94 protein-coding genes and 3 pseudogenes are annotated in these 105,503 nt (G+C 65.8%); 25 read left to right on the top strand and 72 right to left on the bottom strand.

Annotated features, from left to right (window positions below):
* Positions 1-334 (top strand): annotated as a pseudogene (locus tag BMY22_RS24790) (IS4 family transposase); the annotation flags it as partial.
* Positions 335-363: 29 nt separating this feature from the next.
* Here BMY22_RS24790 and BMY22_RS25340 read toward each other — a convergent pair.
* The 6 genes and pseudogenes from BMY22_RS25340 to BMY22_RS02800 form a co-directional block, all read right to left on the bottom strand.
* Positions 364-765: pseudogene (locus BMY22_RS25340) on the bottom strand (HNH endonuclease); the annotation flags it as partial.
* A 135-nt stretch (positions 766-900) separates the two neighbouring features.
* Entirely contained in the window at positions 901-1,614 is a 714-nt protein-coding gene (locus tag BMY22_RS02820; RefSeq protein WP_090619380.1) for an RES family NAD+ phosphorylase, read from the bottom strand.
* On the bottom strand, positions 1,614-2,018 hold the full coding sequence (locus tag BMY22_RS02815; protein WP_090619406.1) for an antitoxin Xre-like helix-turn-helix domain-containing protein: 405 nt from the start codon (positions 2,016-2,018) through the stop codon (positions 1,614-1,616). Before BMY22_RS02815 ends, BMY22_RS02820 begins: the two co-directional genes overlap by 1 nt.
* A 257-nt stretch (positions 2,019-2,275) precedes the next feature.
* A complete protein-coding gene (locus tag BMY22_RS02810) occupies positions 2,276-2,581 on the bottom strand; it encodes a DUF6482 family protein (protein WP_090619378.1) in 306 nt (101 codons plus the stop codon).
* A 107-nt stretch (positions 2,582-2,688) separates the two neighbouring features.
* A complete protein-coding gene (locus BMY22_RS02805) occupies positions 2,689-3,216 on the bottom strand; it encodes a DUF3833 domain-containing protein (RefSeq protein WP_090619376.1) in 528 nt (175 codons plus the stop codon).
* 11 nt (positions 3,217-3,227) lie between these two features.
* Positions 3,228-3,770 (bottom strand): chalcone isomerase family protein, encoded by a 543-nt coding sequence (locus BMY22_RS02800; protein ID WP_090619375.1) that lies wholly within the window; start codon positions 3,768-3,770, stop codon positions 3,228-3,230.
* A 331-nt stretch (positions 3,771-4,101) separates the two neighbouring features.
* On the opposite strand from BMY22_RS02800, the gene BMY22_RS02795 reads away from it, so the two are divergent.
* Positions 4,102-4,404 carry a hypothetical protein gene (locus BMY22_RS02795; protein WP_090619373.1) on the top strand — a complete coding sequence of 101 codons (303 nt, stop codon included), beginning with the start codon at positions 4,102-4,104 and terminating at the stop codon, positions 4,402-4,404.
* A 147-nt stretch (positions 4,405-4,551) separates the two neighbouring features.
* Here BMY22_RS02795 and glmS read toward each other — a convergent pair whose 3' ends face one another.
* Both glmS and BMY22_RS02785 read right to left on the bottom strand, forming a co-directional pair.
* Positions 4,552-6,387, bottom strand: a complete 1,836-nt coding sequence (glmS, locus tag BMY22_RS02790) for a glutamine--fructose-6-phosphate transaminase (isomerizing) (protein WP_090619372.1) — start codon at positions 6,385-6,387, stop codon at positions 4,552-4,554.
* An 11-nt stretch (positions 6,388-6,398) separates the two neighbouring features.
* Positions 6,399-7,166: a DeoR/GlpR family DNA-binding transcription regulator gene (locus BMY22_RS02785; protein ID WP_090619370.1), complete on the bottom strand. Its 768-nt coding sequence runs from the start codon at positions 7,164-7,166 to the stop codon at positions 6,399-6,401.
* Positions 7,167-7,624: 458 nt separating this feature from the next.
* Here BMY22_RS02785 and katG point away from each other — a divergent pair, with 458 nt between their 5' ends.
* Positions 7,625-9,805, top strand: coding sequence for a catalase/peroxidase HPI (gene katG, locus BMY22_RS02780; protein WP_425265957.1), 2,181 nt, complete (start codon positions 7,625-7,627; stop codon positions 9,803-9,805).
* A gap of 255 nt (positions 9,806-10,060) precedes the next feature.
* On the opposite strand, the gene BMY22_RS02775 is transcribed toward katG, so the two are convergent.
* The 32 genes from BMY22_RS02775 to rpmH all read right to left on the bottom strand — a co-directional run bounded on the left by BMY22_RS02775 (position 10,061) and on the right by rpmH (position 48,647).
* The gene (locus BMY22_RS02775; RefSeq protein ID WP_090619367.1) at positions 10,061-12,925 is read right to left on the bottom strand and encodes a DEAD/DEAH box helicase; all 2,865 of its coding nucleotides are present in this window, start codon (positions 12,923-12,925) and stop codon (positions 10,061-10,063) included.
* A 19-nt stretch (positions 12,926-12,944) separates the two neighbouring features.
* Complete coding sequence (locus BMY22_RS02770) at positions 12,945-13,487, bottom strand: plasmid pRiA4b ORF-3 family protein (protein ID WP_090619365.1); 543 nt, start codon at positions 13,485-13,487, stop codon at positions 12,945-12,947.
* A gap of 8 nt (positions 13,488-13,495) precedes the next feature.
* Positions 13,496-14,857 carry a bifunctional UDP-N-acetylglucosamine diphosphorylase/glucosamine-1-phosphate N-acetyltransferase GlmU gene (gene glmU, locus BMY22_RS02765; protein ID WP_090619364.1) on the bottom strand — a complete coding sequence of 454 codons (1,362 nt, stop codon included), beginning with the start codon at positions 14,855-14,857 and terminating at the stop codon, positions 13,496-13,498.
* Positions 14,858-15,028: 171 nt separating this feature from the next.
* The gene (locus BMY22_RS02760) at positions 15,029-16,861 is read right to left on the bottom strand and encodes a VWA domain-containing protein (RefSeq protein ID WP_090619362.1); all 1,833 of its coding nucleotides are present in this window, start codon (positions 16,859-16,861) and stop codon (positions 15,029-15,031) included.
* Positions 16,862-16,885: 24 nt separating this feature from the next.
* Positions 16,886-17,383, bottom strand: a complete 498-nt coding sequence (locus BMY22_RS02755) for a hypothetical protein (protein WP_090619361.1) — start codon at positions 17,381-17,383, stop codon at positions 16,886-16,888.
* Positions 17,384-17,386: 3 nt separating this feature from the next.
* On the bottom strand, positions 17,387-18,100 hold the full coding sequence (locus BMY22_RS02750; RefSeq protein ID WP_244158779.1) for a hypothetical protein: 714 nt from the start codon (positions 18,098-18,100) through the stop codon (positions 17,387-17,389).
* A 21-nt stretch (positions 18,101-18,121) separates the two neighbouring features.
* A complete protein-coding gene (locus BMY22_RS02745; RefSeq protein WP_090619359.1) occupies positions 18,122-19,648 on the bottom strand; it encodes a formylglycine-generating enzyme family protein in 1,527 nt (508 codons plus the stop codon).
* A 40-nt stretch (positions 19,649-19,688) separates the two neighbouring features.
* Complete coding sequence (locus BMY22_RS02740) at positions 19,689-20,912, bottom strand: FtsX-like permease family protein (protein ID WP_090619357.1); 1,224 nt, start codon at positions 20,910-20,912, stop codon at positions 19,689-19,691.
* A complete protein-coding gene (locus BMY22_RS02735) occupies positions 20,902-21,609 on the bottom strand; it encodes an ABC transporter ATP-binding protein (RefSeq protein WP_208599215.1) in 708 nt (235 codons plus the stop codon). Before BMY22_RS02735 ends, BMY22_RS02740 begins: the two co-directional genes overlap by 11 nt.
* Before the next feature lie 736 nt (positions 21,610-22,345).
* Positions 22,346-24,325, bottom strand: coding sequence for a vWA domain-containing protein (locus BMY22_RS02725; RefSeq protein WP_090619354.1), 1,980 nt, complete (start codon positions 24,323-24,325; stop codon positions 22,346-22,348).
* Between the two features lie 20 nt (positions 24,326-24,345).
* Positions 24,346-25,368, bottom strand: coding sequence for a hypothetical protein (locus BMY22_RS02720; RefSeq protein ID WP_090619352.1), 1,023 nt, complete (start codon positions 25,366-25,368; stop codon positions 24,346-24,348).
* 3 nt (positions 25,369-25,371) lie between these two features.
* Positions 25,372-28,092 carry a putative virulence factor gene (locus tag BMY22_RS02715; protein ID WP_090619351.1) on the bottom strand — a complete coding sequence of 907 codons (2,721 nt, stop codon included), beginning with the start codon at positions 28,090-28,092 and terminating at the stop codon, positions 25,372-25,374.
* Positions 28,089-31,067, bottom strand: a complete 2,979-nt coding sequence (locus BMY22_RS02710; protein WP_090619349.1) for a virulence factor SrfB — start codon at positions 31,065-31,067, stop codon at positions 28,089-28,091. The genes BMY22_RS02715 and BMY22_RS02710 overlap by 4 nt, the downstream gene beginning before the upstream one ends.
* A gap of 15 nt (positions 31,068-31,082) precedes the next feature.
* Positions 31,083-32,516: an SrfA family protein gene (locus BMY22_RS02705; protein WP_090619347.1), complete on the bottom strand. Its 1,434-nt coding sequence runs from the start codon at positions 32,514-32,516 to the stop codon at positions 31,083-31,085.
* A 593-nt stretch (positions 32,517-33,109) separates the two neighbouring features.
* Positions 33,110-33,538 (bottom strand): F0F1 ATP synthase subunit epsilon, encoded by a 429-nt coding sequence (locus BMY22_RS02700; RefSeq protein ID WP_090619346.1) that lies wholly within the window; start codon positions 33,536-33,538, stop codon positions 33,110-33,112.
* Positions 33,539-33,615: 77 nt separating this feature from the next.
* A complete protein-coding gene (gene atpD / locus BMY22_RS02695; RefSeq protein ID WP_090619344.1) occupies positions 33,616-34,992 on the bottom strand; it encodes a F0F1 ATP synthase subunit beta in 1,377 nt (458 codons plus the stop codon).
* A 31-nt stretch (positions 34,993-35,023) separates the two neighbouring features.
* Positions 35,024-35,890, bottom strand: a complete 867-nt coding sequence (atpG, locus tag BMY22_RS02690; RefSeq protein ID WP_090619343.1) for a F0F1 ATP synthase subunit gamma — start codon at positions 35,888-35,890, stop codon at positions 35,024-35,026.
* 50 nt (positions 35,891-35,940) lie between these two features.
* Positions 35,941-37,485 carry a F0F1 ATP synthase subunit alpha gene (gene atpA, locus BMY22_RS02685; protein ID WP_090619341.1) on the bottom strand — a complete coding sequence of 515 codons (1,545 nt, stop codon included), beginning with the start codon at positions 37,483-37,485 and terminating at the stop codon, positions 35,941-35,943.
* 15 nt (positions 37,486-37,500) lie between these two features.
* Complete coding sequence (locus BMY22_RS02680; RefSeq protein ID WP_090619339.1) at positions 37,501-38,037, bottom strand: F0F1 ATP synthase subunit delta; 537 nt, start codon at positions 38,035-38,037, stop codon at positions 37,501-37,503.
* Between the two features lie 12 nt (positions 38,038-38,049).
* On the bottom strand, positions 38,050-38,520 hold the full coding sequence (locus BMY22_RS02675; RefSeq protein ID WP_090619338.1) for a F0F1 ATP synthase subunit B: 471 nt from the start codon (positions 38,518-38,520) through the stop codon (positions 38,050-38,052).
* Between the two features lie 92 nt (positions 38,521-38,612).
* Positions 38,613-38,849: a F0F1 ATP synthase subunit C gene (gene atpE, locus BMY22_RS02670; protein ID WP_090619336.1), complete on the bottom strand. Its 237-nt coding sequence runs from the start codon at positions 38,847-38,849 to the stop codon at positions 38,613-38,615.
* 61 nt (positions 38,850-38,910) lie between these two features.
* Entirely contained in the window at positions 38,911-39,729 is an 819-nt protein-coding gene (gene atpB / locus BMY22_RS02665; RefSeq protein WP_090619334.1) for a F0F1 ATP synthase subunit A, read from the bottom strand.
* Positions 39,730-39,744: 15 nt separating this feature from the next.
* Positions 39,745-40,143, bottom strand: a complete 399-nt coding sequence (locus BMY22_RS02660; protein ID WP_090619332.1) for a F0F1 ATP synthase subunit I — start codon at positions 40,141-40,143, stop codon at positions 39,745-39,747.
* A gap of 132 nt (positions 40,144-40,275) precedes the next feature.
* Positions 40,276-41,151 carry a ParB/RepB/Spo0J family partition protein gene (locus BMY22_RS02655; protein ID WP_090619331.1) on the bottom strand — a complete coding sequence of 292 codons (876 nt, stop codon included), beginning with the start codon at positions 41,149-41,151 and terminating at the stop codon, positions 40,276-40,278.
* 9 nt (positions 41,152-41,160) lie between these two features.
* On the bottom strand, positions 41,161-41,949 hold the full coding sequence (locus BMY22_RS02650) for a ParA family protein (protein ID WP_090619329.1): 789 nt from the start codon (positions 41,947-41,949) through the stop codon (positions 41,161-41,163).
* A gap of 18 nt (positions 41,950-41,967) precedes the next feature.
* On the bottom strand, positions 41,968-42,615 hold the full coding sequence (gene rsmG / locus BMY22_RS02645; RefSeq protein WP_090619328.1) for a 16S rRNA (guanine(527)-N(7))-methyltransferase RsmG: 648 nt from the start codon (positions 42,613-42,615) through the stop codon (positions 41,968-41,970).
* Positions 42,615-44,507: a tRNA uridine-5-carboxymethylaminomethyl(34) synthesis enzyme MnmG gene (gene mnmG, locus BMY22_RS02640; protein WP_090619326.1), complete on the bottom strand. Its 1,893-nt coding sequence runs from the start codon at positions 44,505-44,507 to the stop codon at positions 42,615-42,617. Before mnmG ends, rsmG begins: the two co-directional genes overlap by 1 nt.
* A 243-nt stretch (positions 44,508-44,750) precedes the next feature.
* Entirely contained in the window at positions 44,751-46,118 is a 1,368-nt protein-coding gene (mnmE, locus tag BMY22_RS02635) for a tRNA uridine-5-carboxymethylaminomethyl(34) synthesis GTPase MnmE (protein WP_090619324.1), read from the bottom strand.
* 67 nt (positions 46,119-46,185) lie between these two features.
* Positions 46,186-47,859 carry a membrane protein insertase YidC gene (yidC, locus tag BMY22_RS02630; RefSeq protein WP_090619323.1) on the bottom strand — a complete coding sequence of 558 codons (1,674 nt, stop codon included), beginning with the start codon at positions 47,857-47,859 and terminating at the stop codon, positions 46,186-46,188.
* A 2-nt stretch (positions 47,860-47,861) separates the two neighbouring features.
* Positions 47,862-48,107, bottom strand: coding sequence for a membrane protein insertion efficiency factor YidD (yidD, locus tag BMY22_RS02625; protein ID WP_090619321.1), 246 nt, complete (start codon positions 48,105-48,107; stop codon positions 47,862-47,864).
* The gene (gene rnpA / locus BMY22_RS02620) at positions 48,100-48,498 is read right to left on the bottom strand and encodes a ribonuclease P protein component (RefSeq protein WP_090619320.1); all 399 of its coding nucleotides are present in this window, start codon (positions 48,496-48,498) and stop codon (positions 48,100-48,102) included. Before rnpA ends, yidD begins: the two co-directional genes overlap by 8 nt.
* 14 nt (positions 48,499-48,512) lie before the next feature.
* Positions 48,513-48,647, bottom strand: a complete 135-nt coding sequence (rpmH, locus tag BMY22_RS02615; RefSeq protein ID WP_003458028.1) for a 50S ribosomal protein L34 — start codon at positions 48,645-48,647, stop codon at positions 48,513-48,515.
* A 600-nt stretch (positions 48,648-49,247) separates the two neighbouring features.
* Between rpmH and dnaA the strand changes: the two genes are divergently transcribed.
* The 4 genes from dnaA to gyrB are packed head-to-tail and all read left to right on the top strand — an operon-like array spanning position 49,248 to position 55,376.
* Positions 49,248-50,690 (top strand): chromosomal replication initiator protein DnaA, encoded by a 1,443-nt coding sequence (gene dnaA / locus BMY22_RS02610; RefSeq protein ID WP_090619318.1) that lies wholly within the window; start codon positions 49,248-49,250, stop codon positions 50,688-50,690.
* Between the two features lie 34 nt (positions 50,691-50,724).
* The gene (gene dnaN / locus BMY22_RS02605; RefSeq protein ID WP_090619317.1) at positions 50,725-51,828 is read left to right on the top strand and encodes a DNA polymerase III subunit beta; all 1,104 of its coding nucleotides are present in this window, start codon (positions 50,725-50,727) and stop codon (positions 51,826-51,828) included.
* 21 nt (positions 51,829-51,849) lie between these two features.
* Positions 51,850-52,950 (top strand): DNA replication/repair protein RecF, encoded by a 1,101-nt coding sequence (gene recF, locus BMY22_RS02600; protein WP_090619316.1) that lies wholly within the window; start codon positions 51,850-51,852, stop codon positions 52,948-52,950.
* Positions 52,951-52,955: 5 nt separating this feature from the next.
* Complete coding sequence (gyrB, locus tag BMY22_RS02595) at positions 52,956-55,376, top strand: DNA topoisomerase (ATP-hydrolyzing) subunit B (protein ID WP_090619314.1); 2,421 nt, start codon at positions 52,956-52,958, stop codon at positions 55,374-55,376.
* Positions 55,377-55,749: 373 nt separating this feature from the next.
* On the opposite strand, the gene zapE is transcribed toward gyrB, so the two are convergent.
* From zapE to glyQ, 7 genes are all read right to left on the bottom strand, one after another.
* Entirely contained in the window at positions 55,750-56,928 is a 1,179-nt protein-coding gene (zapE, locus tag BMY22_RS02590; protein WP_208599217.1) for a cell division protein ZapE, read from the bottom strand.
* A gap of 82 nt (positions 56,929-57,010) precedes the next feature.
* Positions 57,011-57,892 (bottom strand): Dyp-type peroxidase, encoded by an 882-nt coding sequence (locus tag BMY22_RS02585; protein ID WP_090619311.1) that lies wholly within the window; start codon positions 57,890-57,892, stop codon positions 57,011-57,013.
* A gap of 251 nt (positions 57,893-58,143) precedes the next feature.
* Positions 58,144-59,163: a hypothetical protein gene (locus tag BMY22_RS02580; protein ID WP_090619310.1), complete on the bottom strand. Its 1,020-nt coding sequence runs from the start codon at positions 59,161-59,163 to the stop codon at positions 58,144-58,146.
* A gap of 235 nt (positions 59,164-59,398) precedes the next feature.
* Positions 59,399-60,160, bottom strand: coding sequence for a lysophospholipid acyltransferase family protein (locus BMY22_RS02575; protein ID WP_425265956.1), 762 nt, complete (start codon positions 60,158-60,160; stop codon positions 59,399-59,401).
* Positions 60,161-60,165: 5 nt separating this feature from the next.
* Positions 60,166-60,708: a D-glycero-beta-D-manno-heptose 1,7-bisphosphate 7-phosphatase gene (gene gmhB, locus BMY22_RS02570; RefSeq protein ID WP_090619308.1), complete on the bottom strand. Its 543-nt coding sequence runs from the start codon at positions 60,706-60,708 to the stop codon at positions 60,166-60,168.
* Between the two features lie 3 nt (positions 60,709-60,711).
* Positions 60,712-62,769 carry a glycine--tRNA ligase subunit beta gene (gene glyS, locus BMY22_RS02565; protein ID WP_090619307.1) on the bottom strand — a complete coding sequence of 686 codons (2,058 nt, stop codon included), beginning with the start codon at positions 62,767-62,769 and terminating at the stop codon, positions 60,712-60,714.
* On the bottom strand, positions 62,766-63,713 hold the full coding sequence (gene glyQ, locus BMY22_RS02560) for a glycine--tRNA ligase subunit alpha (protein WP_090619305.1): 948 nt from the start codon (positions 63,711-63,713) through the stop codon (positions 62,766-62,768). Before glyQ ends, glyS begins: the two co-directional genes overlap by 4 nt.
* Before the next feature lie 86 nt (positions 63,714-63,799).
* On the opposite strand from glyQ, the gene BMY22_RS02555 reads away from it, so the two are divergent.
* From BMY22_RS02555 to BMY22_RS02545, 3 genes and pseudogenes are all read left to right on the top strand, one after another.
* On the top strand, positions 63,800-64,384 hold the full coding sequence (locus BMY22_RS02555) for a DNA-3-methyladenine glycosylase I (RefSeq protein WP_090619304.1): 585 nt from the start codon (positions 63,800-63,802) through the stop codon (positions 64,382-64,384).
* A 94-nt stretch (positions 64,385-64,478) separates the two neighbouring features.
* Positions 64,479-65,366 carry a lysophospholipid acyltransferase gene (locus BMY22_RS02550; protein ID WP_090619302.1) on the top strand — a complete coding sequence of 296 codons (888 nt, stop codon included), beginning with the start codon at positions 64,479-64,481 and terminating at the stop codon, positions 65,364-65,366.
* Between the two features lie 93 nt (positions 65,367-65,459).
* Positions 65,460-67,165 (top strand): annotated as a pseudogene (locus BMY22_RS02545) (bifunctional metallophosphatase/5'-nucleotidase).
* A gap of 253 nt (positions 67,166-67,418) precedes the next feature.
* Here BMY22_RS02545 and trkA read toward each other — a convergent pair.
* Genes trkA through def form a run of 4 tightly spaced genes read right to left on the bottom strand, consistent with a single transcriptional unit; the run spans position 67,419 to position 71,642 of the window.
* On the bottom strand, positions 67,419-68,792 hold the full coding sequence (gene trkA / locus BMY22_RS02540) for a Trk system potassium transporter TrkA (RefSeq protein ID WP_090619301.1): 1,374 nt from the start codon (positions 68,790-68,792) through the stop codon (positions 67,419-67,421).
* A gap of 11 nt (positions 68,793-68,803) precedes the next feature.
* Complete coding sequence (rsmB, locus tag BMY22_RS02535) at positions 68,804-70,129, bottom strand: 16S rRNA (cytosine(967)-C(5))-methyltransferase RsmB (protein ID WP_170849267.1); 1,326 nt, start codon at positions 70,127-70,129, stop codon at positions 68,804-68,806.
* Between the two features lie 2 nt (positions 70,130-70,131).
* Entirely contained in the window at positions 70,132-71,076 is a 945-nt protein-coding gene (gene fmt, locus BMY22_RS02530) for a methionyl-tRNA formyltransferase (protein WP_090619298.1), read from the bottom strand.
* A gap of 59 nt (positions 71,077-71,135) precedes the next feature.
* Positions 71,136-71,642: a peptide deformylase gene (def, locus tag BMY22_RS02525; protein WP_090619297.1), complete on the bottom strand. Its 507-nt coding sequence runs from the start codon at positions 71,640-71,642 to the stop codon at positions 71,136-71,138.
* A gap of 154 nt (positions 71,643-71,796) precedes the next feature.
* Between def and BMY22_RS02520 the strand changes: the two genes are divergently transcribed.
* From BMY22_RS02520 to tsaC, 3 genes are all read left to right on the top strand, one after another.
* Positions 71,797-72,825 carry a LysM peptidoglycan-binding domain-containing protein gene (locus BMY22_RS02520; protein WP_090619295.1) on the top strand — a complete coding sequence of 343 codons (1,029 nt, stop codon included), beginning with the start codon at positions 71,797-71,799 and terminating at the stop codon, positions 72,823-72,825.
* Positions 72,826-72,889: 64 nt separating this feature from the next.
* Entirely contained in the window at positions 72,890-73,981 is a 1,092-nt protein-coding gene (gene dprA / locus BMY22_RS02515) for a DNA-processing protein DprA (RefSeq protein WP_090619293.1), read from the top strand.
* Between the two features lie 62 nt (positions 73,982-74,043).
* Positions 74,044-74,601, top strand: a complete 558-nt coding sequence (tsaC, locus tag BMY22_RS02510) for an L-threonylcarbamoyladenylate synthase type 1 TsaC (RefSeq protein ID WP_090619292.1) — start codon at positions 74,044-74,046, stop codon at positions 74,599-74,601.
* A gap of 3 nt (positions 74,602-74,604) precedes the next feature.
* Here tsaC and BMY22_RS02505 read toward each other — a convergent pair whose 3' ends face one another.
* Complete coding sequence (locus tag BMY22_RS02505; protein ID WP_090619290.1) at positions 74,605-75,582, bottom strand: NADPH:quinone reductase; 978 nt, start codon at positions 75,580-75,582, stop codon at positions 74,605-74,607.
* Positions 75,583-75,763: 181 nt separating this feature from the next.
* Here BMY22_RS02505 and hemF point away from each other — a divergent pair, with 181 nt between their 5' ends.
* Both hemF and aroE read left to right on the top strand, forming a co-directional pair.
* Positions 75,764-76,681 carry an oxygen-dependent coproporphyrinogen oxidase gene (gene hemF, locus BMY22_RS02500; RefSeq protein WP_090619402.1) on the top strand — a complete coding sequence of 306 codons (918 nt, stop codon included), beginning with the start codon at positions 75,764-75,766 and terminating at the stop codon, positions 76,679-76,681.
* Between the two features lie 153 nt (positions 76,682-76,834).
* A complete protein-coding gene (gene aroE, locus BMY22_RS02495) occupies positions 76,835-77,647 on the top strand; it encodes a shikimate dehydrogenase (RefSeq protein WP_090619289.1) in 813 nt (270 codons plus the stop codon).
* 7 nt (positions 77,648-77,654) lie between these two features.
* Here the strand turns inward: aroE and BMY22_RS02490 are convergent, their stop codons facing one another.
* Entirely contained in the window at positions 77,655-77,987 is a 333-nt protein-coding gene (locus BMY22_RS02490; RefSeq protein ID WP_090619288.1) for an ElaB/YgaM/YqjD family protein, read from the bottom strand.
* Positions 77,988-78,195: 208 nt separating this feature from the next.
* Between BMY22_RS02490 and BMY22_RS02485 the strand changes: the two genes are divergently transcribed.
* The 3 genes from BMY22_RS02485 to BMY22_RS02475 all read left to right on the top strand — a co-directional run bounded on the left by BMY22_RS02485 (position 78,196) and on the right by BMY22_RS02475 (position 81,430).
* Positions 78,196-79,965, top strand: coding sequence for a copper resistance system multicopper oxidase (locus BMY22_RS02485; protein ID WP_090619287.1), 1,770 nt, complete (start codon positions 78,196-78,198; stop codon positions 79,963-79,965).
* Positions 79,962-80,975 carry a copper resistance protein B gene (locus tag BMY22_RS02480; RefSeq protein ID WP_425265955.1) on the top strand — a complete coding sequence of 338 codons (1,014 nt, stop codon included), beginning with the start codon at positions 79,962-79,964 and terminating at the stop codon, positions 80,973-80,975. Before BMY22_RS02485 ends, BMY22_RS02480 begins: the two co-directional genes overlap by 4 nt.
* 140 nt (positions 80,976-81,115) lie before the next feature.
* Positions 81,116-81,430 carry a c-type cytochrome gene (locus BMY22_RS02475; protein ID WP_090619283.1) on the top strand — a complete coding sequence of 105 codons (315 nt, stop codon included), beginning with the start codon at positions 81,116-81,118 and terminating at the stop codon, positions 81,428-81,430.
* Between the two features lie 62 nt (positions 81,431-81,492).
* On the opposite strand, the gene BMY22_RS02470 is transcribed toward BMY22_RS02475, so the two are convergent.
* Positions 81,493-83,082, bottom strand: coding sequence for a sensor domain-containing diguanylate cyclase (locus tag BMY22_RS02470; protein ID WP_090619282.1), 1,590 nt, complete (start codon positions 83,080-83,082; stop codon positions 81,493-81,495).
* A 281-nt stretch (positions 83,083-83,363) separates the two neighbouring features.
* The gene (gene wrbA / locus BMY22_RS02465) at positions 83,364-83,960 is read right to left on the bottom strand and encodes an NAD(P)H:quinone oxidoreductase (RefSeq protein ID WP_090619280.1); all 597 of its coding nucleotides are present in this window, start codon (positions 83,958-83,960) and stop codon (positions 83,364-83,366) included.
* A 132-nt stretch (positions 83,961-84,092) separates the two neighbouring features.
* Here wrbA and BMY22_RS02460 point away from each other — a divergent pair, with 132 nt between their 5' ends.
* Positions 84,093-85,322 carry a nucleoside recognition domain-containing protein gene (locus BMY22_RS02460; protein WP_090619279.1) on the top strand — a complete coding sequence of 410 codons (1,230 nt, stop codon included), beginning with the start codon at positions 84,093-84,095 and terminating at the stop codon, positions 85,320-85,322.
* Positions 85,323-85,540: 218 nt separating this feature from the next.
* Here BMY22_RS02460 and BMY22_RS02455 read toward each other — a convergent pair whose 3' ends face one another.
* Positions 85,541-85,753, bottom strand: a complete 213-nt coding sequence (locus BMY22_RS02455; RefSeq protein ID WP_090619277.1) for a hypothetical protein — start codon at positions 85,751-85,753, stop codon at positions 85,541-85,543.
* Between the two features lie 488 nt (positions 85,754-86,241).
* Positions 86,242-87,096, bottom strand: coding sequence for a hypothetical protein (locus tag BMY22_RS02450; protein WP_090619276.1), 855 nt, complete (start codon positions 87,094-87,096; stop codon positions 86,242-86,244).
* 72 nt (positions 87,097-87,168) lie between these two features.
* On the opposite strand from BMY22_RS02450, the gene tnpA reads away from it, so the two are divergent.
* The gene (gene tnpA / locus BMY22_RS02445) at positions 87,169-87,600 is read left to right on the top strand and encodes an IS200/IS605 family transposase (RefSeq protein WP_040107288.1); all 432 of its coding nucleotides are present in this window, start codon (positions 87,169-87,171) and stop codon (positions 87,598-87,600) included.
* Between the two features lie 175 nt (positions 87,601-87,775).
* Here tnpA and BMY22_RS23630 read toward each other — a convergent pair whose 3' ends face one another.
* The 9 genes from BMY22_RS23630 to BMY22_RS02430 all read right to left on the bottom strand — a co-directional run bounded on the left by BMY22_RS23630 (position 87,776) and on the right by BMY22_RS02430 (position 95,572).
* A complete protein-coding gene (locus BMY22_RS23630; RefSeq protein WP_143068450.1) occupies positions 87,776-88,147 on the bottom strand; it encodes a DUF6547 family protein in 372 nt (123 codons plus the stop codon).
* A gap of 88 nt (positions 88,148-88,235) precedes the next feature.
* Positions 88,236-89,144: a hypothetical protein gene (locus BMY22_RS23625; protein WP_143068449.1), complete on the bottom strand. Its 909-nt coding sequence runs from the start codon at positions 89,142-89,144 to the stop codon at positions 88,236-88,238.
* Between the two features lie 373 nt (positions 89,145-89,517).
* On the bottom strand, positions 89,518-89,808 hold the full coding sequence (locus BMY22_RS23620) for a hypothetical protein (RefSeq protein ID WP_143068448.1): 291 nt from the start codon (positions 89,806-89,808) through the stop codon (positions 89,518-89,520).
* Between the two features lie 27 nt (positions 89,809-89,835).
* Entirely contained in the window at positions 89,836-90,468 is a 633-nt protein-coding gene (locus BMY22_RS23615; RefSeq protein ID WP_143068447.1) for a hypothetical protein, read from the bottom strand.
* Positions 90,416-90,784, bottom strand: coding sequence for a hypothetical protein (locus tag BMY22_RS23610; RefSeq protein WP_143068446.1), 369 nt, complete (start codon positions 90,782-90,784; stop codon positions 90,416-90,418). The genes BMY22_RS23615 and BMY22_RS23610 overlap by 53 nt, the downstream gene beginning before the upstream one ends.
* A 141-nt stretch (positions 90,785-90,925) precedes the next feature.
* Entirely contained in the window at positions 90,926-91,321 is a 396-nt protein-coding gene (locus tag BMY22_RS23605) for a hypothetical protein (RefSeq protein WP_143068445.1), read from the bottom strand.
* 793 nt (positions 91,322-92,114) lie between these two features.
* Positions 92,115-93,284, bottom strand: coding sequence for a polysaccharide deacetylase family protein (locus BMY22_RS02440; protein ID WP_090619274.1), 1,170 nt, complete (start codon positions 93,282-93,284; stop codon positions 92,115-92,117).
* Positions 93,285-93,298: 14 nt separating this feature from the next.
* Positions 93,299-95,032, bottom strand: a complete 1,734-nt coding sequence (locus tag BMY22_RS02435; protein WP_090619273.1) for an NADase-type glycan-binding domain-containing protein — start codon at positions 95,030-95,032, stop codon at positions 93,299-93,301.
* A gap of 135 nt (positions 95,033-95,167) precedes the next feature.
* Positions 95,168-95,572, bottom strand: coding sequence for a bacteriohemerythrin (locus tag BMY22_RS02430; RefSeq protein ID WP_090619271.1), 405 nt, complete (start codon positions 95,570-95,572; stop codon positions 95,168-95,170).
* A 1,094-nt stretch (positions 95,573-96,666) separates the two neighbouring features.
* On the opposite strand from BMY22_RS02430, the gene BMY22_RS02425 reads away from it, so the two are divergent.
* Positions 96,667-98,013, top strand: a complete 1,347-nt coding sequence (locus tag BMY22_RS02425) for an OprD family porin (RefSeq protein ID WP_090619270.1) — start codon at positions 96,667-96,669, stop codon at positions 98,011-98,013.
* Positions 98,014-98,115: 102 nt separating this feature from the next.
* Here BMY22_RS02425 and BMY22_RS02420 read toward each other — a convergent pair whose 3' ends face one another.
* On the bottom strand, positions 98,116-98,655 hold the full coding sequence (locus BMY22_RS02420; protein ID WP_090619268.1) for a DUF3299 domain-containing protein: 540 nt from the start codon (positions 98,653-98,655) through the stop codon (positions 98,116-98,118).
* A 215-nt stretch (positions 98,656-98,870) separates the two neighbouring features.
* Here BMY22_RS02420 and pbpG point away from each other — a divergent pair, with 215 nt between their 5' ends.
* Entirely contained in the window at positions 98,871-99,815 is a 945-nt protein-coding gene (gene pbpG / locus BMY22_RS02415) for a D-alanyl-D-alanine endopeptidase (RefSeq protein ID WP_090619267.1), read from the top strand.
* On the opposite strand, the gene BMY22_RS02410 is transcribed toward pbpG, so the two are convergent.
* The 3 genes from BMY22_RS02410 to purE form a co-directional block, all read right to left on the bottom strand.
* A complete protein-coding gene (locus tag BMY22_RS02410) occupies positions 99,797-100,042 on the bottom strand; it encodes a GlsB/YeaQ/YmgE family stress response membrane protein (protein WP_090619265.1) in 246 nt (81 codons plus the stop codon). The two genes, pbpG and BMY22_RS02410, sit on opposite strands and share 19 nt — an antisense overlap.
* 206 nt (positions 100,043-100,248) lie before the next feature.
* Positions 100,249-101,331 (bottom strand): 5-(carboxyamino)imidazole ribonucleotide synthase, encoded by a 1,083-nt coding sequence (locus BMY22_RS02405; RefSeq protein ID WP_090619264.1) that lies wholly within the window; start codon positions 101,329-101,331, stop codon positions 100,249-100,251.
* 16 nt (positions 101,332-101,347) lie between these two features.
* A complete protein-coding gene (gene purE / locus BMY22_RS02400; RefSeq protein WP_090619262.1) occupies positions 101,348-101,839 on the bottom strand; it encodes a 5-(carboxyamino)imidazole ribonucleotide mutase in 492 nt (163 codons plus the stop codon).
* Between the two features lie 213 nt (positions 101,840-102,052).
* On the opposite strand from purE, the gene BMY22_RS02395 reads away from it, so the two are divergent.
* A complete protein-coding gene (locus BMY22_RS02395) occupies positions 102,053-103,045 on the top strand; it encodes an asparaginase (RefSeq protein WP_090619260.1) in 993 nt (330 codons plus the stop codon).
* 14 nt (positions 103,046-103,059) lie between these two features.
* On the opposite strand, the gene BMY22_RS02390 is transcribed toward BMY22_RS02395, so the two are convergent.
* Complete coding sequence (locus BMY22_RS02390; RefSeq protein WP_090619259.1) at positions 103,060-103,473, bottom strand: PA0061/PA0062 family lipoprotein; 414 nt, start codon at positions 103,471-103,473, stop codon at positions 103,060-103,062.
* Between the two features lie 29 nt (positions 103,474-103,502).
* On the bottom strand, positions 103,503-103,922 hold the full coding sequence (locus BMY22_RS02385; RefSeq protein ID WP_090619257.1) for a PA0061/PA0062 family lipoprotein: 420 nt from the start codon (positions 103,920-103,922) through the stop codon (positions 103,503-103,505).
* A gap of 176 nt (positions 103,923-104,098) precedes the next feature.
* Here BMY22_RS02385 and BMY22_RS02380 point away from each other — a divergent pair, with 176 nt between their 5' ends.
* Both BMY22_RS02380 and BMY22_RS02375 read left to right on the top strand, forming a co-directional pair.
* A complete protein-coding gene (locus BMY22_RS02380) occupies positions 104,099-105,199 on the top strand; it encodes an aminopeptidase (protein ID WP_208599214.1) in 1,101 nt (366 codons plus the stop codon).
* Positions 105,196-105,483: a DUF1161 domain-containing protein gene (locus BMY22_RS02375; protein WP_090619256.1), complete on the top strand. Its 288-nt coding sequence runs from the start codon at positions 105,196-105,198 to the stop codon at positions 105,481-105,483. Before BMY22_RS02380 ends, BMY22_RS02375 begins: the two co-directional genes overlap by 4 nt.
* Positions 105,484-105,503: the final 20 nt, after the last annotated feature.

Genomic DNA, 105,503 nt, shown 5'->3' with positions numbered 1-105,503 from the left:
GCTCAAGCGCAGCGTGGAACAGGCACATCGCGAACGGCTTCCCGAGGGCTGGGAGGCGTCCCCCTACCACCTGGCGGTGCAGGTCAGAAGCCGTTACGAGGGGATGCTCGTCGCGCTGGCGGTGGAGCACTGGCCCGCCTGGGCCGACGATTCGGCCAGCACACTGGCACAGCGCCTGTTGGCATTGGCACGACAGATCAAGCCCAGCCAGGTGGCGACCAGTAAGCGCGGCCCCAAGGTGGAAAAGCCCAAGGCCTGGGTCGATGCCGCGACGGCTCGCGCCCATGTCTCCACCGACCGCCTCATCAAGGCCTCGAAAAGTAAAAGACCTTGAAAGGGGTGGCCTTTAGGCCCAAATAATCCGTTGTCGAACTTTGTGTGGTGGTTTGAGCAAAGCCATATTAGGTTGTGTGGGTGATTGCACTTCCCAGTTTTGACTGGCTCAATATGGGCAGCTTCGCCCGCTTCGCCAGACTTTAAGCAAAGTGCGCATTCTAAGTTTGCCTCAAGCCGGATTTCTTGTTTGATTGCGTCAGGAAGATGTGGGCGGCTCGATTTGGGAGAGTTGGGCCAGCTTGCTCTCAGCCATGAGTCGTAGTCTTTAAGCTCTTTTTCTTCAAACTTATAAAGCTCGCCATCTTTTTTGAATCTTAATATTCGAGGATCATTTGATTTAACGGTTTTTCTGGTGAAGTATTCAAGTAGCTCGGGGGAAATGTTTAGGAGAACTGCTGCTTGATAAATGTCGAGATACTTGGTTTCCATGCCAAAATTCGCCAAAAAATTAAATTGAGTAGTAGGTCGATCTGCTCAGTGAATCGTTCCCGGTTTCGTAGACGCGTTCAAGCCTCAAAATCGAGCCCTAGTAAACGTCCGCTTCTGGCCGGTTTCTGCCGGCCACTACCGGCTGTTTTGCACCCTATCGGCTATCTGCGCTGTAATTCGATTGACGCTGATAATTTGGCCGCTCCAGATCATCTCGTAATGGGCGGTCTGGATGATCGATGTAACAGGCCGCGGTGTCATCAACGCCCAACAGACGTTGCCTGGACAACGGACCGAGTTGTAACGCAGGCCCGGGCATGCCTCTCGCTTCGCTTCGCTTCCCAATTGATGAGAGTGCGTGTAATCGTCGGGGGCATATATAGGGTCCGACAGCGGTACCCCTGTAGCGTCCCTCATCCCGGCATCCGTGAAGCGGCAGGTCAGCCCTCTGAAGACAAAGCGGTCGTAATTGAGGCCCTGCACGCTCGACCAGTAGCGCGCTTGGTGATGGCGCACCTCGGCAATCGCCGTGTCCATCCTGTCGGCCAGATACAGCACGCCGAAGCTGCCATTGCTAAAGCGCGAGCCGGCCGGGTTCACATGGGTAAAGGGCGCCGTTGCATACGAGCATCCGGGAATACCGAACGGGATCTCGCCACGGGGAATCAGCTCCAGCCGGCCAATTTCGTTCTGCAACCTTGGATTCGTCATTGCCTGAAGCCGATATAGCGCTTCGAAGTCTGCTTCGTCAGCAACGTCATCGAACAAGGCAATGGGCGGAAACTTGGAGTTGACCAGGCGGTAGGCCTGCAGGCTCTCGCCGCCCAGGGCGGCAAGGCTGCTCAGCATTACCACTGGGCACCCCGCAGCGTATCGATCCGTCGGAACGTCTCGTACAGAGAGATCATGTCGCCCTGTGCCATGACGTCGAGCGGCGCGCGCCCATTGAAGAATTCGTTGTGGTTCTCCATCGAGGGGAAGCCATAGACATTTTCAGGGTTGTCGAACACGAGGCGGAGCGCCGCGTGGATATTCAGCACGATGCTGATGCGCTGCATCTGATCGGAGTCCAGGCTTACCGCCCACTCCGAATCGCGTTGCTTGGCCCGGGTGTAGGTGCTGCGCGAAATGCGCAGGATCCGGCAGGCCTGCTCGCAGGAGGCCTTCCACTTGTCCAAGATGTTCAGCGCCGCACGCAGGCCGGCCACGCATTGGCTTTTCGAAAAGTCCTGAGCCTGGATAGCTACTGTCATAGCGAGCACCTCAACTATGTTCTTCAGATGCAAATTTATCATAAATGCATCTATGGGACAATGTAGCCCCAAGCAACGCCAAGGCGCTCTGAACGCCAACGTGCAATATCATGGTTGATTCCACAACGGCTGCATCTGGCCGCTTTCCGCCTATCGCAACGTGCCCGTTGGAGACGAACGCGGCACCCCGCCAGCGCACACACCCGCCAGATCGGCTCAGGACGAGACTTTATTGCCCTCCCCCCAGGCCACCTGCCTCACCAGGCCGAATCCAGGGAAATGGGAATGCGCAGGGGCTGCTGCGGGCCGTCGTCGAAGCCGCACATCTCGTTGTGCACCACGCACTGCACCAGATGGAAAGGCACCCGCGGCACGAACTCCAGCAGATCCCGCGCCTGGGTCATCGAGCGCAGTTGCAGGGTTCGCCCCTGCTCGTCGAGCAGGGTATGGCGCTGCCCGGCCGAGTACGCCTGCAGCAGGTAGATGCCGCCCTCGATGGCGATCAGTTCGAGCGAGTCGAGCCGTCCGGCGTCGGCCTGGTCGAGCAGTTGTTGCATGTTCATCGCGTACTCCTCAATCAATCGAAGAGGTCCGGCGGCTACCGGGGCAGGCGCTCGCCGTTCCGGGAAAAGAACCTCCCGCTGGCCTCGGGATACCACTTTCCGGGCACTCAGCCGGCCTGCTTGCGGAAGAACAGGGTCACCTGGCCGAGTTCGAAGCCGAACTTGGTCAGGTAGGAGCGGTTGGCCAGGGTCTGCTCGTCGAGCAGGTACATCCAGTCGTCGAAGTGGACCTGGTAGACCTTGCCGTCCACCGGCAGGCTCAGCACATAGCGCCAGCGCAGGGCGTTGCCGGCCACCTCACCGCGCGCCTCGCCGACCACGTCCTCCGCGGTGCCGCGCCAGCGGCCGGGTCCGTCGGGATGGAGGGTCCACACCCGCCGCTGCTTGCTGCCGTCGCTGTAGGTGAAGTCTTCGTCGAGGATCAGCGTCTCGCCCTGCGAACGGCCGTCGATCGCCACATGGAAGCGCTTGACCACCTCGCCCGAGCGTTTCTGGAACATCCCCCAGGCGTCCACCCGCCCGCTGAAGTACTGGCGCAGGTCGAGCGGCGGCTGCTCCGCCCGGTAGTGTTCCACGTCGATCTGGCCGCAGCTTCCCAGGCACAGGCAGAGCGGCAGCAGGAGTTTCTTCAGCATGGCGATGCTCCTCAGGGGGCGGCGACGCCCAGCAGTTGCTCGCGCAGCTCCGGATTGCGCGTGCGCGGGTCGAGCCAGATGGCGAAAAAGGCGCGGGCGAAGGCGCCGTCGCGCACCTCGTGCTGCAACTGCGGGCCGACATAGAAACGTGCGCCCAACCCCGGCAGGAACACCCCGGTGATCCGCGCCCCCGGCTCCACGTCGACGAACGCCAGGTGCATCTGCGCCTGCCATTGCGCCAGTTGCGCCGCGCTCACCGCGCTGCCGGACAGCCGCCGGATCTCCTCGACGCTGGCCTCGACCAGCTCGTCGCGGCTGATCGCGCGGTGATAGGTCAGTTCCAGGGCAAAGGGCGTGTCCGCCGCCAGCGGCCGTCCGGGACTCCACAGTCGCGCGCTGTAGATGCGAAAGCCGAACAGCCGCAGCTCGCCGGCGCCGACCTCGCGCGCCCCCGGCAGGCTTTCCTGCCAGCCGCCCAGGGCGCTGGCGGCGAGCAGGCAGAGTGCCCACAGCCAGCGTCTGCTCTTGCCACGGTGCGACAGCTGCTCGTTCATCGCGTGGTCCCCGTCGGCGGCCGCAGCCGGACCGACCTGTCGATCATCTGCCATAAACCTATACGATAAATTTTATTTGTACAGATTTTAGCGACAATCAGGAGAGGACCGAAGAAGAGCAGCCCGAAGACGGACCTTCGCACTGGGCGCCCCGACAGGCGTTCGCCCTGCGCGGAGTGCCAGGCCATCCGCGGCGCACCGTTGAGTGCGGTGGGCGTGGCAGCGGCCCCCGCCGTGGGCGATCCTGTCCTTTGCGGACAATTTCTTGACATCCTCCATGCTAGGGTCAGGCCGACCGTACAAAAACGGCGCGACCCCGAGGAGCTGAGTCATGAACGGAACACGCGAGCAGCAGACCACCGACTACTTCGACGTTATGCGCGAGCTGGCCGGCAACCAGCCTTTCATCCGGCATCTGGCGGCCACGTTGCCACGCGATCGTCCGGTTGCGCGGCAGCTGGCGGAAATGCCGCTCGATACCGTGATGCGGCTGTACTGCAGATGGGTCGAGCAGACCTACGGCGAAGGCGGCGCAGGGGTACGGCCGGACTCGGCTTCGAGCGCATCGCCCGGCAGGTTCGCACCCTCCCAGGTGTGGGCCGTTGTGCGACGCTGGCTGTTCCCGGCACTGTAGCCGTGAGCGCCGGCCCGCCGGGCGGCGTTACCCAGTCATGGCCGGCACCCACGGCGGCCGGCACCGGGGGCGAATCCCTCGCCGCCCCCGTCGCGCTCCCCACCCAGCCCGGCCCCGCCCTCTATCCAGCAGGCCGCTCCGCGCCCCTCACTCCACCGTCACGCTCTTCGCCAGGTTGCGCGGCTGGTCGACGTCGGTGCCCTTGAGCACCGCGACGTGGTAGGACAGCAGTTGCAGCGGCACGGTGTAGAGGATCGGCGCGAGCTGCGGGTGGATGTGCGGCATCTCCACCAGGCGGGTGCCCTCGCCGTTGTGGATGCCGGCCTCCCTGTCGGCGAAGACGATCAGCTCGCCGCCGCGGGCGCGGACTTCCTGCAGGTTGGACTTGAGCTTCTCCAGCAGCTCGTTGTTCGGCGCCACGGTGACCACCGGCATGCTCGCGTCGACCAGCGCCAGCGGGCCGTGCTTGAGTTCGCCGGCCGGGTAGGCCTCGGCGTGGATGTAGGAGATCTCCTTGAGCTTGAGCGCCCCCTCCATGGCCACCGGGTACTGGGCGCCGCGGCCGAGGAACAGGCTGTGGTGCTTGTCGGCGAAGAATTCGGCGATCTGCTGGACGGTGGCGTCCATCGCCAGCGCTTCGTCGAGACGCGCCGGCAGGCGGCGCAGCTCCTCGACCAGTTCGGCCTCGACCCCGGCGGCGAGGCTGCTGCGCGCCTGGCCGAGGGCCAGGGTCAGGAGCAGCAGGGCGACCAGCTGGGTGGTGAAGGCCTTGGTCGAGGCGACGCCGATTTCCGGGCCGGCCTGGGTCAGCAGGCAGAGGTCGGCCTCGCGCACCAGCGAACTGGTGCCGACGTTGCAGATCGCCAGGCTGGCCAGGTAGCCGAGGGCCTTGGCGGTGCGCAGGGCGGCCAGGGTGTCGGCGGTCTCGCCGGACTGGGAGATGACCACGAACAGGCTGTCCGGCTGCACCACCACCTTGCGGTAGCGGAACTCGCTGGCCACCTCGACCTGGCAGGGAATCCCGGCCAGTCCCTCCAGCCAGTAGCGGGCGACCATGCCGGCGTGGAAGCTGGTGCCGCAGGCGACGATCTGCACGTTCCTCACCCGGCCGAACAGCTCGGCGGCCTGCGGGCCGAAGGCCTCGACCAGCACGTGGTTGGCGGCCAGGCGGCCTTCCAGGGTGCGCCGCACCACGCTCGGCTGCTCGTGGATCTCCTTGAGCATGAAGTGGCGGTACTCGCCCTTGTCGGCGGCTTCGGCGCCGTCGCGGTACTGCACCGCCTCGCGCTGCACGGGATTGCCGTGCACGTCCCAGATGCGCACGCCGTCGCGGCGGATCTCGGCGACGTCGCCCTCTTCCAGGTAGACGAAGCGGTCGGTCACCTGGCGCAGGGCGAGCTGGTCGGAGGCGAGGAAGTTCTCGCCGTGGCCGAGGCCGATCACCAAGGGGCTGCCGCTGCGCGCAGCGAGCAGGCGGTCCGGCTGGGCGGCGCCGATCACCGCCAGGCCGTAGGCGCCGTGCAACTCGGGGATGGCCGCCTGGAGCGCGGCGGTGAGGTCGCCGCTTTCCTGCAGCTTGTGGTGCAGCAGGTGGACGATGACCTCGGTGTCGGTATCCGACTCGAAGCGGTAGCCGAGGCCCTGCAGGCGCTCGCGCAGCTGCAGGTAGTTTTCGATGATGCCGTTGTGCACCACCGCCACCGCATCGCCCGAGAAGTGCGGGTGGGCATTGCGTTCCAGCGGCGCGCCGTGGGTGGCCCAGCGGGTGTGGGCGATGCCGAGGCGCCCGGCCAGCGGCTCGCGCTGCAGGAACTCCTCCAGTTCGGCGATCTTGCCCGAGCGCCGCCGCCGCTGCAGCCCGCCCGCGGCGTCGATCACCGCCAGCCCGGCGCTGTCGTAGCCGCGGTACTCCAGGCGCTTGAGGCCTTCCAGCAGGATCGGGATGATGTTGCGTTCGGCGATGGCGCCAACGATTCCGCACATGGTGGTTCTCCTTAGGTGGGCACGGCGACGCAGACCAGCTCCACGCCATGCGCCGCAATCTGTTCGCGCGCCTCGGGCGGGAGGCGCTCGTCGGTGATCAGGGTATGCACGCTGCTCCAGGGCAGCTCCAGATTGGGAATCCGCCGGCCGACCTTGTCGGACTCGACCATGACCACGACTTCCCGGGCGACCTCGGCCATCACCCTGGACAGGCCGAGCAGTTCGTTGAAGGAGGTGGTGCCGCGCGCCAGGTCGATGCCGTCGGCGCCGACGAACAACTGGTCGAAATCGTAGGAACGCAGCACCTGCTCGGCGATCTGGCCCTGGAAGGATTCCGAATGCGGGTCCCAGGTGCCGCCGGTCATCAGCAGCACCGGCTCGTTCTCCAGCTCGCGCAGGGCGTTGGCGACGTCGAGGGAATTGGTCATCACCACCAGCCCGCGCGTGTGGCCCAGCTCGGGAATCAGCGCCGCAGTGGTGCTGCCGCTGTCGACGACGATCCGCGCATGCTCGCGAATCCGCGCCGCGGCGGCCCGGGCAATCGCCTGCTGACAGGCGGAGGGCGGCCGCAGGCCGTCCTCAGCATCCTGCGGCCGCGGCACCGCGCCGCCGTAGCGGCGCAGCAGCAGGCCGTTCTTCTCCAGGGCGGCGAGGTCCTTGCGGATGGTGACTTCCGAGGTCTCGAAGCGCCGGGACAGCTCGTCGACGCTGACCTCGCCCCGTTCGGCCAGCAGGGCGAGGATGGCGTGGCGGCGTTGTGGGGTGTTTCGCTTCGACATCTATAAGTTTCGATTCGAAATAACAGGTGATCGAATGAAAGCCCAGCGAAGCGTCAGCGTCAAGCGGAAGGTGCCCGGCGGCGGGACGTAACGATGCCAGGCTCCCCCCCAAAAAAAGTCATGCGCCGACGCTTGGATGGAAATCCAGGAGACTTCGTTGTTTTCGAAAGATAAAGAGGTGGACGGCCCTAGAAGACGTGCAGTTATTTGGGCAACTTGCTCAAAAGTTAGGTTCATCGCATACCGGGAAAGGCCACCTTGATCTTGAGAAAGTAAGCGTTGTTCCTTTACTTCTCCCTCTTTATCAACTACCACCCTTACTATGGATGGGATCAATTTTTTCTATTTTTAAAAGCATGTATTCCTTGCAACTATTTGAGTACTAGCTGGCATCTTCTCCAGTCAGATGAAAAAGAGGCAGTACAATGCCAATAAAAAAACTCCCACTCGCTGCAGCAATTACCCTTGCACTTGCAGTTTCACCTGCCTACGCAGCCGAAAAACCCAAGTCCAATCAGTTCTGGTGGCCCGATCAACTCGATCTGAGTCCTCTGCGGGCACACGGAATGGAGTCCAACCCCATGGGCGAGGACTTCGATTACCGCAAGGAATTTCTGACCCTCGATCTGGATGAGGTCAAGAAGGATATCGCCAAGGTCCTGACCGACTCTCAGGAGTGGTGGCCTGCCGACTACGGACACTACGGACCCTTCTTCATCCGCATGGCCTGGCATGCCGCCGGAACCTATCGCATACACGATGGCCGCGGTGGGGCCGGTGGTGGGCAACAACGCTTCGACCCCCTCAACAGCTGGCCGGACAACGCATCCCTGGATAAGGCCCGTCGCCTCCTCTGGCCCGTCAAGCAGAAGTATGGCCGCAAGATTTCCTGGGCCGACCTGATGGCCCTGACCGGCAATGTGGCCCTGGAGTCGATGGGTGTGAAGACCTTCGGCTATGCCGGTGGCCGGGAAGACGACTGGGAGCCGGATTTCGTCTATTGGGGGCCTGAAAGCAAGATGCTCACCGACGAGCGCCGTGATTCCAAAGGCAATCTGCAAGGCCCGCTGGCAGCCGTCGAGATGGGACTGATCTACGTGAACCCGGAGGGTCCTAACGGTGTACCAGACCCCTTGGCTGCAGCCAGAGACATTCGCATGTCTTTTGGCCGTATGGCCATGAACGATGAAGAGATCGTGGCGCTGATTGCCGGGGGCCACACCTTCGGCAAGGCACATGGCGCCCACAAGCCAAAGGAATGCCTGGGACCGGAACCGGCTGCCGCCCCCCTTGAACAGCAGGGACTGGGCTGGAAAAACGGATGCGGCAAGGGCCATTCCGAAGACGCGCTGACGAGCGGCCTGGAGGGCGCCTGGAGCATCACGCCAACCCAGTGGACCACCAACTATCTGGACAACCTGCTGACCTTCAACTGGGTCCAGACCAAGAGCCCCGCCGGGGCAACCCAGTGGATACCTGATACGGATGAAGCCAAAAGTCTGGTCCCGGATGCCCATGTCAAAGACAAGCGACATGCTCCCATCATGTTCACGACCGACATTGCCCTCAAGGAAGATCCGGAGTTTCGCAAAATCATTGAGCGCTTCCGGGCCGACTCCAAGGCATATGAGCAGGCCTTCGCCAAGGCCTGGTTCAAGCTGAATCACCGCGACATGGGGCCACGCGCCCGCTATCTGGGCAAAGAGGTGCCTACCGAAATCCTCGTCTGGCAAGATCCGATCCCGGATGTCGATCACGCACTGGTCTCCGCTGCCGACGTGGAAAAGCTCAAGGCACAGATCCTCGGCAGCGGCTTGACCGTTCCCGAACTGGTGAGAGTTGCCTGGGCCTCTGCGGCCAGCTATCGCGATACGGACATGCGCGGCGGGGCCAACGGGGCGCGTATCCGCCTGGCCCCGCAAAATGGCTGGGAAGTGAATGACCCCGAGGAGCTGAAGAAGGTTTTGGCAGTCCTGGAAAAGATCCAGCAGGACTTCAATAACCATGCTTCTGGCAACAAGAAAATCTCTCTGGCAGACACCATTGTGCTGGGCGGTGCGGCTGCAGTCGAAAAGGCTGCCAAGGACGCAGGACACCCTGTCAGCGTCCCCTTCAAGCCCGGGCGTATGGATGCCTCCATGGAGATGACCGATGCCGAATCCTTTGCCGTACTGGAGCCCAAGGCAGATGCCTTCCGCAACTACTATGGCAAAGACAATGACCTCTCGCCGACCGAGATGCTGGTAGAGCGGGCCGATCTTCTGGGGCTGTCCGTACCTGAGATGACGGTACTGCTGGGCGGTATGCGCTCACTGGATGCCAACTATCATGGTTTGGATCATGGCGTATTAACCAGTCGGCCCGGGACACTGAACAACGATTTCTTCGTCAACCTGCTGGATATGTCCAACAAATGGGTCAAGTCCAGCGAAGCCGAGGAGCTCTATGAAGTGCATGAGCGCAGTACCGGCAGGCAGAAATGGACAGCAACTCCCGTGGACTTGATCTTCGGCTCCAATGCCGAGTTGCGCTCCATCGCGGAAGTTTATGCTGCCAACGATGCGCAAGAAAAGTTTGCCCAGGACTTCGTGGCTGCCTGGGTCAAAGTCATGACCAATGATCGATTTGATTTGAAATAGAACTTCAACACAGCAAGCTGAAACAAATCGGCACCCGGAGGATATGGACACCTTGCCTCCGGGGCCGACTTTTAGTGTCGGCAAATTCGCTCTTCGGTCCTCCATGCCTATTGACGCCTTTCACTGCACATCCACGAAAATACGGGCGCTGCCATTGTCGCTGGCAGGCATCGGCGGCTCGGCGAGAGTCGAGGTACTGAACTACTCGAAGTTCTGAGCGGCGAGCCACCGGCCATCCATGGCCACGCCCGTTCCTCACAGCAGGCCGAAATCCCACGGGTCGTGCTCGCTGTCGTCCTTCAGCACGAAGCGCAGCGACTCGCCCACTATCATGTAGGCGTTGCCGGCGAGGATCTGCCGGGCGGCCAGCACCTCGTACAGCGGCAGCCAGCGGCCCTGGCCGTCGCCGTCGGGCACGCGCAGTTTCAGCGCCGGGCTGGGCAGGTAGTGGCCGTTGCGCACGCGCTGCCAGAGCTTGCGCGCCGGGCGGTAGCTGCTGTCGATCTCGGCGCGGGCGAGGACCTGGTTGAAGTAGGTACGCTTCTTGCGCTCGGGGCGCAGCACGCCGGCCGGGAAATGCTCGATGTTGCGCATCAGGAAGTCGGCGTAGAAGGCGTAGCGCCGGCCGAGCGGGTATTCGGGGCTGTGGGTCAGTTGCGAGCCGAGCGTCTTGAGGCCGGCGAGCATCAGCTGCAGCGGCAGGTATTCGCCCTGCTGCGGATCGAGGCGGATCAGCCGCCCTTCCACCTCCAGATCCAGCGGGGTCGCCAGGCGCTCGTAGAGTGCGCCGAAGGGGCCGGCGGCGTATTCCTCGTCCTCGACGGCGCGCTCGAGGGCATAGGACAGCGCGCTGTGGCCGAACAGGTCGCGCTGCTCGGGATCGGCGCCGCGTTCGAGCAGCGCCTCGGCCAGCGGCAGGTTGCCGGCCAGGGTGGCGAGCATCAGCGGGGTGGCGTCCATCGGCGTGCGGTGGTCGACGCCGTACTGGTCGCACTGGACGAGAATGTCCTTGAAGTTCTTCTTGTGGTAGGCGGCGAGCTGGCGCTCGACGAGGCTGCTGCGGGTGCGCCAGACGGCGCCCTGCCGGACGTTGGCGATCAGCTGCACGGCGGGGTTCCAGCGCAGCGTCTCGCCCAGGTACTCGATGTGCCGCTCCTGCATGTGCCAGAGGGCGAAGTCGAACAGCTGCTGGCGCACCTTGTTGGAGACTTCCTTGGGATCGCGGGCGCGCTCGATCATCGGCCCGGCGGTTTCCCAGTTCCACACCGGCCAGGGCACCTCGCGGGTCTTGAGGATGTCGCGGCGGATCGCCTCGGCCTGTTCCTGCTTGCCCTGCTGCTCCAGGCGGTGCGCCTCGCGTTCCCAGTCCTCGCGGCTGGACTGGCCGGCGGCGATCTCCAGTTTCGCCTCGCCGCCCTGCACCCCCAGCAGTTGCAGCAGCGGATGGCCGTGGTCGCTCTCGATCAGGTAGAGCCGCTCCACCGCGCGGGTCAGCGCGACGTACAGGGCGTTGACGTAGAACTTCCAGACCTCCAGCGACTTGTCCTGCTTGTCGCGGGCGCGGCGGTAGTCCAGTTCGTCCTTCGCCAGGTCGGCGGCGCTGACGCCCTCGCAGATTTCCGCATAGGCCTGGCGCTGGTCGGAGACGAAGCGGTAGAGCACGATGTTGGGGTATTCCAGGCCCTTGGCCTCGTGCACCGAGAACACCAGGGGCGTGCGGAAGTGCTTCTTCGCCTCGGCCTTGTCCTCGTCGCGCAGCACCAGCACGGCGAACCGGGTGGAGGCGCGGGTTTTGGCGTCCAGATCGCGCTTGACCGCGTCCTTGTCGGCCAGCAGGCGCACCTCGCCCGGCTCGCCGGAGGCGGATTCGACCAGGTGGTTGCTCTCGCGGTCGATGGAGCCGAAGCGGGCGTGCTTGATCTTCAAGAGGTCGTTGGCCACCCGGGTGACTTCGCGGGCGTTGCGGTAGTTGACCCGCAGCACCGAGAGGGTCTGCCGCTCGGCCAGCCCCGGATCGCGCCAGAACAGGCCCTTGACTGCGCTCCAGGAAAAGAAGTTGGGGTGGACGATCTGGTTGGAGTCGCCGCAGAGCAGGAACTGGCCGGGCTTTCTGAGGGTTTTCAGCACCAGCGCCAGCTGGGCGTTGGTCAGATCCTGCACCTCGTCGACGACCACGAAGTCGTAGGCCGGCTCGGCCAGCGCCTGCCATTGCTGGGCGATCAGGTTGCTGTCGTACAGGCCGCTATCCGCGAGCCAGGCCTGATAGCGGCGGAACAGCTGGTGGACGGCGCTGCGCTGCTCGGCCGGGAAGATCGACTGGCGGGCGCCGAGGGCCAGGTAGGCGGCCTCGTCGAGCACGCCCTCCGGCTGGCTGCCGATCACCCCGCGGAACTCCTCGAAGCACTGGTGGGCGTCGGTGAAGCGGTACTGCTGGCGGTGCCGCTCGAACCAGGCCTTGAAGGCCTGGAAGTTCACCTCGCGGCCGTCCGGCACCTTGAGGGTTTCGAGAAATTCCCGGTAGGCGAGGAACTGCGGCTCCTGGGCGTCGTTGCGGTAGCCGTTGGCGAAGTAGAGTTCGCGGGCATTGCGCGCCAGCCACGGCGACTGGGTGACGTAGAGCAGCTCGCCCTCGGCCTGGCGCAGCTTTTCCAGGGTCAGGGCGGTCTTGCCGGAACCGGCCGAGCCGACCAGGATCGCCGGCGGCGGCAGGCGGTAGAGGGCCTCCTGGGCGTCGTCGAAGGAGATCACCTTGTCCAGCAGGTGGAACTCCCCGCGGCCCGGATGCAGGTAGCGCACCGGCGTGGCGGCGGCCTCGGCCTGCGCCGCGTCGGCGTCCTCGATCAGCGCCTCGTCGACCTTGGCGCCGCGCAGGAAGCGGGACTTCTCGTAGGTGTGGTTGGGAATGACCTCCAGGGCCAGGCAGACGGTTTCCTCGCGGTAGCGGACGAAGCTCAGCAGCAGGCGACTGGCCTGGTCGAGCTTGATGCGGAAATAGGCCGTCGGCGCCAGTTTCTTCAGGTCGACGCTGCGCCAGTCGTCGCGCTCGATGGCGGCCACGGCCTTCTTCAGGGCGGTTTTCAGCCGGCCGGGTTCGAACCCGGCATAGGTCAGTACGCGCATGCGCGAAAATCCTTCATGTCTATTCCAGGACGGCCAGCCGCCGGTTGATCTCGTCCAGATCGCAGGCCGCGGGATCGAGGGGCTCGTCGAACCATTCGAGGTAATCCTCGTGCTCCGGATGCTGCGGATCGGCGACGGCCTCGAGATAGTTCAGGTAGCCGAAGACGCCGCCGATGTCCTCCGGCGGACAGGCATTGGTGGCAGCCAGGCAGACGTACCGCGGCTGCAGGGGGTCGCCGGCGAGTCGCTTCTCGACGGTGATCTTGTGCTCCCAGGAGTCGCCGAAGTCGTAGGTGTAGTAGAGCGTCCGGCCCCGGCCGAGCGCCTCGAGCAGCCCGACATCGTCCTCCAGAACGCCGTCCCCGTCCGGCCCATAGTGGGTACGGCCGATCCGGAATCCGTACAGATGCGCGTTCTCCCAGCCCATGGCCTGCTGGATGCACTCGTGCAGGTCGACGAGCGTCAGGTCGGCCGGCACCTTCACCTGGCGATGGATCACGGGCTCGAAATCGAGCAGTTCGATGCGCAGGATGAACGCGTTGGGTTTCGCTTGGGTCGTCATGGGTTTTCTCAACGTTTCTTCTGGGGACGCTGCCAGCCTTCGATATTGCGCTGGCGGCCGCGGCCGAGGGCCAGGCTGTCGGCCGGTACGTCCTCGGTGATCACCGAGCCGGCGCCGGTGGTGGCGCGGTCGCCGAGGGTGACCGGGGCGACCAGCGCGCTGTTCGAGCCGACGAACACGTCCTCGCCCATCACCGTCTTGAACTTGTTGGCGCCGTCGTAGTTGCAGGTGATGGTGCCGGCGCCGATGTTGGTCCGCGCACCGATCTCGGCATCGCCCAGGTAGGACAGGTGCCCGGCCTTGGCGCCCTCGCCCAGCACCGCGTTCTTCAGCTCGACGAAGTTGCCGACGTGGGCCCCGGCGCCGAGCACCGCGCCCGGCCGCAGGCGGGCGAAGGGCCCGCAGTCGGCACCCTCGCCCAGCTCGGCGCCGTCCAGGTGGCTGTTGGCCTTGACCTGGGCGCCCCGGCGCAGGGTGCTGTCCTTGATCGTGCAGTTCGGGCCGATCTCCACCCCGTCCTCGATCGTCACCCGGCCTTCGAGGATCACGTTGACGTCGATCAGCACGTCGCGGCCGACGCTGACTTCGCCGCGCAGATCGAAACGCGCCGGGTCGCGCAGGGTCACGCCTTGAGCCATCAGCCGGCGCGCGGCGCGCAACTGGTAGTGGCGCTCCAGCTGGGCGAGCTGGATACGGTCGTTGGCGCCCTGCACTTCCAGGGCGTCCAGCGGCTGCTCGGTGGCGACCGTCAGGCCGTCGGCCACCGCCATGGCGATCACGTCGGTGAGGTAGAACTCGCCCTGGGCGTTGTCGTTGGACAGCCGCCCCAGCCAGTCGGCCAGGCGCGCGCCGGGCACCGCGAGGATGCCGGTGTTGCCCTCGCAGATGGCGCGCTGCTCGGGGGTCGCGTCCTTGTGCTCGACGATGGCGACGACCTGCCCGGCGGCATCGCGGACGATCCGCCCGTAGCCGCTGGGGTCGACCAGGTCCACGGTGAGCAGGGCCAGGCGGTCCGGGCCGACCTGCGCCAGCAGGCGCTGCAGGGTGTCCGCCTCGATCAGCGGCACGTCGCCGTAGAGGATCAGCACCCGCTCGGCCGACAGCGCCGGCAGCGCCTGGGCCACGGCGTGCCCGGTGCCGAGCTGCTCGGCCTGCAGGACGAAGTTCAGGTCGTCCGCCGCCAGCGCCTCGCGCACCCGCTCCGCGCCGTGCCCGATCACCACGTGGATACCCTGCGGCGCCAGCTGGCGGGCCGTGGCGACGACATGGCCGAGCATCGAGTTGCCGGCGACCGGGTGCAGGACTTTCGGCAGGGCGGAACGCATGCGCGTGCCCTGGCCGGCGGCGAGGATGACGATATCGAGGGACATGAAGAAATCCTGGACAGTGACGGTTGAGTGGAAACGCCAGCGGAACCCGGCGCCCGGACAGGGCCGCGGCCGGGCTCCGACTGTGCCCAGTGCGGCCGGCGCTTTCAAGGCACCCGGGCACAAAGCCGCGAGCGCCGCCCGAAACGCGGCGCTGTGCGGCTCAGACAGCGCTCACTGCCGGCAATGCGCCGGCGGCAGCACGTCCTGGGCGGCCTGGCGGGTCATCGCGGCCAGTTCGCCGGCGTTCCTGGCGTTGAACACCCGGCCGCCGGTGATCTGGGCCAGGCAGTTGCCGGCGCCGGTGCCGGCGATGTCGACCACATTGATCTTCAGGTGCGGCTTGCGCCGCGCCAGGTCGCGGGCCACCGCGCAGGGGTCCTGGTGGCAACTCTCCTCGCCGTCGGAAACCACCACCATCACCGACTCGCGGTTGACGCCGTCGAGCATCTGCCCGGCCTTGGCGACGCCGTCGGCCAGCGGCGTGCCCTCCACCGGCTCGATGGAGTTCAGGCGCCCGAGCAGGCCGCCGCGCTGGGCCGGGGCGAAGAAACCCATGCTGCGCGAACTGGGGCAGCGCTCGACCAGCACCAGGCCGGCGCTGACGTCGCTGGGCAGGTTCTGGACCACCGCGGTGGTCGCCTGCTTGGCCGCGGTGATGCGCTTGGGCTCGCGGTAGAGGTGACCGGTGGTGTCGATCCCCGGGTTGCCGCCCAGCAGCAGGCGCGCGGCGATGTCGGTCATGCCCTGCATCATCACTGCCCGGTCGACCTCCTGCTTGGTCGCCAGCAGGCTGATGTCCATCGAGCCCGAGGCGTCGAAGACGATCGCCAGTTCCGGCGCCAGCTCCTTGGGTCGCTCTTCCGGGCAGAGGTTCTTGGCATTGACGATCAACTGCTGCCGGCACTGCTGCTTCAGCTTCTCCTCGACCTCGGCGCGCAAGGCCGGGTTCTGCTTGACCTGCGGGTCCTGGCTGAACAGTTGCTGCAGCGTGGTGCAGTTGCTGCCCGCCGCGGCGATGCGCTTGTGCGCCAGCTCGACCGGGTCCGGCTTGGGCTCGGGTTTCGGCTCCGGTTTGGGTTTGGGTTCGGGCTTCGGCTCGGGCTTCGGCTCGGGCTTGGGTTCCGGTTTCGGCTCGGGTTTGGGCGGTACCACCGGCTCGTGCTTGGGCTTGGGTTCCACCTTCGGCTCGGGTTTGGGCGGCACCACGGCGTCGACCTTGGGCTCCGGTTTCACCACGGGCACCGGCGGCACCACGGGTTCGGGCTCCGGTTTCGCTTCGGGCACCGGCTCGGGCTCGGGCTCCGGCGGGACCTCCGGCGCAGGCGGCGTCTTCTCCTCGGGCTTTTTCGGCTCCTCGGTCGGCTGCGGTTTTTCCTGGACGGCCGGCGGTTCGGTCGCGGCGAGCGGCTCCAGCGGCTCTTCGCGACCGAGCAACCACCACCAGAGGGTGGCCAGCAGGGCCAGCAACAGCGCGAACAGCAACAGCCAGGGCCACCAGCGGCGCTGCACCGCCCCGGCCGCCAGCAGGGGCGCCGCGGCGCCGGCCACCGCTGCCGCCGGGCCGGGGATGCCGGCCGGCAAGGGCGGCGGAGCAGGCGGTGCGCCGCCGCCCCAGAAGGTCACCAGCGGCTGGCCGTTCAGCGCATAGAGGGTCGCGGTGTCCGGGTAGCGGGCGGCCTGGCGCAGCAGCTCGGCCTGGCGCCGGCCGTCCTCGCCCTGCCCGTCGAGACGCTCGGCCAGCTGCGCGATGGAGGCCAGGCGCTCGTCGAGCAGCTGGCGAACCTGCCGCGCCTCCTGCGGCGCCAGCTCCGCGAAGGGCACCGGCTGGCCGCCGAGGTCCGAGTACCACTCGACGATGTCGCCTTCGGCCTGCTTGGGCTTGGCGAACAGGGCCGCGGTGCTCGGCGGCAGGTAACGCCGCAGGATGGCCACCAGTTCCGCGTGGCCGGCCAGGGCATCCGCCGCGCTGCGCGTGGCGCTGGATAAACGGGTGATTCGCTTCATGGTCGCCTTGCTTGCGGGAGCGGTTCAGCGCAGACCCAGGTCGCCTTCGAGGCCGGCGAGCCGGGTGCGCAATTTCTGCAGTTCATATTGTTTCTGCGCCACGGCCGCATTGTTGTCCTGCCGGTTGATGCCGGCCATTTCCTTTTCCAGCGCGGCGATCTCGCCCTGCAGGCGCTGGTTGCCGCGGGTCTTCTGCTTGAGTTCGGCGAGCAGCGCGCTCATCGCCTTGTTGAGCGCGGCGTAATCGCTGCGCTGGCGGTCCAGCTCGCGGCCGACCTCGCTGCGCTCCTTGTCGAGGGCGGCATAGGTGTCGCGGAACAACTGGTTGGTCTTGCGCTCGTCGAGCAGGATCTTCTCCTTCTGCTCGATGCGCTGGGCGTAGCCGCCCTGCGTGTTGCAGCCGAACTTGGTGGCGAAGCCGGCATCGGCGTTGCGCGGATCGCACTCCTGCGGGCTCACCGCGCAGGCGCCGAGCGGCAGGGTGACGGCGAGAAGGGACAGGACTCGGGAAAATCGGTGCATGGTTCAACCCAGGCGAATGGCGGAGCGTTGTTTGTAGAGCTGGTCGATCTCGGCTTCCAGCGAGCCGATCTGCCGCTGCATGCTGTTGATCTCGGCGTTCAGGGTGTCGAGCCGCGCGGCGCTGGCGCTGCTGCGCTCGGCGGCGGCCACCTTGCGCCATTCCTGCTGCTTGGTGCGGGCGTTGGCCAGCTTGTCGCGCAGGAACACCAGGTTGGCGTCGACCTTGGCCAGGCGCTGCTGGGCATGGGCCCTCTGCACCCGCTTGGCGGCGATGTCGCGCTGGATCATCGCGATGCTCTGGCGGTCGTCGGCGATCACCGTGCGCGCGGTACGGCTCAGGTCCTGCAGCTCGAGGTTGTCCTTGCGCACATCGGCGATGGCCACGTCGAGGCGCTGTTCGGCATTGGCGTACTGGCTTCGGCGCTGGTCGAGGTAGTAGTTGGCGCCCATCCCGACGCCGCAGCCGACCACCGCCGCGGTGGCCATGCAGGCGCCCTTGCGGTCCGGGTTGGCCAGCTGGCAGGCCAGCACGCCGACCACCGCGCCGCCGGCGCAGGCCTGCCAGCCGGATTTGCTGAAGAACTGCGCCGAGCTGCTGTTGGCCAGCCGCGGGTCGGTCTGTCCTCCCCCGGGAGCGCCCATGGTCTGGCAGCCCGCCAGCAGCAGGGCGAGGGTCGCCCAAGCGATTCGTTTAGCCGTGAACGAGGCCACCATCATGTCTAGTCTCGCCTTCTCCGATCAGAGGGTTTTGCAGGATTGCAGCCAGTGGGCGCGCGCCACCTTGCCGTTCTTCAGGTAGGTGCGCAGGTTGTTCCAGTGGGTGTCGAGGTAACTGCGCAGGTTGCTCTTGCCCCGCGCGGCCAGCTGTTGCGCGACCAGGCCGACCTGGGGTTCGACGGTCGCCGGGCTGTAGTTCAGGGCGGTGCCAACCACGCTGTCAGCGTAGTAGTTGAGCATGAAATCGAGCACCTTGCGATGGCCGTCCAGCTGCTCCCGGCGCGCCTCGCAGCGGGCCTGGGGCTCCGTGCCGCCGGCGCCGCAGCTGCGACTGTAATTGCCTTCGAGGGTGTCGAGGAAGAGCCCGTCGTCTTTCAGCTTGGTGCAGAGGAAGGCGCCCAGCTGCAGCTCGGAGCGGATCGCCTGGTCGCGCTGTTCGTCGCGCGCCTGGGTGTTGGCGCGCAGGTCGCTGCGCAGTTTCTCCAGCTGCTGCTTGAGCGCATCGTCCTGCACGCCTTCGGCGAGGCTGGCGATCCGGGTCGCCGGGTCCTGGCCGGCCGGGCGCTCGCCGGATTCCGCCGGGGCCTCGGGGCGGGGCACGCCGAGCTTCTTCCAGTCGGCCTCGACCTGCTTGATCCGCTCGCGGGAGGTCAGCGCCGGCGCCACCAAGGCGGGGCGGAAACCGCTGGTCTTCAGGCGGTTCTGCGCGCTGCCGTCGCCGGCGTAGTAAGGCTGCTCCTGGCGCAGCGCGGTGCGCAGCTCGGCCTGCGGGGTCAGGTAGTTGCCGCCGCGCAGGATGTAGCCGCCGGCCTGGCCGTGCTGGCGGTCCAGCTTGTTCAGGTGGAAGGGCTCGAAGAGCATCTCGTCGACGTTGCCGAGCACGTCGTGCAGGCCGAGCGGATTGGGCTTGAGCAGGCCGGCCAGTTGCAGCTTGCCGTTGGCCGATTGCGCGCCGGCGAACCAGGCATAGGCGTTGATCCCCTCCGGCATGGGGAAACGAACGTCGCGGAACTCCGCCTGGGACACCGCCAGGCCGCCGCGTGCGGCGAACTCCCACTCGACCTCGGTGGGCAGGCGCAGGAAGCCGGCCACGCCGTCCTCCCTGGGCAGCTTGTCCGCGGCGTTCTGGCGCAGCCAGAGGTTGTAGCGGTCGGTGAAGGCGACCGCGTCGAACCAGCTCACCCCGGTCTGCGGCAGGCGCAGCTGGGCCGAGGGCTCGGGGCACTGGCCGTCCATTACGGCGTGGTACTGCAGCTCGTTGACCTCGTACTTGGCCAGCAGGTAGTAGCGCCCCGGCGCGGGCTTGGCGACGCTGAAGCTGCCGGCGATGTGGGTCGGCCGCGCCTGCTCGAGGTAGCCCCACTCCTCGCTGTCCTGGCCCAGGGTGATCGCGTAGTCGTCGAGCGGGCTGGCCATCGGCACGCGCACCTGGCGCCAGGCCATGGCGCCGCCGCAGGGCATCGGCAGGATCACGTCGCCGTCCTGCGGCTGCGGGTTGTAGTACTTCGCGTCCCAGGCCGCCGCGGCCGGCAGGCTGGCCAGGGCCACCGCCAGTCCCAGCGCCGCGGCCGGAACGGACCGGCGCCGCTCAGAGATCCCGCAGGCTTTCCGCCGGTTGAATGTGAATCGCACGATACCCTCCTAGCGCCGCCACCAGGCTGGCGATCAGCAACGCACTGGCGAAGGCCAGCAGAATGTGCAGGTTTTCCAGCCGGCAGACGAAGGCGTCGGCGGCCAGGTTGGCGCCCAGGGCCCGGTTGAACACCGTGCTGCCGGCCAGATAGGCCGCATAGCCCACGCCGAAGGCCAGGCAGGTGAGCAGCACCGCCTGCACCACCACGTAGGCGCCGACCGCCGCGCGGCGGAAGCCGAGCAGGCGCAGCAGGGCGAGGTCCCTGCGCTTGCGGTCGATGTTGGCGAGGAAGGCCCCGGCCAGCGAGGCGACGCAGCCGATCGCCGCGGTCCAGGCGATCACCGCGAAGATCAGCCCGAGCACCCGGTCGACGGCCTTCACCGACTCGATCTCGCGCAGCCGGGTGGAGGTCTCGATGCGCTCCCCCTCCAGCCACCCGGCGACCGGCGCGACAGCATCCAGGCCGTTCGCATAGACCCGGGCGCGGGCATAACGTTCGCGCGGCGGCGCCGGCCTGCCGCTGGCGAAGCCGAGCGCGGGCACCGCGAAGCCGTCGCGAAAGTCCTCCATGGCCACCAGGAGGTCCAGCGAGACCAGCAGCGCCGGCCGCGGGAAGGCCGTCTCGGGGAGCACCCCGGCGACCGTCACCTCGCGCTGGCCGCGCTCGCTGTTGCCGTCCAGCTTGCGCAGCACCAGGAGGCGCAGGCGCTCGCCGCCGCTCGCCTCCAGCTTGCGCGCCGCGCTGGCGCTGAGCAGCACCCGGTCGCCGTCCGGCGGCGTAAGGTGCGCGCCCAGCAAGGGGTCGCCGGGACCGCTGGGGATAACTTCGGCATCGGCGACGAAGCGCTGGTTATCCACCATGAGGTCGGCCTGGGCGTTCAGCGAGCGGGTCAGCGGCATGACGAAGCCGACCCCCGGCTGCGCGGCGAGGCGCGCGAACCAGGCGCGGTCCAGGTCGTGGTTGCCGAGCAGGCGGATCTCCAGGTTGCGCGGGTCGTCGAGCAGTTCGCCGCGCAGCTGCGAGACCACCCCGTGCTTGAGGCCGAACAGCAACAGGAGCGGCGCGATCACCGCCACCAGCGAGGCGACGATGCACAGCGACACCTTGCGGTCGTGCCAGAGGTCGCGGGTCGCCAGCGCGGCGAGCAGGCGCCAGCCCGGGCGCGCGTCAGGCCGCATCGCGGAACACCGTGCCGCCGTTGTTCTCGGCATCCGGCACGCCGACCAGCCGGCGGATCGCGCAGGCGCGCAGCAGGCCCCAGTCGTGGCTGACCAAGAGGGTGGCGATGCGCAGGCGTTGGGTGGTCTCGACGATCAGCTCGAACAGCCGGCGCGCCTGCAGCGGGTCCAGCGCGGCGGTGGGCTCGTCGGCCAACAGCAGGTCCGGCTCGTGGGCGATGGCGCGGACGAAGGAGGCCCGCTGGCGCTCGCCGATCGACAGCTGGGCGGGTTTCTTGTGCAACAGCGGCTGCAGCCCCAACTGCTCGATGGCCTCCTCCACCCGCTCGCTGCTCGCCGGCAGGCCGAGCATGCGCCGCGGCAGTTCGATGTTGCGGCGCACGTCGAGAAACGGCAGCAGGCCGCCGCTCTGCGGGACGAAGCCGAGCCGCTGGGCGCGCAGGTCGGCGAGGCGCGCCTGGCGGTCCTCGCGCAGCAGGGCGGCGATGTCGAGCGGCGTGGCGCCCTCCCCGCCGGTCAGCTCGTAGCGGTCGAGGCATTCCGGGCGGAGGATCAGGCCGATCATTTCCAGCAGGGTGCTCTTGCCGCAGCCGCTGGCGCCGGTGATCGCCGCGACCTCGCCGCGCGCCAGCGACAGGCGCGGCAGGAGGATGCGGTAGGTGCCGCGGTGGATGGCGAGGTTTTCGATGTGGAGCATGGGGGGAGTCATGATCGGTGCATGCTCCGGGTGAGCCTCTGGCCCTGGTGTCGGACCGGGGCGCTTTCCCTGCCTGGAGCGGGGTTGTTTTTGGGTGCTGTTTTGGTGCCGAGCCGGGCGCTTTCCTCAGCTGATGCGACAGGTTTCGCCTTGCACGGCGAGTCACTTTCTCTTTGCTTGTGCAAAGAGAAAGTGACCAAAGAGAAAACACACCCGGTCATCCGGCCCCGGCTGCGCCGGGGTTCCCTCGCTCCGGCGCCGCTCCGGGGGCCGCCGTACAAGGGGCATCCATGCCCCTTTACGGCTCTCGCCGCATCCATACGGCTCGCCCCCTCCGCGACGCCTGCGCTCGGCCTTCTGAACGGGACCGGGGAGTTGCCTGCAAGTCTGGCACCACGCTTGAAAAAGCTTTTTGTCCTTCGCGGAGGTGGGGCTTGCACCCATTCCCCCTTCGTCAGGCCGAACGGAATCGCCGCGCAAGGGGTTGAGCCGCATGGATGCGGCGAAAGGCCCGTGGGCCATGGATGGCCCTTCGGGCCGTGCCCCTGGAACGACGATGGAGTGAGGGAACCCGGAGCGAAGCGCAGGGCCTGACGACGGGGGTGGCCTTCTTTTTGGTTACTTTTTCTTGGCCAAGCAAGAAAAAGTGACTCGCCGTGCAAGGCGAAACCTGTCGCCTCAGCCAAGGAAAGCGCCTCGTCCTCACTCCACCGACAAGGCCACCAAAAACCACTCCTCAAGGCAACGCCTCCAACGGCACCGGATACACATGATCCCGCGCATCGCTCCCCTCGGCCAGGGACACCCAGCGGTCGGCGTCGGCGTTGTACTTCTGGTAGTACTTGAGCTTGGTGTTCAGCCGGCGGATGAACTTCTCCTGCTCCAGCCCCTCCATGCCTTTCCAGGTCTCCTCGTCGAGGCTGAGCACCTCGCTGAGGTAGGGCAGGCCCTCCAGATACTCGGCCATCAGGCCCATCTCGGCCAGGGTGGCGGACTTGCCGCCCTTCTGCAGCTGGTTGGGGTCCTTGCCCATGGTCGCGGCCACCGAGCGCAGGCGCTCGAACATCTCGTTGGGCGAGATCAGGCCCTCGTTGGCGGCGTCGGCGATCTTCTTGACCACTTCGCTGAGGTCGCTGAGCTGGGCCTTGGTCAGCAGCACGCGGACCTCGGTGGTCGGCACGTTCTGCTTGACGAAGTCGCGGTCGCCGATCCAGGCATGGAACATCGGCGGCGCGCTGGCCCCGGTGACGTCGCCGAGGTAGGCCAGGCGCATCGCGTGGCCGAGCTTGGCGGTGTCTTCCAGCAGGGCGTCGCCGCCCGGCTTGCCCTTCTTGCCATAGTCGGCGTCGGCGCCGAGGGCGCTGCCGGCGGCCCGCTCGCCGCGGTAGGCGGCCTTGACCTGGCCGGTGATGGCGGCGGCCAGGGCGTCGATCTTGCGGCCGAAGTTATCCACATCGCCGGCATCCACCGGGTAGTACAGCGGCTTGTTGAGGACCGGGTTGTTCGACAGGTCGCGGTACTGCGCCTCGGCCGAGGCATGGTCCTTCGCTCCGCTCGGGGTCTTCAGGTGCAGGCTGTAGATGGCCACGCCGCGATGCTTGGCCTCCAGACGCACCTGGGCGGCGTCGAGGCCGGTGGCGGACAGCGGATCGTCGCCGTTCAGCGCGCCGGCGTCGGTGACCAGCACGAGGTAGCGGGCGCCGAACTGGGTCCAGTCGATGCCGTCCAGGGCCTTCATGACCCCGGCGTAGGCATCCTCGTCGAAGCGGCTGCTGGAGACGGTGGCCGGCTTCAGCGCCGCCATCTTGGCGAGGAAGTCCTCGCCGCCCTGCACCTGGGCCGGATCGACGTACAGCTTGCTGACGTACTCCAGCGCCGGCACTTCCTTGATGTTGGAGCGGTAGGCGACCAGGCCGAACTTGACCTGCTCGAGCAGCTTTTCCTGCTCGATGTGCTGGTAGATCTTCCTGATCGCCTCGCGGGTGCGGTCGATGTACGGCCCCATCGAGATGGTCGAGTCGATGACGAACACCACCGCGGCGCTGAAGCCCTTCAGGGTGTTCACCTCGCCGGCCTTGTCCTGGGCGAGCTGTTCGGCGCTCTTCGGCGCGGCGGCGGTCACCGAGGCGACCTCCAGCTCGCGCACCTGGAAGCCCTTCTCGGTCATGACTTCCCGGGCATTGAGCACCGGCAGCAGGTAGAAGCGCTTGGCCAGATCGACGGCGTAATCCGGTTCGCGGGCGACCACCGCAGGATCGCGGCCCTGGCTGGCCAGGTTGGCACGGATCGGCTTGAGCAGCTTGCCGGGGTCGTCCTGGGCGAAGAGCTTGTCGAGGGTCTCGCGCTGGCGGAAGAACAGCAGCGGCTCGCGCCCGGCCGGGTTGGTCAACGCGAGGGTCATCTGCATCTTCCACTCCACCGAGCAGCCGGCGTCGATCCAGCCGAGGGTCTTGCCGTAGCTGTCCGGGCCGACCTTGAGCCATTCGGCGTCGCCGACCTGCTGCCGCTGGTACACGTAGAAGCGGGTGAAGGCCGGTTGCGGCTTGCCGTCGGCCGCGCCGGCCGTAGCGCCGAGGCGGCAGCTGGGGGTGGTCAGCACGCGTTGGTAGAGGGTCTTCTTGCCGGCCTGCAGCAGGGGCTTGTCGTCGGCCGCCAGCGCCGGACCGGCACAGGCGCCCAGCAGCAGGCCGCCGAGCACCGCCATCTCACGCCACATCGTCTTTCTCCCGCGCGGGTTCATGGTTTCAGGGCCTCCAGGCGCTTCTTGGCTTCCGCGTTGCCGGCGTCGTTGGCCAGCGCGATCTCGTACCAGTAGGCCGCGGTCTCGGCATCGGCGGCCTCGACGCAGCCGCCGGCGGCGAAGCTCTGCGGGTCGTACTCGCGGGCGTAGGCCAAGGCGATGGCGGCATCGCCGGCCTGGGCCTTGTGCGCGTAGAGCCGCTGCACCACCCCGCAGCGCTTGGCCTGCTTGGCGGCGGCGATCGTTTCCAGCACCTGGGCGCTGGACGGACTCGACTTCAAGCAGGCCTGGATGAAGGTCAGGTCGTCGCCGCTCTCCGCCAGCGCGCTGGCGGCACAGGCGCCCGCCTCGCCGGCGGCGGCGGCAACGGCCGGCGTTGCAGCCGGGCCCGTGGCCGCCGCCACGGGCGTCTGCGTCTGCGGACGCAGGACGAAGTACCAGTAGCCGGCCAACCCGACGCCGAGCAGCAGCGCCAGCCCGACAACGAACGGCAGCCAGCGGACGGGTTGGCGCGGCTTGGGTGCCGGCACGGCGCGAAACTCTTCGTCGCGCTCGGCGACCAGCGGACTGTCGTCCGGCGCCGGCTCGACGACCTCCACGACCGGCAGCTCCGGTTCGGGCTCCGCTACGACCGGCGGCGCAGGCGGCCGCTCGTCCGGCTGCGGGTGGCCGACCGCCGGCGAGGACAGGAGATTGCCGACGATGCGCAGCACGCCGCCGTCGCTCTGTCCGGCCGCGCGCAGCTGCAGCCGGTAGACCATCTTCGGGTCGCGGACCAGGGGATCGACCAGCCAGGGGCCGACCGCGCCGAACAGCGCCTCGTCGCGGCGCTCCAGGCCGTCGAGGGCGTGCCAGACCGGCAGGCTGTCCCAGCCGCCACCGGCCTCCAGGTAGAGGCTGTCCTGGTTGCGCAGCACGCTCAGCTCAAGGTCCTCGGTGCCGCCCGGCCAGCCGTGCACGGTCAGCTCGCCATGCCCGGGTTGGCCGCCGGCGGCGGCTGTCAGTTCGATTCTCAGCATGCGTCAGTCTGTCCGTGCCGATTGAAAGGTGGCGAGGATCCGCCCCAGCGCTTCGTTCTGTTCGAGGGAGATTTCCCGGCCGGCGCTGTGCCCGGCATTCTCCTCGGCGATCCGCGCCAGGGCCACCAGCCAGTCGCCGACGTAGCGCCGGGTGTAGTCGAGGGGCTGCTCCGCCAGGCGCGGCAGCTGGCCGCGGGCGATCGGCGGCGGCGCCTGGAACAGCTTGGCGCCGCGCTCGATGCGGCTGTCCGGGCGCAGCTCGAGGGGCTGTTCGATGTAGCCCAGCCAGCCGATGAAGTTGCCGAGCACGGTCTTCGCCGTGAGCACCTGGCGCCCGGCGAGCTGCTCGCGCTTGGTGCCGACCTGCTCGGTGCTGACGATGGCCCGCAGCAGGCGCTGCTCCAGGTCGAGCCGGCTGGCGCCGGTGACCAGTTCGTCGACCAGGGCCTCCACCGCCGGCTTGGCGAAGCCCAGGTAGCTCATCAGCCGCACGTCCTCGGGCAGGTGGCGCAGGTGGCCGATCCACTCGCGCAGCACCGCCTGGGCGAAGCGCGCATCGCTGCCGCGGGACTGTCGCGCCGTTCCCGTCGGGCCGGCGGCGAGCGGCTCGTTGTCGCCGAAGGGGTCGAAGGTGTCGTCGCTATCCAGGTCGAGGCCCAGGTTGAGCGCGCTTCCCGGCGGGGTGCCGCCCGGCAGCAGGTGGCTGCCGGCCGCCGGCGGCGGCGCGTCGTCCTCGTCGCCGGCGCGCAGGTAGAGCGCGCGCAGCAGGTCGTCGGGCAGTTGCATGCGCTGCAGGAGTTCGCCGAGCAGGATGCGCCGCGGCCACAGGGTATCGGAGATCTGCTTGGCGATCCGCCGCTTGCGTTCCAGCTCGCCGGCCCCTTCGGCCTGGAACCAGTGGCCGAGGCGGTTTTCCAGCAGGTGCAGGACCGCGTCCAGCTGTTCGCCGATCCGCCCCTGCTTGACCTCGCGCAGGGCGACCTGGCGCAGGTAGCGGCCGATCCGCCCCATGCCGCCGTCGTTCAGCGCCAGCATGGCGTCCCAGGCCTCTTCGGGGTCGCGGATGTGACGCCGGACCGTCTCGTCCTCGCAGAAGGTCTGGCGCATCAGCGCCAGCGGCTCGCGCGCGGGCTCGTGGATGGTCACTTCCTGGCCGTCCTGGAGGTCGAGGAAGGTCACCTTGAGGCGCGGCTTGCGCACCAGGAAGCTGTTGTCGAACGGCCGACCGCCGGCCCAGTCCTGCAGCCAGGCGTACTGGCCGAAGCGCTCGAGCATGGTCATCTTCATCATGCCGCCGCTGCCCCAGCCGAGGCGCAGCAGGTCCTCGCCCTTGTCCAGGTCGCTGCCGACGCGCATGTCGAACATGGTGATCGCCCACAGCAGGCCGGGCTTGCGCCGCGCCCGCTCGGCCGGCGTCTCGCCCTGGGTCTTGTCGATCCAGCGGCTCAGCACCGGGCCGACGCTGGTGACGTCGGACTGCTTGTTGGACGGCGTGCAGACGATCAGCACGTTCATTTCCTGGCTGTCGGTATAACGCTCGAACAGGTAGGCGACCTTGCCGCGCAGGATGAGCTGCGCCACCGGGTTGCTGTCTTCGCTGTTCACCGCGCGGCGCACGTCGTCCAGCGACTCGACGCCGAGCCGGCCGCGATAGCCGGGGAAGTCGAGCAGGTCGACCTCTTCGAACAGGGGCTCGCTGGTCGGCTCGACCAGCGGGAAGACCAGCTCGGCGGTGAGCGCCGCGAGTTGCGCCAGGGTCAGCTCGACCTCGCCGCGCAGCGCGCCGTCCCGCCAGGGGCGCACGGCGATGCGCCGGTCGCTGTCCCGGCCGAGGCGCTCGAGCATGTCCACGTTCATGATGCTGTCGGCCTGGGACAGCCCGCCCTGCGGCGTGGGCCGCACCAGCGCGGTCAGCGGCGCGAAGACCCGCTCGGCGTGGCCGAGGCTGGCCAGGGCGCGGGCGAAGGTCAGGTAGGCGTCGCTGAGTTCGGGAATCTCGCCCCAGAAGATCGAGAACAGCCGGGCGCGGTCCTCCGGCGCCAGGTTCGGCGCCAGCTCGACCGCGGCCGGCCAGTAATAGCCGCCCAGCGCGCCCAGCGAACCCGGAAAGCTGCCCTGCAGGTAGTCCCACAGCGCCACCACGGCGTCCGCGTCGACGCCCGGCACCGGGGACGGCTGACGGCGCCCGTCGAGGTCGCGGAGCAGCTGGCGGATCGCCGTTTCGTCGAGGCGGTAGCGGACCTTTTCGGTGTTGAAGTCGTTGAAGAAGGAGTTGGCCAGGACCTTGGCCAGCTCGATCTCGGCGAACAGCTTGAGTTCCAGCGGGCACTCGGCGGGCCCCGGCCGGGCGGTACGGCTGAAGCGCGTCACCAGGCCGGTGGCCTCCTTGCCGCCGCCCGGCGGGTTGACGTGGGTGAGAAAGTCCAGGCGGTCGCCGCCCAGGTCGGTCTCCAGCTTGCCGTTGACGCCGGCCGCCAGGCTGGAGATCAGGTAGGACTTGCCGGCCTGGGAGAGGCCGAAGAAGCCCACCGTCATCGGCAGCGCGGACACCGCGCCGAGGCGCCGCGCGGTATTGCGCACGCGGCGCAGGCTGAGGATCAGGTCGTCCGCCTCGTTGTCCAGGCGTGGGGCGAAGCGGCGCACCTCGTCGATCCAGCGGATCGCCTCGCCCGCCCCGCTGTGGACGGCGGACCAGCGTTGCGACAGCTGCTCAGGATTAGTCATTTGCGAAATACGCTTCCACTGTCGAGCCAGTATTGGGATTCGCCCAGCCCGGCATCGGGCAGGGTGTTGAGCTTGAGGCGCACATGGGCGCGGCTGACCGAGCCGCTGTCCGACTCCACGCCGAGCAACTCGAAACGCTCGCTGCCCTCGGCCGGGTTGCGCGAGGACTTGATGCCCAGGCGCACCTTGAGCACCAGTCCCTTGGACGCCATTTCCTCGCGCAGTTTCGGGCTTTCGATGCCGAGAATGTACAGGGGCGCGGCCGACCAGCGCTCGCAGGCCAACTGGCGAAAGCCCAGGCGCATGGTGCCGCGCATGTCGAAGGCGGTGTCCGCCAGGCGGTAGTCGGGGTCGTCCAGATCGATGTCTCGATAGTAGACGTTGCTGTCCTTGAGGACGTTGTTGTTGTCGATCAGCCCCAGGTGCCTGAGCGTCGAGTAGGACTTGAAGGCCGCCACGCGGAAGTAGAAGTTCGGCAGGCGCAGGCTGCGGCTCAGCAGGCAGAGCATGGCGCCGACCGCCGCGGTGGTCTTCGGGTCCTCGATGCGGTCGAGCTTGTTGAACGGGTACCAGCCGCCGGTGCGGTACTGGTTGAGCGACAGGATGCGCCCCGGCGGCAGCGGCAGCAGCTCGCGGAACAGCGCCTGCACGCCGGGCAGGCAGGAGGGCCGGCCGGTGAGCAGGAGCACGTCGCAGGGATAGGCGTGCACCACCTCGCAGAGCGCCTGGATGGTCTTGCCGATGCTCATGCGGTCGCCGATGAAGGCCTCGTGGATGCGCCGCAGGCTGACGTCCAGCGGGGTGGCGAGGATGTCGAAGGGCGCGGCCTCGTTGCCCAGCTGGCGGCGCACGGCGCCGGCGACGTAGTCGAGCACGTCCTCGGTGGGGCGCTCGCCGAGCAGTTCGCCGAAGGTGGCGCTGACCCGGCTGCCCGGCTCCAGCGGGTCGTACTGCTCGTAGGCCTTGAGCAGGCGCAGGCCGATGGGGCCGAACACCTGCAGGGTCAGTTGCTGGCGCAGCACGGCCTCCTGCACCGCCAGCGTTTCGCTGCCGATCAGCCGCGACAGCAGCGCCTCGGGCGTGGCGACGCCGGCCCGGGACAGGGCGTCGCGCAGCGCCGGCAGGACGAACTGGCGGATCACGTCGAGCAGGATGTCGTCGCCGGCGACCTTGAAGCCGTCGCGAAAGCGCTGTTCGGGGCTGATGTAGACGTTGCCGCCGACCCCGTCGTCGAGGCGGTATTCGGTGATCACCAGATCCGTGGTGCCGCCGCCGATGTCGATCGAGGCGATGGTCAGGCGATCCCGGTGCGGCTGGTCCGGCCGCGCCATGGCGGCGAAGAATTCCTCCGAGCGTCCGGCGAAGTTGTTCTGGGTCTCGTTGAACAGGTAGACCACCTGCCCGCAGGTGGCCTCGTCCCACTGCACATGGACTTCGGGGAACCAGGGCCAGGCGCTCTCGCGGCTCTTCGGGTCCTTGAGGTCGACGGAATCGTCCTCGGGATGCCAGCCGAGGCTCTTCCAGACCAGGCCGATGGCCTGCTCCATGCACTTGGCGAAGATCTCGCGTTCCGGCTTGGGCATCGACGGCGGCACGGTGAGGATGATCGAGCGCAGGTGGCGCGGCACCCGCGAGTGGCTCATGCGCAGGCGCTGCGAGGGGCTGTTGATCTGCATCAGCGCCTGGCCGAGGACCTCGGAGAGCATGAAGGTCATCAGCGAGCTGCGCGAATAGTGCGGATGGAACACCGGCATGCGCTCGTCGAACGGCAGGCTGTAGAGCGCCTGGCCCTTCTCGTTGATCAGCCCGGCCACCGGCGCGGCGGTGGCGTGCGGTTCGCTCTCGGTGCGCAGCGCGGCGCAGTTGAAGCGCCAGCCCGGCTCGTAGCCGTCCTCGTCCCACAGGTAGCGCTTGGGACTCGACAGCCCGGTCGAGCCCTCGGTGCCGCGCCGGCGCCCGGCCAGGCGCCCGGCCTCGCGGCCGACGCGGGCGATGGTCGGCCAGAGGAAGGCCTCGCGGCGGCCGCTCTGCACCGAGAAGTGGTCCTTGCCGAACATCGCCTGGGCGAACTCGACGCGGCTCTCGAAGGGCTCCGGATAGACCTGCTCGGGCCGGGTCAGGTCGCGCAGCTCCAGTTCGTAGCGCTTGCTCAGGCCGTCGTTCTCCTGCGGATGGTCCTCGATCAGGATGCCGCAGGTGCGCGAGTTGCCGACGTCCAGCACCATGTCCACCGGGATCGCCTTGTGCACGTCGCTGTCGCGGTTGGAGACCACCTTGAGTTCCGGCACCGGCAGGTGCGTGCCGAGCAGGTGCAACAGGTTGAGGTAGTGCGCCTGGTGGTGGAGCTGCTCGCACTCGGCCTGGATGTCGTCGGGCTGCATGCGCAGCGGCGGCAGCCGCGCCTGCTCGGCGAACACCTCGCGCAGCCAGCCGTCGACCCAGCCGAGGTCGAGGAACCAGCCCATTTCGTCGGCCCGGTGGGCCAGCGCGAAGCTGGCGCCGGCGCGGACGTCGTCGCGGGTCGGCGCCAGGTAGGTGGTGGCCTCGCGGCTGTCGAAGACCTTGGTGTCGAAGGCGAAGGTGATGCGGTGGGTGTTGCCGTCCGGGTCCTCGCCCTCGCCGAGTTCGACGATGCGCACCCGCGACCAGTTGCTCGGGCCGTCGTCGAAACGCCGCGGCGGGCTGCAGCGAAAGAACGGCAGGGGCAGCCAGAGCCCCTTGAGCAGGCGCAGCGAGTCCTCGACGGCCACGGCGAAAGCGGGCGTCACCGCCCTGCCGGGCTCGGCCGGATGGTGGAAGGCGTTGCTGCGCGGATCGAACAGCAGGCGAACCAGCGGGCCGTCGCTGCGCGGCCGGACGAATTCGCCGGCCGGCTCGCGGCGCAGTTCCAGTTTGACGGCGAAATCCAGGAACTGGATGCCGCTGCCCATGATCAGGGTGATCCTGTCTTCGTAATCGGTCTTTTCCGGAAACATGCTGCTGTGCTCGCCTCAGTGGCCGCCCTGGCGGATCGACATGGGGAATTGCTGATCGCCGTAATGGCCGGTGCAGTCCGCCGCGCTGCGCGCATCCGGCTTGCAGGTCACCTCCGGCAGACGATAGCGGCTGCCGTCGCTGCAGGCCGCCTGTCCCTGGCTGGCGATCGACAGGTTGCCGCCCTGCATCGAGGCGTTCACCGCGCCCGAGCATTGCACGCCGTCGTCGCGGCGGATACTGACCCGCCCCTTGCCGTCCTTGAAGTCGTAGCCCAGTTGCAAAGGCTTGCCGGTCTTGGCGTCCTGGATGCCGGCGCCGGCCTGCCAGTTGCCGTCGAGGAAGCCGGTCGAACCGCTGCTGCGCGCCTCGGGCGGGATGCTCATGGGTTTGGCGGCGTCCCCTTTCTTGGACGGTTCATCCTGCTGCCCCTCCTGGCCCTCCGGATTTTTTTCGTCGAGTTGTGGCGGAACCGGCGGCTTCGACAGGTCTTCGGGTTTCGGTTCGGGCTGCGTTTCCGGGACGGGCGGTTGCTCCTCCGCCGCGGACTTGTCCAAGGCGGATTGGTCGGCACCGGCCTCGTCCGCCGCGAGATCGCCCGCCGACGCCTCGTCGGCCGGCAGCTCCTCGACGGCCGTGGCTTCGCCCGGTACCGCCACCTCGTCTCCTTCCACCCCGGTCGCATCGACTCCGGCGACACCGGCATTGCCCAGGGTACCTGTCACCCCCACGGCGCCCTCGCGCAGGTGGACATCCGGCGGAGTCTTTTCTTCGGCCGGCAGACCGGGCAGGTCGATCTTGGACAGCTCGAACGGCAGTTCGACGCTCGGCGCGCAGGCACGCATGAGAAACAGCAGCAACAGCAGGAGCAACGGCAGCAGCAACCACAGCCAGCGCCGCCAGCGGGATTTTTCGGCGACGACAGGTGCCGCCGGCGGTGGCAACGCCGCGACGGCCGCGGTCGGCCCGGCCGCCTGCAGACAGGACAGCGGATCGGGTAGCTGGGGGGCCTCGTGCTGGGTGAATCCCCAGAAGGTGATCACCGGCTTGCCGTCCACCAAATAGACGTGGTTGGCATCGGGGAACTGCAGGGCCTTTTCCAGAAGGCGGCCGAAGACCTGCTTTTCCCGGTTCTGCGCATCGTTGCGCATGCTTTCGCCGGTGGCGCGCAGCTGGGCCTGCATCGCCTCGAGCTGGGCATGGGCCTGCACGCGCTCCTCCGGAGTGGCGGCCGACCAGGGCACCACGTCGCCGTCGACCGGTGCGTACCAATCGATGCGGTCGCCGGTTTCGTTGGACTGCGGGATCGCCAGGCAGTCGGCCGCTTCGCGGCGCATCTTCAGGCGGATGGCTTCGCGCAGTTGCAGCGCCACGCCATGGACCGGCTGGCCGTCGACGCCCAGAGCCCTGAATTCCCGCAGCGTACCCGTACGAAGCAATGCACCTGGCATTCTGGTTATCCTTTTTCCCGGCCGCTCGGTGGAGTTCCGGCCTTGTTGAACGATGTCGACGCTTCCGACGCAGACCCATCCATCGGGCAGGCTTGCTTGCCACGGCTCCGCCTTGTCGCGAAGCTTCCGAGCAAGCCCCCGAGCAAGTCCGTTGCGTGGACGCAGCGAATGGACCCGGCGTTTCGAGGTCGGCCAGCGACTCCCGCAGCCCGGAGCGGGCCGAGCGACGGACCCGGGCGAATCGACACGCCTGTCGCCTGGAAAGCGTGCAGCATCGCTCATTTTCGCCCGGCCGCCACCGTGGAAGCAAACCCGCCCGCCCCACTCCGGACAAGCCCTGCCTGCCCTGAAGAGGGACGAAAAATCGGGATGCGCGAGCGTCTGGATAATGGAGGTCGGCGGAAACGCCGGATCGGTCGACTCTTCGACAACGGAATGCCCGGACCGTGCGAACCCCGCCCGGTCGGAGCGGGACGGCCGCGCGCCGGGAACCCGGCGGCCTGCGGATCGTCGGCCAAGCGCCCCGCCGGAGGGGCCAAGAAAAAAGGGTAGCCTTGGCTACCCTTTCGTCGTCGTGCGAAGCGGTGTCGAACTCAGTGGCGGCCGTACTTCTTGCGCAGCTCGCTGACGGTGCGCAGCTGAGCGGCAGCCTCTGCCAGACGAGCGGAAGCGGAACTGTAGTCGAACTCCGCCCCCTTCTCGCTGAGCGCCTTCTGGGCGGCCTTGACGGCTTCCTGAGCGGCGACCTCGTCCAGATCCTTGGCACGGGTCGCGGTATCGGCGAGGACTTTCACCATGTTCGGCTGCACTTCGAGGAAGCCGCCGGAGATGTAGAAGATTTCCTCGTCGCCGCCCTGCTTGATCACACGCACCGGACCGGGCTTGAGATCGGTCAGCAGCGGCGCGTGACCCGGGAGGATGCCCACATCGCCCATGTGGGCGTGGGCGATGACCATTTCCACCAGGCCCGAGAACAGCTCTTCTTCCGCGCTGACGACGTCGCAATGGACTGACATAGCCATATTCATGCCTCGGTTAGCAGGCGGCGCCACCGAAGTGGCGACCGCCTGGTCGAGCGCCCGCGAGCGGGCGCGCCAGGTTACAGTTTCTTGGCCTTCTCGATGGCTTCGTCGATGCCGCCCACCATGTAGAACGCCTGCTCCGGCAGATGGTCGTAGTCGCCCTTGAGGATGCCGGCGAAGCCGCGGATGGTTTCCTTCAGCGACACGTACTTGCCCGGAGAACCGGTGAAGACTTCGGCCACGAAGAACGGCTGGGACAGGAAGCGCTGGATCTTACGGGCACGGGACACCAGCTGCTTGTCGGCTTCGGACAGTTCGTCCATGCCGAGGATCGCGATGATGTCCTTCAGCTCCTTGTAGCGCTGCAGCACGTACTGCACACCGCGGGCGGTGTCGTAGTGCTCCTGGCCGATCACCAGCGGATCCAGCTGACGGGAGGTGGAGTCCAGCGGATCGACGGCCGGGTAGATACCCAGGGAGGCGATGTCGCGGGACAGTACCACGGTGGCGTCGAGGTGGGCGAAGGTGGTCGCCGGGCTCGGGTCGGTCAGGTCGTCCGCGGGAACGTAGACGGCCTGCACGGAGGTGATCGAGCCGGTCTTGGTGGAGGTGATGCGCTCCTGCAGAACGCCCATTTCCTCGGCCAGAGTCGGCTGGTAACCCACCGCGGACGGCATACGACCCAGCAGCGCGGACACTTCGGTACCGGCCAGGGTGTAACGGTAGATGTTGTCGACGAACAGCAGCACGTCGCGGCCTTCGTCGCGGAACTTCTCGGCCATGGTCAGACCGGTCAGGGCCACGCGCAGACGGTTGCCCGGCGGCTCGTTCATCTGGCCGTAGACCAGGGCCACCTTGTCGAGAACGTTGGAGTCCTTCATCTCGTGATAGAAGTCGTTACCTTCACGAGTACGCTCACCCACACCGGCGAACACGGAGTAACCGCTGTGTTCCATGGCGATGTTGCGGATCAGCTCCATCATGTTCACGGTCTTGCCCACGCCGGCGCCGCCGAACAGGCCAACCTTGCCGCCCTTGGCGAACGGGCAGACCAGGTCGATCACCTTGATGCCGGTTTCCAGCAGGTCGTTGCCGCCAGCCTGGTCCGCGTAGGACGGAGCGGCACGGTGGATGGTCCAGCGCTCTTCCTCGCCGATCGGGCCCGCTTCGTCGATCGGGTTACCGAGAACGTCCATGATCCGGCCGAGAGTGGCCGTGCCAACCGGCACGGAGATACCGGCACCGGTGTTGTTCACGTTCAGGCCACGCTTGAGGCCTTCGGTAGAACCCATGGCGATCGAACGAACGATGCCGTCGCCCAGCTGCTGCTGGACTTCCAGGGTGGTGGCCGCGCCTTCGACTTTCAGCGCGTCATAGACATTCGGCACCTGATCGCGCGGGAATTCCACGTCGATAACGGCGCCGATGATTTGAACGATACGTCCGCTACTCATTACTTGGTTCCTCTAACCTTATGAACCGTTCTTAAACCGCGGCAGCGCCGCCGACGATTTCCGAAATTTCCTGGGTGATCGCCGCCTGACGGGCCTTGTTGTAGACCAGCTGCAGATCGCTGATCAGCTCGCCGGCGTTGTCGGTCGCGTTCTTCATCGCGATCATCCGCGCCGCCTGCTCGGCCGCGCCGTTCTCCACCACGGCCTGGTAGACCTGCGACTCGATGTAGCGAACCAGCAGGGCGTCCAGCAGTTGCTGGGCATCGGGTTCGTACAGATAGTCCCAGGTGCCCTTCTGAACGCCTTCCTCGTCGCCGCTTGCGGCCAGCGGCAGCAGCTGCTCGACGGTGGGCTTCTGGGTCATGGTGTTGATGAACTTGTTCGACGCCAGGTACAGACGGTCCACACGGCCTTCGTGGAAGGCATCCAGCATCACTTTGATGCTGCCGATCAGCTTGTTGATCGAGGGCTCTTCACCCAGGTTGCCGATCGCCGCGACCACATTGCCGCCGTAGCTGCGGAAGAAGCTGGCACCCTTGCTGCCAATCACGCAGAAGTCGGCTTCGACGCCCTTGTCGTGCCACTCCTTCATGTTCTTGATCAGGGCCTTGAACAGGTTGACGTTCAGGCCACCGCACAGACCGCGGTCGGTGGAGACGAGGATGTAACCGACGCGCTTGACCGGGCGCTCAACCATGAACGGGTGCTTGTATTCCGGGTTGGCCTTGGCCAGATGGCCGATAACCTGACGGATCCGCTCCGCATAGGGACGGCTGGCAGCCATGCGCATCTGGGCCTTGCGCATCTTGCTGACCGCCACCTTTTCCATGGCGCTGGTGATCTTCTGCGTGCTCTTGATGCTCGCAATCTTGCTGCGAATCTCTTTTGCGCCTGCCATTTGACACCTTTCGGGTTAGCAGGCGGGAGCCTTGCGGCTCCCGCTGCGGCTTACCAGGACTGGGTGGCCTTGAACTTCTCGATGCCAGCCTTGAGGCCTGCGTCGATTTCGTCGTTGAAGTCACCCTTCTCGTTGATCTTCGCCAGCAGATCTGCTTTCTCACGCTGGAAGTAACCGATCAACGCCTGCTCGAAGGCGCCAATTTTGGCCACTGCGACGTCCTGCAGGAAACCGCGCTCGGCGGCGTACAGGGACAGCGACATTTCGGCGATGGACATCGGCGCATACTGCTTCTGCTTCATCAGCTCGGTAACGCGCTGACCATGCTCGAGCTGCTTGCGGGTAGCTTCGTCGAGGTCCGAAGCGAACTGGGCGAAGGCCGCCAGTTCACGGTACTGAGCCAGCGCGGTACGGATGCCGCCGGACAGCTTCTTGACGATCTTGGTCTGGGCCGCACCACCGACGCGAGATACCGAGATACCGGCGTTGACGGCCGGACGGATACCCGAGTTGAACATGGAGGATTCCAGGAAGATCTGACCGTCGGTGATGGAGATCACGTTGGTCGGAACGAAGGCGGACACGTCGCCGGCCTGGGTTTCGATGATCGGCAGTGCAGTCAGCGAGCCGGTCTGGCCCTTCACTTCGCCCTTGGTGAACTGCTCCACATACTCTTCGGAAACGCGGGAAGCGCGCTCCAGCAGACGGCTGTGGAGATAGAACACGTCGCCCGGGTAGGCTTCGCGACCCGGCGGACGGCGCAGCAGCAGGGAGATCTGGCGGTAGGCGACAGCCTGCTTGGACAGGTCGTCGTAGACGATCAGCGCGTCTTCGCCGCGATCACGGAAGTACTCGCCCATGGTGCAACCGGCGTAGGGCGCCAGGTACTGCAGGGCAGCGGATTCGGAAGCGGACGCTGCCACCACGATGGTGTTGGCCAGCGCGCCGTGCTCTTCCAGCTTGCGCACCACGTTGGCGATGGTCGACTGCTTCTGACCGATGGCCACGTAGACGCACTTGATGCCGCTGTTCTTCTGGTTGATGATGGCATCGATAGCCAGTGCGGTCTTGCCGATCTGGCGGTCGCCGATGATCAGCTCGCGCTGGCCGCGGCCAACCGGGATCATCGCGTCGACCGACTTGTAACCGGTCTGCACCGGCTGGTCGACCGACTTACGCCAGATCACGCCCGGCGCCACTTTCTCGACGGCGTCGGTAAGCTTGGCGTTGATCGGACCTTTGCCGTCGATCGGGTTACCCAGAGCATCGACCACGCGACCCAGCAGTTCCGGACCGACCGGAACTTCGAGGATACGGCCGGTGCACTTGGCGCTCATGCCTTCGCTCAGGCCCAGGTAGTTACCTAGGACCACGGCACCGACGGAATCTTGCTCCAGGTTCAGCGCCATGCCATAGACGCCGCCGGGGAACTCGATCATCTCGCCGTACATCACGTCGGCCAGACCATAGATGCGAACGATACCGTCGGAAACGCTGACGACGGTGCCCTCGTTGCGGGCTTGGGCAGTCACATCGGTATTCGCGATGCGCTGCTTGATGATTTCACTAATCTCAGCAGGATTCAGTTGCTGCATGCCATGACCCTCAAATCAGGATTTCAACGATTCGGCCAACTGGCTCAGTTTGCCGCGGACCGAACCGTCGACAACCACGTCGCCGGCACGGATGACCAAGCCGCCGATCAGAGCAGGATTTACGACCTGCCGGGGGTTGACGGAACGATCTAGCCGCTTCGACAGGGCGGCAGCCAAGGTTTCGAGTTGCTCGGCGGAAAGTTCGAAGGCCGTCTCCAGTTCGACGTCGAGCGTTTTTTCGGCTTCCGCCTTGAACGCTTCGAACAACTCGCGCACGGTCGGCAACACGAACAGGCGATCGTGCTCGCCCATGTTGGCGATGAAGTTGCGGAATGCATCGTCGACATCGTCGGCGAACAGACGCAGCACGGCCTCGACCTTGCTTTCGCGGGTCAGGCGCGGGTTGCGCAGCAGTTCGGCGACTTCGGGAGCTTCAACGACAGCGGCAGCCAGGCTCAACATGCCCGACCAAGCGTCGTTGCTGTTGGCCGCGCTGGCATACTCGAAAGCGGCTTTTGCGTAAGGCCGAGCAAGCGTCTGGTTATTGATCATCGCTTGCCTCGCTTAGAGTTGGGAGGCCAGTTTTTCGACCAGCTTGTTGTGTGCCTTGGTATCCACCTTGGATTCCAGGATCTTCTCCGCGCCCAGGATGGCCAGAGCCGCTACCTGAGTGCGCAGTGCGTCCTTGGCACGGTTCACTTCCTGCTCGATCTCGGCCTTGGCCCCGGCGATCAGACGCTCGCCTTCGGCACGTGCCTGCTCCTTGGCCTCTTCGACGATCGCATTGGCCTGCTTGTTGGCCAGCTCGATGATCTCGGCAGCCTGCTCGCGGGTTTCACGGAGAGTATTGGAAACCTTTTCCTGAGCCAGCTTCAGATCCTGCTGCGCACGGCCTGCAGCATCCAGACCCTCGGCGATTTTCTTCTGGCGTTCCTGCATGGCCTGGGTGAGTGGCGGCCAAACGTACTTCATGCAGAACCAGACGAAAATAGCGAAGGCGATCGTTTGACCAAATAGCGTCAAATTCATGTTCACTGCGATTTACCTCGTGCTATCTCGTTCGGCGTACTTGCCATTTCCACAACGAGGGGGCTCGCCGGGCGAACCCCTTCTGAACCGGGAAATGCTCAAGCAGCAGAGGGAGCGACAACGAAGATGAGGTACATCGCGATACCGACGCCGATCATCGGGACGGCGTCGAGCAGGCCTGCCATCAGGAAGGTCTTGGTTTGCAGCTGGGGAGCCAGCTCGGGTTGACGAGCAGTGGATTCCAGCAGCTTGCCACCCAGCAGGGAGAAGCCAATGCCGGTGCCCAGGGCACCCAGACCGATCATGATAGAGGCGGCGACGTAGACGAGTTCCATAACAGCTCCTGAGGTTCTAACGGTTAGGGTTTTGTGGTTAAGGGATAGTTTCTGGGTCCACTCAGTGGTGGTCTTCGTGGGCAGCGCTCAGGTACACGATGGTCAGCACCATGAAGATGAAGGCCTGCAGCGGGATCACCAGGATGTGGAAGATCGCCCAAGGCACATTCAGGACCCATTGAGCCCAGAACGGCAGCAGGGCAATGAGGATGAACACCACCTCACCGGCATACATGTTACCGAACAGACGCAGGGCGAGGCTCAGCGGCTTGGCCAGCAGGCCGATGATCTCGAGGAACAGGTTGAACGGAACCAGCGCCCAGTGGTTGAACGGGGTGAACGCCAGCTCTTTGGTGAAGCCGCCGACTCCCTTGATCTTGATGCTGTAGAACAGGATCAGAACGAACACGCCGAGAGACAGGCCGAAGGTCCCGTTGGGATCGGCGGTCGGCACGATCTTGAAGTAGGGAGCGCCCAAGAGGTGGGCCAGACCGGGGATGATGTCGACCGGAACCCACTTCAGGCTGTTCATCAGGAACACCCAGACGAAGATGGTCAGCGCCAGAGGAGCGATCAGCGGATTGCGGCCATGGAAGGTGTCGCGAACCGTGCCTTCGACGAATTCGATGCACATCTCGGTGAGATTCTGCAGGAAACCCGGCACTTTGGTGGAGGCACTGAGCGCGGCCTTGCGGAACAGCCACAGGAACAGCACGCCCATGGCGATCGACCAGCCAAGGGTGTCGAGGTTGACGGACCAGAAGCCCATCTGCTTCACCTCTTCCGGCGTATGCGCGATGATCCAGCCCTTTTCCGGGTGTGAGCCGAAGACCAGGTTCTGTAGGTGATGCTGTATATATTCGACTGGAGTGTTCGCCATAAACGCCTCAAATACTCAATGCTTCGGATTGTTCCTCATCAGCAGGAGTGCGCTCGCTCCGGTGCCGAGCACCAGCAGATAACCGCCGAACAGTGCCAGCAGTTCGAGAGGCTGCACCCCCACAAACACCAGCGCGAAGAGCGCCGCTGTCAGAATCAGTTTTCCCATTTCACCGGACCAGAGAGACTGGACCACGGCCTTGACCGAACGCGCGCCGAAATAGCGAAAGGCCTTATGGGCGAAATACAGGTTGGCCAACCAAGCGATCAGGCCACCCAGCAGGGCCGAATACCCTGCGACCAACCCAAAAAACACACCGCACGCCGCAGCGGCGGCAAGTCCTACCAAGGCCTGCACGACCAATACGCGAAACACGGGAAGGCGATGGAAAGGTGTTCGATTGCGTATGTTCACACGGTCCCCGTCGCCCTGGCGGAGCTTTCAACGAGCACGCCGCTTCCAAAATGCGCGGCGAGTATAGGGGGGGTTACAAGCCGGTTCAACCGTCGGGTAGTCTTTTCCGATCGCCCGCTACACGCCGGAATATCAGCGGATATGGGCCAGGACACCCTGCAGTTCGTCCAGAGAGTTGTAGCGGATCACAAGCTGGCCCTTGCCTTTCTGGCCATGCTTGATCTGCACCGGAGAGCCTAAACGCTCAGCCAGCCGCTGTTCCAGACGGGTTATGTCCGGATCGCTCGTGTGGCTTTTCTCGGGTTGCGGTTGCTCGTTCAGCCACTGGCGAACCAGCGCCTCGGTCTGACGGACGGTCAGACCTCGTGCGACAACGTGTCGCGCGCCTTCGACCTGCCGTTCGGCAGGAAGACCGAGCAGTGCACGGGCGTGGCCCATTTCCAGATCGCCATGGGAAAGCAGGGTCTTGATCTCCTCCGGCAGGGCAATCAGTCGCAGCAGATTGCTTATGCTGACCCGCGACTTGCCCACCGCTTCGGCGACCTGCTGCTGGGTCAGCTGGAACTCCTGCTGCAGGCGCTGCAGGGCGATGGCCTCCTCGATCGGGTTGAGGCTCTCGCGCTGGATATTCTCGATCAAGGCCATGGCGATGGCTGCCTCGTCCGGCACATCGCGAACGATGGCCGGAATCTTCGCCAGCCCGGCCTGCTGGCTGGCCCGCCAGCGTCGCTCGCCGGCGATGATCTCGTAGCGCTGACCGTCGACCGGTCGCACCACGATCGGTTGCATCACCCCCTGAGCCAGGATCGACTGCGCCAGTTCCTCCAGCGCCACCGGGTCCATGTCGCGGCGCGGCTGGTACTTGCCGCGCTGGATCAGCTCCAGCGGCAGGTGCTGCAGTTCGTGGCCGTCGACCGGCTCCATCTCCTTCTGCAAGGCGGCCACACCACCGGTACCGCCCAGCAAGGCATCCAGCCCGCGGCCCAGGCCTCGTTTCTTGATCGCCATGGAAGCTCCTTATGCTCGGGTACCGCGTGCAGCCTGACGCTGGCGACGGGACAGTTCGCTGGCCAGCGCCAGATAGGCCTGGGCACCCTTGGATTGCTTGTCGTAGACCAGCGCCGGCATGCCGTGGCTGGGCGCTTCGGCGAGTCGCACGTTGCGCGGGATGACGGTTTCGTAGAGCTTGTCGCCAAAATGCGCCTGGAGTTGATCGGAGACTTCGTTGGTCAGGCTGACGCGCGGATCGTACATGGTGCGCAGCAAGCCCTCGATCTGCAGGCTCGGGTTGAGCGCCTTGCCGATGCGCTGGATCGAGTTGACCAGGTCGCTCAGGCCTTCCAGGGCGTAGTACTCGCACTGCATGGGAATGATCACCCCGTCGGCGGCGGCCAAGGCGTTGATCGTCAGCATCGACAGCGAGGGCGGACAGTCGATGAGGATGTAGTCGTAGTTCTCGCGGATCGGTGCCAAGGCTTCGCGCAGTCGGTGCTCCTTGCCCGACTTGTCGAGCAGGACGACCTCCGCCGCGGTGAGATCGCGGTTGGCCGGCAGCAGCTGATAGCCGCCGTGCTCGGAGAACTGCATGGCTTCGGCGAAGCTACAGTCGCCGGTCAGCACGTCGTAGACCGAATGCTCCAGACTCAGCTTGTCCACACCGCTGCCGGTGGTGGCGTTGCCCTGGGGATCGAGATCGATCAGCAGCACGCGTCTGCGCGTGGCCACCAGCGAGGCGGCCAGGTTGATGCAAGTGGTGGTCTTGGCCACACCGCCCTTCTGGTTGGCGATGGCGAGTACTTTAGCCATGGTCTGCGTCTGTCCGGATCATGGAGTGCGGCGCAGTATCAGCAGATGACGCTGACCCTGACAACCGGGAACCTTGAGCTCATAGGTACGTTCCAGTCGAAAATCGTTCGGCAAAGCCTGCAGCTCGTCGTCTGGCTGCACCCCCTTCATCGCCAGCCAGCGGGTTTCGCCGTCGCCGAGATGGCGGGTCCAGTTGGCGAAATCCGCCAGCGAACTGAACGCCCGCGAACAGATTCCGGAGAACGGCTGCGCGGGGGTGAATGCCTCGACCCGACTGTGAACAACTTCCAGGTTTTGCAATTGCAGTTCCAGTTTCACCTGGGTAAGGAAACGGGTCTTCTTGCCGTTGGAATCCAGCAGGGTGAAGCGCCGCCCGGGAAACAGGATGGCCAGCGGAATCCCCGGCATGCCCCCCCCGCTGCCGACATCCAGCCAGTTATCCCCAGCCTCGGCAACCTGAGGCACCACGCTGAGGCTGTCGAGCAGATGACGCGAGACCATTTCGTCCGGATCGCGTACGGCGGTGAGATTGTAGGCCTTGTTCCACTTGATCAACAGCGCCAGATAGGCGAGCAGCTGCTCCTGCTGGCGATCGGACAGTTCGACGCCCAGCTCGCGGGCGCCACGCGCCAGCTCCTCGGCGTGACGGGAGGCAACGGTGGACATCAGGCGCTCTGCTCCAGATCTCGGCCGGCGCCGCGTTTCTTCAGGTGGATCAGCAGCAGGGAAATCGCCGCCGGGGTGACCCCCGGAATCCGCGACGCCTGGCCGAGGGTCTGCGGGCGGGCCTGGCCGAGCTTGTGCTGGATCTCCTTGGACAGCCCGGAAATCGCCGCGTAGTCAAGGTCGTCGGGCAGACGGGTGCTTTCGCTGGCACGCAAGCGGGCGATCTCGTCCTGCTGACGGTCGATGTAGCCGGCGTACTTGGTGCGGATCTCCAGCTGTTCGGCGACCTGCGGGTCGGCAGCCTCGCCGCCGCTTGCCTCGACCAGGCCCCGGTAGTCGATTTCCGGGCGGGCCAGCAGGTTGAGCAGGTTGTACTCGCGGGTCAGGGCGCTGCCGAAGCGCGCGGCGATGGCCTCGCCCTGCGGCGTACCGGGACGTACCCAGGTGCTCTTCAGGCGCTGCTCTTCGCGCTCGATACCCTCGCGCTTGGCGCAGAACGCCGCCCAGCGGGCGTCGTCGACCAGGCCGAGCGCGCGGCCCCGCTCGGTCAGGCGCAGATCGGCGTTGTCCTCGCGCAGAATCAGCCGGTACTCGGCGCGCGAGGTGAACATCCGGTAGGGCTCCAGGGTGCCGAGGGTGATCAGATCATCGACCAGCACGCCGACGTACGCCTCGTCGCGGCGCGGGCACCAGGCCTCGCGCCCCTGGGCACGCAGCGCGGCGTTGGCACCGGCGAGCAGCCCCTGGGCACCCGCCTCCTCGTAGCCGGTGGTGCCGTTGATCTGCCCGGCGAAGAACAGGCCGCCGATCACCTTGGTCTCCAGGCTGTATTTCAGGTCGCGCGGATCGAAGAAGTCGTACTCGATGGCGTAGCCGGGACGCACGATGTGGGCGTTCTCCAGGCCGCGGATCGAACGGACGATCTGCAGCTGCACGTCGAACGGCAACGAAGTGGAGATCCCGTTGGGGTAGATCTCGTGGGTGGTCAGGCCTTCCGGCTCGAGGAACACCTGGTGGCTGTCCTTGTCGGCGAAGCGATGAATCTTGTCCTCGATCGACGGACAGTAGCGCGGACCGATGCCCTCGATGATCCCGGAGTACATCGGCGAGCGGTCCAGGTTGCCAGCGATGATCTCGTGGGTACGCGCGTTGGTATGGGTGATCCAGCAGCTGACCTGCCGGGGATGCTGTTCGCGCGAACCGAGGAAGGACATCACCGGGGTCGGGGTGTCACCGGGTTGTTCGGTCATCGCCGAGAAATCCACGGAGCGGCCGTCGATGCGCGGCGGCGTACCGGTCTTCAGCCGGCCGACCCGCAGTGGCAGCTCGCGCAATCGACGCGCCAGCGCCAGCGATGGCGGATCGCCAGCCCGGCCGCCCGAGTAGTTTTCCAGGCCGATGTGGATAAGTCCGCCAAGAAAGGTGCCGGCGGTCAGCACCACGTTGTCAGCATGGAATTTCAGCCCCATCTGGGTCACCACACCGCGCACCAGCTCGCCCTCGACGATCAGGTCGTCGCAGGCCTGCTGGAATATCCACAGGTTCGGCTGGTTTTCCAGAATGCGACGGATCTCCGCCTTGTACAGCGCGCGATCAGCCTGGGCACGGGTGGCGCGTACGGCCGGTCCCTTGCGGCCGTTGAGGATGCGGAACTGGATGCCGCCCTTGTCGGTGGCGATCGCCATGGCGCCGCCGAGCGCATCGATTTCCTTGACCAGGTGGCTCTTGCCGATGCCGCCGATGGCCGGGTTGCAGCTCATGTGCCCGAGGGTTTCCACGTTGTGGCTGAGCAGCAAGGTCTTCACACCCATGCGCGCGGCCGCGAGCGCGGCTTCGGTACCGGCATGGCCGCCGCCGATCACGATCACGTCAAAACGGGAAGGGAAGTCCACCACGCACCTCGTGCCTGTTCGCAGGGAAAAAGGGAGGGCGGCAAGTATAGAGAGTTAGGCGGTGCGAATGAAGCACTGCACAAAAAATAACCAGCTGCGTCGTGATGGCGATCAAACCGGCCCCGCCGTGGAAACCCGCCGGATGAAATCTTTCGAAAACGTGTTTTTATGTCGTTTATGCAGGTTGCCCCCTATCGGTGGATAACGGCAAAAGCACCCTGCCTTTGCGGGGAAGCCGTCCGTCTACTTGCCGATGCAGAAGCTGGAGAAGATCCGCCCGAGCAGGTCGTCCGGGGTGAAGGCGCCGGTGATTTCTCCGAGCGCCTGCTGGGCCTGGCGCAGGTCTTCGGCAAGCAGTTCGCCGGCGCCGCAGCCGGTGAGCTGGGCGTGGCCGTGGTCGAGGGAGGCAGCAGCCTGGCGCAGGGCCTCCAGGTGCCGACGACGGGCGCTGAAGCCGCTCTCGATGGTCTGCTCGAAACCCATGCAGGCCTTGAGATGCTCGCGCAGCAGCTCCAGACCTTCGCCGGTACGGGCCGACAGGCCGAGGGTGACGCAGCCGTCGCAGCCCTGCTGCTGGACGACCGGTTCGCCGGACAGGTCGACCTTGTTGCGGATCAGGGTGACCCTGGCCGGTTCCGGGCGCTGGTCGAGGAACTCCGGCCAGAGGGTGAAGGGATCGGCGGCCTCCGGAGCGCTGGCATCCACCACCAGCAGCACCCGGTCGGCCTCGCCGATGGCCTGGAGGGCCCGCTCGACGCCGATTCGCTCGACCTGGTCGGCGGTCTCCCTGAGGCCGGCGGTATCCACTACATGCAGCGGCATGCCGTCGATGTGGATATGTTCGCGCAGCAGGTCCCGGGTGGTGCCGGCGATGTCGGTGACGATCGCCGCCTCACGGCCGGCCAGGGCATTGAGCAGGCTGGACTTGCCGGCATTCGGCCGGCCGGCGATGACCACCGTCATGCCGTCGCGCAGAAGCGCGCCCTGCCCCGCCTCGCGCAGCACCGTGGACAAGTCGGCACGCAGGCCGTCGAGCAACTCGAGCACGCGGCCATCGGCGAGGAAGTCGATCTCCTCCTCGGGAAAGTCGATGGCGGCCTCGACGTAGAGGCGCAGCTCGATCAGCCGTTCGGTCAGCGCATGCACGCGGCGAGAAAACTCGCCCTGCAGCGAGCGCAGCGCGTTGCGCGCCGCCTGCGCCGAACTGGCCTCGATCAGGTCGGCGATAGCCTCGGCCTGGGCCAGATCCAGCTTGTCGTTGAGGAAGGCCTGTTCGCTGAACTCGCCCGGCCGGGCCATCCGTGCGCCCAGCGCCAGGCAGCGGCGCAGCAGCAGGTCGAGGAGCACCGGGCCGCCATGGCCCTGCAGTTCCAGCACGTCCTCGCCGGTGAAGGAGTTCGGGCCGGGAAAGAACAGCGCGACGCCCTCATCGAGTACCTGGCCGTCGCCGTCGCGAAAGGCCCCGTAGTGGGCATGCCGCGGCTGGAGCGGACGTTCGCAGATACCAGCCGCGACGGCGCCGGCCAGCGGGCCGGAGACCCGCACGATGCCGATCCCGCCGCGACCTTGGGCAGTGGCGATGGCGGCAATGGTTTCGCGTGCACTGTGCATGGCGGACTCCGGATAGCAAGACGCCCCACTGAGGGGGCGTCTGTGTCTGGCTGGCAGTGTCGAGGGGTCAGGCCTGCTGCGCAGCCTTCTCGATCTGCCGGGTAATGTACCACTGCTGGCCGATGGACAGGCAGTTGTTGACCACCCAGTACAGCACCAGACCGGCCGGGAACCAGAGGAAGAAGAAGGTGAAGATGATCGGCATCAGCTTCATCACCCGGGCCTGCATGGGGTCCGGCGGCGTCGGGTTGAGCGTCTGCTGGAAGAACATGGTCGCACCCATGATGATCGGCAGGATGAAGTACGGATCCTTGATCGACAGGTCGACGATCCAGCCCAGCCACGGCGCCTGGCGCATCTCCACGCTTTCCAGCAGCACCCAGTAGAGGGCGAGGAACACCGGCATCTGCACCAGGATCGGCAGGCAGCCGCCGAGCGGGTTGATCTTCTCCTTCTTGTACAGCTCCATCATCGCCTGGGACATCTTCTGGCGATCCTCGCCGTGCTGTTCCTTCAGCGCCTGCAGCTTGGGCGCGACCGCACGCATACGGCCCATCGAGCGGTAGCTGGCCGCCGACAGCGGGAAGAAAGCCAGCTTGATGATGATGGTGAGGAAGATGATCGACCAGCCCCAGTTGCCCAGCAGGGCGTGGATGACACCGAGCAGCCAGAAGATCGGCTGGGCGATGAACCACAGGAAGCCGTAGTCGACGGTCAACTCGAGGCCCGGCGAGAGGGCCGCCAGCTGCTTCTGGTTCTTCGGACCGGCATACAGGCGAGAGACGGTTTCGCCGCTGGCGCCGGCCGGGATGTTCAGTACCGGACCGGTGAAGCCGATGATGTAGTTGCCCTGGCTGTCCTTGCGGGTCTGCACCAGATTGCTGTCGTCCTTGGACGGAATCCAGGCGGTCACGAAGTAGTGCTGCAGCCAGGCGATCCAGCCGCCCTGCACGGCTTCGCGCAGATTCTTGTCGTCCATGTTGCCCATGGAGACCTTCTTGTACGGTTCCGCGGCAGTCCCCAGCGCGGCGCCCAGGTAGGTGGCGGTGCCGGTCGCAGTGGTCGAGGACGGGTCGGCGCTGGCATCGCGCTTGAGCTGGCCGAACAGGCTGCCGGCCCAGGGCTGGTCGCTGTGGTTGGCGATCAGGTGACGGACCTCCAGATCGTACGCCCCGCGCTTGAAGGTGAAGCGCTTGGTGTAATCGACGCCGGCCTCGCTGAATTTCAGCTCGACCACTAGGGTGTCCTGTCCGTCGGCCAGCTGGTAGCTGCGCTGCTCGCTGACGTACAGCGGGCGGCCGCTGGCCCGGGCATCCGGGCCGCTGGCGCCGGTCAGGCCGCTCTGCGCCAGATAGAGGCGCTCGCTGCCGTTGTCGAACAGCTGGAAGGGGATCTCCGGATGATCCTGGCGGCGCGGAAACTTGGGCAGCTTGAGCTGGACAATGTCGCCGCCGCGGGGATCGATGGCCACCTCCAGCACATCGGTACGGATCTGGATCAGTTCGGGGCTGGCGGAACTCGCCGCACTGTCCGGCGTTCGGCTCTCGCTGCCGGCGCTGGGAACGTCCGCGCTGGCCGAGGGAGTGGCAGTCCCGGCTTCCGGCAGGGACGGAGCGGCGCTTTGGACGACGGCATTCTGGGGCGGTAGCGGTGCCTGGCCGTAATCCTGGTTCCACTGCAAAACCAGCAGATAGGACACGACTGCCAAGGCGACGAGCAGGATCGAGCGTTTGATATCCATGATTACTCGGCCATCGAGGAGGGTCGGGAGGTTTTGATCGGGGGAACGGGATCGTAGCCACCTGGATTCCAGGGATGGCAACGCCCGAGACGGCGCAGGCTCAACCAGCCGCCGTGCAGCAGGCCATGAGTGGCGATGGCTTCGTGCGCATAGCAGGAACAGCTGGGGTGGAAACGGCAATGGCTGGCCATCAACGGACTGATGGCGTAGCGATAGAACTGGAGCGTGGCGAGGACCAGTTTACGCATGGGAGTTTCCAGCCGCTTCGACACCGCTCTGCGGCTGTGGCCGGTTGCGGGCGAGTCGTTTCCAGAGCTTGCCGAATTGCTGTGTCACTTCGGCGTTTTCCAGTTCGCCGAGGCCCTTGCGTGCGACCACCACGACATCCCAGCCGGCCAGGCTGTCCTGGTTCAGGCGGAAGGAGTCGCGGATCAGGCGCTTCAGGCGATTGCGCCCGACGGAGAGCTTGACGCTCTTCTTGCCGATCACCAGCCCCAGGCGGGGGTGTTCAAGATCGTTGGGGCGCGCAAGGAGCAGGACATGCTTGCCCGGAACCTTGGCGGTCGGGGAGTCGAAGACGGCCTTGAATTGGCGGGGAACCAGCAGGCGCTTTTCCCGACCGAAGTCTCGACTCACCATCCGTTCCGGCTGAATCAGACGGTCAGGCGCTTGCGGCCCTTGGCGCGGCGACGCGACAGGACTTGGCGGCCGTTCTTGGTGGCCATGCGGGCACGGAAACCGTGGGTGCGAGCGCGCTTGAGGGTGCTGGGTTGGAAAGTGCGTTTCATGATGCTCTACCTGGTGGTCACTAACGGGCCGGAAGTGGCCCCCGATTTGAAGAGACCGGCGATTCTAGAGAAAGCCGCAGGACAGGTCAATTTCCAACCAGCGGTGTAACCGGAAAACGCAGGCTCTGCCAAGGTTTTTCTGGGGAACGGTCGCCCAACCTTTCGCGGCTGCTGGGAAAGCCTGTGGAAAACGTCCACAGAAAAAATTAGAGAAAGGAAATCTTTAAAAGATTATTACTGCTGTATTTATTAGCCTTCGAGAAATCTGTGGAAAACTTATTCACGGCCTTGGAACACCTGTTTTGTACGGATGTATAAAGCTGTCGATTTCTGGTGAATTTCTTGTGCAGGACGTGTGGGGAACCTGGGTATAGAAAGAGCAGTTATGCACAGCATAGTTATGCACGGATTTTTACCCAGGGTTGTACACGGCTTTCTCGACAAGTTATCAACAGGTTTTCGAGGGAAGGATTTGAGTGATTTGCGAGCGGTCCATCCTCTGCGGATGCTCATCGCGCCATCTATGTGGATAACTCAATTTCGGGCGGCTACAATGGCAGACTGTTTTTTGCCCGCCGTCTGGGCGGCGAGGGGAGATACGTGTCCGTGGAACTTTGGCAGCAGTGCGTCGAGCTGCTGCGCGACGAGCTGCCCGCCCAGCAATTCAACACCTGGATTCGTCCTCTGCAGGTAGAGGCCGAAGGCGACGAGCTGTTGGTCTATGCCCCCAATCGCTTCGTTCTCGATTGGGTCAACGAGAAGTACTTCAGCCGGCTGCTCGAATTGCTCGGCGAGCGCAGCGAGGACGTCACTCCCTCGGTTTCCTTGCTGATCGGCAGCAAGCGCAGCCCCGTATCGCGCGCCGCGCAGCCAGCTTTGCTGGTGCCGCCGGTGGTTCAGGTATCCGCCTCGCTGGTGGTCGACGAGTCTCCCAGTGCGAAACCCGTGGATGTTCAGCCGGCAGCGAACCCCGCGACGGTGCGCACCGAACGTTCGGTGCAGGTCGAGGGTGCCCTCAAGCACACCAGCTATCTGAATCGCGCCTTTACCTTCGAGAATTTCGTCGAGGGCAAGTCCAATCAGTTGGCGCGTGCCGCCGCCTGGCAGGTGGCGGACAATCCCAAGCATGGCTACAATCCGCTGCTTCTCTATGGCGGCGTCGGTCTGGGCAAGACCCATCTGATGCATGCGGTGGGTAACCACCTGTTGAGGAAGAACCCCAACGCCAAGGTGGTCTACCTGCATTCGGAGCGTTTCGTCGCCGACATGGTGAAGGCGTTGCAGCTCAACGCGATCAACGAGTTCAAGCGTTTCTACCGCTCCGTCGATGCGCTGCTGATCGACGATATCCAGTTCTTCGCCAAGAAGGAGCGCTCCCAGGAAGAGTTCTTCCATACCTTCAACGCCTTGCTCGAGGGTGGCCAGCAGGTGATCCTCACCAGCGACCGCTATCCGAAGGAGATCGAGGGGCTCGAGGAACGCCTGAAATCGCGTTTCGGTTGGGGGCTGACGGTAGCAGTGGAGCCGCCGGAGCTGGAAACCCGGGTGGCGATCCTGATGAAGAAGGCCGAGCAGACCAAGGTCGAGCTGCCCCACGACGCGGCCTTCTTCATTGCCCAGCGCATCCGCTCCAATGTGCGCGAACTGGAAGGTGCGCTGAAACGGGTCATCGCCCACTCGCACTTCACCAACCATCCGATCACCATCGAGCTGATCCGTGAATCGCTGAAGGATCTGTTGGCACTGCAGGACAAGCTGGTCAGTGTCGACAACATCCAGCGTACCGTCGCCGAGTATTACAAGATCAAGATCGCCGATCTGCTCTCCAAGCGCCGTTCGCGTTCGGTGGCCCGCCCGCGGCAGGTCGCCATGGCGCTGTCCAAGGAGTTGACCAACCACAGCCTGCTGGAGATCGGTAACTCCTTTGGCGGTCGCGATCACACCACCGTCCTCCACGCCTGTCGCAAGATTGCCGAACTGCGGGAATCGGATGCGGACATCCGCGAGGACTACAAGAACCTGCTGCGCACTCTGACCACCTGAGCCAGACGAGACGCAACCGATTGGGGACTGGACCATGCATTTCACCATTCAACGCGAAGCCTTGCTGAAACCGCTGCAACTGGTCGCCGGCGTCGTCGAACGCCGGCAGACCCTGCCGGTGCTCTCCAACGTCCTGCTGGTCGTCGAGGGGCAGCAGCTGTCGCTCACCGGCACCGACCTGGAGGTCGAACTGGTCGGCCGGGTTCCCCTCGAGGAGACCGCCGAACCCGGCGAGATCACCGTACCGGCGCGCAAGCTGATGGATATCTGCAAGAGCTTGCCGAACGACACATTGATCGATATCCGCCTCGACGAGCAGAAGCTGCTGATCAAGGCCGGGCGCAGCCGATTTACCCTTTCCACCTTGCCGGCCGGCGATTTCCCCACCGCCGAGGAGGGCCAGGGTTCGCTGACCTTCTCCCTGGTACAGAGCAAGCTGCGTCGGCTGATCGAGCGCACCAGCTTCGCCATGGCCCAACAGGATGTGCGCTACTACCTGAACGGCATGCTGCTGGAAATGAACGGCGGTGTGCTGCGTGCGGTCGCCACCGATGGTCACCGCCTGGCGCTGTGCGCCATGCAGGCCGGCATCGAGCATGCCGACCGTCACCAGGTCATCGTGCCGCGCAAGGGCATCCTAGAGCTGGCGCGCCTGCTCACCGACCAGGACGGCGAAGTCAGCATCGTCCTTGGCCAGCATCACATCCGCGCCACCACCGGCGACTTCACCTTCACCTCCAAGCTGGTCGACGGCAAGTTCCCCGACTACGAGCGCGTACTGCCGCGCGGCGGCGACAAGAAGGTGCTCGGCGACCGCCAGTTGCTGCGCGAGGCCTTCAGCCGCACGGCGATTCTCTCCAACGAGAAGTACCGCGGCATTCGCTTGCAGCTGGCCAGCGGTCTTCTGAAGATCCAGGCCAACAACCCGGAGCAGGAGGAGGCCGAGGAGGAGGTCGCGGTGGACTACAGCGGCGACGCCCTGGAGATCGGTTTCAACGTCAGCTACCTGCTCGACGTGCTGGGCGTGATGAGCACCGAACAGGTGCGCCTGATCCTCTCGGACTCCAACAGCAGCGCCCTGCTGCAGGAGGCCGACAATGACGACTCTGCCTATGTCGTCATGCCGATGCGTCTGTAAGCCTGCCACCGCCCCGCCTCGATGTCCCTCGGCCGCGTGACCGTCACCGCGGTGCGCAATCTGCACCCGGTGACCCTTTCTCCTTCACCCCGCATCAACATCCTCTACGGCGCCAACGGCAGCGGCAAGACCAGCCTGCTGGAGGCGATTCACCTGCTCGGCCTGGCCCGCTCCTTCCGCAGTGCCCGGCTGCTGCCGGTGATCCAGCACGAGCAGCCGACCTGCACGGTATTCGGCCAGGTGCAGGGAAGTGATGGGCGTTTGTGCAATCTCGGCGTGGCCCGTAGTCGGCTTGGCGAGCTACAGATCCGCATCGACGGGCAGAATGTGCGCAGCGCCGCGCAGCTGGCCGAAGCCCTGCCGCTGCAGTTGATCAACCCGGACAGTTTCCGCCTGCTGGAGGGATCGCCCAAAGTACGCCGGCAGTTCCTCGATTGGGGCGTGTTCCACGTGGAACCGCGCTTTCTGCCGGCTTGGCAGCGTCTGCAGACCGCCCTGCGTCAGCGGAACTCATGGCTGCGGCATGGTAGAATTGACGCCGTTTCGCAAGCCGCCTGGGACCGTGAACTGTGCCTGGCGAGCGAGGAAATCGACGGCTATCGACGCGACTACATTCAGGTGCTGAAACCGGTCTTCGAGAGCATTCTGCGCGAACTGGTTGAACTGGACGATCTGACCCTGAGCTACTACCGCGGCTGGGACAGGGAGCGTTCGCTCGGTGAGGTTATTGCTGCTTCCCTCCTGCGCGATCAACAGCTGGGCCATACCCAGGCCGGCCCCCAGCGGGCTGATCTGCGTCTGCGATTGGCCTCGCACAACGCCGCGGATCTTCTTTCACGCGGTCAGCAGAAGCTGGTGGTCTGCGCGCTGAAGATCGCCCAGGGACATCTCGTCGACCGTGCCAGGCGCGGCCAGTGCATCTACCTGGTCGACGACCTGCCCTCCGAACTGGACGAGCAGCATCGCCGCGCCCTTTGCCGGTTGCTCGAAGAACTGCACTGCCAGGTGTTCATCACCTGCGTAGACCTTGAAGCATTGCGTGAAGGCTGGCGCACGGACACGCCAGTTGCCCTGTTCCACGTGGAACAGGGCCGTATCACCCAGACCCACGATCGGGAGTGAAGGTAATGAGCGAAAACCAGACGTACGACTCGTCCAGCATCAAAGTCCTGAAAGGGCTGGATGCCGTACGCAAACGCCCCGGCATGTACATCGGCGATACCGACGATGGCACCGGTCTGCACCACATGGTGTTCGAGGTGGTCGACAACTCGATCGACGAGGCGCTGGCCGGCTACTGCAACGATATCAGCATCACCATTCACACCGACGAATCCATCACCGTGCGCGACAACGGTCGGGGCATTCCGGTCGACCTGCACAAGGAAGAAGGCGTCTCCGCCGCCGAGGTCATCATGACCGTGCTGCATGCCGGTGGAAAGTTCGACGACAACAGCTACAAGGTGTCCGGCGGCCTGCATGGCGTGGGGGTTTCTGTGGTCAACGCACTCTCCGAGGAGCTGATTCTGACCATCCGCCGCGACGGCAAGGTCTGGGAGCAGGTCTACGTGCATGGCGTGCCGCAGGCCCCCCTGGCCGCGGTTGGCAACACCGAGGGCACCGGTACCCAGATCCACTTCAAGCCCTCCCCCGAGACTTTCCACAACATCCACTTTAGCTGGGACATCCTCGCCAAGCGCTTGCGCGAGCTGTCGTTCCTCAACTCCGGGGTCGGCATCGTCCTCAAGGACGAGCGCAGCGGCAAGGAAGAGGAGTTCCGCTACGAGGGCGGTCTCAAGGCCTTCGTCGACTACCTCAACACCCATAAGACCGCGGTCAACCAGGTGTTCCACTTCAACGTGCAGCGCGAGGAAGACGGGGTCGGCGTGGAAGTCGCCCTGCAGTGGAACGACGGTTTCAACGAGAACATCCTCTGCTTCACCAACAACATTCCCCAGCGCGACGGTGGTACTCACCTGGCCGGCTTTCGCTCGGCGCTGACCCGCAACCTGAACGCCTACATCGAGCAGGAGGGGCTGGCCAAGAAGCACAAGGTGGCGACCACCGGCGACGACGCCCGCGAAGGTCTGACTGCGATCATCTCGGTCAAGGTGCCGGACCCCAAGTTCAGCTCGCAGACCAAGGACAAACTGGTCTCCAGCGAGGTGAAGACCGCCGTCGAACAGGAGATGGGCAAGTACTTCGGCGACTTCCTGCTGGAGAACCCCAACGAGGCCAAGGCGGTGGTCGGCAAGATGATCGACGCCGCCCGTGCCCGCGAGGCCGCCCGCAAGGCCCGCGAGATGACCCGTCGCAAGGGCGCGCTGGACATCGCCGGCCTGCCCGGCAAGCTCGCCGACTGCCAGGAGAAGGACCCGGCCCTCTCCGAACTCTACATCGTCGAGGGTGACTCTGCCGGCGGTTCCGCCAAGCAGGGACGCAATCGCCGGACCCAGGCGATCCTGCCGCTCAAGGGCAAGATCCTCAACGTCGAGAAGGCGCGCTTCGACAAGATGCTCTCCTCCCAGGAGGTCGGCACCCTGATCACCGCGCTGGGCTGCGGGATCGGTCGCGAGGAGTACAACATCGACAAGCTGCGCTACCACAACATCATCATCATGACCGATGCCGACGTCGACGGTTCGCACATCCGCACCCTGCTCTTGACCTTCTTCTTCCGCCAGATGCCCGAGCTGATCGAGCGCGGCTACATCTATATCGCCCAGCCGCCGCTCTACAAGGTGAAGAAGGGCAAGCAGGAGCAGTACATCAAGGACGACGAGGCCATGGAGGAATACATGACCCAGTCGGCCCTCGAGGATGCCAGCCTGCACGTCAACGAGAGCGCCCCGGGACTCTCGGGGGCGGCGCTGGAAAAGCTGGTGGGCGACTACCGCGCGGTGATGAAGACCCTCGCCCGCCTGTCGCGGCTCTATCCCCAGGACATCACCGAACACTTCGTCTACCTGCCCCGCGTCGGCCTCGAACAGCTGGCCGACCAAGCCGTCATGCAGGCCTGGCTGGAACGCTTCCAGACCCGTCTGAGGAGCGCCGAAAAATCCGGACTGAGTTATCGGGCCAGCCTGCGCGAGGACCGCGAGCGGCATCTCTGGCTGCCGGAGGTGGAAATGGTCGCCCACGGGCTGTCCAGCTACGTCACCTTCAACCGCGACTTCTTCGCCAGCAATGACTACCGCACCGTCACCGCCCTCGGTGAGCAGCTGAACAGCCTGCTGGAGGACGGCGCCTATGTGCAGCGCGGCGAACGCAAGAAGCCCGTGTCCAGCTTCAAGGAAGCCCTCGCCTGGCTGATGGCGGAAAGCACCAAGCGACACAGCATCCAGCGCTACAAGGGGCTCGGCGAGATGAACCCCGAGCAGCTCTGGGAAACCACCATGGATCCCAGCGTGCGGCGCATGCTCAAGGTCACCATCGAGGACGCCATCGCTACCGACCAGATCTTCAACACCCTGATGGGGGATGCCGTCGAGCCGCGCCGCGAGTTCATCGAAAGCAACGCACTGGCGGTGGCGAATCTGGACGTGTGATGGGAGAGGAAGGCCCGGCAGGTAGTTTGGAGCGCCGGGCCATCGTCCTTGCGGACGTCGGCGATGGTCAGTCCCGGAGCCGTGCTCCCCGGCGCAGCTGCCTGGTTTCGACATTGCGCCGGAAGAGCGGACGCGCTGGAAATAATCGTACGGATAGGGCTTGAGCCGCGGCCGGATCATGCGCAGGGCACGCTCGGCCCTGCTGGTTGCGCGCTTTGATTAAGGCCGAGGCGCGCGATATAAGCGGCGACGCGTACAAGGTGGGTGATCTTCGATCTGCCCGTCGAGGCTGATGGGGAACAGGTCGCCCTGGTCCGGGGGATTGTTCTCGTCGGCTCCACCGGCTGTCAGGTTTAGAGCGGGCTTTTTCTGTTCATGTCGAGATCGGCTCCGGTCGGGGCGAGGGCTGCAGGGGCGATTGTTGCCCGGCGCCGCCAAACCTTTCCATCTGCATCTCCCGCAACCGGCTCAAGGTGCGGCGGAACGGGAAGGCCAGATACCCTTCTGTGTATAACTCCTCCAGCGGCACCGCCGCTTCCAGATACAGCGGCACGCGGCGGTCGTAGCATTCGTCGACCAAGGCGATGAAGCGGCGCACGCTATCGTCCTGGGGGGCGAGGGCGGGCAGCTGGCGGTCGCCGGCGATGACCCGTTCGATGCCGTCCTCAGTGCCGCGGGCGATCTTCGCCGCGCGCGGTTGGCCGCCGAGGCGGGGTACCTCGCCGAGGAGGATGGCGGCGAAGCGGTCGCACAGGGCGATGAAGTCGAAGGCCGACAGCGGCTGCTGGCACAGGTCGGCATAGCGACACCAGAGGATGCGGGTGCTGTGCTGCACGTTGGCGATGCGCCGCTCGCCGAGCGCCAGTGGGGCGGCGGAGGTGGGTTGCCCGGCGTTCAGACGTTCGAATACGCCGCGCAGGGCGCTGGTCTTTGCCGCATCGGCGATCCAGTAGCGCTGGTGTCCGGTGCCGGGATGCAGGCGGTGATCCTGGCCGCCGTCGACAGCGACCACCTGCATGTGCTGCTCGATGGCAGCGATCGCCGGAAGGAAGCGCCCGCGGTTGAAGCCGTCGGCATACAGCTGCTCGGGCGGCTGGTTGGAGGTGGCGACCACCGTCACCCCGGTCTCGAATATCGCCTGCAGTAGTCGACCGAGCAGCATGGCGTCGCCGATGTCGCTGACGAACAGTTCGTCGAAGCACAGTACCCGCACCTCTGCGGCCAACTCGCGTGCCAGCGCTTGCAGCGGGTCGGGGGTTCCGGAGAGCTGGAACAGACGCTGGTGTACCCAGCGCATGAAGTGGTGGAAGTGCTGGCGTCGGGCCGGGACGCGCAGGCTCTGGTAGAAGCGGTCGAGCAGCCAGGTCTTGCCGCGCCCGACCGGCCCCCACAGGTAGACCCCGCGCGGTGGCGACGCCGGCCCGTCCTGGCGGTGCAGGGCCTGGTAACAGTCTTCCAGCCGCTGTGCGGATTGCCACTGCGCGGCATCCGGGACGAAGCCGTGCTGCTCGATGGCCTGGCGGTAGGCTGCCAGCGGCGAGGCGATGTCGATGCGGTTCATGGTGCGGAAGTTTCTCCCGGCCCGAGGCCTGTGTGCTGCCCTCCCCCGCTGCTGGAGAGGACAACGAATGCCGTTAACCCAGCAGGATCCGCAGATCGAGGTGGCTGTCGCGCACCGGTGGGCACCAATAGTAACCGCCGCTGGTCGGCTGGCTGAAGCGGAACAAGGCGTCGACGATGCCGTCCTCCAGGCCGGCCATACGCCGCAGCTGGGCTTCGAAGGCCTCGAGGGAGTGGCCGAAGGCGAGGAACAGCAGGCCGGCCTGCTGGCTGTCGCTCCAGGGCATCGAGCGGCGCAGGACGAAGGCTTCCGGCTCGAAGCTTTCCTGGGCGGTGCGCTTGACGTGGGCCGACTCCGGTGCGTCCTCCAGTTCCTCGTTGTCGCTCTGGCGCCGGCCGATGATGTGGTCCTGCTCGCCTGGCGGCAGGGCTCCGAAGTGGTCGAGATCGTGCACCCAGTGCTGCACGGCGGCGAAGCTGCCACCACGCAGCCCATCGGTTCCCTCGCCGACGAGGGCGGCCGCGACGGCCTTCTCGCCTTCGGGGTTTTCGGTGCCATCCTCGTAGCCGGTCAGGTCGCGGCCTTCCCGGTAGCGGAACGCGTCGGTGCTCTGTACCAGGCGCAGGGCCGAGGCCAGGGAGGCGATCAGTTCGCGGCTGCGATGCAGCAGCTCGCCGCGATCCTCGCCACGCAGCCAGCACCACAGGGCATGCTGGGTCGAGGGGACGTCTACGCCGGCGCCGCTCAGCGCCGGGAATGCGCGCAGGCCGTCGAGGTGGCGGCCCAGCGCCTGCAGCAGCGATGCGCCGAAACCGACGACGATTGTCTCGCCGTCGGCCAGGCGGGCCAGACGGGTCAGGGCATCGGGCAGAGCATCTGCCGATTCGAGGGTGAAGAACAGGTGGCGGGCCTGCGACGGTACGTCGGCAAGGATGCCCGGTTGGGAGGGCTGCATGTGAACTCCTTTCAGTGAAGCGGCGATTTCGAAGGCTCTTTCCCGGTTGCGGGTTACCCGAGCTGTCGGCCCGGGCTCGGCGTTCTCTGCGGGAGCCCGCCGTTTTGTTGTTGCCGGCCATCGTGTTTGGCTTGAGCGACACGCCACCGGCAAGTGGGACAGAGCCGTCCCGAAAGCCCATTGTGCCGGAATCCCTTCCGGCGTCGAAGCAGGGCAAGGCCGATAAGGCGGCACTCCGAACGCGACGACCTTCAGAGCCTGCCGCGGTCCTCCGGCAAAGGCCTGTCCAGCACCGCCCGTGCCCGGCAGTATTCGAGGCGGTAGACGGCGAAGATCTCGGCGATCGCCCCGTCCGCCATGCCCAGTCGGCTCAGGGTCCTCTGCAGGTAGGCGCAGCTCTCCGCGAAGCGGAAGGACTCGCAGAGCAGCTGGCGGTTGAGGGCGAGATCGCCCTCCCCGCTCCCTTCGCCGAGGATCCTTCTCAGGACGGCGTCCATCAGTCCGGTGAGCGCGAGGGCCGTCGGCCGGCGACGGCCCTCGCGCCAGTCGCCAAGCAGGCGTTCCCTCGCCAGGACGTTCGCCCCCTCTCCCGTCCAGAGTCGAGCGAGGCCGCTGCCGTCGGGCTGAGGCTCGGGGCAGCCGCCGAGAGTGGCGAGATGGGCGAGGTAACCCTCCACGGGATTGCTCCACTGCCCGCTCGCGGAATCGAAGGTCGGCAGAAAGGTCTCGAGCAGCACTTCGTCCTGCTCGCCGTTCTGGTTGAGCAGCTCCCAGTGCTGGAGACTGAGGTCGACCACCCGCCAGGCAGCCAGGCGCAGCGCTACGGCGAATACGTCGGCGAGGCGCGACTCGAGCACCAGCTCGCTTTCCAGCAGTGTGTCGGCGTCGATTTCCGGCGTCTGTAGGTGACGGCGCAGTCGCTCGCCGGCGGGCGGGCAACCGAGCTCCGTGGCCAGCGGGCTGTGTGCCAGGCAGCGGAGCTTGTCAAGGCCGGAGTCCAGTTCCGGCAGGAGCTGACAGGCCAGCGTGCGCTCTTCCTCCAGGCGCCGTTGCCAATAGTCCCGGGCGGCCGGATGCTCGAACAGGCCGTCGGCGAGCAGCCGCTGCCATTGCGCATGGGCAGGCCAGTAGGGCGCGGACGCTTCCGACAGTTCGCTCGGGCCGGCCGGTAGCGGCAGGTTGAGCAGTTCCAGCAGCTGGGGCAGTGGGAGGAAGAACAAAGTGCCTTCGACAGCCGCCTCCTGCAGCGGAACAGTTCCACCGGCGGTCATGACAAGGACATCCCGCTCGCGGGCTCCCCGCCGGTTCGGCGGTCGAGGAAGCGCTGGCGACGGCATTGGGCGGTGTAATCCATGGGGGGTTCCGGCTACGTCTGGTCGGGCGAGAGGGCCTATGGGTGGTCTGCCGCGCAGGGTTCCACGTGGAACACGGCTCGGCAGGCAACGGACCTCATCATGAAAAAGCCGGTATATTGGGACCGGCTTTGGGGGGTGCATGCCGGGGATGTTAAACCTTGGCAGGCCCCTCCACCACCGGGTTGTCGGCCAGAACGCCGAGTTCCCGCTGGGTCTGCTCGACCCAGGCGAAGGCCCGCTCGTTGAGGTCGGCGATGGCGCGCGGTCCCTCGCCTTCGGCCTGCAGCGGCGGACCGAAGACCACCCGGACGGTGCCGGGTGTCTTTCCCCAGCCGTCCTTGGGCCAGTAGCGACCGGCATCGTGGGCGACTGGCAGCACCGGCAAGCCGGCATTCACCGCGAGAGCGGCGCCGCCGCGGGAGAACTTGCCGATCTGCCCGACCGGCACGCGGGTGCCTTCGGGGAAGATCAGCACCCAGGCGCCCTGCTCCAGACGCTTATGGCCCTGCTCGGCGAGCTGCTTGAGCGCTGCCTTGGGGTTGCCGCGGTCGATGGCGATCGGCTTGAGCAGGGCGATCGCCCAGCCGAAGAATGGGACGCGCAGCAGCTCGCGCTTGAGCACCTGGCTGAGCGGCTCGAAGTGGGCGGAGAGGAAGAAGGTTTCCCAGGTGCTCTGGTGCTTGGCGAGGATCACGCAGGGCCGCGCCGGAATGTTCTCCAGGCCGTGCAGCTCGTAGCGAATGCCGAGGATGTGCCAGGCCAGCCAGACGGCGCAACGGCACCAGGTCTGCACGACGAAACGGTAGCGGGCGCGGAACGGCAGGAAGGTGGCGACCGCCAGACTGATTAGGCACCAGACGATGGTGCTCAGGGACAGCAGCAGATAGAAAATCGGGATGCGAAGGGATTGCATGGGGCTCAGCCACCGGCCTTGAGAAGATGCTCGACGACGGCCGCCAGGTCATCGAACACCTGGGTGCCGGGCGGCAGGATGTTTTGCAGGGTGCGCTGGCCCTTGCCGGTCTTCACCAGACAGGGGCGGCCGCCGAGCACCAGGCCGGCGTGCAGGTCGCGATGGCTGTCGCCGACCACCGGCACGCCCTTGAGGTCGGGCAGTCGGAAATACTCGGCGATGCTGCGGAACAGGCCGGGCAGCGGCTTGCGGCAGTCGCAGCCATCCTGCGGGCCGTGCGGGCAGTGCACGATCAGATCGACCCGCCCGCCCTGCTCCATCACCAGCCGCTGCAGCTTCAGGTGCATGTCGCTGAGGGCGGTCATATCGAACAGGCCGCGGGCCAGGCCGGACTGGTTGGTGGCGACCGCCACCGTCCAGCCGGCCTTGCTCAGGCGGGCGATCGCCTCGATGGAGCCGGGGATGGGAATCCATTCCTCTGCGGATTTGACGAAGGCGTCGGAGTCTTCGTTGATGACCCCGTCGCGATCGAGCACGATCAGCTTCATCGGTCACTGTCCCAGCATGGAGATGTCGGCGACGCAGAGGAACAGGCCGCGCAGCTGCGCCAGCATGGCGTGGCGGTTGGCGCGGATCGCCGGGTCCTCGGCGTTGACCAGTACCGCCTCGAAGTAGGCGTCGACCGGGTCGCGCAGGCTGGCCAGACGCTCCAGCGCCTCGCGGTAGCGGCGCTCGGCGGCCAGCGGGCGGACCGCGTGCTGGGCCTGTTGCAGTGCCGAGTACAGGGAGAACTCGCAGGCGTTGTCGAAGTAGCGGGCCTCGACGGTGGTCGGCAGCTTGCCCTCGTACTTGCCGAGCAGGTTGGAGACCCGCTTGTTCACCGCGGCCAGCGCCTCGGCTTCCGGCAGCCGGCGGAAGGCTTGCACCGCCTGTACGCGCAGGTCCAGGTCGGATGCCGAGGGCGGCTGCAGGGCGCGTACCGCCAGGTAGCTGGAGACGTCGATGCCCTCGTCCTCGTAGCGCGCACGCAGGCGGTCGAGGATGAACTCGCTGACCTGCTCGGCCAGGCCGGCGGCCTTCACCTTGGCACCGTACTGGGCGACCGCGAAGTGGCTGGCCTCCTCCAGGTCCAGGTCCAGCTGCTTCTCGATGAGGATGCGCAGGATGCCCAGGGCGGCCCGGCGCAGGGCGTAGGGGTCCTTGCTGCCGGTGGGTGGCATGCCGACGCCGAAGATGCCGACCAGGGTGTCGAGCTTGTCGGCCATCGCCACGGCGGCGCCGGTCAGGGTCGATGGCAATACGGCGCCGGCACCGCGCGGCATGTACTGCTCGTCGAGGGCGCGGGCGACATCCTCGGGCTCGCCGTCGTGCAGCGCGTAGTGGTAGCCGGCGACGCCCTGGAGTTCGGGGAATTCGCCGACCATCTCGCTGGCCAGGTCGCTCTTCGACAGGATGCCGGCGCGGATGGCGTGCTCGGGGTTGCCGCCGATGCGCTCGGCGATGAAACCGGCCAGCCGGGAGACCCGCTCGGCCTTGTCCAGCACGCTGCCCAGCTGGGCCTGGAAGACCACGTTGGCCAGGCGCTGGTTGAAGCTTTCCAGGCTCTGCCGCTTGTCCTGGTTGAAGAAGAACTCGGCGTCGGTCAGGCGCGGGCGCACCACCTTCTCGTTGCCGGAGACGATCTGCGCCGGGTCCTTGCTCTCGATGTTGGCTACGGTGATGAAGCGCGGCAGCAACTTGCCGTCGGCGTCCAGCAGGCAGAAGTATTTCTGGTTGTCCTGCATGGTGGAGATCAGCGCTTCCTGGGGCACGGCGAGGAAGCGCTCCTCGAAGGAGCAGACCAGCGGCACCGGCCACTCGACCAGGGCGGTCACCTCGTCGAGCAGCTCCTCGGGGACGATGGCGCTGCCCTGCTGCTGCGCGGCCAGCTCGGCGACGCGCCCGGCGATCAGCTCGCGGCGCTCGGCGAAGTCGGCCAGCACGTAGGCGCTGCGCAGGTCTTCCAGGTAGCTGGTCGGCAGGCTGATGCGCACCGCGTCCGGATGATGGAAGCGGTGGCCCATGGATTCGCGGCCGGCCTTCTGGGCGAGGATCTCGCAGTCGACCACCTGGTTGCCGAACAGCATCACCAGCCACTGGCTCGGGCGGACGAACTCCTCCTTGCGGGCGCCCCAGCGCATGCGCTTGGGAATCGGCAACTCGTCGAGCGCGGTCTGGACGATCGCCGGCAGCAGCGCGGCGGCCGGCTGGCCGGGAAGGCTGCGGCTGTAGCGCAGCTTGGGGCCGCTGCTGTCGATCTCGCTCAGTTCCACGCCGCACTTGCGGGCGAAGCCGAGAGCGGCCTGGGTCGGGTTGCCTTCGGCATCGAAGGCGGCCGCCAGCGGCGGGCCGTCGAGGCTCTGGGTACGATCCGGCTGCTGGATGGCCAACTGCTCGACCAGCACCGCCAGGCGACGCGGCGCGGCGTAGTAGTGGGCAACCCGGTAGGTGAGGCCGGCGCCGACCAGGCCCTTCTCGATGCCGGCGAGGAAGGCGGCGGCGAGGTTCTTCAGGGCTTTCGGCGGCAGCTCTTCGCTGCCCAGTTCGACCAGGAAATCTTGTGCACTCATTCTGCAGCCTCCAGCTTGGCCAGGACTTCGTCACGCAGTTCGGGGGGGGCCATCGGGAAGCCGAGTTTGGCGCGGGCCTGCAGGTAGCTCTGCGCCACGGCGCGGGCCAGGGTGCGCACGCGCAGGATGTAGCGCTGGCGTTCGGTCACCGAGATGGCGCGGCGGGCGTCCAGCAGGTTGAAGGTGTGCGAGGCCTTGAGGACCATCTCGTAGGTCGGCAGCGGCAGTTCCAGCGCGATCAGGCGGTTGGCCTCGGACTCGTAGAAGTCGAATTGTTCGAACAGCTTGGCGACGTTGGCGTGCTCGAAGTTGTAGGTGGACTGCTCCACCTCGTTCTGGTGGAACACGTCGCCGTAGGTGACCTTGCCGAACGGGCCGTCGGTCCACACCAGGTCGTACACCGAATCCACGCCCTGCAGGTACATGGCCAGGCGTTCAAGGCCGTAGGTGATCTCGCCGGTGACTGGGTAGCACTCGATGCCGCCGACCTGCTGGAAGTAGGTGAACTGGGTGACTTCCATGCCGTTCAGCCAGACCTCCCAGCCCAGTCCCCAGGCGCCCAGGGTCGGCGACTCCCAGTTGTCCTCGACGAAGCGCACGTCGTGCACCCGGGTGTCGATGCCGATGCGCCGCAGGGATTCCAGGTAGAGGTCCTGGATGTCGTCCGGGTTGGGCTTCAGGACCACCTGGAACTGGTAGTAGTGCTGCAGGCGGTTGGGGTTCTCGCCGTAGCGACCGTCGGCGGGGCGGCGCGAGGGCTGCACGTAGGCGGCATTCCAGGTTTCCGGGCCGATGGCGCGCAGAAAGGTGGCGGTGTGGAAGGTGCCGGCGCCCACTTCCATATCGTAGGGCTGCAGCACCACGCAACCCTGTTCGGCCCAGTAGTTCTGCAGGGCGAGAATCAGGTCTTGGAAGGTGCGCACGGCAGGCGTAGTCTGGCTCACAAAAATCACCCTGTCCTGAGGCTGCGACGTAAAAGGCTGCGAGTATACCCGATTCCCGGCGGCCTCCACTGTGATGCGAAAGCCCCATGCCACGCTGCTTCTGGTGTTCTGCCGACCCTCTGTACAGGGCCTATCACGACGAGGAATGGGGCGTGCCCCTGCACGATCCGCAGCGCCTGTTCGAGCTTTTGCTGCTGGAGGGTTTCCAGGCCGGATTGTCCTGGTTCACCGTGCTGAAGAAACGCGAGCACTACCGCCGCGTGCTGTTCGGTTTCGATGCGCAGCGCCTGGCGCGGCTGAGCGACGCCGAGATCGAGGCGCTCCTGCAGGACCCCGGCATCATCCGCAACCGCCGCAAGCTCGAGGCCGCCCGGCAGAACGCCCGCGCCTGGTTGACGCTCGAGGAGCCGGTCGACTGGCTGTGGTCGTTCGTCGGCGGTGCCCCGCGGATCAACCGCTTCCGCACGCCGGCCGAGGTGCCGGTGACGACCCCGGAGGCCGAGGCGCTCGGCCGGGCGCTGAAGAAGGCCGGCTTCGCCTTCGTCGGACCGACCATCTGCTATGCCTTCATGCAGGCGGCCGGGATGGTCATGGACCACACTACCGATTGCGACCGCCATGCCGAGCTGGCGGGGTTGTCCGCCGGGCCGGCGCCCGTGCGTCGCCGCTGAGCGGTGTCCCCCGAGCGCTCCGGAAAGCCCCTGTTCCGCCCCTTCCTGTGGGCTGCACTAGACTATGAGCCGTTTTCAAGCTGGGAGTCCGTTTGTGGAAAAGCTCAAGGGGGCGGTGGCCGTCATTTCCCTGCGCCTTTTCGCCCTGCTGCCCTGGCGCGCCGTCGAGGGCGTCGGGGCCGGCCTCGGCTGGCTGCTGGCGCATGTGCCGAACCGTTCGCGCGAGGTGGTACGGGTCAACATCGGCCAGTGTTTCCCCGAGCTCGATGCCCGGGCGCGCGAGTGCCTGGTGCGCCGGAGCTTGCGCGACATCGGCAGGACCCTCACCGAAAGCGCTTGCGCCTGGATCTGGCCGGCGCGCAAGTCCCTCGCCCGGGTGCGCGAGGTGGAAGGCTTGGAGGCGCTCGAGCAGGCACTGGCCTCCGGCAAGGGGGTGGTCGGCATCACCAGCCACTTGGGCAACTGGGAAGTGCTCAACCATTTCTACTGCAGCCGGTGCCGGCCGGTCATCTTCTACCGGCCGCCCAAGCTCCGCGCGGTGGACGAGCTGCTGCAGCGCCAGCGCGTGCAACTCGGCAACCGCATCGCCCCCTCGACCCGCGAAGGTATCCTCAGCGTGCTCCGCGAGGTGCGCCGGGGCGGCGCGGTGGGCATTCCGGTCGACCCCGAGCCGGGCGAGGGCAGCGGCCTCTTCGTGCCTTTCCTCGGTACCCGGGCGCTGACCAGCAAGTTCGTGCCGAACATGCTCGCCAGCGGCAAGGCGGTCGGCGTCTTCCTGCATGCCGTGCGCCTGGCGGACGGCTCGGGCTACCGGGTGATCCTCGAGGCCGCGCCGCCGGCGATGTACAGCCGGGATACGGAAGCCGCCGTGGCGGCGATGAGCGCGGTGCTCGGCAAGTACGTGCGCGCCTATCCCAGCCAGTACATGTGGACCATGAAGCGCTTCAAGAAGCGCCCGCCGGGCGAGCGGGAGTGGTATTAAGGACGCCGCGGGGTACCCGCCGGAGCCCTTTCGCGATCATCCATGTGCCCGGGGTAGCTTGCAGACTCCGGCCCAAGAGCCGATGGAGCGCTCATGTCACGATCATCGATCAGGTCATCGACCCTGCTGTTCGCCGTCCTCGCTCTGGGCAGCGGCTGCAGTCTGACTTCGCCGCCACCGCCGCCGTCGGTCGAGGTCAACCTCCTGGCGGTGAACGATTTCCATGGCCACATCCAGCCCACTGCCTTCACCTACCGGAACGCTTCTGGCGAGCAGCGCAGTCTGAACGCCGGCGGTATCGCGGCCATCAGCGGGTTGCTGGCGCAGATGCGCGCCACGGATCCCGAGCTGCTGTTCGTCGGCGGCGGCGACCTCATCGGCGGCAGCCCGCCGCTCTCGGCCATGTGGGCGGACGAGCCGTCGCTGCAGGCGCTCGATCTGCTGGACCTGCGCCTGTCCTCGGTCGGCAACCACGAACTCGACCAGGGCCGCGACGAACTGCTGCGCCAGGTCCGGGGCGGCTGCCGCTCGCCGCGCCCGGACCAGGCCTGTCGGTTCGAATCCGTCCACCGCGGGATCGGTTTCACCTATATCGCCGCCAATCTGGTCGACCGCCAGACCGGCGCCCGGCTGTTCCCGGCCTACCGCATCGAACGGGTGCGCGGCGCCAAGGTCGCCTTTGTCGGCGCGGTGGTGGAAGACCTCGGCACGCTGATCTCCCCGCGCAGCATGCAGGGATTGCGTACCCTGGACGAGGCGGAGGCGATCAATGCCCAGGTTCCGGCCCTGCTGGCGCAAGGTGTCGATGCCATTGTCGCGGTGGTGCACCAGGGCGGTGCCACGCCTGAATCCCACGGCCAGCCGGACTGTCGCCAACTGAGCGGCCCGATCGTCGACGTTGCCCGGCGCCTGGACCCCAGGATCAAGGTCATGCTGAGCGGACATACCCACCAGGGTTACCTGTGCCGGGTAGGCGACGTGCTGGTGACTCAGGCCGGCTCCTACGGGCGGCTGGTCACGCACCTGACCCTGAGTATCGACCCGGCCCGCCACCGGCTGCTCGACGTCAAGGCCCGCAATCTGCTGGTCGACCCCCGGCGCTACCCGCCCACTGCCGAGGTCGCCGCTCTGCAGCGGGCCGTGGAGCAACGTAGCCAGAAACTGCTCGGCCGCCCGCTGGCGCGTCTGGCGGTGCGCCAGGTGCCGCAGGCCGCCAACAGCGCAGGCGAATCCCCGATGGGCAACCTGATCGCCGATGCCCAACTGGCGGCTACCGCGCATCTGGGCGCCCGGGTGGCGCTGACCAATCCGGGCGGAATCCGTGCCGGCCTGGCGCTGGAGCCCGGCCAGCTCGAGGTCAGCTACGGCCAGGTCGCCAGCGTGCAGCCGTTCAACAACAGCCTGACGATACTCACCCTCAGCTGCGCGAGCTGCTCGAGCAGCAGTGGCAGGCGGACGCTTTCAGGCCGCTGCAGCCGTCGTCATCGCTCAGCTACAGCTGGGACCCCGGACGGCCCGTCGGCCGGCGTGTCGTCGCCGGCAGCCTGATGGTCGATGGCCGGCCGGTGCAGGACACTGCCCGATACCGAGTCACGGTGAATTCCTTCATGGCCGAGGGCGGCGACAAGCTGAGCGTGCTGGCCAGGGCGACCGAGCGCCTGGACACGGGGCTGAACGACCTTGAGGCGCTGATCGACTATCTGCAGGCCAGGGACCGCGCCGGTTCGCCGGCCGGCCACAGCCTGGCCGCCGGGCGCATACGGCGGCTTGAAAGCAGCCCGCCGGAAGAGGCGAGGTGAACTGGCCGGTGGTTTTCAGCGGCTTGCCCAACCCCTCTCCCGGCCGCCCCGGGCCAAGGCGACCCCGGGGCGCTCAGAGGTTGTGAAAAAATCGAATAGCGCCGCGAGAACCTCTCCAACCACCTTCAGAACGGCGTGCTACGTGAAATGCAGGAGAGTTTGCGGACCAAATAGTCTCACTTTTCACGTAGCGCAACGTTTTAGCGGGGGTTTTGAAGGGGGCTCAGCAGCGGCTTGAATTTTTCACAGCCTCTCAGAAGAAGGTCAGCCCCACCTGGAACAGCCGCTCCACGTCGCGGATGTGCTTCTTGTCGACCAGGAAGAGGATCACATGGTCGCCGGACTCGATCAGGGTGTCGTCGTGGGCGATCAGCACCTGCTCGGCGCGGATCACCGCACCGATGGTGGTGCCCTGGGGCAGCTCGATCTCGCCGATCATGCGTCCGACCACCTTGCTCGACTTGGCGTCGCCGTGGGCGATCGCCTCGATGGCTTCCGCCGCGCCGCGGCGCAGCGAGTGCACGCTGACGATGTCGCCGCGGCGCACATGGGTCAGCAGGGTGCCGATGGTGGCCAGCTGCGGGCTGATCGCGATATCGATCTCGCCGCCCTGCACCAGGTCGACGTAGGCCGGGTTGTTGATGATGCTCATCACCTTGCGCGCGCCGAGGCGCTTGGCCAGCAGCGAGGACATGATGTTGGCCTCGTCGTCGTTGGTCAGGGCGAGGAAGATGTCGGCCTCGTTGATGTTCTCCTCGACCAGCAGATCCTTGTCCGAGGCGTTGCCCTGCAGCACGATGCTGCTGTCCAGGGTGTCCGAGAGGTAGCGGCAGCGCGCCGGATTGGACTCGATGATCTTCACCTGGTAGCGGCTCTCGATGGCCTCGGCCAGCCGTTCGCCGATGTGTCCGCCGCCGGCGATGACGATCCGCTTGTTGCTGATCTCGAGACGCCGCAGCTCGCTCATCACCGCGCGGATATGGGTCTTGGCGGCGATGAAGAACACCTCGTCGTCGGCCTCGATCACCGTGTCGCCCTTGGGCAGGATCGCCCGGTTGCGGCGGAAGATCGCCGCCACCCGGGCATCCACGGTCGGCATGTGCTCGCGGATCTGCTTGAGCTGCTGGCCGACCAGCGGACCGCCGTAGTAGGCGCGCACCGCCACCAGCTGGGCCTTGCCGTCGGCGAAGTCGATCACCTGCAGGGCGCCGGGGTATTCGATCAGCCGCTTGATGTGGTTGGTCACCACCTGTTCCGGACTGATCAGCACGTCGACCGGAATCGCCTCGTTGCTGAACAGCCCGGCGCGGGTCAGGTAGGCCGACTCGCGCACCCGGGCGATCCGCGTCGGGGTATGGAACAGGGTGTAGGCGACCTGGCAGGCGACCATGTTGGTCTCGTCGCTGTTGGTCACCGCCACCAGCATGTCGGCATCGTCGGCGCCGGCCTGGCGCAGCACGGTGGGGAAGGAGCCCTTGCCGAGGATGGTGCGGATGTCCAGGCGGTCGCCGAGATCGCGCAGGCGCTCGCTGTCGGTGTCCACCACGGTGATGTCGTTGGCCTCGCTGGCCAGGTGCTCGGCCAGGGTGCCGCCGACCTGGCCGGCGCCAAGAATGATGATCTTCATCGGGTCTGTCCTCAGCCGCGCGGACCGGCGGCGATCTTGATCAACTTGGCATAGTAGAAGCCGTCGTGGCCGTGGGGCTGCGGCAGCAGCTGGCGGCCGTGGCGTTGCGCCAGGCCCGGCTTGGCCCCGGCGAAGCTGGCGGCGACGTCCAGCTCGCGGGCACCGGGGGTGCGGGCGAGAAAGGCGGCAATGGTGTCGCTGTTCTCCGCCGGGAGGACCGAGCAGGTGGCATAGAGCAGGATGCCGCCGACCTCCAGGGTCGGCCAGAGGGCGTCGAGCAGCTCGCCCTGCAGGCCGGCCAGGGCGGGAATGTCCTCGGGCTGGCGGGTCAGCTTGATGTCCGGATGGCGACGGATCACCCCGGTGGCGGAACAGGGCGCGTCGAGCAGGATGCGCTGGAAGCGGCGACCGTCCCACCAGGTTTCGGTGGCCCGCGCGTCGGCGGCGATCAGCCGGGCCGTCAGACCCAGCCGGGCGAAGTTCTCGCGGACCCGTTCGAGACGCCGTTCCTCCAGGTCGACGGCGACCAGCTCGGCCAGCCGCGGCTCGGTTTCCAGCAGGTGACAGGTCTTGCCGCCCGGCGCGCAGCAGGCATCCAGCACGCGCTGGCCGGGCATCAGCTCGAGCAGGGGGGCGGCCAGCTGGGCGGCTTCGTCCTGCACGCTGAAGCGGCCCTCGGCGAAGCCCGGCAGGTTGCGCACGTCGCGCGCCTCGCCGAGCAGGATGCCGTCGCGGCTGAAGCGGCAGGCGCTGGCCGGGATGCCGGCCTCCTCCAGCTCGGTGAGGTAGGCGTCGCGCGCAACCTGCCGGCGGTTGACCCGCAGGGTCAGCGGCGGGTGCTCGTTGTTGGCGGCGCAGATGGCTTCCCAGTGCTCCGGCCAGTGCGCCTTCAGCGCCTGCTGCAACCAGCGCGGATGGGCGGTGCGCGACACCGGATCGCCCTCCAGGCCGGCGAGCAGCGCCGTGCCCTCGCGCTGCACGCGGCGCAGCACGGCGTTCAACAGGCCCTTGGCCCAGGGCTTCTTCAGCACTGCGGCACAGGCCACGGTTTCGCCGATCGCCGCATGGGCGGGGATGCGGGTGTACAGCAGCTGGTACAGGCCGATCAGCAGCAGCGCTTCGACATCCCGGTCGGCAGCTTTGAGCGGCTTCTGCAGCAGTCGTTCGGCGAGCAGGGCCAGGCGCGGCTGCCAGCGGGCGGCGCCGAAGGCGAGTTCCTGGGCCAGCGCGCGGTCGCGCGGTTCGACCTGTTCCAGCTGGGCCGGCAGAGCGGCGAGCGACGCCTTGCCGGCGAGCACCGCCGTCAGCGCGCGGGCGGCGGCCAGGCGCGGATTCAGGCTCATGTCCCCAGCACCTGGCCGACGGCGAACTGCTCGCGGCGGCTGTGGTACAGCTCGGCGAAGGCCAGCGGCTTGCCGCCCGGCAGTTGCAGGCGGGTGAGGCGCAGGGCGCCGCCGCCGCAGGCGACGGTCAGGCCATCGCGGCCGACGGCGAGGAGAGTCCCCGGCGCGCCGCTGCCCGGCTCGACGAATGCAGCGAACACCTTCAGCGGCGTGCCGTTCAGGCTGGTGTGGCTGACCGGCCAGGGATCGAAGGCGCGGATCAGCCGTTCCAGCTCCACGGCCGGACGGTTCCAGTCGAGGCGCGCCTCGTCCTTGTTCAGCTTGTGGGCATAGGTCGCCAGGGCATCGTCCTGCCGCTCGCCTTGAAGCTCGCCGGCGGCCAGCCGGCCGATGGCCTCGACCAGCGCCGCGGCGCCCAGTCCGGCCAGGCGGTCGTGGAGGCTGCCGCCGGTGTCGGCGGGCCGGATCGGGGTGGCGACCTTGAGCAGCATCGGTCCGGTGTCCAGGCCGGCCTCCATGCGCATCACGGTGACCCCGGACTCGCCGTCGCCGGCCTCGATGGCGCGCTGGATCGGCGCCGCGCCGCGCCAGCGCGGCAGCAGCGAGGCGTGGCTGTTGATGCAACCGAGGCGCGGGATGTCCAGCACCGTCTGCGGCAGGATCAGCCCGTAGGCGACCACCACCATCAGGTCGGGATCGAGTGCCGCGAGTTCCGCCTGCGCGGCGGGGTCGCGCAGGGTCAAAGGCTGGTGGACGGGGATGCCGTGCTGCAGGGCGAGCTGCTTCACCGGGCTGGGCATCAGCTTCTGGCCGCGCCCGGCGGGACGGTCCGGTTGGGTGTAGACGGCGATCGGCCGCTGGCCGGCGGCCAGCAGGGCCTCAAGGTGTTCGGCGGCGAATTCGGGCGTGCCGGCGAAGACGATGCGCAAAGGCTGGGTCATGGTCTCTCGCTCAAGAAAGAAAAAGGCTTGCCGCAGCAAGCCTTCGCAGGGAGGGGTACTCAGCCGTGTTGGCGATGCTGCTTCTCCAGCTTCTTGCGGATGCGGTCGCGCTTGAGCGTCGACAGATAGTCGACGAACAGCTTGCCGTTCAGGTGGTCGCACTCGTGCTGGATGCACACCGCCAGCAGGCCTTCGGCGACCAGCTCGAAGGGCTGGCCGTCGCGATCCAGAGCGCGGATGCGAACCTGCAGCGGGCGCTCGACGTTCTCGTAGAAGCCGGGCACCGACAGGCAGCCTTCCTGGTAGGGACCCAGCTCCTCGGTGAGCGGCTCGAATTCCGGGTTGATGAACACCTGCGGCTCGCTCTTGTCCTCGGACAGGTCCATCACCACCAGGCGTTTGTGCACGTTCACCTGGGTCGCCGCCAGACCGATGCCGGGCGCGGCGTACATGGTTTCGAACATGTCGTCGATCAGCTGGCGCAGCTCGTCGTCCACCGACTCGATGGGTTTGGCGACGGCGCGCAGGCGCGGGTCGGGGAATTCGAGGATGTTCAGTATCGCCATATGCGTTTGTGATGCACTTGGGGAATTGTTCAAAACGGCTGCTGCTAAGATGCTGAGCAGCATTGAAAAAACGGCTTTACGCCGCGATCCCGAAGGGAAATCCGGCGGCACTCGGGCGTTTCACGCGAAGGCACATGATAAAGGGATTCACCGCATGAGGAAATCACTACTCGCCCTGCTGCTGCTGGTCGCCGGCGGCTCTCTGGCGCAGGCCGAGGTGCGGCTCCGCGAGGATCATCCGCAGAGCTACACGGTCGCCCGGGGCGATACCCTGTGGGACATTTCCGGCAAGTTCCTTCGTGCGCCCTGGCAGTGGCCGCAGCTCTGGCAGGTCAACCCGCAGATCGAGAATCCCCACCTGATCTATCCGGGCGACGTGCTGAGCCTGGTCTACGTCGACGGCCAGCCGCGCCTGATGCTCAACCGCGGCGCCAGCCGCGGCACCATCAAGCTGTCGCCGCAAATCCGCAGCGCGCCGATGGTCCAGGCCATCCCGACCATTCCGCTGGAGAAGATCGGCAGCTTCCTGCTCAACAACCGGATCGTCGACGACCCCGCGCAGTTCCAGAAGGCGCCCTACGTGGTCGCCGGCAATGCCGAACGGGTGGTCAGCGGTGCCGGCGACCGGGTCTACGCGCGCGGCAACTTTTCCGCCGGCGAGACGGTGTACGGGATCTTCCGCCAGGGCAAGACCTACCTCGACCCGCAGACCCAGAAACCGCTCGGCATCAACGCCGACGACATCGGCACCGGCGAGGTGGTCGCCGAGGAAGGCGACATCGCCACCCTGGTGCTTAAGCGCTCGACCCAGGAAGTGCGCCTCGGCGACCGCCTGTTTCCCACCGAGGAGCGGGCCGTCAACTCCACCTTCGTGCCCAGCGAGCCGGCCGCCCCGGTCGAGGGGGTGATCCTCGACGTGCCGCGCGGGGTGACCCAGGTCGGCGCCTTCGACGTGGTCACCCTGAGCCGCGGCAGCCTGGACGGCCTGGCCGAGGGCAACGTGCTGGCGGTGTACAAGACCGGCGAAACCGTGCGCGACCGCGTCACCGGCGAGTCGGTGAAGATCCCCGACGAGCGCTCCGGCCTCTTGATGGTGTTCCGCACCTACGCGCGGCTCAGCTATGGCCTGGTCCTCACCGCCAGCCGCCAGCTGGCGGTGATGGACAAGGTGCGCAACCCCTGACTCTGCGCTACCCCGCTTCGCCCTCTCCCGCCCTTTCGTTCCATGGATCAAGGATGATCGCCCCATGTCCCTCTCGCCCGCCGAACTCGAGGCGCGCCTGCGCCTGCACGCCCTGCCCGGACTCGGCCCGCGCCGCCATCGCCGTCTGCTCGAGGCCTTTGTCAGCGCCTCGGCGGCGCTCAGCGCGCCGGCCGCCGCCTGGCGCGCGCTGGGGCTGCCGGCCGAGTGTGCCGAGGCGCGGCGCAGCGCCGAGGTCCGCCAGCAGTCCGCGCTCGCCCTCGCCTGGCTGGAGGAGCCGCGGCGGCAGCTGCTGGTGCTCGGCGAACCCGCCTACCCGGCCCTGCTGGCCGAGCTGGACGACGCCCCGCCGCTGCTCTTCGTCGAAGGCGACCCGACGCTTCTGGAGCGGCCGCAACTGGCCATGGTCGGCAGCCGGCGTGCCTCGAAACCCGGGCTGGACACTGCCCGCGCCTTCGCCCGGCATCTTGCCGGCGCCGGCTTCGTGGTCACCAGCGGGCTGGCCCTGGGCATCGACGGCGCCGCCCACCAGGGGGCGCTGGATGCCGGCGGACGGACCGTGGCGGTGCTCGGTACCGGCCTCAAGCGGCTGTATCCGGCGCGCCACGAGCGGTTGGCGGCGGAGATCCTCGCCGGCGGCGGCGCGCTGGTCTCCGAACTGCCGCTGGACTGCCCGCCCCAGGCAAGCAATTTCCCGCGCCGCAACCGGATCATCAGCGGCCTGTCCCTCGGCGTGCTGGTGGTCGAGGCCAGTCCTTCCAGCGGCTCGCTGATCACCGCCCGCCTGGCTGCCGAGCAAGGCCGCGAGGTCTACGCGATTCCCGGCTCGATTCACCATCCCGGCGCCCGCGGCTGCCACCAGCTGATCCGCGACGGCGCGACCTTGGTGGAAAGCGTCGAGCACATCCTCGAGGCGCTGCGCGGCTGGCAGAACCTCGCGCCGGCGCCTCAGCCGTCGGCCCCGGCCGACGAGCGGCATCCGCTGCTGGCCCTGCTCCACGCCGCCCCGCAGACCAGCGAGGAGCTGGCCCTGGCCAGCGGCTGGCCGCTCGCCCGGGTGCTGGCGACGCTCACCGAACTGGAGCTGGACGGTGCGGTGGCCCGCGAAGGCACCCGCTGGCTGGGCCGCGCCGGCTGATGGACTTCGTCGCCGCCGGCGCCTTGGGTACACTGCGCCGACGATTTTTCCGGAGGCAAGCGATGCACGGCAGTTGGCGGGTGCGACAGGTGGTGCGGGTGCTGCGTGCAGGCGGGGTGATCGCCTATCCGACCGAGGCCGTCTGGGGCCTGGGTTGCGACCCGTGGAACGAGGCCGCAGTGCGCCGCCTGCTGGCACTCAAGGCGCGACCGCAGGCGAAGGGCCTGATCCTGGTCGCCGCCGACGTCCGGCAGTTCGACTTCCTGCTCGCCGACCTGCCGGCGGCCTGGCTCGAACGCCTGGCCGCAACCTGGCCGGGGCCGAACACCTGGCTGGTGCCGCACCGGGGCCGCCTGCCGGCGTGGATCACCGGCCGCCACCCGAGCGTCGCCCTGCGCGTCAGCGACCACCCGCTGGTGCGTGCGCTGTGCCGCCTCGCCGGCCCGCTGGTGTCGACCTCGGCCAACCCTGCCGGCCATCCTGCCGCGCGTTCGCGGCTGCGCGTCGAACAGTATTTCCCGCGCCGACTGGACGCCGTGCTCGGCGGCGCCCTGGGCGGGCGGCGCAACCCGAGCCTGATCCGCGACCTGGCCAGCGGCCAGGTGATCCGCCCGGCCTAGCCGCTACGGCAACAGGATGGTCGAGCCAGTGGTCCGGCGCGAGGTCAGCGCCTCCTGGGCGCGGGCGGCCTCGGCGAGGGGGAAGCGCTGGCCGATCTCGACCCGCACCTGGCCGCTGCCGAGCATCGCGAACAGCTCGTCGGCCATCGCCTGCTGGCGTTCCGGGGTGTCGGCGTAGCCGGCCAGGGTCGGGCGGGTGACGAACAGCGAGCCCTTCTGCGCCAGCACCCCGAGGTTGACCCCGCTCACCGGCCCGGAAGCGTTGCCGAAGCTGACCAGCAGGCCGCGCGGGGCGACGCAGTCCAGCGAGGTTTCCCAGGTGTCCTTGCCGACCGAGTCGTAGACCACCGGGCACTTGCGTCCCTCGGTCAGCTCAAGCACCCGCTGCGCGACGTTCTCGCGGCGGTAGTCGATGGTCGCCCAGGCGCCCAGGGCTTTGGCCCGTTCGGCCTTCTCCGGTGAGCCGACGGTGCCGATCAGCTTGAGCCCGAGCGCCTTCGCCCACTGGCAGGCGAGGCTGCCGACGCCGCCGGCCGCGGCGTGGAAGAGGATCGTCTCGCCGCCCTGGAAACGGCCGATCTGGCGCAGCAGGTACTGCACGGTGAGGCCCTTGAGCAGCGTCGCGGCGGCCTGTTCGAAATCGATGTCGTCCGGCAGCCTGACCAGCTTGTCCGCCGGCAGCACGTGCAGCTCGGCGTAGGCGCCCAGCGGGCCGCCGGCATAGGCGACCCGCTCGCCGATCCGCACGCGCTCGACCTGGCTGCCGACCGCCTCGACCACCCCGGCGCCTTCCAGGCCGAGGCCCGACGGTAGCTGCGGTGGCGCATAGAGGCCGCTGCGGTAGTAGGTGTCGATGAAGTTCAGGCCGATCGCCCGGTTGCGCACCCGAACCTCGTGCGGGCCGGGTTCCGGCGGCGTGTAGTCGGCCCATTCGAGGACCTCGGGGCCGCCGTGGCGGCTGATCTGGATGCGCTTGGCCATCTGCTCTGTTCCTCCGGAGGATCGCTGGGGTGCCCGTCTGCGGGCCGCGACGAAGGTGCTATCCATGCGCCAAGCCCTCCGTCCCGTCAACTTCGGCAAGGGATTGCGCGATGCTATGCTAGCGGCCCGTCCGGGCCTCCGGGCCGCCTTGTCCAGTGCCGCTTTCAACATGGGAAACGCCGTGAACGATCAAATCGAGGCCGTGAAGGCCTACCTGCTTGACCTGCAAGACCGCATCTGCGCCGCCCTCGAGGCCGAGGACGGCGGCGCGCGCTTTCGCGAGGAGGCCTGGCTGCGCGAGGGCGGCGGCGGTGGGCGTACCCGGGTGCTGGAGAACGGCGCGCTGATCGAGAAGGGTGGCGTCAACTTCTCCCACGTGTACGGCGCCGGCCTGCCGCCGTCGGCCAGCGCCCACCGGCCGGAGCTGGCCGGGCGGGGCTTCCAGGCCCTCGGCGTGTCCCTGGTGATCCACCCGCGCAACCCTCACGTGCCGACCTCCCACGCCAACGTGCGGCTGTTCGTCGCCGAGAAGGAGGGCGAGGCGCCGGTCTGGTGGTTCGGCGGCGGCTTCGACCTGACCCCCTACTACGCCGTCGAGGAAGACTGCGTGTTCTGGCACCAGGTCGCCCGCGACGCCTGTGCGCCCTTCGGCGCCGACGTCTACCCGCGCTTCAAGGAATGGTGCGACCGCTACTTCCACCTCAAGCACCGCAACGAGCCGCGCGGCATCGGCGGGCTGTTCTTCGACGACCTCAACGCCTGGGATTTCGATACCAGCTTCGCCTTCCTGCGCGCCGTCGGCGATGCCTACCTCCAGGCCTACCTGCCGATCGTGCAGAAGCGCAAGGACACCCCCTACGGCGAGCGCGAGCGCGAGTTCCAGGCCTATCGCCACGGCCGCTACGTGGAGTTCAACCTAGTCTACGACCGCGGCACCCTGTTCGGCCTGCAGTCCGGCGGGCGCACCGAGTCGATCCTCATGTCGCTGCCGGCCGAGGTGCGCTGGGGCTACGACTGGAAACCCGCGCCGGGCACGCCCGAGGCGCGCCTGACCGAGTACTTCCTCACCGACCGCGACTGGCTGGCCGGCCAGCCCTGAACCTCCATCCGTAGGGTGGGTTAGCCGCCATGCGGCGTAACCCACCAAGGATGCCGGCAGGCATCCCGATTGCCGGCCCTGCGGCCGGTCGGTGGGTTACGGCCTGCGGCCTGACCCACCCTACGACAACTACGACAACTCCCGAGGACTCCCATGGACCGCTACGCCGTGTTCGGCAATCCCATCGGCCACAGCAAGTCACCGCAGATCCACCGCCTGTTCGCCGCGCAGACCGGCCAGGTGCTCAGCTACGAGCCCCGGCTGGCACCGCTGGATGATTTCGCCGGGGCGGCCCGGGCTTTCTTCGCCGACGGCCGGGGCGCCAACGTCACCGTGCCCTTCAAGGAGGACGCCTTCCGCCTGGCCGACCGGCTCACCCCCCGCGCCCAACGTGCCGGAGCGGTGAACACCCTGATGAAGCTCGCGGACGGCGCGCTGCTCGGCGACAACACCGACGGCGCCGGGCTGGTGCGCGATCTCCAGCAGGCCGGCCTGACCCTGGCGGGGCTGCGCATCCTGCTGCTCGGTGCCGGCGGCGCGGTGCGCGGGGTGCTCGAGCCGCTGTTGGCGGAGCGCCCGGCGGCGCTGGTGATCGCCAATCGCAGCGAGGACAAGGCCGAGCAACTGGTCGACGAGTTCGCCGAACTCGGCCCGCTGAGCGCCTGTACCTTCGCCGCGCTGCAGGGACCGTTCGACCTGATCGTCAACGGCACCTCGGCAAGCCTGGCCGGCGAGCTGCCGCCGCTGCCCAGCGGGATGATCCAGTCGGGCCGCGGCTTCTGCTACGACATGATGTACGGCCGCGAGGCCACGCCCTTCTGCCACTGGGCCCAGCAGCAGGGCGCGGCGCGGACCCGCGACGGCCTGGGCATGCTGGTCGAGCAGGCCGCCGAATCCTTCCAGCTATGGCGCGGCGTCCGTCCGGAAACCGCCAGCGTGCTGGCCGAGCTGCGCCGCCAGATCTGACGGCTACTTAGTCGTCCCGGCCGCGGGCGACCAGCAGGCCGAGCAGCGCGGCGACGCCCACCCCCGCCGCCAGGCTGGCCCAGGGGTGGGCGCGGACGCAGTTGCAGGCGCACTGGCCGACCTGTTGGCAGTGGCGGGACAGGCTGTGGCAGGTCTCGCTGCCACGCTGGCAGGAGTGCTGCAGCAGGCCTTCGGCGCGTTCCCGAAGCTGCTCGTAGCTGTGCTGGGCGTCGTGCGAGGCGCTGGCCTTGAGATGCTCCAGGGCGTGCATCAGGTCGTGGATCTCCTTCTCGAGCCGTGCCTCGGCCTGGGACGTGCGGTGGGTCTTGAACAGCGACATGGTGCGGCTCCACTCGGTTGGTCATGGATGGGTCGCGGCAGGTTCCGGCGTGCCGCGCTGTCGAGCAAGCATAGTCCAAGGGGCCGGGCGTCCGCCGGTCTTGTCCCACCTTACCGAATTGTAATCACCCCCCTTCGCCGGATATGGCAGTTTTCCGGAACGCCGCCTTGCGCGGCCCTGTTTTTCCGATCGACTGGACATCAACGGCATGCATTGCAAAACCTCGCGGCGGACCTTCGTCAAGGGGCTCGCCGCCGGCGGCCTCCTCGCCGGCTTCGGCCTCTGGCGGGCGCCGGTCTGGGCGCTGGGCGGCCCGGATCGGCCCGCGCTGCTTTCCGGCAGCGACTTCGACCTCGCCATCGGCGAAACCCCGGTGAACCTCACCGGCTCGCCGCGTATCGCCACCACCATCAACGGCTCCCTGCCCGGCCCCACCCTGCGCTGGCGCGAGGGCGACACCGTCACCCTGCGGGTGCGCAACCGCCTGGACGAGGACACCTCGATCCACTGGCACGGCATCCTCCTGCCGGCCAACATGGACGGCGTGCCGGGCCTGAGCTTCGACGGCATCGCCCCCGGCGGCCTCTACGAATACCGCTTCAAGGTGAAGCAGAGCGGCACCTACTGGTACCACGGCCACTCGGGCTTCCAGGAGCAGACCGGCGTGTACGGCGCGCTGATCGTCGATCCGCGCGAGCCCGAGCCCTTCCAGTACGAGCGCGACTACGTGGTGATGCTCAGCGACTGGACCGACGAGAACCCGGCGCGGGTCCTGAAGAAGCTCAAGAAGCAGTCGGGCTACTACAACTTCCACAAGCGTACCGTCGGCGACTTCATCGCCGACGTCGGCGAGCACGGCTGGGCGGCGACCGTCGCCGAGCGCAAGGCCTGGGCGGCGATGCGCATGACCCCCACCGACCTGGCCGACGTCAGCGGCTACACCTACACCTACCTGCTGAACGGCCAGGCCCCCGCCGGCAACTGGACCGGGTTGTTCCGCCCCGGCGAGCGGGTCCGCCTGCGCTTCATCAACGCCTCGGCGATGACCTACTTCGACGTGCGCATCCCCGGCCTGAAGATGACCGTGGTGGCCGCCGACGGGCAGTACGTCGAGCCGGTGAGCGTCGACGAATTCCGCATCGCCGTGGCCGAGACCTACGACGTGATCGTCGAGCCGCAGGACGCCGAGGCCTACACTCTGTTCGCCCAGTCCCTGGACCGCAGCGGCTACGCCCGCGGCACCCTGGCGCGGCGCGAGGGACTGAGCGCGCCGGTACCCGCGCCCGATCCGCGTCCGCGCCTGAGCATGGCCGACATGGGGCACGGCGGCATGGAGCACGGCGCGCACGGGAGCACGGCGCCCGCCGCTCACGAGGGCATGGCAGGTATGGACCATGGCGACATGGCGGACATGGACCACGGCGCCATGAACCACGGCGGCGCGGGCGGCGAGATGCAGGTCCACCCGGCTTCGGAAACCGGCAGTCCGCTGGTCGACATGCAGACCATGATGCCCACGGCCAAGCTGGACGATCCCGGCTTCGGCCTGCGCGACAACGGCCGCCGGGTGCTGACCTACGCCGACCTGCGCAGCGCCTTCGCCGACCCGGACGGCCGCGCGCCGGGCCGCACCCTCGAACTGCACCTGACCGGCCATATGGAGAAGTTCGCCTGGTCGTTCGACGGCATTCCCTTCGCCGACGCCGAGCCGCTGCGCCTGAAGTACGGCGAACGGCTGCGCATCGTCCTGGTCAACGACACCATGATGACCCACCCGATCCACCTCCACGGTATGTGGAGCGACCTGGAGGACGAGCAGGGCAATTTCCTGGTGCGCAAGCACACCCTCGACATGCCGCCCGGCTCGAAGCGCAGCTACCGCGTCACCGCCAACGCCCTGGGCCGCTGGGCCTATCACTGCCACCTGATGTTCCACATGGAGACGGGCATGTTCCGCGAAGTGCGGGTGGAGGAGTGATGGCCGCCCTGCGCAAATTCCCGACGCCCACCTCCCGCGCCGCGGCCCTTGCCGCCGCGCTGGTCGCCGCGCCTCTGTCCGCGCTGGGCGCCGACGAGCACGCCGGCCACGCGCGGCACCCGGCGGCGCCGGCCGAGCCCATGGCACATGGTGCGATGGACCATGGCGAGATGGGGCACGGCGACGAAGCGTCGGACGATATGGAGATGCAACACGGCCAGGGGGGGCATGGCGGGATGCGGATGGATCACGGCACGCATGGCGGCACGGGCCACGCCCAGCGCTCGTCGGCCGTCTCCCGGCCGCCGAACGTCCCGGCCCTTACCGACGCCGACCGCGCCGCGGCTTTCCCGGTGCTATCCGCCCATTCGCCCCACGGCCGGTCCCTCAACAGCTTCCTGCTCTTCGACAAGCTCGAATACCAGGATGCCGACGACGGCAGCGCCCTGGTCTGGGACGCTAAAGGCTGGATCGGCGGCAATGTCGACCGGCTCTGGGTGCGTTCGGAGGGCGAGCGTACCAACGGGCGCACCGAGCGGGCCGAGTTCCAGGCGCTCTGGGGGCACGCCATCGGTCCCTGGTGGGATCTGGTCGGCGGCCTGCGCCAGGACTTCAAGCCCGGCTCGCCGCAGACCTGGGGCGGCTTCGGTATCCAGGGCATGCCCTTCTACGGCCTCGAGACGGAAGTCACCGCCTACCTCGGCGAGGGCGGTCAGAGTTCCCTGCGCTTGGAGGGCGACTACAGCCTCCTGCTCACCAACCGGCTGATCCTCCAGCCGACGACCGAGATCAATCTCTACGGCCGCAACGACCGCGAACGCGGCGTCGGCTCCGGCCTGGGCGACGTCGAGGCGGGGCTCAGGCTGCGCTACGAGTTCACCCGCCAGTTCGCCCCCTACCTCGGCGTCACCTGGAACCGCTTGTACGGCGAAAGCGGCGACCTGGCCCGCGCCAAAGGCGAGGACGACGAGGAGACCCGTTTCGTCGCCGGCATCCGACTGTGGTTCTGAGACGTGCGGCGAAGAAGGCGGCGGGGAGGATTGATTTGTTCCGCCGGGAGACTCTAACGTGATGTGACCAGTGCGGAGTTGCACTGGAATAACGGAGGGCGGGCATCCGATTCCGTCCTCGTCAGCGTTGAGGAAGCCATATGAAGAAGATCCTGGTTCCGTTGTTCGCCCTCGGCGGTGCGCTGGTCCTGCAGCCGGTGCTGGCCGCGGACGGCGGCGAACTGTACAAGACCAAGGGCTGCTCGGTCTGCCACGCTATCGACACCAAGCTGGTCGGCCCTTCCTACAAGGACGTCGCCGCCAAGTACGCCGGCCAGGCCGATGCGGCCGCCCTGCTCGCCGCCAAGATCAAGAGCGGCGGCTCGGGCACCTGGGGGCAGATCCCGATGCCGCCGAACGCGGTCACCGACGAGGAGGCCAAGGCTCTCGCCGCGTGGGTCCTGACCCAGAAGTAAGCGCTCCGGGGCGCCGGCCTGCCCGGCGTCCTTTCCTCCGCCCTCCCCCTCTCCCGTCGCCGTCAGCTCACCGGCGCGTCCTCGCTCCCGACTTCCAGCTGCCCGGCCAGGGCGATCCGGTTGCGGCCGCTACGCTTGGCCCGGTACAGCGCCTCGTCGGCGAGCTTGAGAACCGCGCTCGGTGAAGCGGCGCAGCTCGGCCAGTGGGCGACCCCGGCCGACAGGGTGACGCAGCCGCCGGTGGGACTTTTCGTCTGGCCGCTCAGGGCCCGCAGGCGCTCGGCGACCTGCGCCGCCGCCTCCAGGCCGGCCTCCGGCAGCAGCAGGATGAACTCCTCGCCGCCGCCCCGGCAGACCAGGTCGCCGCTGCGGGACACGCTGCGCATCAGCCGGCTGACGTGCTGCAGCACCCGGTCGCCAACGTCATGGCCGTAGGTGTCGTTGACCTGCTTGAAGTGGTCGATGTCCACGGCGATCGCCGCGAAGGGCCGGTTCTGCTCCTGCCAGCGCTCCAGGGCGAGCTGCAGGCCCCGGCGGTTGGCCAGGCCGGTCAGCGGGTCGGTGACGTTTTCCTGGTTGAGCTGGCCGAGCTTGCGGTGCAGCAGGGACAGGCCGCCGAGCATGGCGAGCCTGAGCTGCTCGGCCTCGAAATACCAGGAGCGTACCTGACGGATCTCTGTCCGGGCGGCCGCGTGCTCCCAGTGCCGGGCGGTGACGGCCAGCTGGCGCAGCGGCCGGGCGATCAGCTGCGACAGCCACCAGATGGCCGCCAGCACCGGGATGAAGAATGGCAGCGCATTGAGCAGGATATCCAGCATCAGCCCGTCCAGCGCCTTCAGCGTGGCCGCGGTGGGCCGCTGGGCGACCACGCCCCAGCCGCTGCTGGGCACCGGGGCATAGCCGGCGAGCATGTCGATGCCGCTCGCGTCGCGCAGCCGCCGGCTGCCCTCCTCGCCCCGCAGCACGGCCTCGACCGCCGCGTTGCCGGCGGCGACCCCGCCGGTTCGCGACGGGTCCTGGTGATGGAGCAGATGCCGGTTGCCGTCCACCACATACAGCTGCGAACCGTCCTGGTAATAGTGGTTGCCGAGCAGCGCCTGCAGGCTGCCGTCGCTTTCCCCCAAGTGGATGGCGCCGCCGACATAGCCCAGGTAGCGGCCGTCCGGAGCGAAGATCGGCTGCGACAGGAAGACCAGCAGATGCCCGCGCAGGCCGACATAGGGCGTGCTGATCAGGGGCGCTCGCGCGGCCAGCGCCCGCTGGGCGCCCTCGGTCCGCAGCACGCTGTCGACCAGCCCTGGGCGCCAGGGCGCGACAGCCTTTACCCGGCCCTTGGCGCAGACGATGAAGACCCCGTTGAAGGTGCCGGTCTGCTCCTTCAGGCGCGTGACCTCGGCGTCGAGCCGCTCCACCTGGCCGAGCATCTCCGGCAGCAGGGCGGCGCTGTAGGCGAGCTGCCGCTGCGCCGCCTTGAGGAAGTTGTCGGTACTGTGCGCCAGCTTGGCGGCATAGGCGCGGTTGGCCTCCAGCGTCTGGCCCATCAGCTGGCTGCGCAGGGTCTGGTAGCTGGCATGGAAACTGATGGCGAAGGTCAGCAGAGTGGCGGCGATCGTCAGCAGCAGGATCAATCGGCGCAGATCGACTCGGTGCATAAGGCCCCTGGCGGAAAAATGGCCACCGGCAAGCCCCGTTCCCGGACCCCGGTGGAATGCTGGCGCCGATCCTTGGCCCTGGAGCGCTCGTCCGAGCGCGACGGCCCCTCTCGAGGCACGTCACCGCATCGTTCGCCACGCGCAGAAACGGCGCCACCATCCCGGGGAAGTACGACCGAAAACTGCACAGAGTGTGATATCAGAATGTCATCGCCGAAAGGCCTTTACGACCATGATCCATCCGTCGGCCGACGACCGGCCAGGCCGCCAAAGGGCCGCCGCTACTGCAGGCGCACCGCCAGGCGGGCCACATGGGCGCCCTGGAAGCGGGCCAGGATCAGCTCTTTCTCGCTCGGCCGGCGCGAGCCGTCCGCGCCGGCGATGGTCGCCGCGCCGTAGGGCGAGCCGCCGCGCACCTCGCCGACGTCGCTGAGTTCCGGCAGCGCATAGGGCAGGCCGACGATCAGCATGCCGTGGTGCGCCAGGGTATGCCAGAAGGACGTGATGGTGGTTTCCGAACCGCCGCCGGTGCCGGTGCTGGTGAACACGCTGGCGAACTTGCCGATCAGCGCGCCGCCGACCCACAGCCCGCCGGTCTGGTCGAGGAAGCTGCGCATCTGCCCGGCCATGTTGCCGAAGCGCGTCGGCGTGCCGAACAGGATGGCGTCGTAGTCGGCCAGCTCCTTCGGCTCGGCCACCGGCGCGCTCTGGTCGAGCTTGGCGCCGGCCTTGCGCGCCAGCTCTTCGGGCATGGTCTCGGGCACCCGCTTGAGGGTCACCTCCACCCCCGGCACGCTGCGCGCGCCCTCGGCCACCGCTTCGGCCATGCGCTCGATATGGCCGTACATGGAATAGTAGAGGACGAGGATCTTCTTCATGATGGCGCCTCCTGGCTGGATCAGACAGGTATAGCAGTACACCGGCGCCGTTGCGGAAAGGTGACCGGGCTGCGGCGCGCCCGGCAGCGCCGGACTCGCTATCATGGGCGCCACGTTTTCCGGGAGATCGACATGCTCAACGGCCTCTGGCTGGGTTTTTTCCTGATCGCCGCGCTGACCGCCTTCGGCCGCTGGCTGCTGGGCGGCGAACCGGCGGTGTTCGCGGCGATGGTCGAGAGCCTGTTCGGCATGGCCCGGCTGGCGGTGGAGGTGATGGTCCTGCTGTTCGGCACCCTCACCCTCTGGCTGGGTTTTCTGCGCATCGCCGAAAAGGCCGGGCTGGTGGAGCTGCTGGCGCGCCTGCTCGGCCCGCTGTTCCGCCGGCTGATGCCCGAGGTGCCGCCCGGCCATCCGGCGCTCGGGCTGATCACCCTCAACTTCGCCGCCAACGGCCTGGGCCTGGACAACGCCGCCACGCCGATCGGCCTCAAGGCGATGCGCGCCCTGCAGGAGCTCAACCCCAGCGCGACCACCGCGAGCAACGCGCAGATTCTCTTCCTGGTGCTCAACGCCTCCTCGCTGACCCTGCTGCCGGTGTCGATCTTCATGTATCGCGCCCAGCAGGGCGCCGACGATCCGACCCTGGTGTTCCTGCCGATCCTCCTGGCGACCAGCGCCTCGACCCTCGCCGGGCTGCTCGGCGTCGCCGTCATGCAGCGCCTGCGGCTCTGGGACCCGGTGGTGCTCGCCTACCTGCTGCCCGGCGCGCTGCTGCTCGGCGCCTTCATGGCGCTGCTCGCCGGGCTCTCGGCGACGGCGCTGGCGGCGCTGTCCTCGTTGCTCGGCAACCTGGTGCTGTTCAGCCTGATCCTGCTGTTCCTGGTGATGGGGGCGCTGCGCCGGGTGGCGGTCTACGAACACTTCGTCGAAGGCGCCAAGGAGGGCTTCGAGGTGGCGAAGAACCTCCTGCCCTACCTGGTCGCCATGCTCTGCGCGGTGGGCGTGCTGCGCGCCTCCGGGGCGCTCGACTACGTGCTGGAGGGCCTGCGCTGGCTGGCCGGGGTGGCCGGCTGGGACGTGCGCTTCGTCGACGCCCTGCCCACCGCGCTGGTCAAGCCGTTCTCCGGCAGCGCGGCGCGCGCCCTGCTGATCGAGACCATGCAGAGCCACGGGGTGGACAGCTTCCCCGCGCTGGTCGCCGCCACCGTGCAGGGCAGCACCGAAACCACCTTCTACGTGCTCGCCGTGTACTTCGGCGCGGTCGGCATCCAGCGCGCCCGCCACGCGGTGGGCTGCGCCCTGCTAGCGGACCTCTGCGGCGTGCTGGCGTCGATCGGGGTGTGCTACTGGTTCTTCGGCTGAGGCGGGCGCTTGGCGGGGCGCTGCCGGGCAGCCCGGCGTCGCCCCTTTTTACGGTGTGGTGTCACGAACGACGCCTCGGCGGCGACTGGCAGAGCGGGCAGCCCGCCTGGTGGCGGGCCGAGTTATCGGGAACAGGTTTTTCCGTGGTTGCGGTGAACAGCGGCACTGTCGGAACGAGCGAGTTCTGCAGCGGAACAGGGCCGATAACAATGCTGATCCTATGGAAAGAGGCTCGAAAATAAATCTGTCCCCTTTTTTCCCGATGACTCAGTAAATCTCAACGTGTGGTCGCAGCCCATGGCTTCGACTTTTGCATCTACGGCCTTGAACATAGACTCCAGCAACGAGTCGGAGATTGGAAATGCATCCTGCGCAAGCTTTCGCTGTTGCAGTTTCCAAGTCTTCTTACGATCTCGATTAGTCGCGTCCATCAGCTTTTTCTCCTTGTTGCCCAACGATTAAGCTAAGGGGCGGCGGAACGCCGTCCCAGCGAACGAAGTGAGCGATTTGAGCGCATTGTTAGGTTTCATTGCACGCCCCGCTTTGAACCAATGTGTTTTGCCCCGATATCTATTAAGAAAAACGCAGAGATCGGTAGCGATAGCCAAAATAGGATCGGGCTCCAGAACATACCGAAGCCTAGCCATGGTAGTAGATCAACGCCACCAACTGAGCATGGGGCGAGATTTTTAATGTTTCCTTGGCAGTTGAAGTAGTGATAGGAAAAAACTCCCAGCTTCCAGAAGGTGAAAAGCAGAGCTGGGGGAATCACTGCCAATGTGTATTTAGTCATCCATGTCATTTTGGAACCTAACGCCGTGGTCAGTGGGCCAGTGTAGTGGAGCTTTTTTTATGGTAAAAAGAGCGAAGCGATACCATAAAAAATGCGGAGCGTAACTGGCTCCACTGCACCACCTTGTTAGCTGAATACATCATCACCAAACCTCTCATAATCATCTAAAAACGCCTGGAATTGTTTAGACTTTATTACCTTTTCAGGATTTTCTTGAATGTACTTATCGAAACTATCTAGATGTTTCTGGGGTATGCTTTGATGCAACTCGATAACTTCGTCAGCCTTTTCGAATATGTAACTTGCGAAGCCATCTGGCCATCTATATTCCCTAGGCGAAAGAACTCCTGAATTAATCGCAATCCGGCTGGACCTCATCGGTTTTACATTTTTAGCTTTGATCACACCAAGAAGCATAAATGACGGAAGTTTAGTAAAAATGTACTGATCCGTGCTATTTCCAACTATGTCCATGCTCATTATTCTTAGAAAATATCGATTGATACTTGGCGGCAGATCGTGGCTATCTGTTGATTCAATTTTTTCCAATGGAAACAAATGTTGCTCATATTGATTTAGGTTATCAGATTCACCAACCAAATATTTCCTAAGGTGCTCCTGAGCAGCATCAAGTAGCACCTTGCGCTCTTCATCATTCTCGTCATTTGGATTTTTACTTCTAATATAGGTCAGCGTTCTCCAGCTAAGTGAAGCACAAAACTTAGACATCCAATTACCGTAGTTCGCTACCGACTTTCCTTCATTCACGAATGGATAAAAAACCTTGTTTGCAAACTCACGCTCCCACCCAGAGAACAGTTGCTCACAATCACCACAAAGCCAATGCTCTTTAGCTATATCTTGTGCTCGTTTGTGGACTTCATTTTTCTCACGAATATATCCAGTAACAGAGGTCTTCTTTATCCATTTTCCTACAAATTTCGGAATGAAATGACTTTCTTTCAAATCGTCATTTTCCATAGAAAGGGTTGAAACCACCGGCTTTCAGCCGGTTAGCTTTAGCCTCCGGAGGCGGATACGGAGGGCTGAGGGGTGGAATACCGATACGGGAGTCACACGGTCTACCAGATCGAATATCACTTCGTGTGGGTGACGAAGTATCGCTACAAGGTGCTGAGTGGTGAGGTGGCGGAGCGAGTGCGGGAGTTGGTGCGGCAAACGTGTGAGGCGTTTGAGATCCGGATAGTGAAGGGCGTGGTGAGCAAGGACCACGTGCACATCTTGGTGAGTAGCCCGCCGGGTTTGGCGCCGAGCGAGATCATGAGGCGGATCAAGGGTCGAACGGCGAGCCGGTTGTTTGAGGAGTTTCCGCATCTGAAGAAACGCTATTGGGGGCAGCATTTCTGGGCGCGGGGGTATTTTTGTGCGACGGTGGGGCAGATGACGGAAGAGATGATCAAGCAGTATCTGGAGCACCATTTCGAGCCGAACCCGAACGACAACTTCAAGATGGAGCCGGACTGAAGCGACGCGTCGTTCAGCCGACGCGTATCCGGACTTTCAGTCCGTTACTCACTAACCCACCGACTTCAGTCGGTGGTTGTTTAGTACACAGCACTCTGATTGCAGCTAACGTATAGCTAAGGGGCGCGCCGAAGGCGCGTCCCAGCGACCGAAGGGAGCGAACTTGAGCGTAGGGTTAGCCAGCATTTTCTGGCCAATCATCGCCGGCCGAGCGAGCCGCCCAGTCATAGTAGATTTCGGTTCCATACGGTTCATTGAGTATTTCTTCTCCTCCCTGAACAAGCTTCAGATTTTGTAGATTCATTTTTTCGCTGAGCACTGCCAGTACATCATGGATGCCACCGTTCCGTGCGCTCTGCAAAAGCTCGGCGAGCTGATTGCGTTGTTCTTGTGTGAGGGGGGCTACGAGCGCGTTGAACTTGGAGTTTGTCGCCTGCTCAGGCCATAAATCGCCTTCTCTTACGCGACGCGCAAGAACACATTCATTCCGTTCAACAAGTGTGTCAATCAGGGCTTGGTATTTCGCGAGTGCGGAGGGTGTGGTCATGATGATGGCTAACGTTTGGTTAAGGGGCCGGCTTTAGCCGGTCCCAGTGAGCGAAGCGAGCGGTTTGAACCAGTTGTTAGGCATGTGGTTATTCAATAAGGTGGCTCTCCAGTTCTTTTTCCACAGCAATACTTCTGTTGTGATACTCCTTTAGCCAGATGAATTTACTCAGAACTCTTGCTATTTTTTCATGCTCTTTCGATTCGCTTTCGGCCCGTTCTAGATTGCCTCTTATCTCATCTAGCTTTCTTTTGAGAGCTTCGGAGTGACGTTGAATGAATTTTTTTGTTACCGATTTTTGCGCTATAAGCCCGATGGGGTTGATAAGCGCTGCGCGTGCGACGGCTGCGCTTTTTAAACTCGATGAGGATAGGGTATACCCGATATAGTCTAAAAATAAGTGCCCATCCTTAGGGTCACTTTGAATCAAGGATCTTCCGCCGTACATTAGCTCTGATAAATACTCAATTTTTTCGATGAGTTTATTGTTTTCACTAATGCTGGGGTGCAAGACAATCCTTGGGTTTTTCGCAATCTCGCTTTCTGCTAGATATGCCTCAATTACTCCCTCTCCTACGGCGAAATTGTCTTTAATATATGCGTACTTTGAGGAGATTCCGCCCCTTAGAAAAATACCCTTTTCTGAAAAGCAGTTGAAAATTACTGTCTGAAGCCTCATGCATATAATAAATAATGCATTTGCCGAGTGCATAAACCTAAGATCTTCGCTGATTGATTCGTCAATTTCTTTTGGTTTGTATGTAATTATGATTGAGTCGGAAACAAAGCAGCTGTCGATGTCATAGTATTTGTATAGATCGAACTCGTCGTTCTTATATCGTTCTTTGACTTCTGTGCGGTTGGAGAAGTCCAGTATTTTTCTGTTGGTTTCCATGAACTCGACGAAGTCTTTGGCGTCTTCATCAGAGCATATAGAGCCATTTGCATCTCTGTAGCCAAGCATGTCTACAAATAAAGTCCATTGAAATAACTTCAAGGTTACCTCGTCAATGTTTGTGCCTAACGTAACGGAGCTAAACACCGCTCGCGCGCTTTTTGCGAGTGTGTGTTTGAGCGACTAGTTAGCCGACAATACACTCCGTCCCGCGCAGCGGGCTGTAAATGGGGTAGGCGCTCAAGCGCAATGAAAATCGAAAAATTTGCCTCTCCCCAGCACGGGGCTCCGGCGTGTGCATTAACTTCGTTATGCTCCGCCGGAGCCCCGTGCTGGGTATAGCCGATTTTTCGGTTTTTTCGGCGATTGATTCCACATCATTTACGTTTCCCTACGCCCGATGGTGGATATTGTTGGTTAACGTGCAGCTTGCTGGCGGAGCGTCCCTCTCGAAGCGTTTGTTAGCTGTTTCAGGTCATAAAGCAAAAGCAAGAGCTGCTAACACGGCCTTGAATGCACTGGCAGCTTTATCAATCGCTTCTGCTGTCTTTGCTAGATCGTTAATTGCATTCTGTGCAGCTTGTTTGGCTTTGTCCAATGCATCTTTAGCTTCTTTGTATTTCGCAACCTGCTCCTCCCATTCTTTGCCTTGAGCCTGATGAAGTGCGTCAAACATATCTTGCAGCCTGTTGCTTAGTTTTCTGCTGGGATTTAGCTCCTTTAATTTTTTTAGCTCAGTGATATTTTCTGCAATTAACGAGGACAAAAGATTTTGTGGCCATGATATTCTCTCCTATTTACCGGTCAGCACTTTAATGTGGGTTTGCAGTTCTTCTACCTGTTTAGCGAATGCCTTGATGTCGTCGGCAGTGTAGGTGTCATCTTCGATAACTTTTAGAAGTTGATCGTTTGCTTTAGATAATTTAGATACTAAACCATTACCCTGGCTAGATAAGGCGCTAATTTCAGCCTTTGCCTGCTGCGCAAGAACATAGGAATTGTATGCAAACTCTCTTTCTTGGTAAGAAAGATCTTTTTGTTTGAGTACATCGCCCGAGAGTTCACTCACCGCGTCAGCGCTTGTGCAATATATATCTATAACACCAATTTTACTTGTTGCAGCCTTTCGCTTTGATTCTTCAATGCACAAAGAATCCTCGACTAAGGTAAGATCATTCCTTAATAATCCAGCTAGGTTTCCGACATCCTTAGAGTACGCCTCGACAATTGGCTTTATGTGTTTCTTCTTTTTGCTTTCTACAAACCATGTGCTGGCAATGCCTATCACGCCTAATACAGCGCTTTTCTTATTATCATCAATTTTGTATGCTGCATCCTGAGTTTGTTTGGCAGCTTCAAACTGCGTCATAAAATTAGTTGCCGCCTTGCCGCCTTGCCGCCTTGGCGATTGCCTCACCTTGGTCATTTGTTGCCAGCTTATTTAGAATATCACCATACGATTGGAGTGCCTTTAGTGTGGCTATTTGAGTGGCGATTCCAGATTCACTTAACCCACCATCTAGATCGAAATCTTTAGGTGGTGCTTCGTTTCGCATTATTAGCCTTCTTCTTTCCAATTCAATGACTTTGTCTCGCGTAGTTTTGAATTGATCTTGAGTTGTCTTTGCTACAGACTCAGTCGCGGTTGCAAATTGTGCTACCTGTTGTTTTTGAATTGGGGTCAAACCGCAACCAGTTAAGAATAAGGCGATAATTAAGGGATACGCACCTTTTTGAAACATTTTGTTTCTCCTTTCGTTGAAGAGCAATAAAACCTTAGATTGTGATGTTTGTATGTGCAGCTAACGATTAAGCTAACAGGCAGGCAAAAGCGTAGCTTTTGGCTGTCCAGCGAACGAAGTGAGCGATAGTTGAGCGCATTGTTAACCGTGTATGCAGCCTGTGTCGTCTTTTGTGAGATTCAAATGATAACGAACAAGCCTGACCGCTAGGATCAAAGCTGGTGTGAGTGTGAGCATGGGGATGATGGTAGGGATCCACGGCAAAATACTCAAAGTTCCTATTACTGTTCCTGTAATGGGGATGGATTTGTGAAGCTTCTTGTCGTAGGCCCATGCCACTCCCATGGCAATGAGAATTGCCCATGCAGCTAATCCTATTGTCCATGAGAATACTGCCAAAATACTGCCGATTCTTGATGAGTATGGCCAGCCAAAGCCAAAAGCAGCGGGAGCTACTGTAAATATTGCAGTCAAGCTGAATGAAAATAAAACTGTGAGGAACGTATTGAGGAGTTTCAGGATTGTGTGCTTCTTCATGGCGGCTAACGTTTAGGTTAAGGGGCGGCCGCGGTACGCGGGCGTCCCAGTGAGCGAAGCGAACGACTTGAACCGAATGTTAGGCATTGAAGCCAAAGCGGATGCACGAATAGCCAGCGATTCACGCCAAACAGCCAAACCCGCCACCGTACCAGGCACGCTACTGCCACATCCTTGCGGCGAACGGAAGCAGCCACCGGGTGATTTTGCCGCAGGCTCGAAGCCGGGCAGAACCCATGGGGCAGGAAGGAAGTGAGAACAGAAGATGATCTTTGGCTTCCTTGCCTGCACCAACTACAAAGCTAATTATGCCTAACGTAACGGAGCTAAACACCGCTCGCGCGCTTTTTGCGAGTGTGTGTTTGAGCGACTAGTTAGCCGACAATACACTCCGTCCCGCGCAGCGGGCTGTAAATGGGGTAGGCGCTCAAGCGCAATGAAAATCGAAAAATTTGCCTCTCCCCCAGCACGGGGCTCCGGCGTGTGCATTAACTTCGTTATGCTCCGCCGGAGCCCCGTGCTGGGTATAGCTGATTTTTTCGGTTTTTTCGGCGATTGATTCCACATCATTTACGTTTCCCTACGCCCGATGGTGGATATTGTTGGTTAACTACTATTCGACACCAAATGGTGTGAACAAACACACCATTTGGTGCATAACTACCCGAACGGGCGTGGAGGATAACATTCCTAGTCATTTTCACTATCCCTGTCTAGACCGAGGGTTTCGCGGCCATGGCGACCGTTTCGGGGCGTTATACACCATGGCCGATAGGCCCCCAACTTATCCCCATCAAGACTCCCCAGCCAACCCCTTCACCACTTCCCCGCACCCCACCATCGACAACCCGCTCTTCTCCATGAACGCCCCGATCCCCGGCAGGGCGGTGCGGGCCTTGGGGTGGATGTCGTGGAACAGCAGGATGCCGCGGCGCCAGAGCAACATCAGAGTGATCAGCCGGTCCTGCATGGCGGCGGGTGGCAGTTTGGCGTTCCAGTCCTGGGAGTCGATGTTCCACAGCACCACGCGGCCGTCGCGGGCTTTCAGGTAGGCGATCTGCTCCGCATTGCGCTGCCCGTAGGGCGGGCGGAACCAGGCGCCGCCGGCCGGGCCGGCGGGCTGGACGCGGGCGATCAGCCGGGCGGTCTTGTCCAGCGAGTCCTGCCAGCCGGCCAGTTTCTGGTGCGGCACGTGGCTGTAGCCGTGGGAGGCCAGGCACTGGCCTTGGTAGCGTTCGCCCAGCGCGGCGGCGGACTCCTTGCCCAGGCGCCGTTCGAGGTTTTCGCCGAGGACGAAGAAGAAGGCGCCGGAGCCGCGCTCGCGCAGCCAGTGCAGCAGCCGCTCGGTCTCGTCGTTGCCCGAGGGGCCGTCGTCGAAGCTCAGGGCGAACTGCCGGTCGGGCAGTTCGAAGCCGGTCAGCTCGCTGTCGTCCAGCCGGGCGATCTCGCTGGTGATGCGCGGAAACAGCGAGGCCAGGCGCACCTGTTCGTAGAGGTAGGTGGTGTGGAAGCCTTCGGCGGCCTGCCGCCAGGTCTGGATCGCCGTGTCCTCGGCGGCCCGGCCGGCCAGCAGCGCCAGCGCCGGCCAGTCCGCGGCCGGCGGGCAGGCCGCCGCGCCGTCGCAGCCGCGGCTCGCCGCCCGGTAGTTGGCCAGCAGGCGCCGGCGCGTCTCCTCCAGCCAGCGGGCGACGCCCTCGGCGTTGGGCGTCTTCACCCCGGTGAAGGCCTGGATGGCCGCCGCGTCGGCCAGCGGCGTGCGCTCGATGATCCGCACCAGGGCGAGAATCTCCTGGCGCGAGGCCCGGTCGAAGCGCTGCGGGCTGTCGAGGGGTTCCGGCCAGAGCGTGCGGTCGTAGCTGGCGAGTTTCTCCGGTCCCGCCGCCGGCACGCCGGCGGCCAGCAGCGAAAGCAGGGCGCCGGCCAGCCAGGCCTGGCCCGCGAGTGTTGCGCGCGAACGCTTCATGTCCTTCCCTCCGCTCAGCGGCCGAGTTTTTCGTTCATCCGGGCGATGGCCTTGTCGTACACCGGGTTGGCCTTGTAGTTCTGCGCCCACAGGAAGTTCTGCAGCGCCTGCTCGAACTTGTTCTGCGCCTCGAAGATCCGCGCGATGTTGTAGTGCGAGCTGGCCAGCACGGTGTCGCGGGTGGTGCCGCGCGCGAGGGCGATTGCCTGGCGGTTGGCCCAGACGGCGTCGGCGAACTGGTTCTGCCGCTGGTAGGCCAGGCCCAGGTTGCTGAAGGCCTGGGCGTAGGTGGGATCGTTCTTCAGCGCTTCCTTGTAGTAGAACACCGCGTCGTCGTATTTCTTCGCGTGGTAGAGCGTCTCGCCCTGCTTGTTCTGCTCCTGCGCGAGCTTCGCGGTGCGGCGGATGTCGTGGGCCTTGGCGATGGGCTCGACGAGCGCACTGCCATTGAACAGCTCGATCTCGGCCAGGCCGTTGTCGCCGCTTTCCGCCGCCTCCAGCACCACCTTGAAGCGCGACACCGGCAGCGGCGCCTCGAGGGCGAACGACTGCGCGCTCTGCCCCGGCTTGAGGTCGTAGAAGCGCTTGTCCTCGTCGTTGATCAGCACGCCGACGCGGCGGACCGTGCTGCCGGCCGGCAGGGTCAGGGCGAAGCGGTCGACGGTCTGCGGCGCGGCGAAGTTCAGCGCCACCCATTCGCCGACGCCGGCGCCGGACACGCCCTCGGCCCAGGCGGTGGCGGGGTTGCCGTCGATCGCGTTGTGCGGCGCGAACTGGCTGTTGATGCCGCTGAAGCCGTCGATCCGCGAGGAGGCGCTCACCCAGCTCGGCGCTTGGTACTGGGAGACGCCGCTGCCTTCGCTGGCGTCTTTCACGGCGACTTCCAGCGCCCGCCAGGTGTTGTCGTAGTCCGGACGGCTGGTGGTGAAGGTCAGGCGGTAGTTGCTGGCCGAGCCGCCGGCGATCTGTTCGACGATCCGCTTGAACTGCCCGGAATCCTTGTCGTAGAAGCTGCCCGCCAGGGCGTCGGCCATCCAGCGGTACTGGTCGAGGTTGGGGCCGACCACGTTGAGCACGGCGCCGAGTGTCTTCAGGTCGGCGAGCACCGCCTGAGTGGTCAGCGGGGTGACGGCGTCGGCGCTGTGGAAGGAGGCGTCGGTGATCAGCACGAACACCTTGCGCCGCGCCGGGTCGTGGCTCAGCGCGGTGACGCCGTAGCGCAGGGCCTCCAGGGCATTTTCCGGCTCGTCGCCGCCGCCGTCGGCGCGCAGGGCCGCCACCGCGGTCTTGAAGTCGCCGGCCGAGGCGGTGAAGTCCACCTTGTGGCGCAGCTCGTCGCCGAAGGAGATCAGCGCGAAGCGGTAGTCGAAGCCGGAGGTCTGGACGATGTTGGCGAATTCCAGGGTGCGCTGGATCAGCCCGTCGATCTCCTCGGCCATGCTGCCGGTGTCGTCGAAGACGAAGACGAAGTCCACGCCGCGCGCGTCCGCCGCCTCCGGGGTCAGGCTCTCGACGCCGAGGATCGCGGCTTCGCGCAGATCTTCGGTGACGCTGAACTGCTCCCGGGTCAGCCCCGGAATCGGCGCGCCGGTCTTGGCGTCGCGGACGTTCACGTCGACCGCGATGGTCGGGAAGCGGCTGGCGACCGGCTGGATGAGGACGTCCGCCGTGCCGGCGGCCTGGGCGACGCCGGCGGCGAGCAGGGCCAGGCCGAAGACGGATCGGTGGAAGGTGCGAAGCGTGGACATGACGGCTCCTTGTCGGGACGAAAGGCGAAGGGTCGGTGCTGGGAGGCCGCCCGGGAACAGGGGCGGCAGGCCGGAATTATCCGGCCTCGGCGCGGGAGAGGTTGCCGGGCAGCCGGCAGATTTGTGCGCCGCGTCTCAGCCGTGCTGGCGGAGATGGACCACCAGGGCGCTGTCCATGGTCTTGGCGTGCAGGGCGAACCAGGCCGGCAGGCTGTCGTTCAGCCAGGCGCGGGCCATCTGCGCGCGGCCGGCGGCGGCGCGCTGGCAGAAGCGGTCCATGTCGCCGAGGATGCGCTGGTGGTTGGCGCGGTGCTCGCCGAAGGCGGGATAGCCGGAGGCCTGCATCTTCGCCTCCTCGTCGGCGAAGTGGTGGCTGGTGTGCTCGAACAGCGCCTTGAATGCTTCCGCGAACTCCGGCCCCGTGGCATTCGCCGCGGCCAGGCAGAGTTCGAGGAATTCGCGGTGGGTGTGGTCGATCGCCTCGTCGCCCAGGGCGTAGCTGTCCTGGAAGCGCTCGAGCATCTCTTGGGGGGTTGGCATGCCTGATGGTCCTCCTGTGGCGGGGCGCCCGCAGGATACGGCAAGCCCGCCGCCGGCGCACGATGGCCTCCGTACCGTGCCTTTGCGGCAACCCGCCAAATACGAACTAACTATATAAATTATTGATTTTAAAAAGCTCTGAAAAAAGCCTTCTGACTTTGGTGAAATACGCCTGCCCGGGTTTCCCGATGAAACGGCCGGCTTTTGCCGATGCCGGGGATGTCGGCGAGCACAACGGGCGGGGATACGGGCGAAGGTCAAGCACCTTGATCGAGCGGCGGTTCGGCTGCACCAGGGGACATTCCCACGGCCGGGCGCAGAACGCCGCATCGCCGACGATACCGTTTGCGCTATCGAATCTGTGAATGACGTGTCGACACCTGTTCACGGACGCGGGAGACGTGCGCCTGCGAGGCGGAAGACACCCCGCGATTGACGTGTGAACCCGCATTCCGGCTCTGGGCGAGCGGGGCAAGAGCCGGAATGCGGGATTATTTCGGAACACTCTCGAAGCAACCGGAACAGGAAGGCCTTGCGCCGTCCGGCGCGTGCCGTGGCTTTGGACGCGCGTGTAGCGTTGTATACAAATAGACATAACCATGCGGTCTGTAGATTTATTTACGACAACCATTCAAGCATGAACTAACTTTATTAAGTTATTGATTTTTAGTATTTTTTTATAAAAATATGCGCTGTGGCATGGGTATTGCCATACGCAGTGCGGCATTCGAGCTGGGCGGTAGCTGAGAATATAAAAAATGCGTATGTCCGCTGATCCGGACCGGACGCAGTGGAAGGCTTCTTTTGATTTGCTGGCTGTATCGTATCGAGCGACATGATCTAGAAAATGCATTGAATGCGGCGACTTTTGACATATTTTGACGCAGTTTTTCTGCCGCTTCGCGATGCAGGTACATGGATCGCTGTGATTCAGGTCAAGAAACGATTTCTTTTCGCCTTGACAGTATCGGTTCCAATTTTCAAATCGACACATAACTGTCATTTTCGCCGCCCCCCGGCGAGCCTCCCCAGGCTCGGGTGGATCGGGCCCATGGAAAACTCACACTAATAATTCATCAGGAGCAATGGAACCCATGAACAAGTCCACTCTGACCTTGGCCGTGACGGCAGCCATGTTGGGTCAGACTCTGTCGCAGCAGGCGGGCGCTGCGGGCTTCTTCGAAGACAGCAAGGCTACGCTCAGTGCGCGTAACTTTTATTTCAACCAGGACATCCGCAACGAGGATCGTGGCGGCTCCGAGGAATGGGGCCAGGGCTTCCTCCTCGACTATCAGTCCGGCTTCACCGGTGGCCCCGTCGGTTTCGGCGTCGACCTGCTGAGCGGGTACGGCGTGCGTCTGGACGGTGGCGGCGATGCCGACAAGCCCGCCGCCGGGGTCGATCGCGTTCCGGGGCAACTCTTCCCGTTGAAAGGCAACGGGAAGGCTCAGGAGGATTTCGCCTGGCTGGGCGTGACCGGCAAGATGCGCATCTCCAAGACCGTGGCCCAGGTGGGTACCCTGAGGCCCCGCCTGCCGGTGGTGATCGCCAACGACGGTCGCTTGCTGCCGCAGACCTACCAGGGCGGGCAGATCACCTCCAACGAGCTGAAGGACTTCACCTTCACCGTCGGTAAGCTGGAGCACTCCAAGGAGCGTAACTCCAGCAACACCGACAGCCTGTCGATCGAGGGTTCGAACAACCCCGCGACCGGCCAGTTCAGCAACAAGTTCTACTACAGCGGCGTCGACTACCGGGTCAACAAGGACCTGACGCTGCAGTACTACTACGGCAACCTGCGCGACTTCTACACCCAGCACTTCTTCGGCCTGCTGCACAACTGGCAGCTGCCGGTGGGTTCGCTGAAGAGCGACCTGCGCTACTTCGAAAGCAACTCCGACGGCAAGAACGGCAGCGCTTCCGGACGCGCCGAGGGCTACCGCGCCAACGGCTACTGGAGCTCCGGTAGCTCCAATCGCTACGAGGTGAACAACCACCTGTGGAGTGCGATGTTCACCTACAGCCTGGCTGGCCACTCGCTGGGCGCTGGCTACCAGCAGATCACCGGCAACAGCGACTTCCCCCACCTCAACCAGGGCGGGGGCCGGGTGCTCTACCTGATCACCGACGCCCAGGTGCACAAGTTCCACAATTCCGGCGAGAGCACCTGGGTGGCCAAGTACGCCTACGACTTCGCCCAGATCGGCGTGCCGGGCCTGAAGGCCGGCCTGAACTACTTCAGCGGCGACAGCATCAGCGACGCCGGCAAAGACAACAAGGAGTGGGAACGCGACTTCCGCCTGGACTACGCGCTGCAGAAGGGCGCGCTCAAGGGGCTCAGCTTCACCTGGATGAGCGCCGCCTGGCGTGGCAACGACGTGGGCCAGCGAGACATCGACGAGAACCGTCTGAGCGTCAACTACAGCATTCCGCTGCTCTGACCGCTTCCCCAGCGAAATCGCAGGGAGGCGATTTCACCCGGCGGTCCGCCCGGCATCACGCCGGGCCCCGCGCGAGGACGGCCTGCCGTCCCGATCTCCCGCCTACATCTCTTCCTCTTCGACCAACTCGATCCCGCTCGCCTCGATGGCGTAGGCGGCGTCCGCCAGCGCGTTGCTGACCTTTTCCAGCCGGAGCCTGCCGTCCACCCATAGCGGGGCGGAGAGATCCTCCAGGCGAATGCCCTTCGGATAGCGGACCAGGACGATCTGGTTCGGCGGCGGCGGCGGCAGGTGGATGCAGGCGCCGGGATAGGGCACCAGGAAAAAGGTGGTGCTGCGCCCCTTGCCGTCGCTCTCCAGCGGCACCGGATAGCCGCCCAGGCGGATCTCCCGGCCGTTCAGTTCCGCGACCGTCTTGGTCGAGTACATCACTGCCGGCAGGTTTTTGCTCTTCTGTTTGAGACCGCCCTTGGCGGTGAAGTCGCCATCGGCCTCCGGAGTGTCGTGGCTGATGTCCGGCATCTCCTCCAAGGCCTGGCGGTCCTCGGCGGGCATCATGTCCAGCCAGTCCAGTTCCGGCGGTTCGGCGTGCGAGAAAGGGCTGGCGAAAAGCAGGGTGAAGAGGAACGGTAGTCGGCGCATGGGATCGAATCGGCGATGGATGGGGGGACAGCGAACGGCATGATGGCATCGAGCGGAGTGCCGATAAAGAGCGCTGCTGAGGGGCTGCCGACGAAACGCATGACATCCTTGCCCGGCGACATTGAAAAGCAGCGGCGTTTGGCTATACCGCATTAAAATGGCTTGTTGGTGTCAGTCCCCCCACGCAACTTTCGAACTTTCGGCGAGTCATGCGCATGAAAACCCGTTTCCCGATATTTGGTCTATTGCTGGCCTGCGCATGCGTTGCCGTCATGCCCAGCGCCCAGGCTACCGACAAGAGCCTCTCGGCCGGAACCCCGGTCGCTCTGGAGCTAGCCTCGGCCAGTGCCCTGGTGGTCGATCTGAACAGCGGTCAGGAGCTGTTCGCCAGCCACCCGGACGTGGTGGTGCCGATCGCCTCGATCAGCAAGCTGATGACCGCCGTGGTGACCCTGGATGCCGCCCAGTCGCTCGACGAGGTCATCCCGGTGCTCATCTACGACACCCGCGAGCTGCGTGGCGTCTACTCGCGGGTGCGGGTCAACAGCCGCATCAGCCGCAAGGAGATGCTGCGCCTGGCCCTGATGTCCTCGGAAAACCGCGCCGCGTCGAGCCTCGCGCACAACTACCCGGGCGGCCATGCGCGCTTCGTCGCGGCGATGAACGCCAAGGCTCGCGCGCTGGGGATGCGCAGCACCCGCTTCGTCGAGCCGACCGGCCTGTCGGAGCTGAACGTCTCCACCGCCCGCGACCTGGTGCGCCTGCTCAGGGCCGCGCGGCAGTACCCGCTGATCCGCGAGCTGAGCACCACGCCGACCCAGAGTGCGCGCTTCCAAGAGCCGAACTACGTGCAGAACTTCAACAACACCAACCCCCTGGTGCGCAACCCCGACTGGCGCATCGAGGTCACCAAGACCGGCTTCATCAACGAGGCGGGCCACTGCCTGGCGCTGCTCGCGATGGTGCAGAACCGTCCGGTGGCCATGGTCCTGCTGAACACTCTCGGCAAGCAGTCCCACGTCGGCGACGCCACTCGCGTGCGGCGCTGGCTGGAAACCGGCAAGAGCACCCCGATTCCCCCGGTCGCCAAGCGCCACAAGCAGCAGATGCTCCTGGAGTGGGGGCAGACCGAGGCCACCGCTCAGGACTTGCGCAGATAGCCGACGATGACCAGCAGGAGGATGGCGCCGATCACCGCGCCGACGAAGCCGGCCGGCTGTCCGGCGTGGTAGATGCCCAGCGCCTGGCCGCCGTAGGTGGCCACCACCGAGCCGCCGATGCCGAGCAGGATGGTCATGATCCAGCCCATCGGCTGATCGCCCGGCTTGAGGAAACGCGCGACCACGCCGATCAGCAGACCGATGAGGATGGTACCGAGGATGCCCATGGCAAGTGTTCCCGCAGGGTGAGCTTGCCTCCAGCCTAGTCGCCGCACGGCGCGGCGACAACGCAGGCTGGCTCAGGACCGTAGGGTGGGTTAGGCCGTAGGCCGTAACCCACCGACCGGCCGCAAGGCCGGCACTCGCGATGCCTGGCGGCATCGTTGGTGGGTTATGCCGCCAGGCGGCTAACCCACCCTACGAGCGCGGGGCCTCAGCCCTCGATCAGCGCCTCGACTTCGCGGATGCGCGCCTCGAGCGTTGCCCGGTCCTGGCAGCGCAGGGTGGCGTGGCCGACCTTGCGGCCGGCCTTGAAGGCCTTGCCGTAGTGGTGCAGGTGGCAGTCGGCGACGGCGACCACCTTGTCCACCGGCGGCACCGCGCCGATGAAGTTGAGCATCGCGCTCTCGCCGACCTTGGCGGTCGAGCCCAGCGGCAGGCCGGCCACCGCGCGCAGGTGGTTCTCGAACTGGCTGCACTCGGCGCCTTCGATGGTCCAGTGCCCGGAGTTGTGCACCCTGGGGGCGATCTCGTTGGCCTTGAGGCCGCCGTCCACCTCGAAGAACTCGAAGGCCAGCACGCCGACGTAGTCGAGCTTCTCCAGCACGCGGCCGACGTAGTCCTCGGCCAGCGCCTGCAGCGGGTGTTCGCTGCTGGCCACCGACAGGCGCAGGATGCCGGCCTCGTGGGTGTTGTGCACCAGCGGGTAGAAGCGCGTCTCGCCGTCGCGGCCGCGCACGGCGACCAGCGACACCTCGCCGGTGAAGGGCACGAAGCCTTCGAGGATGCACGGCACGCTGCCCAGTTCGGCGAAGGCGCCGGCGACGTCCTCGGGCTTGCGCAGGATCTTCTGGCCCTTGCCGTCGTAGCCCAGGGTGCGGGTCTTGAGCACCGCCGGCAGGCCGATCTCGGCCGCGGCGGCATCGAGGTCGGCCTGCGAGTGGATGTTGGCGAATTCCGGGGTGGGAATGCCCAGGCTCCTGAACAGGCTCTTCTCGAACCAGCGGTCGCGGGCGATGCGCAGCGACTCGGCGGAGGGATAGACGGGAACGAACTGGGAAAGGAAGGCCACGGTCTCGGCCGGCACGCTCTCGAACTCGAAGGTGACCAGATCGACCTCGTCGGCCAGCTGGCGCAGGTGGTCCTGGTCGCCGTAGTCGGCGCGGATGTGCTCGCCGAGGGCGGCGGCGCAGGCATCCGGCGCCGGGTCGAGGAAGGCGAAGTTCATGCCCAGCGGAGTGCCCGCCAGGGCCAGCATGCGGCCCAGCTGGCCGCCACCGATCACGCCGATCTTCATGTCTAGGCCCCCTTGCTCACGCTTCGCGCGGGTCCGGATTGTCGAGCACGGTGCGGGTCTGCTCGTCGCGAAAGCGCTTGAGCGCCGCGTGGAACTGCGGGTGACTGGCGCCGAGGATGCTCGCGGCGAGCAGCGCGGCGTTGACCGCGCCGGCCTTGCCGATGGCCAGGGTGGCGACCGGTACGCCGGCCGGCATCTGCACGATGGAGAGCAGCGAATCGACCCCGGAAAGCATCGACGACTGCACCGGCACGCCGAGTACCGGCAGGTGGGTCTTGGCCGCGCACATGCCCGGCAGGTGGGCGGCGCCGCCGGCCCCCGCGATGATCACCCGGATGCCGCGGGACTCGGCCTGTTCGGCGTACTGGAAGAGCAGATCCGGGGTGCGGTGGGCGGAAACCACCTTGACCTCGTTGGGGATGCCCAGCTTGTCCAGCATCTCCACGGTGTGACTGAGGGTGCTCCAGTCGGACTTGGAACCCATGATCACGCCTACCAGTGCGCTCATCGTCGTGCCTCTTCGTTGGCGCCCGCAGGCGCGTCAAAAAACAACAAGCCACGCTGGCAGGGCGTGGCTTGGCGGGGGGTGCGAGCCGCCTCGGGCTGCGAGGGGGCGCGTTATCAAGCGACGAAGTATACCCCAAAGCCGGGCGCGGGAGTGCAAGCGCATGGGCCTTCCGTCCGGGCTACCATGAGCGTTCCACACACCCGAGATCAGACCATGTCCGCGACCGATCGACTCATGATCCTCTACAGCGGCGGCACCATCGGCATGCAGGCCAGCGCGCAGGGGATGGTGCCGGCCGCCGGCTTCGATGTCCGCCTGCGTGCCCGGCTGGCCAGCGAGCCGCAACGCGAGGTGCCGGCGTGGCACTACCGCGAGCTGCTGCCGCCGATCGACAGCGCCAACATGACTCAGCGCCACTGGCTGGCCCTGTGCGACGCGATCGTCGCCGCGGTGGAGGAAGACGGCTGCGACGCCGTGCTGTTGCTGCACGGTACCGACACCCTGGCCTACAGCGCCGCGGCGCTGAGCTTCCTGCTGCTCGGCCTGGGCGTGCCGGTGGTGCTGACCGGCGCCATGCGGCCGGCGGACGCTCCGGGCAGCGACGCCTGGGACAACCTGTTCGGCGCCCTGGACGCCCTCGCCCAAGGCGTGGCGCCCGGCGTGCACCTCTACTTCGGCGGCCGCCTGCTGCACGGCGCCCGCGCCGGCAAGCTGGGCAGCGCGACCCTCGAGGCTTTTGCCGAACTGCCGCGCCAGCGCCACGGCGAACGCGTCGCCGCCCTGCCCGCCGAACTCGACTACCGGCGGATTCGCCGCCCGGTGAACCTCGCCGTGCTGCCGCTGTTCCCCGGCCTGCAGGCGGCGCAGCTGCGCGCCCTGCTCGGCAGCGGCGTGCAGGGCCTGGTGCTGGAGTGCTACGGCAGCGGCACCGGCCCTTCGGACGACACCGAACTGCTCGAGGTGCTGCGCGAGGCCCGCCGGCGCGGCACGGTGCTGCTCGCCATCAGCCAGTGTCCCCACGGCCATGTGGCATTCGGCGTCTATGCCGCCGGCAACGCCCTGCGCGATGCCGGACTGGTCGGCGGCGACGGCATGACCCGCGAGGCCGCGCTCGGCAAGCTGTTCGCCCTGCTCGGCGCCGGTCTCTCGGCGGACGAGGCGGAGTACTGGCTGGCGCGGGATCTGTGCGGCGAGTGCGCCGACTAGCGGAGTGCGCGTGTTTAGTAAAACCCGCAGCTCAGCACCTCGATCTCGGCCAGCTGCTGCCCCGCGGCGTCGTGGAGTTCGCCCTGGATCTGGGTGCCCTGGGCCCAGACCTTCAGCCGGTAGCGTTGTCCGGCGGCGAAGTCGGGGTAGCGCAGGCGCAGCAGGCAGGCAAGCGGCAGCGTATTGCGGCCCATCGTATTGCCGTAGTAATAGCGGTAAATCGTCTCCAGATCGTGGGCGCCGGGGGCGACCTGGAAATAGCGGCCGTCGTCCAGCCGCTGGCCGTCCAGCCGCTCGGCCATCAGCAGACTGGTCACCTCGCGGGCCTCCAGCTCGACCCAGGCCATCTTCGGGTCCGGGTCGGGCAGCGGGCCGGCGCAGGCGGACAGCAGCAGGAGGATGGTCAGCCAGGACAGTCGTGGGTGCATGGGTAGCCTCGCGGGAAGGCGGCGAGGCGTCAGGCTCCGCTGCTGCAGCCGCTCTCCCGACCGCTCGCCACCACCTGGCGACGGTCGTCGTAGAGCTTGGCCCAGGGCCGGAAACCGACTTCGCCAACCTCCAGACTATACCGCCGGCCGGCGGTGAAGTCCTTGTAGCTCAGGCGAATCAGGCAGTTGCGCTCGTAGGGCGCGCTGCCCGGGCCGATGTTGCTGCCCGACACCTCGAAGCGGTAGCGCATGCCCAGCTCGTGGGCGCCGGGGCTGACCTGGAAGAAGCGATGGTCGTCCAGCACCTTCTTGTCCAGCTCGGCGGCGCGCAGCGAGTGGGGTACCTGCGGATTCAGCTCGATCCAGGCCTTGCCGGGGTCGTGCCGCGGCATCAGCATATTGCAGCCGCCAAGTGCCAGCAGACAGGGAAGCAGGGGGATAATGCGCATGAGGAGGCTCCGGGTGGTCGTGGTTGTGGAACGGGTGGGGACTGGACACGCCGGACCGGCTCGCGCCGCATCGAAGCCCGGGATTATCCGTCGGCTGCCTGTACACTCCCTGCCTGGGCGAGCGAGCCGCTCGCGGTCCTTCCCTTGAACACCTTCAGGCCCACTGGGTTCGCCGGATGAAATTTTTCAGCTCACTCGACAACCTTACCCTGCGCGGGGTTCCCCTGTTGCTAGCCGTTTGTCTGAACGGCTGTTCCGGTTTCGACTATTACCGCCACCTGGCCGCCGGTCAGTTCGAGCTGTTGCGCCGCCGCGAACCGGTCGCCGCGGTGGTCGCCGATCCGGCCCGCGACCCCGCGCTGCGCCAGCGTCTTGCCCATGCCCAGGAAGCCCGCGCCTTCGCCAGCGCGCGACTCGGCCTGCCGGACAACGACAGCTACCGCCTCTACGCCGACCTCGGCCGGCCCCATGTGGTCTGGAACGTCTTCGCCACCGGGGAGTTCTCGGTGGACGCGCTCAGCCACTGCTTCCCGATCGCCGGCTGCGTGGCCTACCGCGGCTACTACCAGCCCGGCCGGGCGCGCGGCGCGGCGGCGCTGCTGCGCCAGGAGGGGCTGGACACCTTCATCGGCCCGGTGGAGGCCTACTCCACCCTCGGCTGGTTCGCCGATCCGATCCTCGCCGGCATGCTGCGCCACGGCGACGATGCCCTGGCCGCGCTGATCTTCCACGAACTGGCGCACCAGCGGCTCTACGTGCCGGACGACAGCGCTTTCAACGAGTCCTTCGCCAGCTTCGTCGAGCGCGAAGGCTTGCGCCAGTGGCATGCCAGCCGCGGCCTGCCGCCGCCGGACGAACGCCGCGCGCGGCGGGACGAGCAGTTCACCCGCCTGGTCCTGGAGACCCGCGAGCGCCTGCGCGCGCTCTACGCCAGCGGCCTGCCGGCGAGCGAGATGCGCCGGCGCAAGGCGGCCGAGTTCGACGCGCTGCGCCGGCGCTACTGGACGCTGCGCGATGGCGAGTGGCAGGGCGAACGGCGCTACGATGCCTGGATCGAGGGACCGCTGAACAACGCCAAGCTGCTGCCGTTCGGCCTGTACGACGGCTGGGTGCCGGCCTTCGCGGAAATATTCCGCCGCGCCGGCGAAGATTGGCCACGCTTTTATGTCGAAACCGAGCGCCTGGCGCATCTGCCCGCCGCCGCGCGCGAACGGCATCTGGCGGCGCTGCAGGAAGCCGCGTCGCCCGCCATCGTCACCCAGGAGGACAACCGATGAACAGAAGCTGCCTTGCCCTCTCGCTCTGCCTGCTGAGCGCCCCGCTGCTGGCGGCGACCAAGTCGTGCGAGAAGCTCAAGGAGGAGATCGAGGTGAAGGTCCAGGCCGCCGGCGTGGCTTCCTATACCCTGGAGATCGTGCCCAACGCGGACGTCACCGACCGCAACCTGGTGGTCGGCAGCTGCGCCGGCGGCAGCAAGAAGATCATCTACCAGCGCAACGACGGCGTCCGCCGGAGCGACACCGCCGCCCCGGCCCCCGCACCGAAGCCGGCCAAGGACTGAATAGCCCGCCCGGTCGGTTC

This window comes from Azotobacter beijerinckii (assembly GCF_900110885.1).
GTDB classification, from domain to species: domain Bacteria; phylum Pseudomonadota; class Gammaproteobacteria; order Pseudomonadales; family Pseudomonadaceae; genus Azotobacter; species Azotobacter beijerinckii.
This window is presented reverse-complemented; position numbering and strand designations above follow the sequence as displayed.

What these genes read in the sequence shown, in the direction of transcription:
- BMY22_RS02820 (WP_090619380.1), bottom strand. Translation starts at nt 1,614, where the DNA reads ATGCTGAGCAGCCTTGCCGCCCTGGGCGGCGAGAGCCTGCAGGCCTAC.
- BMY22_RS02815 (WP_090619406.1), bottom strand. Translation starts at nt 2,018, where the DNA reads ATGACAGTAGCTATCCAGGCTCAGGACTTTTCGAAAAGCCAATGCGTG.
- BMY22_RS02810 (WP_090619378.1), bottom strand. Translation starts at nt 2,581, where the DNA reads ATGAACATGCAACAACTGCTCGACCAGGCCGACGCCGGACGGCTCGAC.
- BMY22_RS02805 (WP_090619376.1), bottom strand. Translation starts at nt 3,216, where the DNA reads ATGCTGAAGAAACTCCTGCTGCCGCTCTGCCTGTGCCTGGGAAGCTGC.
- BMY22_RS02800 (WP_090619375.1), bottom strand. Translation starts at nt 3,770, where the DNA reads ATGAACGAGCAGCTGTCGCACCGTGGCAAGAGCAGACGCTGGCTGTGG.
- BMY22_RS02795 (WP_090619373.1), top strand. Translation starts at nt 4,102, where the DNA reads ATGAACGGAACACGCGAGCAGCAGACCACCGACTACTTCGACGTTATG.
- glmS (WP_090619372.1), bottom strand. Translation starts at nt 6,387, where the DNA reads ATGTGCGGAATCGTTGGCGCCATCGCCGAACGCAACATCATCCCGATC.
- BMY22_RS02785 (WP_090619370.1), bottom strand. Translation starts at nt 7,166, where the DNA reads ATGTCGAAGCGAAACACCCCACAACGCCGCCACGCCATCCTCGCCCTG.
- BMY22_RS02775 (WP_090619367.1), bottom strand. Translation starts at nt 12,925, where the DNA reads ATGCGCGTACTGACCTATGCCGGGTTCGAACCCGGCCGGCTGAAAACC.
- BMY22_RS02770 (WP_090619365.1), bottom strand. Translation starts at nt 13,487, where the DNA reads ATGACGACCCAAGCGAAACCCAACGCGTTCATCCTGCGCATCGAACTG.
- glmU (WP_090619364.1), bottom strand. Translation starts at nt 14,857, where the DNA reads ATGTCCCTCGATATCGTCATCCTCGCCGCCGGCCAGGGCACGCGCATG.
- BMY22_RS02760 (WP_090619362.1), bottom strand. Translation starts at nt 16,861, where the DNA reads ATGAAGCGAATCACCCGTTTATCCAGCGCCACGCGCAGCGCGGCGGAT.
- BMY22_RS02755 (WP_090619361.1), bottom strand. Translation starts at nt 17,383, where the DNA reads ATGCACCGATTTTCCCGAGTCCTGTCCCTTCTCGCCGTCACCCTGCCG.
- BMY22_RS02750 (WP_244158779.1), bottom strand. Translation starts at nt 18,100, where the DNA reads ATGATGGTGGCCTCGTTCACGGCTAAACGAATCGCTTGGGCGACCCTC.
- BMY22_RS02740 (WP_090619357.1), bottom strand. Translation starts at nt 20,912, where the DNA reads ATGCGGCCTGACGCGCGCCCGGGCTGGCGCCTGCTCGCCGCGCTGGCG.
- BMY22_RS02735 (WP_208599215.1), bottom strand. Translation starts at nt 21,609, where the DNA reads ATGCTCCACATCGAAAACCTCGCCATCCACCGCGGCACCTACCGCATC.
- BMY22_RS02725 (WP_090619354.1), bottom strand. Translation starts at nt 24,325, where the DNA reads ATGTGGCGTGAGATGGCGGTGCTCGGCGGCCTGCTGCTGGGCGCCTGT.
- BMY22_RS02720 (WP_090619352.1), bottom strand. Translation starts at nt 25,368, where the DNA reads ATGCTGAGAATCGAACTGACAGCCGCCGCCGGCGGCCAACCCGGGCAT.
- BMY22_RS02715 (WP_090619351.1), bottom strand. Translation starts at nt 28,092, where the DNA reads ATGACTAATCCTGAGCAGCTGTCGCAACGCTGGTCCGCCGTCCACAGC.
- BMY22_RS02710 (WP_090619349.1), bottom strand. Translation starts at nt 31,067, where the DNA reads ATGTTTCCGGAAAAGACCGATTACGAAGACAGGATCACCCTGATCATG.
- BMY22_RS02705 (WP_090619347.1), bottom strand. Translation starts at nt 32,516, where the DNA reads ATGCCAGGTGCATTGCTTCGTACGGGTACGCTGCGGGAATTCAGGGCT.
- BMY22_RS02700 (WP_090619346.1), bottom strand. Translation starts at nt 33,538, where the DNA reads ATGGCTATGTCAGTCCATTGCGACGTCGTCAGCGCGGAAGAAGAGCTG.
- atpD (WP_090619344.1), bottom strand. Translation starts at nt 34,992, where the DNA reads ATGAGTAGCGGACGTATCGTTCAAATCATCGGCGCCGTTATCGACGTG.
- atpG (WP_090619343.1), bottom strand. Translation starts at nt 35,890, where the DNA reads ATGGCAGGCGCAAAAGAGATTCGCAGCAAGATTGCGAGCATCAAGAGC.
- atpA (WP_090619341.1), bottom strand. Translation starts at nt 37,485, where the DNA reads ATGCAGCAACTGAATCCTGCTGAGATTAGTGAAATCATCAAGCAGCGC.
- BMY22_RS02680 (WP_090619339.1), bottom strand. Translation starts at nt 38,037, where the DNA reads ATGATCAATAACCAGACGCTTGCTCGGCCTTACGCAAAAGCCGCTTTC.
- atpE (WP_090619336.1), bottom strand. Translation starts at nt 38,849, where the DNA reads ATGGAACTCGTCTACGTCGCCGCCTCTATCATGATCGGTCTGGGTGCC.
- atpB (WP_090619334.1), bottom strand. Translation starts at nt 39,729, where the DNA reads ATGGCGAACACTCCAGTCGAATATATACAGCATCACCTACAGAACCTG.
- BMY22_RS02655 (WP_090619331.1), bottom strand. Translation starts at nt 41,151, where the DNA reads ATGGCGATCAAGAAACGAGGCCTGGGCCGCGGGCTGGATGCCTTGCTG.
- BMY22_RS02650 (WP_090619329.1), bottom strand. Translation starts at nt 41,949, where the DNA reads ATGGCTAAAGTACTCGCCATCGCCAACCAGAAGGGCGGTGTGGCCAAG.
- rsmG (WP_090619328.1), bottom strand. Translation starts at nt 42,615, where the DNA reads ATGTCCACCGTTGCCTCCCGTCACGCCGAGGAGCTGGCGCGTGGCGCC.
- mnmE (WP_090619324.1), bottom strand. Translation starts at nt 46,118, where the DNA reads ATGCACAGTGCACGCGAAACCATTGCCGCCATCGCCACTGCCCAAGGT.
- yidC (WP_090619323.1), bottom strand. Translation starts at nt 47,859, where the DNA reads ATGGATATCAAACGCTCGATCCTGCTCGTCGCCTTGGCAGTCGTGTCC.
- yidD (WP_090619321.1), bottom strand. Translation starts at nt 48,107, where the DNA reads ATGCGTAAACTGGTCCTCGCCACGCTCCAGTTCTATCGCTACGCCATC.
- rnpA (WP_090619320.1), bottom strand. Translation starts at nt 48,498, where the DNA reads ATGGTGAGTCGAGACTTCGGTCGGGAAAAGCGCCTGCTGGTTCCCCGC.
- rpmH (WP_003458028.1), bottom strand. Translation starts at nt 48,647, where the DNA reads ATGAAACGCACTTTCCAACCCAGCACCCTCAAGCGCGCTCGCACCCAC.
- dnaN (WP_090619317.1), top strand. Translation starts at nt 50,725, where the DNA reads ATGCATTTCACCATTCAACGCGAAGCCTTGCTGAAACCGCTGCAACTG.
- recF (WP_090619316.1), top strand. Translation starts at nt 51,850, where the DNA reads ATGTCCCTCGGCCGCGTGACCGTCACCGCGGTGCGCAATCTGCACCCG.
- gyrB (WP_090619314.1), top strand. Translation starts at nt 52,956, where the DNA reads ATGAGCGAAAACCAGACGTACGACTCGTCCAGCATCAAAGTCCTGAAA.
- BMY22_RS02585 (WP_090619311.1), bottom strand. Translation starts at nt 57,892, where the DNA reads ATGCAGCCCTCCCAACCGGGCATCCTTGCCGACGTACCGTCGCAGGCC.
- BMY22_RS02580 (WP_090619310.1), bottom strand. Translation starts at nt 59,163, where the DNA reads ATGACCGCCGGTGGAACTGTTCCGCTGCAGGAGGCGGCTGTCGAAGGC.
- BMY22_RS02575 (WP_425265956.1), bottom strand. Translation starts at nt 60,160, where the DNA reads ATGCAATCCCTTCGCATCCCGATTTTCTATCTGCTGCTGTCCCTGAGC.
- gmhB (WP_090619308.1), bottom strand. Translation starts at nt 60,708, where the DNA reads ATGAAGCTGATCGTGCTCGATCGCGACGGGGTCATCAACGAAGACTCC.
- glyS (WP_090619307.1), bottom strand. Translation starts at nt 62,769, where the DNA reads ATGAGTGCACAAGATTTCCTGGTCGAACTGGGCAGCGAAGAGCTGCCG.
- BMY22_RS02555 (WP_090619304.1), top strand. Translation starts at nt 63,800, where the DNA reads ATGCCACGCTGCTTCTGGTGTTCTGCCGACCCTCTGTACAGGGCCTAT.
- trkA (WP_090619301.1), bottom strand. Translation starts at nt 68,792, where the DNA reads ATGAAGATCATCATTCTTGGCGCCGGCCAGGTCGGCGGCACCCTGGCC.
- fmt (WP_090619298.1), bottom strand. Translation starts at nt 71,076, where the DNA reads ATGACCCAGCCTTTGCGCATCGTCTTCGCCGGCACGCCCGAATTCGCC.
- def (WP_090619297.1), bottom strand. Translation starts at nt 71,642, where the DNA reads ATGGCGATACTGAACATCCTCGAATTCCCCGACCCGCGCCTGCGCGCC.
- BMY22_RS02520 (WP_090619295.1), top strand. Translation starts at nt 71,797, where the DNA reads ATGAGGAAATCACTACTCGCCCTGCTGCTGCTGGTCGCCGGCGGCTCT.
- dprA (WP_090619293.1), top strand. Translation starts at nt 72,890, where the DNA reads ATGTCCCTCTCGCCCGCCGAACTCGAGGCGCGCCTGCGCCTGCACGCC.
- tsaC (WP_090619292.1), top strand. Translation starts at nt 74,044, where the DNA reads ATGCACGGCAGTTGGCGGGTGCGACAGGTGGTGCGGGTGCTGCGTGCA.
- BMY22_RS02505 (WP_090619290.1), bottom strand. Translation starts at nt 75,582, where the DNA reads ATGGCCAAGCGCATCCAGATCAGCCGCCACGGCGGCCCCGAGGTCCTC.
- aroE (WP_090619289.1), top strand. Translation starts at nt 76,835, where the DNA reads ATGGACCGCTACGCCGTGTTCGGCAATCCCATCGGCCACAGCAAGTCA.
- BMY22_RS02490 (WP_090619288.1), bottom strand. Translation starts at nt 77,987, where the DNA reads ATGTCGCTGTTCAAGACCCACCGCACGTCCCAGGCCGAGGCACGGCTC.
- BMY22_RS02485 (WP_090619287.1), top strand. Translation starts at nt 78,196, where the DNA reads ATGCATTGCAAAACCTCGCGGCGGACCTTCGTCAAGGGGCTCGCCGCC.
- BMY22_RS02475 (WP_090619283.1), top strand. Translation starts at nt 81,116, where the DNA reads ATGAAGAAGATCCTGGTTCCGTTGTTCGCCCTCGGCGGTGCGCTGGTC.
- BMY22_RS02470 (WP_090619282.1), bottom strand. Translation starts at nt 83,082, where the DNA reads ATGCACCGAGTCGATCTGCGCCGATTGATCCTGCTGCTGACGATCGCC.
- wrbA (WP_090619280.1), bottom strand. Translation starts at nt 83,960, where the DNA reads ATGAAGAAGATCCTCGTCCTCTACTATTCCATGTACGGCCATATCGAG.
- BMY22_RS02460 (WP_090619279.1), top strand. Translation starts at nt 84,093, where the DNA reads ATGCTCAACGGCCTCTGGCTGGGTTTTTTCCTGATCGCCGCGCTGACC.
- BMY22_RS02455 (WP_090619277.1), bottom strand. Translation starts at nt 85,753, where the DNA reads ATGGACGCGACTAATCGAGATCGTAAGAAGACTTGGAAACTGCAACAG.
- BMY22_RS02450 (WP_090619276.1), bottom strand. Translation starts at nt 87,096, where the DNA reads ATGGAAAATGACGATTTGAAAGAAAGTCATTTCATTCCGAAATTTGTA.
- BMY22_RS23630 (WP_143068450.1), bottom strand. Translation starts at nt 88,147, where the DNA reads ATGACCACACCCTCCGCACTCGCGAAATACCAAGCCCTGATTGACACA.
- BMY22_RS23615 (WP_143068447.1), bottom strand. Translation starts at nt 90,468, where the DNA reads ATGACCAAGGTGAGGCAATCGCCAAGGCGGCAAGGCGGCAAGGCGGCA.
- BMY22_RS23610 (WP_143068446.1), bottom strand. Translation starts at nt 90,784, where the DNA reads ATGTTTCAAAAAGGTGCGTATCCCTTAATTATCGCCTTATTCTTAACT.
- BMY22_RS23605 (WP_143068445.1), bottom strand. Translation starts at nt 91,321, where the DNA reads ATGAAGAAGCACACAATCCTGAAACTCCTCAATACGTTCCTCACAGTT.
- BMY22_RS02440 (WP_090619274.1), bottom strand. Translation starts at nt 93,284, where the DNA reads ATGAAGCGTTCGCGCGCAACACTCGCGGGCCAGGCCTGGCTGGCCGGC.
- BMY22_RS02435 (WP_090619273.1), bottom strand. Translation starts at nt 95,032, where the DNA reads ATGTCCACGCTTCGCACCTTCCACCGATCCGTCTTCGGCCTGGCCCTG.
- BMY22_RS02430 (WP_090619271.1), bottom strand. Translation starts at nt 95,572, where the DNA reads ATGCCAACCCCCCAAGAGATGCTCGAGCGCTTCCAGGACAGCTACGCC.
- BMY22_RS02425 (WP_090619270.1), top strand. Translation starts at nt 96,667, where the DNA reads ATGAACAAGTCCACTCTGACCTTGGCCGTGACGGCAGCCATGTTGGGT.
- BMY22_RS02420 (WP_090619268.1), bottom strand. Translation starts at nt 98,655, where the DNA reads ATGCGCCGACTACCGTTCCTCTTCACCCTGCTTTTCGCCAGCCCTTTC.
- pbpG (WP_090619267.1), top strand. Translation starts at nt 98,871, where the DNA reads ATGAAAACCCGTTTCCCGATATTTGGTCTATTGCTGGCCTGCGCATGC.
- BMY22_RS02410 (WP_090619265.1), bottom strand. Translation starts at nt 100,042, where the DNA reads ATGGGCATCCTCGGTACCATCCTCATCGGTCTGCTGATCGGCGTGGTC.
- BMY22_RS02405 (WP_090619264.1), bottom strand. Translation starts at nt 101,331, where the DNA reads ATGAAGATCGGCGTGATCGGTGGCGGCCAGCTGGGCCGCATGCTGGCC.
- purE (WP_090619262.1), bottom strand. Translation starts at nt 101,839, where the DNA reads ATGAGCGCACTGGTAGGCGTGATCATGGGTTCCAAGTCCGACTGGAGC.
- BMY22_RS02395 (WP_090619260.1), top strand. Translation starts at nt 102,053, where the DNA reads ATGTCCGCGACCGATCGACTCATGATCCTCTACAGCGGCGGCACCATC.
- BMY22_RS02390 (WP_090619259.1), bottom strand. Translation starts at nt 103,473, where the DNA reads ATGCACCCACGACTGTCCTGGCTGACCATCCTCCTGCTGCTGTCCGCC.
- BMY22_RS02385 (WP_090619257.1), bottom strand. Translation starts at nt 103,922, where the DNA reads ATGCGCATTATCCCCCTGCTTCCCTGTCTGCTGGCACTTGGCGGCTGC.
- BMY22_RS02380 (WP_208599214.1), top strand. Translation starts at nt 104,099, where the DNA reads ATGAAATTTTTCAGCTCACTCGACAACCTTACCCTGCGCGGGGTTCCC.
- BMY22_RS02375 (WP_090619256.1), top strand. Translation starts at nt 105,196, where the DNA reads ATGAACAGAAGCTGCCTTGCCCTCTCGCTCTGCCTGCTGAGCGCCCCG.